Origin of the sequence: Cellulosimicrobium sp. Marseille-Q4280, assembly GCF_943181405.1 — a bacterium.
Lineage (GTDB): Bacteria > Actinomycetota > Actinomycetes > Actinomycetales > Cellulomonadaceae > Cellulosimicrobium.
On the sequence record NZ_CALPBY010000001.1, the window covers coordinates 914,206 to 1,029,548 of the forward strand.

General features: G+C 74.1%; 87 protein-coding genes, 2 tRNA genes and 1 pseudogene (2 of these 90 only partly in view). 46 read left to right on the forward strand and 44 right to left on the reverse strand.

Annotated features, from left to right (window positions below):
* Nucleotides 1-280, reverse strand: the 5' portion of a protein-coding gene (locus tag NFS20_RS04040; protein ID WP_251150429.1) for an FKBP-type peptidyl-prolyl cis-trans isomerase. The gene continues 143 nt to the left of window position 1, outside the view; only the first 280 of its 423 coding nucleotides appear in the window; the start codon lies at nt 278-280; the stop codon falls past the left edge of the window.
* 140 nt (nt 281-420) lie between these two features.
* Here NFS20_RS04040 and NFS20_RS04045 point away from each other — a divergent pair, with 140 nt between their 5' ends.
* On the forward strand, nt 421-1,359 hold the full coding sequence (locus NFS20_RS04045) for an alpha/beta fold hydrolase (RefSeq protein WP_251150430.1): 939 nt from the start codon (nt 421-423) through the stop codon (nt 1,357-1,359).
* Nucleotides 1,352-1,942 (forward strand): TetR/AcrR family transcriptional regulator, encoded by a 591-nt coding sequence (locus tag NFS20_RS04050; protein WP_251150431.1) that lies wholly within the window; start codon nt 1,352-1,354, stop codon nt 1,940-1,942. The genes NFS20_RS04045 and NFS20_RS04050 overlap by 8 nt, the downstream gene beginning before the upstream one ends.
* 101 nt (nt 1,943-2,043) lie before the next feature.
* Here the strand turns inward: NFS20_RS04050 and NFS20_RS04055 are convergent, their stop codons facing one another.
* Nucleotides 2,044-3,450: a cystathionine beta-synthase gene (locus NFS20_RS04055; protein ID WP_251150432.1), complete on the reverse strand. Its 1,407-nt coding sequence runs from the start codon at nt 3,448-3,450 to the stop codon at nt 2,044-2,046.
* 149 nt (nt 3,451-3,599) lie between these two features.
* Between NFS20_RS04055 and NFS20_RS04060 the strand changes: the two genes are divergently transcribed.
* Complete coding sequence (locus tag NFS20_RS04060; protein WP_251150433.1) at nt 3,600-4,334, forward strand: DUF5701 family protein; 735 nt, start codon at nt 3,600-3,602, stop codon at nt 4,332-4,334.
* A gap of 87 nt (nt 4,335-4,421) precedes the next feature.
* On the opposite strand, the gene NFS20_RS04065 is transcribed toward NFS20_RS04060, so the two are convergent.
* Nucleotides 4,422-4,889, reverse strand: a complete 468-nt coding sequence (locus NFS20_RS04065; protein WP_251150434.1) for a hypothetical protein — start codon at nt 4,887-4,889, stop codon at nt 4,422-4,424.
* Between the two features lie 56 nt (nt 4,890-4,945).
* A complete protein-coding gene (locus NFS20_RS04070; protein WP_251150435.1) occupies nt 4,946-5,830 on the reverse strand; it encodes a Bax inhibitor-1/YccA family protein in 885 nt (294 codons plus the stop codon).
* 340 nt (nt 5,831-6,170) lie between these two features.
* Between NFS20_RS04070 and NFS20_RS04075 the strand changes: the two genes are divergently transcribed.
* From NFS20_RS04075 to NFS20_RS04095, 5 genes are all read left to right on the forward strand, one after another.
* Complete coding sequence (locus NFS20_RS04075; protein ID WP_251150436.1) at nt 6,171-7,169, forward strand: ABC transporter ATP-binding protein; 999 nt, start codon at nt 6,171-6,173, stop codon at nt 7,167-7,169.
* A complete protein-coding gene (locus NFS20_RS04080) occupies nt 7,166-8,011 on the forward strand; it encodes an ABC transporter permease (RefSeq protein ID WP_251150437.1) in 846 nt (281 codons plus the stop codon). The genes NFS20_RS04075 and NFS20_RS04080 overlap by 4 nt, the downstream gene beginning before the upstream one ends.
* Nucleotides 8,008-9,444, forward strand: coding sequence for a sensor histidine kinase (locus NFS20_RS04085; protein ID WP_251150438.1), 1,437 nt, complete (start codon nt 8,008-8,010; stop codon nt 9,442-9,444). The genes NFS20_RS04080 and NFS20_RS04085 overlap by 4 nt, the downstream gene beginning before the upstream one ends.
* Nucleotides 9,441-10,175 carry a response regulator gene (locus NFS20_RS04090; protein ID WP_251150439.1) on the forward strand — a complete coding sequence of 245 codons (735 nt, stop codon included), beginning with the start codon at nt 9,441-9,443 and terminating at the stop codon, nt 10,173-10,175. The genes NFS20_RS04085 and NFS20_RS04090 overlap by 4 nt, the downstream gene beginning before the upstream one ends.
* A 112-nt stretch (nt 10,176-10,287) precedes the next feature.
* Complete coding sequence (locus tag NFS20_RS04095; protein ID WP_251150440.1) at nt 10,288-12,453, forward strand: catalase; 2,166 nt, start codon at nt 10,288-10,290, stop codon at nt 12,451-12,453.
* Between the two features lie 358 nt (nt 12,454-12,811).
* On the opposite strand, the gene NFS20_RS04100 is transcribed toward NFS20_RS04095, so the two are convergent.
* A complete protein-coding gene (locus NFS20_RS04100; protein ID WP_251150441.1) occupies nt 12,812-16,000 on the reverse strand; it encodes an efflux RND transporter permease subunit in 3,189 nt (1,062 codons plus the stop codon).
* 108 nt (nt 16,001-16,108) lie between these two features.
* On the opposite strand from NFS20_RS04100, the gene NFS20_RS04105 reads away from it, so the two are divergent.
* The gene (locus NFS20_RS04105) at nt 16,109-16,618 is read left to right on the forward strand and encodes a MarR family winged helix-turn-helix transcriptional regulator (protein ID WP_251150442.1); all 510 of its coding nucleotides are present in this window, start codon (nt 16,109-16,111) and stop codon (nt 16,616-16,618) included.
* A 41-nt stretch (nt 16,619-16,659) separates the two neighbouring features.
* Here the strand turns inward: NFS20_RS04105 and NFS20_RS04110 are convergent, their stop codons facing one another.
* Nucleotides 16,660-17,892, reverse strand: coding sequence for an MFS transporter (locus tag NFS20_RS04110; RefSeq protein ID WP_251150443.1), 1,233 nt, complete (start codon nt 17,890-17,892; stop codon nt 16,660-16,662).
* Nucleotides 17,893-17,952: 60 nt separating this feature from the next.
* On the opposite strand from NFS20_RS04110, the gene NFS20_RS04115 reads away from it, so the two are divergent.
* Nucleotides 17,953-18,468: a MarR family winged helix-turn-helix transcriptional regulator gene (locus NFS20_RS04115; RefSeq protein ID WP_251150444.1), complete on the forward strand. Its 516-nt coding sequence runs from the start codon at nt 17,953-17,955 to the stop codon at nt 18,466-18,468.
* A gap of 70 nt (nt 18,469-18,538) precedes the next feature.
* Here NFS20_RS04115 and NFS20_RS04120 read toward each other — a convergent pair whose 3' ends face one another.
* Nucleotides 18,539-19,384: an oxygenase MpaB family protein gene (locus NFS20_RS04120; protein ID WP_251150445.1), complete on the reverse strand. Its 846-nt coding sequence runs from the start codon at nt 19,382-19,384 to the stop codon at nt 18,539-18,541.
* Nucleotides 19,385-19,577: 193 nt separating this feature from the next.
* Between NFS20_RS04120 and NFS20_RS04125 the strand changes: the two genes are divergently transcribed.
* From NFS20_RS04125 to NFS20_RS04140, 4 genes are all read left to right on the forward strand, one after another.
* Nucleotides 19,578-25,607, forward strand: coding sequence for an Ig-like domain-containing protein (locus tag NFS20_RS04125; RefSeq protein ID WP_251150446.1), 6,030 nt, complete (start codon nt 19,578-19,580; stop codon nt 25,605-25,607).
* A 91-nt stretch (nt 25,608-25,698) separates the two neighbouring features.
* A complete protein-coding gene (locus NFS20_RS04130) occupies nt 25,699-26,313 on the forward strand; it encodes an ArsR/SmtB family transcription factor (protein WP_251150447.1) in 615 nt (204 codons plus the stop codon).
* Nucleotides 26,310-26,552 (forward strand): hypothetical protein, encoded by a 243-nt coding sequence (locus NFS20_RS04135; protein ID WP_251150448.1) that lies wholly within the window; start codon nt 26,310-26,312, stop codon nt 26,550-26,552. Before NFS20_RS04130 ends, NFS20_RS04135 begins: the two co-directional genes overlap by 4 nt.
* 163 nt (nt 26,553-26,715) lie before the next feature.
* Entirely contained in the window at nt 26,716-32,691 is a 5,976-nt protein-coding gene (locus tag NFS20_RS04140) for an Ig-like domain-containing protein (RefSeq protein ID WP_251150449.1), read from the forward strand.
* A 12-nt stretch (nt 32,692-32,703) separates the two neighbouring features.
* Here the strand turns inward: NFS20_RS04140 and NFS20_RS04145 are convergent, their stop codons facing one another.
* The 3 genes from NFS20_RS04145 to NFS20_RS04155 all read right to left on the reverse strand — a co-directional run bounded on the left by NFS20_RS04145 (nt 32,704) and on the right by NFS20_RS04155 (nt 34,900).
* Nucleotides 32,704-33,570 carry a DUF6882 domain-containing protein gene (locus tag NFS20_RS04145; RefSeq protein WP_251150450.1) on the reverse strand — a complete coding sequence of 289 codons (867 nt, stop codon included), beginning with the start codon at nt 33,568-33,570 and terminating at the stop codon, nt 32,704-32,706.
* Between the two features lie 70 nt (nt 33,571-33,640).
* Nucleotides 33,641-34,075: a helix-turn-helix domain-containing protein gene (locus tag NFS20_RS04150; RefSeq protein ID WP_353050413.1), complete on the reverse strand. Its 435-nt coding sequence runs from the start codon at nt 34,073-34,075 to the stop codon at nt 33,641-33,643.
* 72 nt (nt 34,076-34,147) lie between these two features.
* Nucleotides 34,148-34,900 (reverse strand): TenA family protein, encoded by a 753-nt coding sequence (locus tag NFS20_RS04155; RefSeq protein WP_251150451.1) that lies wholly within the window; start codon nt 34,898-34,900, stop codon nt 34,148-34,150.
* 202 nt (nt 34,901-35,102) lie between these two features.
* On the opposite strand from NFS20_RS04155, the gene NFS20_RS04160 reads away from it, so the two are divergent.
* The gene (locus tag NFS20_RS04160) at nt 35,103-35,498 is read left to right on the forward strand and encodes a VOC family protein (protein WP_251150452.1); all 396 of its coding nucleotides are present in this window, start codon (nt 35,103-35,105) and stop codon (nt 35,496-35,498) included.
* A gap of 3 nt (nt 35,499-35,501) precedes the next feature.
* Here NFS20_RS04160 and NFS20_RS04165 read toward each other — a convergent pair.
* Nucleotides 35,502-35,575 (reverse strand) — tRNA-Leu (locus NFS20_RS04165).
* 148 nt (nt 35,576-35,723) lie between these two features.
* Nucleotides 35,724-37,220, reverse strand: a complete 1,497-nt coding sequence (locus NFS20_RS04170; protein WP_251150453.1) for an NAD(P)/FAD-dependent oxidoreductase — start codon at nt 37,218-37,220, stop codon at nt 35,724-35,726.
* A 228-nt stretch (nt 37,221-37,448) separates the two neighbouring features.
* On the opposite strand from NFS20_RS04170, the gene NFS20_RS04175 reads away from it, so the two are divergent.
* Complete coding sequence (locus NFS20_RS04175; RefSeq protein ID WP_251150454.1) at nt 37,449-38,252, forward strand: hypothetical protein; 804 nt, start codon at nt 37,449-37,451, stop codon at nt 38,250-38,252.
* Between the two features lie 18 nt (nt 38,253-38,270).
* Here NFS20_RS04175 and NFS20_RS04180 read toward each other — a convergent pair whose 3' ends face one another.
* Nucleotides 38,271-39,200, reverse strand: coding sequence for a Ppx/GppA phosphatase family protein (locus NFS20_RS04180; protein WP_251150607.1), 930 nt, complete (start codon nt 39,198-39,200; stop codon nt 38,271-38,273).
* 230 nt (nt 39,201-39,430) lie between these two features.
* Between NFS20_RS04180 and NFS20_RS04185 the strand changes: the two genes are divergently transcribed.
* Nucleotides 39,431-41,584: a SpoIIE family protein phosphatase gene (locus NFS20_RS04185; RefSeq protein ID WP_251150455.1), complete on the forward strand. Its 2,154-nt coding sequence runs from the start codon at nt 39,431-39,433 to the stop codon at nt 41,582-41,584.
* A 74-nt stretch (nt 41,585-41,658) separates the two neighbouring features.
* On the opposite strand, the gene NFS20_RS04190 is transcribed toward NFS20_RS04185, so the two are convergent.
* From NFS20_RS04190 to NFS20_RS04210, 5 genes are all read right to left on the reverse strand, one after another.
* Nucleotides 41,659-42,186: a DUF501 domain-containing protein gene (locus NFS20_RS04190; protein ID WP_353050414.1), complete on the reverse strand. Its 528-nt coding sequence runs from the start codon at nt 42,184-42,186 to the stop codon at nt 41,659-41,661.
* A gap of 96 nt (nt 42,187-42,282) precedes the next feature.
* Nucleotides 42,283-42,792, reverse strand: coding sequence for an FtsB family cell division protein (locus NFS20_RS04195; RefSeq protein ID WP_251150456.1), 510 nt, complete (start codon nt 42,790-42,792; stop codon nt 42,283-42,285).
* 544 nt (nt 42,793-43,336) lie between these two features.
* Entirely contained in the window at nt 43,337-44,617 is a 1,281-nt protein-coding gene (eno, locus tag NFS20_RS04200; protein WP_251150457.1) for a phosphopyruvate hydratase, read from the reverse strand.
* Between the two features lie 256 nt (nt 44,618-44,873).
* Nucleotides 44,874-45,584, reverse strand: a complete 711-nt coding sequence (locus tag NFS20_RS04205; protein WP_251150458.1) for a nucleoside triphosphate pyrophosphohydrolase — start codon at nt 45,582-45,584, stop codon at nt 44,874-44,876.
* Nucleotides 45,585-45,734: 150 nt separating this feature from the next.
* Nucleotides 45,735-49,826 (reverse strand): endo-1,4-beta-xylanase, encoded by a 4,092-nt coding sequence (locus NFS20_RS04210; RefSeq protein WP_251150459.1) that lies wholly within the window; start codon nt 49,824-49,826, stop codon nt 45,735-45,737.
* A 233-nt stretch (nt 49,827-50,059) separates the two neighbouring features.
* On the opposite strand from NFS20_RS04210, the gene NFS20_RS04215 reads away from it, so the two are divergent.
* A complete protein-coding gene (locus NFS20_RS04215) occupies nt 50,060-50,278 on the forward strand; it encodes a PLD nuclease N-terminal domain-containing protein (RefSeq protein WP_251150460.1) in 219 nt (72 codons plus the stop codon).
* A gap of 71 nt (nt 50,279-50,349) precedes the next feature.
* On the opposite strand, the gene mfd is transcribed toward NFS20_RS04215, so the two are convergent.
* Nucleotides 50,350-54,120: a transcription-repair coupling factor gene (mfd, locus tag NFS20_RS04220; protein WP_251150461.1), complete on the reverse strand. Its 3,771-nt coding sequence runs from the start codon at nt 54,118-54,120 to the stop codon at nt 50,350-50,352.
* 275 nt (nt 54,121-54,395) lie between these two features.
* Here mfd and NFS20_RS04225 point away from each other — a divergent pair, with 275 nt between their 5' ends.
* Nucleotides 54,396-55,106, forward strand: a complete 711-nt coding sequence (locus NFS20_RS04225; RefSeq protein ID WP_251150462.1) for a phosphatase PAP2 family protein — start codon at nt 54,396-54,398, stop codon at nt 55,104-55,106.
* Here NFS20_RS04225 and NFS20_RS04230 read toward each other — a convergent pair.
* Nucleotides 55,087-56,331: a glycosyltransferase family 4 protein gene (locus tag NFS20_RS04230; RefSeq protein WP_251150463.1), complete on the reverse strand. Its 1,245-nt coding sequence runs from the start codon at nt 56,329-56,331 to the stop codon at nt 55,087-55,089. The genes NFS20_RS04225 and NFS20_RS04230 overlap by 20 nt on opposite strands.
* 170 nt (nt 56,332-56,501) lie before the next feature.
* On the opposite strand from NFS20_RS04230, the gene NFS20_RS04235 reads away from it, so the two are divergent.
* On the forward strand, nt 56,502-57,584 hold the full coding sequence (locus tag NFS20_RS04235) for a glycosyltransferase family 4 protein (RefSeq protein ID WP_251150464.1): 1,083 nt from the start codon (nt 56,502-56,504) through the stop codon (nt 57,582-57,584).
* A gap of 14 nt (nt 57,585-57,598) precedes the next feature.
* Here the strand turns inward: NFS20_RS04235 and NFS20_RS04240 are convergent, their stop codons facing one another.
* On the reverse strand, nt 57,599-60,979 hold the full coding sequence (locus NFS20_RS04240; protein ID WP_251150465.1) for a hypothetical protein: 3,381 nt from the start codon (nt 60,977-60,979) through the stop codon (nt 57,599-57,601).
* Nucleotides 60,980-61,154: 175 nt separating this feature from the next.
* Between NFS20_RS04240 and NFS20_RS04245 the strand changes: the two genes are divergently transcribed.
* The 8 genes from NFS20_RS04245 to NFS20_RS04280 are packed head-to-tail and all read left to right on the forward strand — an operon-like array spanning nt 61,155 to nt 69,123.
* A complete protein-coding gene (locus NFS20_RS04245) occupies nt 61,155-62,372 on the forward strand; it encodes an ABC transporter ATP-binding protein (RefSeq protein ID WP_251150466.1) in 1,218 nt (405 codons plus the stop codon).
* A gap of 1 nt (nt 62,373) precedes the next feature.
* Nucleotides 62,374-63,204: an ABC transporter permease gene (locus NFS20_RS04250; RefSeq protein ID WP_251150467.1), complete on the forward strand. Its 831-nt coding sequence runs from the start codon at nt 62,374-62,376 to the stop codon at nt 63,202-63,204.
* Nucleotides 63,204-64,046, forward strand: coding sequence for a glycosyltransferase family protein (locus NFS20_RS04255; RefSeq protein ID WP_251150468.1), 843 nt, complete (start codon nt 63,204-63,206; stop codon nt 64,044-64,046). The genes NFS20_RS04250 and NFS20_RS04255 overlap by 1 nt, the downstream gene beginning before the upstream one ends.
* Nucleotides 64,043-65,041, forward strand: coding sequence for a glycosyltransferase family 2 protein (locus NFS20_RS04260; RefSeq protein WP_251150469.1), 999 nt, complete (start codon nt 64,043-64,045; stop codon nt 65,039-65,041). Before NFS20_RS04255 ends, NFS20_RS04260 begins: the two co-directional genes overlap by 4 nt.
* Before the next feature lie 5 nt (nt 65,042-65,046).
* Complete coding sequence (locus tag NFS20_RS04265; RefSeq protein WP_251150470.1) at nt 65,047-66,204, forward strand: glycosyltransferase family 4 protein; 1,158 nt, start codon at nt 65,047-65,049, stop codon at nt 66,202-66,204.
* On the forward strand, nt 66,201-67,364 hold the full coding sequence (locus NFS20_RS04270) for a GNAT family N-acetyltransferase (RefSeq protein ID WP_251150471.1): 1,164 nt from the start codon (nt 66,201-66,203) through the stop codon (nt 67,362-67,364). The genes NFS20_RS04265 and NFS20_RS04270 overlap by 4 nt, the downstream gene beginning before the upstream one ends.
* Nucleotides 67,361-68,167 (forward strand): polysaccharide deacetylase family protein, encoded by an 807-nt coding sequence (locus NFS20_RS04275; protein ID WP_251150472.1) that lies wholly within the window; start codon nt 67,361-67,363, stop codon nt 68,165-68,167. Before NFS20_RS04270 ends, NFS20_RS04275 begins: the two co-directional genes overlap by 4 nt.
* The gene (locus NFS20_RS04280; protein ID WP_251150473.1) at nt 68,164-69,123 is read left to right on the forward strand and encodes a glycosyltransferase family 2 protein; all 960 of its coding nucleotides are present in this window, start codon (nt 68,164-68,166) and stop codon (nt 69,121-69,123) included. The genes NFS20_RS04275 and NFS20_RS04280 overlap by 4 nt, the downstream gene beginning before the upstream one ends.
* A gap of 8 nt (nt 69,124-69,131) precedes the next feature.
* On the opposite strand, the gene NFS20_RS04285 is transcribed toward NFS20_RS04280, so the two are convergent.
* Nucleotides 69,132-70,058, reverse strand: coding sequence for a glycosyltransferase family 2 protein (locus NFS20_RS04285; protein WP_251150474.1), 927 nt, complete (start codon nt 70,056-70,058; stop codon nt 69,132-69,134).
* 171 nt (nt 70,059-70,229) lie between these two features.
* Here NFS20_RS04285 and NFS20_RS04290 point away from each other — a divergent pair, with 171 nt between their 5' ends.
* Both NFS20_RS04290 and NFS20_RS04295 read left to right on the forward strand, forming a co-directional pair.
* Nucleotides 70,230-72,557 (forward strand): hypothetical protein, encoded by a 2,328-nt coding sequence (locus tag NFS20_RS04290; RefSeq protein WP_251150475.1) that lies wholly within the window; start codon nt 70,230-70,232, stop codon nt 72,555-72,557.
* A complete protein-coding gene (locus NFS20_RS04295) occupies nt 72,554-73,711 on the forward strand; it encodes a hypothetical protein (protein WP_251150476.1) in 1,158 nt (385 codons plus the stop codon). Before NFS20_RS04290 ends, NFS20_RS04295 begins: the two co-directional genes overlap by 4 nt.
* Before the next feature lie 15 nt (nt 73,712-73,726).
* Here the strand turns inward: NFS20_RS04295 and NFS20_RS04300 are convergent, their stop codons facing one another.
* Entirely contained in the window at nt 73,727-74,668 is a 942-nt protein-coding gene (locus NFS20_RS04300; protein WP_251150477.1) for a glycosyltransferase family 2 protein, read from the reverse strand.
* Between the two features lie 97 nt (nt 74,669-74,765).
* On the opposite strand from NFS20_RS04300, the gene NFS20_RS04305 reads away from it, so the two are divergent.
* The 5 genes from NFS20_RS04305 to NFS20_RS04325 are packed head-to-tail and all read left to right on the forward strand — an operon-like array spanning nt 74,766 to nt 81,517.
* Nucleotides 74,766-76,814, forward strand: a complete 2,049-nt coding sequence (locus tag NFS20_RS04305) for a glycosyltransferase (protein ID WP_251150478.1) — start codon at nt 74,766-74,768, stop codon at nt 76,812-76,814.
* A complete protein-coding gene (locus NFS20_RS04310) occupies nt 76,814-78,223 on the forward strand; it encodes an O-antigen ligase family protein (protein ID WP_251150479.1) in 1,410 nt (469 codons plus the stop codon). The genes NFS20_RS04305 and NFS20_RS04310 overlap by 1 nt, the downstream gene beginning before the upstream one ends.
* A complete protein-coding gene (locus tag NFS20_RS04315; RefSeq protein WP_251150480.1) occupies nt 78,220-79,335 on the forward strand; it encodes a glycosyltransferase family 4 protein in 1,116 nt (371 codons plus the stop codon). Before NFS20_RS04310 ends, NFS20_RS04315 begins: the two co-directional genes overlap by 4 nt.
* Complete coding sequence (locus tag NFS20_RS04320) at nt 79,332-80,363, forward strand: glycosyltransferase family 4 protein (RefSeq protein WP_251150481.1); 1,032 nt, start codon at nt 79,332-79,334, stop codon at nt 80,361-80,363. Before NFS20_RS04315 ends, NFS20_RS04320 begins: the two co-directional genes overlap by 4 nt.
* A complete protein-coding gene (locus tag NFS20_RS04325) occupies nt 80,360-81,517 on the forward strand; it encodes a glycosyltransferase (RefSeq protein WP_251150482.1) in 1,158 nt (385 codons plus the stop codon). The genes NFS20_RS04320 and NFS20_RS04325 overlap by 4 nt, the downstream gene beginning before the upstream one ends.
* Here NFS20_RS04325 and NFS20_RS04330 read toward each other — a convergent pair.
* The 13 genes from NFS20_RS04330 to NFS20_RS04390 form a co-directional block, all read right to left on the reverse strand.
* Nucleotides 81,471-82,667, reverse strand: coding sequence for a glycosyltransferase (locus NFS20_RS04330; protein WP_251150483.1), 1,197 nt, complete (start codon nt 82,665-82,667; stop codon nt 81,471-81,473). The genes NFS20_RS04325 and NFS20_RS04330 overlap by 47 nt on opposite strands.
* Entirely contained in the window at nt 82,664-84,556 is a 1,893-nt protein-coding gene (locus NFS20_RS04335) for a polysaccharide biosynthesis tyrosine autokinase (protein WP_251150484.1), read from the reverse strand. The genes NFS20_RS04330 and NFS20_RS04335 overlap by 4 nt, the downstream gene beginning before the upstream one ends.
* The gene (locus NFS20_RS04340; RefSeq protein ID WP_251150485.1) at nt 84,553-85,743 is read right to left on the reverse strand and encodes a glycosyltransferase; all 1,191 of its coding nucleotides are present in this window, start codon (nt 85,741-85,743) and stop codon (nt 84,553-84,555) included. The genes NFS20_RS04335 and NFS20_RS04340 overlap by 4 nt, the downstream gene beginning before the upstream one ends.
* Before the next feature lie 112 nt (nt 85,744-85,855).
* Nucleotides 85,856-86,458 (reverse strand): aminoacyl-tRNA hydrolase, encoded by a 603-nt coding sequence (pth, locus tag NFS20_RS04345; RefSeq protein WP_251150486.1) that lies wholly within the window; start codon nt 86,456-86,458, stop codon nt 85,856-85,858.
* Nucleotides 86,459-86,621: 163 nt separating this feature from the next.
* The gene (locus tag NFS20_RS04350; RefSeq protein ID WP_251150487.1) at nt 86,622-87,242 is read right to left on the reverse strand and encodes a 50S ribosomal protein L25/general stress protein Ctc; all 621 of its coding nucleotides are present in this window, start codon (nt 87,240-87,242) and stop codon (nt 86,622-86,624) included.
* 313 nt (nt 87,243-87,555) lie between these two features.
* A complete protein-coding gene (locus tag NFS20_RS04355) occupies nt 87,556-90,933 on the reverse strand; it encodes a LamG-like jellyroll fold domain-containing protein (RefSeq protein WP_251150488.1) in 3,378 nt (1,125 codons plus the stop codon).
* 292 nt (nt 90,934-91,225) lie between these two features.
* Complete coding sequence (locus NFS20_RS04360) at nt 91,226-91,954, reverse strand: GOLPH3/VPS74 family protein (protein ID WP_251150489.1); 729 nt, start codon at nt 91,952-91,954, stop codon at nt 91,226-91,228.
* Nucleotides 91,955-92,028: 74 nt separating this feature from the next.
* The gene (locus tag NFS20_RS04365) at nt 92,029-92,952 is read right to left on the reverse strand and encodes a hypothetical protein (protein ID WP_251150490.1); all 924 of its coding nucleotides are present in this window, start codon (nt 92,950-92,952) and stop codon (nt 92,029-92,031) included.
* Nucleotide 92,953: 1 nt separating this feature from the next.
* Nucleotides 92,954-93,136, reverse strand: a complete 183-nt coding sequence (locus NFS20_RS04370; protein ID WP_251150491.1) for a hypothetical protein — start codon at nt 93,134-93,136, stop codon at nt 92,954-92,956.
* A 79-nt stretch (nt 93,137-93,215) separates the two neighbouring features.
* Nucleotides 93,216-93,827, reverse strand: coding sequence for an SIMPL domain-containing protein (locus NFS20_RS04375; RefSeq protein ID WP_251150492.1), 612 nt, complete (start codon nt 93,825-93,827; stop codon nt 93,216-93,218).
* Nucleotides 93,828-93,858: 31 nt separating this feature from the next.
* Nucleotides 93,859-94,842 (reverse strand): ribose-phosphate diphosphokinase, encoded by a 984-nt coding sequence (locus NFS20_RS04380; protein ID WP_251150493.1) that lies wholly within the window; start codon nt 94,840-94,842, stop codon nt 93,859-93,861.
* A 77-nt stretch (nt 94,843-94,919) separates the two neighbouring features.
* Complete coding sequence (glmU, locus tag NFS20_RS04385; protein ID WP_251150494.1) at nt 94,920-96,587, reverse strand: bifunctional UDP-N-acetylglucosamine diphosphorylase/glucosamine-1-phosphate N-acetyltransferase GlmU; 1,668 nt, start codon at nt 96,585-96,587, stop codon at nt 94,920-94,922.
* Nucleotides 96,588-96,617: 30 nt separating this feature from the next.
* Nucleotides 96,618-96,689 (reverse strand) — tRNA-Gln (locus NFS20_RS04390).
* A gap of 161 nt (nt 96,690-96,850) precedes the next feature.
* Between NFS20_RS04390 and NFS20_RS04395 the strand changes: the two genes are divergently transcribed.
* From NFS20_RS04395 to NFS20_RS04430, 8 genes are all read left to right on the forward strand, one after another.
* Nucleotides 96,851-97,450 carry a TetR/AcrR family transcriptional regulator gene (locus tag NFS20_RS04395; protein WP_251150495.1) on the forward strand — a complete coding sequence of 200 codons (600 nt, stop codon included), beginning with the start codon at nt 96,851-96,853 and terminating at the stop codon, nt 97,448-97,450.
* Between the two features lie 73 nt (nt 97,451-97,523).
* Nucleotides 97,524-98,477 carry an ABC transporter ATP-binding protein gene (locus NFS20_RS04400; protein WP_251150496.1) on the forward strand — a complete coding sequence of 318 codons (954 nt, stop codon included), beginning with the start codon at nt 97,524-97,526 and terminating at the stop codon, nt 98,475-98,477.
* Complete coding sequence (locus NFS20_RS04405) at nt 98,474-99,733, forward strand: ABC transporter permease (protein ID WP_251150497.1); 1,260 nt, start codon at nt 98,474-98,476, stop codon at nt 99,731-99,733. Before NFS20_RS04400 ends, NFS20_RS04405 begins: the two co-directional genes overlap by 4 nt.
* Nucleotides 99,734-99,851: 118 nt before the next feature.
* Nucleotides 99,852-100,388, forward strand: coding sequence for a MarR family winged helix-turn-helix transcriptional regulator (locus NFS20_RS04410; protein ID WP_251150498.1), 537 nt, complete (start codon nt 99,852-99,854; stop codon nt 100,386-100,388).
* 62 nt (nt 100,389-100,450) lie between these two features.
* On the forward strand, nt 100,451-101,776 hold the full coding sequence (locus tag NFS20_RS04415) for an MFS transporter (RefSeq protein ID WP_251150499.1): 1,326 nt from the start codon (nt 100,451-100,453) through the stop codon (nt 101,774-101,776).
* 129 nt (nt 101,777-101,905) lie between these two features.
* A complete protein-coding gene (locus tag NFS20_RS04420; RefSeq protein ID WP_251150500.1) occupies nt 101,906-102,853 on the forward strand; it encodes an ATP-binding cassette domain-containing protein in 948 nt (315 codons plus the stop codon).
* Nucleotides 102,850-103,674: an ABC transporter permease gene (locus NFS20_RS04425; RefSeq protein WP_251150501.1), complete on the forward strand. Its 825-nt coding sequence runs from the start codon at nt 102,850-102,852 to the stop codon at nt 103,672-103,674. Before NFS20_RS04420 ends, NFS20_RS04425 begins: the two co-directional genes overlap by 4 nt.
* Nucleotides 103,675-103,808: 134 nt before the next feature.
* On the forward strand, nt 103,809-104,843 hold the full coding sequence (locus NFS20_RS04430; RefSeq protein ID WP_251150502.1) for a TetR/AcrR family transcriptional regulator: 1,035 nt from the start codon (nt 103,809-103,811) through the stop codon (nt 104,841-104,843).
* Nucleotides 104,844-104,921: 78 nt separating this feature from the next.
* On the opposite strand, the gene NFS20_RS04435 is transcribed toward NFS20_RS04430, so the two are convergent.
* On the reverse strand, nt 104,922-105,524 hold the full coding sequence (locus tag NFS20_RS04435; protein ID WP_251150503.1) for an NADPH-dependent F420 reductase: 603 nt from the start codon (nt 105,522-105,524) through the stop codon (nt 104,922-104,924).
* A gap of 127 nt (nt 105,525-105,651) precedes the next feature.
* Between NFS20_RS04435 and NFS20_RS04440 the strand changes: the two genes are divergently transcribed.
* Nucleotides 105,652-106,134, forward strand: coding sequence for a MarR family winged helix-turn-helix transcriptional regulator (locus tag NFS20_RS04440; RefSeq protein ID WP_251150504.1), 483 nt, complete (start codon nt 105,652-105,654; stop codon nt 106,132-106,134).
* 54 nt (nt 106,135-106,188) lie between these two features.
* On the opposite strand, the gene NFS20_RS04445 is transcribed toward NFS20_RS04440, so the two are convergent.
* Nucleotides 106,189-107,535: an ATP-binding cassette domain-containing protein gene (locus NFS20_RS04445; protein WP_502800776.1), complete on the reverse strand. Its 1,347-nt coding sequence runs from the start codon at nt 107,533-107,535 to the stop codon at nt 106,189-106,191.
* Between the two features lie 90 nt (nt 107,536-107,625).
* Nucleotides 107,626-108,195 (reverse strand): annotated as a pseudogene (locus NFS20_RS22360) (ATP-binding cassette domain-containing protein); the annotation flags it as partial.
* Between the two features lie 27 nt (nt 108,196-108,222).
* Here NFS20_RS22360 and NFS20_RS04450 point away from each other — a divergent pair.
* A complete protein-coding gene (locus NFS20_RS04450; protein ID WP_251150506.1) occupies nt 108,223-109,239 on the forward strand; it encodes an acetylxylan esterase in 1,017 nt (338 codons plus the stop codon).
* Nucleotides 109,240-109,315: 76 nt separating this feature from the next.
* On the opposite strand, the gene NFS20_RS04455 is transcribed toward NFS20_RS04450, so the two are convergent.
* The 4 genes from NFS20_RS04455 to NFS20_RS04475 form a co-directional block, all read right to left on the reverse strand.
* Nucleotides 109,316-110,266: a 4-(cytidine 5'-diphospho)-2-C-methyl-D-erythritol kinase gene (locus tag NFS20_RS04455; protein WP_251150507.1), complete on the reverse strand. Its 951-nt coding sequence runs from the start codon at nt 110,264-110,266 to the stop codon at nt 109,316-109,318.
* Complete coding sequence (rsmA, locus tag NFS20_RS04460; RefSeq protein WP_251150508.1) at nt 110,263-111,180, reverse strand: 16S rRNA (adenine(1518)-N(6)/adenine(1519)-N(6))-dimethyltransferase RsmA; 918 nt, start codon at nt 111,178-111,180, stop codon at nt 110,263-110,265. Before rsmA ends, NFS20_RS04455 begins: the two co-directional genes overlap by 4 nt.
* Before the next feature lie 77 nt (nt 111,181-111,257).
* Complete coding sequence (locus NFS20_RS22145) at nt 111,258-112,703, reverse strand: resuscitation-promoting factor (protein ID WP_285821098.1); 1,446 nt, start codon at nt 112,701-112,703, stop codon at nt 111,258-111,260.
* Nucleotides 112,704-113,041: 338 nt separating this feature from the next.
* Nucleotides 113,042-114,037, reverse strand: a complete 996-nt coding sequence (locus tag NFS20_RS04475) for a helix-turn-helix transcriptional regulator (protein ID WP_251150509.1) — start codon at nt 114,035-114,037, stop codon at nt 113,042-113,044.
* 184 nt (nt 114,038-114,221) lie between these two features.
* Here NFS20_RS04475 and NFS20_RS04480 point away from each other — a divergent pair, with 184 nt between their 5' ends.
* A complete protein-coding gene (locus NFS20_RS04480; protein WP_251150510.1) occupies nt 114,222-114,608 on the forward strand; it encodes a VOC family protein in 387 nt (128 codons plus the stop codon).
* A 9-nt stretch (nt 114,609-114,617) separates the two neighbouring features.
* On the opposite strand, the gene NFS20_RS04485 is transcribed toward NFS20_RS04480, so the two are convergent.
* On the reverse strand, nt 114,618-115,343 hold the 3' portion of the coding sequence (locus NFS20_RS04485) for a resuscitation-promoting factor (RefSeq protein WP_251150511.1). Its footprint extends 441 nt past the window's final position; the window shows 726 of its 1,167 coding nt (coding positions 442-1,167); its start codon lies off the right edge, out of view — the gene reads right to left on this strand; its stop codon occupies nt 114,618-114,620.

Here is a 115,343-nt window from a genome sequence, read left to right on the forward strand (position 1 = left end):
CCTTGTCCCAGCCACCGATGACGGCGCCGACGCCGATGGGGAACGCGATGGTGTCGCCGCGGTCGTAGGAGTTGTCGAACACCTGGCCGCCCCACGTCTGGCCGAGGTAGTGGACGACGATGTTGCGCCCGGAGGTCACGGCGGGACCGTCCCCCTCGGAGAGCACGACGACCTGGAGGCCGTCGGGCGCTGCGGACTCCGGGAAGGTCAGGGTCGGCTTGTCGCCGAAGGAACCCGAGGCGGAGGGCAGAGCGGTCTGCTCGGCGGGCTGGTCGGTCACGAGGATGCCTCTCGTCGGTGAGCTGGGATGTGCCGCGCGCACGCGGCCCGTCCACCTTACGCGGCGCGTCCTGGGAGGGCTCGAGAGCCCTCGGGCGGAAGGCCTTGCCATCCGCGGCTAATGCTATTAGCCTTTTGGCTATGACACAGCGCCAGACGTCTCCCGTCGTCCACCACCTGTCGCGACCCGCGGGCCGCCTCGCGTACACCGACGAGGGCACGGGCCCGCTCGTCGTGGCCGTCCCCGGCATGGGCGACCTCCGCGCGACCTACGACGACGTCGCCCCCGCCCTCGTCGACGCCGGTCACCGCGTCGTCGTGATGGACCTGCGCGGCCACGGCGACAGCGGCACGACGTTCGCGACGCACGGCGACGAGGCCACCGCGTCGGACTACGTCGCGCTCGTCGAGCACCTCGACGCCGGGCCCGCCGTCCTGCTGGGGAGCTCGATGGCCGCCTCGGCCGCCGTGGTCGCCGCGGCCGAGCGGCCGGACCTCGTGCGCGGCCTCGTCCTCCTCGACGGGTTCCTGCGCGAGCCGGCCTCGCACGCGAAGCAGCGCGCGATGCGCCTGCTGTACCGCGCGCTCTTCGTGCGACCGTGGGGCGCGGCGGCGTGGGCGTCCTTCTACGGGACGCTCGTCAAGGGCCGCCGTCCCGCACGGCTCTCCGCGCACCAGGCCGCGATCCGCGCGAACCTCTCCGAACCCGGCCGGTTGCGCTCGTTCCGGCACCTGTGCCTCCAGCTCGACCACTCCGTCGTCGAGCCCCGGGTCCCGCGCGTGCAGGCGCCCGCGCTCGCGATCTTCGGCGCGCTCGACCCGGACTATGCCGACCCGGTCGCCGAGGCCGCGTGGGCCGAGGCGTCCCTCGGGGCGACGACGCTCGTCCTGCCCGAGGTGGGCCACTACCCGCAGCTCCAGGCACCCGACGAGGTCGTGGCCGCAGTCCTCCCGTTCCTGGCCGGGCTGCCGGACGCGGCGGCCGTGCGCGCGACCGGCGAGCAGGAAGCGCGCGGGACCGGCGAGCGGGACGAGCGCGCGACCGGCGAGCGGGGAGCGCGGAGCGGCGGCCGTGGCTAGGGCCGGGCTGTCGCGCGACGCGGTGGTGCGGATCGCGCTCGGGCTCGTCGACGACGGCGGGCCGACCGGCTTCGCCGACCTCTCGCTCGCGAAGGTCGCGGCGCAGGCCGGCGTCGCGACCCCCAGCCTGTACAAGCACGTCGCGTCCCTGGCCGAGCTGCGGCGCGAGGTCTCGGTCGTCTGCGTCGAGGACCTCACGCGGGCGATGACCGACGCGACGGTCGGGCTCTCCGGCGCCGACGCCGTCGTCGCGCTGGCCCACGCGATCCGCGACGTCGCGCGGTCACGTCCTGGCCGGTACGCGGCGTCGCAGGTCGCGCCGGACCCGGACGACCCCGCGGCGGCGCCGCTGATCGAGGCCGCGGCACGCAGCGTGCACGTCGTCGCCGCGGTCCTGCGCGGCTTCGACCTGCCCCCGGACCGCACGATCGACGCGGTCCGCTCGCTGCGGGCGAGCGTGCACGGCTTCGTGCACCTCGAGCTCGGCGGCGGCTTCCGCCTCCCCGACGACCTCGACGCGAGCTTCACCGCCCACGTCGCGATGATCCTCGCCGGCCTCGAGAGGCTCGCCCGGCCGTCCTGACCCGGGCCCACCCGCCGAGCACGGGATTCTCCACCGGATCCGGTCGGAAACGGTCGCAGATCCCGTGCTCGGCGGTGGATGATCCCGTGCTCGGCCGCGGCTCAGGTCGCGAGGAAGCCCAGGAGGTCGTGACGCGTGAGCACGCCCGCGGGGTCGCCGTCCTCGACGACGAGCAGCGCGTCGGCGTCGTGCAGCGCCTCGCGGATCGCCTCGACGCCCTCACCGGCCCCGATGAGCGGGAACCGCGGCTCCATGTGCTTGTCCACGCGGTCGGCGAGCGACGCGCGCCCCGAGAAGACGGCGTCGAGCAGCTCCCGCTCGCTCACCGACCCCGCGACCTCGCCGATCTTCACGGGCGGCTCCGCGCCGACGACCGGCATCTGCGAGACGCCGTACTCGCGCAGGATCTCGATCGCGTCGCGCACGGTCTCGTTGGGGTGGGTGTGCACGAGGTCGGGCATGCGACCGTCCTTCGCGCGCAGGACGTCTCCCGCGGTGACACCCTCCTCGGCGGGCAGGAAGCCGTACGACCGCATCCACGCGTCGTTGAAGATCTTCGACATGTAGCCACGACCGCTGTCGGGCAGGAGCACGACGATCACCGCGCGCGCCGCGGCCTCGGGGTCCTCGTCCTGGAGCCGGCGCGCGAGCCGCAGCGTCGCCTCGACCGCCATGCCGCACGAGCCGCCGACGAGCAGGCCCTCCTCGCGCGCGAGCCGTCGCGTCATGGCGAACGAGTCCGCGTCGGTCACGGGGATGACCTCGTCGGGCACCGCGGGGTCGTACGCGGTGGGCCAGAAGTCCTCGCCCACGCCCTCGACGAGGTACGGGCGCCCGTCCCCGCCCGAGTACACGGAACCGGCCGGGTCCGCGCCGACGACGCGGACCCGCCCGCCGTCGTCGGGCCCGCGGTCCGCCGAGGCCTCGTGGAGGTACCGGCCGGTCCCGGTGATCGTGCCGCCCGTACCCACGCCCGTGACGAAGTGCGTCACGCGTCCGTCGGTGTCCGCCCAGATCTCGGGCCCGGTGGACTCGTAGTGCGACAGGGGCCCGTTCTGGTTGGCGTACTGGTTCGGCTTCCAGGCGCCCGGGATCTCCTGCACCAGCCGGTCGGAGACCGAGTAGTAGGAGTCGGGGTGGTCCGGCGCGACGGCCGTCGGCGTCACGACGACGCGCGCCCCGTACGCGCGCAGCACGTCCCGCTTGTCCTGGCTCACCTTGTCGGGGCAGACGAACACGCAGTCGTAGCCCTTGCGCTGCGCGACGAGCGCGAGCCCGACCCCGGTGTTCCCGGACGTCGGCTCGACGATCGTGCCGCCCGGCCTCAGCTCGCCCGACGCCTCGGCCGCCTCGACCATCTTGAGGGCGATCCGGTCCTTCACGGAGCCGCCGGGGTTCACGTACTCGACCTTGGCGAGGATCGTCGCCGACAGCCCTTGCGTGACGCGGGTCAGCCTGACGAGCGGGGTGCCGCCGACGAGCTCGGAGATGTGCTCTGCGTATCTCATCCTCTGATCATCGCCGATCCCGGGACGCCTCACCGACCGCGCGGAGCGGGCGGTCGCACGCCGCACCAACCCGGACACCCCTCCGGCGGGAATTTCCGTACGGTGTAGAACGTTGGCCCGTCTGCCTGCCCCCGATCGAGAGGTGCTCCGTGACCACGACCGCCCCCACCGCCGTTCCCGCGACCAGCGCCGTTCCCGCGACCACCGCCGTTCCCGCGACGAACACCGTCCCGCCCCTGCCCTCGCTCGCCGACCAGGCCGAACGGCTCGTCGCGCTCGGTGTCCCCGCGCTCGCCGGGCTGACGGACGACGCCGTGCGCACGGCGGCCGCCGAGCTCGCGACGACGGCCCCGCCCGGCTCGCTCCTCGTCGTCGACCCGGCGCTCGCACCGCCGTCCGCCCTCGCCCCGCTGCTGCGCCTGCCGGTGCGCGGCGGCGAGAAGGACGGGTTCGTCGTCGTCGACATGGACGACGTCGACCGGTTCGCCCCGATCGACGGCCTCGAGATCCCCGAGGGCGCGGTGTACGCCGTGACCGCCGTCGAGCGCGGCGACGAGATGGCGAACTGGTCGCCCGACGAGGCGCTGCCGGAGATCACGCGCCGCGGTCGCACGCCCCTGCTGCTCGCCGAGGGGATCCACTGGGCGCTCCAGGTGCCGGGCGTCGTCGCGCGCAACCACTGCTACATGACGATCGGCTCCCGCCTGCGCAAGCCCGGCGGGACGCTCGACACCCGCACCCCCGCGATCTGGATCTCCAACGGCACGGGTCGCGACGGCCGCGAGCGCCGCGGCGCGCCGAAGGTCGGCTGGTGCTGGGCGGGCAACCGCCACACGTGGCTCGGCTTCGCCTCCGCCGCCTCTCGCCACCACCTCCCGGCCTGACACCACCACCTGCCTGGACGTAGGCATGAGATGGGCCCGGTTCTCGGTGAAGAACCGGGCCCATCTCGCGCCCAGGACGGGCGGGGGTCAGCCGAGGAAGCCCAGCAGCGCGACGAGCACCACCGCGACGACGAGCCCCACGACGAGCACCGGGCGGCCCGCCGCCTCGCGCGCCGTGAGGCGGCCCAGCCCGGCACCGACCGCCGCGGTGATGCCGACGACGAGCGCCGCCCCCGCGATCAGCGCGCCCCCGCCGCGCGCCCCGGCGTCGGCGAGCTGGTTCGCCAGACCGCCCGCGAGGAGCGATCCCCACAGGGCGCCCGCGACGAGCCCGAGTCCGGCGAAGACGAGCGCGGCCCGACCGTCGGTCGCGCCCTTCGTGACCCGCGTGCCGAGCCACGCGACGGCCGCGCCGGCGGTCGGGACGCTGAGCAGGACGAGGAGCGCGGCGAACGGCAGGTACGCGGGCGGCGCGCCGGACAGGACCATGTACAGCACCTGGACGCCGAGCATCGCCGCCGCGGCGACGGCCAGGCCGGCGGCAAAGACCGGCACCCGCGGCGGAGAGGTCTCCGCCGCGGGTGCCGGTCCGCGTGAGTCTCGCGCCACCGTCAGTCGCTGCTCTGCAGGATGGCGAACAGGCGCAGGAACTCGAGGTAGAGCCAGATCAGGGTCACGAGCAGGCCGAACGCGGCCGACCACGCGAACTTGGCCGGCACGCCGCCCTCGACGCCGCGCTTGATGGAGTCGAAGTCGACGATGAGCGACGCGGCCGCGAGTCCCACCGCGAAGAGGCTGATGACGATGCCGAGCGTGCCGCCGCGCAGGCCCCAGCCGTCGAGCGCGCCGAACATGAGCAGCACGACGTTGACGAGCGAGAACGCGAGGTAGCCGACCATCGCGATGATCAGCCAGCGCGTGAACTTCGGCGTGACACGGACCTTGCCGGAGCGGAAGAGGAACAGCGCCGCGGCGAAGGTCGCGACCGTCGCGACGACGGCCGACGGCACGACGCCGTCGTAGAAGCTCTCGTAGTACGCGCTGATGCCACCGAGGAACACACCCTGGGCGACGGTGTACAGCGTGATGAGCAGCGGGCTCGGGTTGCGCTTGAACGCGTTGACGAGACCGAGCACGAGGCCGGCGATCGCGCCGATCGGCCACAGGCCCGGCGCGATCAGCCACGTCGCGGCGCCGACGACCACGAGCAGGGCCAGCAGGCCGCCCGTCTTCATGATGACGTCGTCGTACGTGAGGCGCTTGGTGTCCGCGGTCGTGGCGGCCGGCGCGTCGTACATCTGGTTCAGCGTGGCCGCGTCGGCGGCCTGCGCGCCGTGCTGGCCCCACTGACCCGCCTGGGGCGGCGTGCCGTAGGCGGGGTTCTGCCCCTGCGCCGGCGGCGTGCCGTACGCGGGCCCCGCCTGGGTGGCGGCCCCTCCGCGCTGGTTCTTCGGATCACCGAAGACCGCGCTGTTGTTGAAGACGGGGTTGCTCATGAGCTCCTCCTGGTCGCGGCGTCCACTCTTGCAGCGGGCCTCGTCATCGGCGTTCCTGCCTCGAGTCGGGTGTCGCTGGCCTGACGTTCATCCTACGGAACGTGCGAGTCCCGGTCACTGTTCCCGCGGACGATCCCGTCGTCGCCACCGGTGGCCCACGAGGACCACGCACCCTGACCGGCGTACACCGCACGGGGTACGCCAGGCGAACCACCGGGCGCCGAACATACGCCGGAAGGTGGCTGACCGGCGTCGGGCACCGGACCTAGGCTCGACGACGACCCCACGACACACACCCGAGCGGGCCGCGGCCCGCACAGCACCCTGGAGAGGGCGAGCCATGATCGAAGCACGCGGCCTGACCAAGCGGTACGGGCCCAAGACGGCGGTGGACGGCATCTCGTTCACCGTCCGCCCCGGGACCGTCACCGGGTTCCTCGGCCCGAACGGCGCCGGCAAGTCCACGACCATGCGCATGATCATGGGACTGGACCGCCCGACGGCCGGGACCGTCACTGTCAACGGACGCCCCTACGCGCAGCACCGCTCCCCCCTCACCGAGGTGGGCGCGCTGCTCGACGCGAAGGCCGTCCACACCGGGCGCTCCGCCTACAACCACCTCCGCGCGATGGCCGCCACCCACGGCATCCCGACGAAGCGCGTCGACGAGGTCATCGAGATGACGGGCCTGCAGTCGGTCGCGAAGAAGCGCGTCGGCGGCTTCTCGCTCGGCATGGGGCAGCGCCTCGGCATCGCGTCGGCTCTGCTCGGCGACCCGAAGACGCTCATCCTCGACGAGCCGGTCAACGGCCTCGACCCCGAGGGCGTCCTGTGGGTCCGCAACCTCGCGAAGTACCTCGCGTCCGAGGGCCGCACGGTCTTCCTCTCGAGCCACCTCATGAGCGAGGTCGCCGTCACCGCGGACCACATCGTCGTCATCGGCAAGGGCCGCATCATCGCGGACGCCCCCGTGGGCGACATCGTCAACGGGACCCAGCAGCGCACCGTCCGCGTCCGGACGCCGCACGCGACCCAGCTCGCGGAGCTCCTCACGCGCGACGGCTCCACCGTCACGAGCGACGAGCCCAGCCTGCTCGTCGTCTCGGGAGCCGACGCCGCGGGCATCGGCGAGCTCGCCGCCGCACAGGGCTTCGTGCTCCACGAGCTCACTCCCGTCGCGTCCACGCTCGAGGACGCGTACATGGCCCTCACGGCCGACTCCGTCGAGTACCAGACCGAGTCCGCGCAGATCCACGTCGGGCACGGCGCCACGGGTTCCGTCCCGGCCGGCGTCGCGCCGGGCGCACCCGTCCAGACCCCCGAAGGAGCGCAGCGATGACCGCCGCAGCAGTGTCCGCCGGCCCCACGGCGACCCGGGCCACCCCCTACCGCCTCGGCTTCGGCCACGTGCTGCGCTCCGAGTGGATCAAGTTCCGCTCCCTGCGCTCCACCTGGTGGACGATCGGCACGACGATCGTCGTCATGGTGCTGTTCAGCCTGTCGATGGCCGCGTCGCTCAACTTCGCCGCCGACTCGCCCGAGATGGCCGCGGAGATGGGCAACATCTCGACGGTCCAGGCGATCGTCCTCGGGTACATCTTCGCCCAGCTGTCGGTCGCGGTCCTCGGTGCGCTCGTCATCACCGGCGAGTACTCGACGGGCATGATCCGCTCGACGCTCGCCGCCGTCCCGACCCGCCTGCCCGCGCTGTGGGCCAAGGCCGGGATCATCGGCGTCGTGACCTTCGTCGTGGGGCTCGTCGGCATCGCGCTGTCCTATGTGGCGACCGCGCCGATGCTGTCCGGCAACGACCTCGTCCCGGACCTCGGCGACCCGGTCGTCCAGCGCGTGATCCTCGCGTGCGCCGGCTACCTCGCGCTCGTCGCCCTCCTGGCGGTCGGGGTCGGGACGATCATGCGCCACTCCGCCGGCAGCATCTTCACGCTCGTCGCGTTCCTCTTCGTCCTGCCGCTGGTCGCGAGCTTCCTGTCCCAGGACTGGGTGCGCGACGTCGAGAAGTTCCTCCCGATGAACCTCGCGACGGCCATGATGACGGTCAACGACGCCGACGCCGGGATGGTCGAGGTGCTCTCCCCGGGTGCCGCGACCGGGGCGATGGCCGGGTGGGCCGTCCTGTCCCTCGCCGTCGCGGCCTTCGTGCTCAAGCGCCGGGACGCGTGACCACCCCGCACCTCACCCCGCCGACGCCGGACGAGCCCACCGCTCGTCCGGCGTCGGCCGCTCCGCGCACGCTCGCCATGCGGCCGGCGCCGCAGCCGTTCACGGAGCTCGACGCCCGTCGCCTCGGGCCCGTCCGCCGCTACTTCGCCCAGCACCCGCGCGTCATGGACTGGGTCGTCGTGGGGCTCTTCGTCGTGCCGGGCCTGTTCTACGCGCTCGCCATGCCCGAGGGCGCCGGCTCGGACCTCGCAGTGCTCGCGTTCTCCCTCGCCGGTGGTACCGCGCTCCTGTGGCGGCGCCGGCGCCCGGTGACCGTCGCACTGGCCGTCGCCGTCCTGGGGTCCGCCGCGATCGGCGTCACGGGTGACACCGCGGGCTACGAGGTCGCCGCGATGTTCGCCCTCTACGCGGTCGCAGCGGCACGGTCGCCCCGCGTCGCCTGGCCGACGCTCGCGGCCGTGGTGCTGCCGATCTCGACGGCGACCTTCCTCTGGTACCACATGAGCACCACCGAGGACGGCGAGTTCGTGCGGACGAGCGCGGCACCCGGCGAGCCGACGGTCGACCGCGTCGTGAGCGTCCTCGTGACGACGATTCTGTGCCTGATCGCCATGGCCGTCGGCTCGAACGTCCGCGCCCGGCGGCAGCACGTCGCCGACCTCGTCGAGCGCGCCAACTCGCTCGCCCGCGACCGCGACCAGCAGGCGCAGCTCGCCGTCGCCGCGGAGCGCACGCGCATCGCGCGCGAGATGCACGACGTCGTCGCGCACTCCATCACCGTCATGGTGGCCCTCGCCGACGGTGCGAAGGCGTCCGGCGCCAAGAACCCCGAGCTCGCGGGCCACGCCCTGGACGAGCTCACCGAGACCGGGCGCGCGGCGCTCGCCGACATGCGCCGCGTCCTCGGCGTGCTGCGCGAGCCCGGCGCGGGGACCACGTCCGCTCCCCTCGCCCCGACGCACGAGCCCACCGAGCTCGAGGACATCATCGAGCGTTACCGCACCGCGGGCCTGCCCGTGCGCCTCGTCCGCCGGGGTGCCCAACCGGCGCTGGAGCCCACCGTGCGTCAGGCCGCGCACCGCATCGTGCAGGAGGCGCTGACCAACGTGCTCCGGTACGCGCCGCTGTCGCCGATCGTCCTCGTCGAGGTCGTCCGCTGGGACCGCACGGCGTCGCGCGAGGGAGACTGGCTCGAGCTGCGCGTCGTCAACCGGTCCGGTCGGCGGCCCGGCGAGGGCACCGGCGTCGACGACCGCGCCCTGCCGCCGTCCGTGGCCGCGCACCACCCTGCCGACGTCCCCGTGGGCACCGGGCGCGGCATCATCGGGATGCGCGAGAGGGCGGCCGTGCACGGGGGTAGCGTGACGGCCGGCCCGGTCGGCGACGGCTGGGAGGTCGTGGCGCGCCTGCGCCTGGACGGAGAGCACCGATGACGGGAACGGGAGGGGCCGTGGGCCACGACGACGGGACGGCAGCAGGGGGCACGATCCGCGTGCTGCTCGTCGACGACCAGGCGCTGCTGCGGATGGGCTTCCGCATGATCCTGGCCGCCGAGGACGACATCGAGGTCGTCGGCGAGGCCGGGGACGGCGCGACCGGCATCGCGCAGGCGTCGGCGCTGCGCCCCGACGTCGTGCTCATGGACGTGCGCATGCCCGGGACCAACGGCATCGAGGCGACGGAGCGGATCGTCGCCGAGACGCCGTCGTCGCGGGTCATCATCCTCACGACGTTCGACCTCGACGAGTACGCGTTCTCCGCCCTGCGCGCCGGCGCGAGCGGGTTCCTCCTCAAGGACGCGAAGCCGGGCGAGCTCGTCGGTGCGATCCGCGCCGTCGCGAGCGGCGACGCGGCGATGTCCCCGCGCATCACGCGGCGGATGCTCGAGATGTTCTCCGGGCAGCTCCCGGAGGACGGCGCGGCACCGGCCACCGCGGCGACCGGTCGCGACGACCCCCGGCTCGCCCAGCTGACGGCCCGCGAGCTCGAGGTGTTCGAGGCGCTGGGCGAGGGCCTGACGAACGCCGAGATCGCCGAGCAGTTCGTGCTCTCGGAGGCCACGGTCAAGACGCACGTCGGCCGCGTGCTGGGCAAGCTCGGCCTGCGCGACCGCGTGCAGGCCGTGGTGCTGGCGTACGAGACGGGTGTGGCCCGGCCCGGCTGACCGCGCCCCGCGGCGTGCCCGCCTGCCGTGTCGACCCGCGAGTCGTCGCGGCGTGCGAGCGACGCCTCCGCTTCGCAGGGTGGAGGCTCACCTAGCGGAAGGGCTCGCCACCATGACCGACGACACCACCAGGGACGAGCAGCGGCCGACGGCGCCGGAGGCGCACGGCACGCGACACCACGAGCACGACGAGGGCCGCCACGCCTCGCCCGCGCCGCGGAGCGCGACGGGATGCCCGTGGCAGCCGGGCGGCCCGGACCCGCGCGCCCAGGCCGGCGACCGGCTGACGACGGCCCAGGGGCTGCGGGTCGACGACACCGACCACTCGCTGAAGGCCGGGCCGCGCGGTCCGCTGCTCGTGGAGGACCACCACTTCCGCGAGAAGATCACGCACTTCGACCACGAGCGGATCCCGGAGCGCGTGGTGCACGCGCGCGGCGCGGGGGCGCACGGCACGTTCCGCGCCTACGGCAACGCGGCGAGCGTCACGAGGGCGGCGTTCCTCGCCGAGGCGGACCGCGAGACCGACGTCTTCGTGCGCTTCTCGACCGTGCTGGGTTCGCGGGGCTCGGCCGACACGGTGCGTGACGTCCGCGGGTTCGCGACGAAGTTCTACACCGCCGAGGGCACGTTCGACCTCGTCGGGAACAACCTCCCCGTCTTCTTCATCCAGGACGCGATCAAGTTCCCCGACGTCATCCACGCGGGCAAGCCGCACCCCGACCGCGAGATCCCCCAGGCGCAGAGCGCGCACGACACGTTCTGGGACTTCATCTCCTCGCACACCGAGTCCACGCACATGGCGATGTGGGCGATGTCGGACCGCGGGATCCCGCGCAGCTACCGCACGATGGAGGGCTTCGGGGTCCACACGTTCCGCCTGGAGGCGAGCGACGGGACGACGTCGCTCGTGAAGTTCCACTGGAAGCCCGTGCTCGGCGTGCACTCGCTCGTGTGGGAGGAGGCGCAGATCGCCCAGGGCGCCGACCCCGACTTCCACCGCCGCGACCTCGCCGACGCGATCGACGCCGGAGCGTTCCCGCAGTGGGAGCTCGGGCTGCAGGTCATGCCCGACACCCCTGAGGAGACCTTCGAGGGCATCGACCTGCTCGACCCGACGAAGATCGTCCCGGAGGAGCTGTGCCCGGTGCAGCGCGTCGGGGTCCTCACGCTGACCGCCAACCCGACGAACTACTTCGCCGAGACGGAGCAGGTCGCGTTCCACGTCGACCACCTGGTCCCCGGCATCCAGGTCACGAACGACCCGCTCATGCAGGGCCGGCTCTTCTCGTACCTCGACACGCAGCTCTCGCGCCTCGGGGGTCCCAACTTCGCGCAGCTCCCGATCAACCGCCCGCACGCGCCCGTGAACGACATGCTGCGCGACGGCATGCACCAGACCGCCGTGCACGAGGGGATCGTCGCGTACAAGCCCAACGCGATCGACGACGACCGTCCGCTCGCCTCGCCGGAGGACGGCTTCGTCACGATCGCCACGCCGGTCGACGGCGCGAAGGTCCGGCAGAGCCCCGTCTCGTTCGCGGACCACTTCACGCAGGCCCGGCTGTTCTGGCTCTCGCTCACGCCGGTCGAGCACGCGCACGAGGTCGAGGCGTACACGTTCGAGCTCGGCAAGTGCCGTCGCGCCGAGGTCCGCGAGCGCATGCTGGCGAGCCTCGCGCAGGTGGACGCCGAGCTCGCGACGCGCGTCGCGGCCGGACTCGGTCTGCCCGCACCGGACGCGGAGGTGCCCGACGCCGTCCCCTCCCCTGCGCTCTCGCAGGTGCCGCAGGAGCCGGGTCGTGTCGACGGCCGCGTCGTCGGCGTCCTCGTGTCCGACGGCGGGGACCTGGGCGTGGTGGACGCCCTGCGGTCGGCGCTGGGCGACGATCAGGTGGTCGTGCGCGTCGTCGCCGCCCACGGCGGTGACGTGACGTCCGGCGGCACGTCCGAGACCGTGGACCGCACGATCCTCACGACGCGCTCGATCGAGTACGACGCCGTCGTGGTCGCCGACGGCACCGCAGGGACACCGATCGGCACCGACCCGCGCACGGCCGTCCTCCTGCAGGAGGCGTTCCGGCACGGCAAGGCGATCGCCGCCGTCGGCGACGGCCAGGACGTCCTCACGGCGGCCGGCATCGACACCGCCGCACCCGACGTCACGACGAACGACGCAGCGGCCGACCCCTCCGACCTCGCGCGCACGCTCCGCACGGCACTCGGCCTCCACCGCTCGTGGGAGCGCCTCGCCACCCTCGCGGGCCTCACGGCCTGACGGCAGCGAACCCTGGCCGCGGACGACCGCGACCAGGGTTCGCCCGCGCGACCGCGGTACTACCCCGCGCTGCCCCGGTACTACCCCGCGCTACACCGGTACTACCTCGCGCGACCGCGGTACTACCCCGCGCTGCCCCGGTACTACCCCGCGCTACTGGCGTACTTCCTCGCGTTCGGGGGCACCGGGATGGCGAGACGAAGGACGAGCGGGCGGTGCGACGTCGGATGCGAAGGGCGTCAAGGCCGCGCTCCTGAAGCGGACAGCCGACCGCCGGAGGTGACGGCGCGGCCAGCCCGAGCACCGACGTCGCACCGCCCGCGGACCGGACCGGACCCGGAACCCCGGGACCCGGGGACTACGCCCGCGCCGCCCCCACCGTCTCGGACTCCACGCGCACCGACTCCTGAGCCTTCGCCGCCCGACGAGCCCGGCGCTTCTCGCCGCGGCGCTCGACGAGCAGGTACAGCACCGGCACGACGACGAGCGTGAGCAGCGTCGAGCTGATCAGCCCGCCGATGACCACGAGCGCGAGCGGCTGGGAGATGAACGCGCCGCCGCCCGTGATGCCGAACGCCATCGGGGTGAGCGCGAAGATCGTCGCGAGCGCGGTCATGACGATCGGACGCAGACGCTTGCGCGACCCTTCCAGCACCGCGTCGTCGAGCGAGCGCCCGCGCTCTCGGTACTGGTTGATGAGGTCGATGAGCACGATCGCGTTCGACACGACGATGCCGATGAGCATGAGCATCCCGATGAGAGACGGGACGCCGAGCGGCGTCGACGTCGCGAGCAGCAGGAGGAGCGCACCGGTCGCGGCGAACGGCACCGAGACGAGCAGGATGAGCGGCTGCACGAGCGAGCGGAACGTCGCGACCATCACGACGTAGACGATGAGGATCGCGGCGAGCAGCGCCATGCCGAGGTCGGCGAACGCGTCCTCCTGCTGGGCGGCGACGCCGCCGATCTCCACCGACGCGCCCGCGGGCAGGTCGAGCTCGTCGACCGTCGTGGTGAGCGCGGCGGTGAGCGAGCCGAGGTCCTGGCCCGCCGGCGTCACGGAGACCGTCGCGCTGCGTTCGCCGTCGAGGCGCGTGATCGACGTCGGGACGGCGACCTCCTCGATCGTCGCGACGGACGTCAGCGGCACGGGTCCGGCGGCGCTCGGGATGACGAGCGCCTCGAGCTCGGCGACCGTCGCCGGCCCCTCGCCTTGCGACACGACGACGTCCACGGGGCCGTCGCCGAGGTCGACGCTCCCGACCGGCATCGGCGACATGACCGAGGCGACGAGCCCGGAGAGCTGGGTCTCGGTCAGGCCCGCGGCGGTGGCGGCGTCGCGGTCGACGCTCACCTGCACGGTCGACTGCTCGGCGGCGAGGTTGTTCGTGACCTCGATCGCGCCGTCGGTCGCGGCTGCCGCCTCCTGGACCTGCTGCGCGGCGGCGGCGAGCGTGTCGGGGTCGGTGGTCCGCACGACGAGGTCGACGGTCGAGGAGCCCATGAGCGCCTCGCCGCCCGCGACGGTGATCTCGGTGGTGGCGTCGGTGCCGAGGTCGGCGACGGCGTCGCGGATCGTGTCCTGCGCCGCGGTGCCGTCGGCGTCGTCGGCCAGCGTCACGGCGAAGCTCGCCTGCGGCGTCGAACCGCCGCCGAAGAACGCCGCCGCGGCGACGTCACCCTGGCCGACCGTCGTCTGGACGGTCTCGACCTCGTCGAGACCGAGCAGCGCGTCCTCGACGGCGCGCGCCGCCTCGTCCTGGGCGGCGAGCGTCGTGCCGGGCTCGAACGACTCGGTGACGGTGAGCGTGTCCTGGCCGGAGTCGCCGAGGAAGTTCGTCTCGAGGCGCGGCACGAGCGCGAGCGTCCCGACGAGGACGAGCACGGCGACCGCGAGCGTGACGACCGGGCGGCGCAGCGAGGCCCGCAGCGTCGGCATGTAGGCGCGCTGCCAGATGCCGCGGCGCTCCTTCGCCTCGGCCTCGGCGCGCGTGCGCTCGGCGACCTCGGCCGCGCGGGCGACGGACTCCTCCGAGCCGTCGTGCTCGACGACGCCCTTCGGCGGCTTGATGAACCAGTACGCGAGCACCGGCACGATGGTCAGCGCGACGAACAGCGAGGCGAGCATCGCGATGGCGACCGTGACGGCGAAGGGCCGGAAGAGCTCGCCGACCATGCCGCCGACGAGCGCGATCGGTGCGAACACCGCGACCGTGCAGATCGTCGAGGACGTGATGGCCCCGCCGACCTCCCGGACGGCCGTGAGGATGGCCTCGCGCTTCGGCTCGCCGTACGACAGGTGCCGCTTGATGTTCTCGATCACGACGATGGAGTCGTCGACGACGCGGCCGATCGCGACCGTCATCGCGCCCAGGGTGAGGATGTTCAGCGTGTAGCCCGTGGCGTTCATGACGATGAACGTCACGCACAGCGACAGCGGGATGGAGATCGCCGACACGAGGGTCGAGCGCAGGGACGCGAGGAACAGGAGGATGACCACGACGGCGAACAGCAGGCCGAGCCCGCCCTCGGTCGCGAGGCCTTCGATCGACTCCTCGATGAACGGCGCCTGGTCGAACACGACGGCGACGCGCACGCCCTGGTCGGCGAGCGCCTCGTCGAGGTCGCCGAGCGCGTCCTGGACGGCGTGCGAGATCTCGACCGTGTTGCCCGCAGGGGTCTTGGTCACGGCGATCGCGAGCGACGGCTCGCCGTCGAGCCGGGAGTACGACGTCGCGTCGGCGTCGACCTCGGCGACGTCGGCGACGTCGCCCAGCGGCACGACGCCCGCCGCGCCCTGCAGCGGGAGCGCCGCGAGCTCGTCGACGCTCGTGATCTGCGAGCCGATCTGGACCGTGAGCTCGGTGTCGCCCTCGGTCACGGTGCCGCCGGGGATCTGGACGCCGTTGTCGTCGAGGAGCGTGGAGACGTCGGCGGACGAGACGCCCGCCGCGGCGAGCGCCTGCGGGTCGAGGTCGACGCGCACCTCGCGGTCGGCGATGCCGGTCACCGCGACGGAGCGCACCTCGTCGATCTCCTCGAGCCGCGGCACGAGCACGGACTCGACGACGGAGCCCAGCTCGGCCGCGTCGAGCTCGTCGCCGCCCTCGGCCCCCGCGGCCGCGAGCTGGATGACCGGGAGGTCGTCGATCGAGCCCGTGACGACCTGCGGCTCGACGTCGGCCGGGAGCTGGGACTGGATGCGCGTGACCGCGGTCTGGAGCTGCTGGGCCGCCGCGTCCATGTCGGTGCCGTAGTCGAGCTCGACGGTGGTGGCGGACAGGCTCGTCGACGCGGTCGAGCTGATGCCGGCGACGCCGTCGACGCCCTGGACCGCCGCCTCGAGCGGCTCGGTGACCTGGTCCTCGACGATCTCCGGCGCGGAGCCCGGGTAGACGGCGACGACGGCCGCCGCCGGGATCTGCAACGACGGGATGAGCTCCTGCTTGAGCGAGCCGAGACTGACCACGCCGAAGATCGCTGCCGCGACCGTGACGAGGGCGACGACGGCTCGGTTCGCGAGCGACGTGCGGGCGAGTCGGGACACGGTGCCTCCAGGCAGCGAGGAAGATCGGAGGAGAAGGGACTTCGACGCCGTCGTCGATCGTTAGCCTAACGCTAAGCATCCGTGCGGAGTTCCGGGTACGGTCACGTCGTGGGAGACGAGCACACCGACCGCGCCGTCGAGCGGCAGGACGCGGGGCGCGACGAGCAGGCCGACGAGCGCCGCGTGCTCGTCGGCCGCGTGGAGGAGGCCGGCGACGTGCTCAGCGAGATCTTCCTCGCGCAGCGGCTCGAGCCGATCCTCACGACCCCGCTCACCGTGCAGCAGCTGCGCGCGCTCGCCGTCCTGCAGCTCGACGGGCCGTCGGGCGCCCACCATCTCGCCGAGGTCCTCGGCGTCTCCGCGGCGACGGTCTCGGGCATCGTCGACCGGCTCGTCACGGCGGAGATGGCCGAACGCCGCCCCGACCCGACCGACGGGCGCGTGCGCCTCGTCGCGGCGACGGGCCGCGGGGCGGAGGCCGTCCGTCGGCTGGCGGCGCGCGAGGAGCCGACGCAGCACCTCCTGGAGCGTCTCGACCTCGACGACCTGCGCGCGCTCGTGCGCGGGATCGTCGCGCTGGCCGACGCGGCGCGCGCCGAGGCCGACGCGCGCGGCTGACGCCCGTCGGACGCCGGCCGCGACCGTTGCCTGCGGCGGCGTCACACCTCGCCGAGCGCCTCCTCGGGAGTCCCCTCGACGGCGCGGGCACGCCGGTCCCAGCGCGACCACAGGACGCGCTCCCCGAGCTCGCCGGCCATGCGGTGCGCCGTCGCGAGGAACACGACGACCCCGACGACGAGCACGCCCGCGCCGACCCAGAAGGGCGCCGTCGCCGAGACGGGGTGCAGCAGCCCGGCGATGACGGGCGCGGGAGCGGCGAAGCCCCAGCGCACGAGGTTGAACGCGCCCGTCGTCACGCGCCGGTCGGGGTCCCCGAGCGCGAGGGACAGGTCGGTGAGGTTGGCGTTCGCGATGCCCATGCACACGCCCGCGAGGACGAGCACCACGACCGACCCGGCGGTACCGACGTCGAGCGCGAGCAGCACGAGCGCGACGAGCACCCCGAGGATCGCGATCCCGAGCGTCTGCACGGCACCGACGCGGTGCGCGAGGCGGTGCCCGACGACGAGGATCCCGACCGCGAGGCCGACGCCCCACGCGGTGAACACCAGGCCGAGCGGGATCACGTCGAGGCCGAGGAACACGGGCGTGTAGCCGAGGACGACGAAGAAGCAGAAGTTGTACGCCGCGGTGACGGCGGACAGGGCGAGGAAACCGGGCTTGCGGAAGAGCCGGAACACCTGGCCGACGCGCAGGGGCGCCGGCTTCTCCACGGGGTCCTTCAGCCGCGTCACCGAGACGAGCAGCGCGACGACCATGAAGACGCCGCACACGAGGAACGGCACGCGCCACGAGATGCCGCCGAGCAGGCCGCCGAGCAGCGGTCCGACGGCGAACCCGAGCCCCACGCACGTCTCGAACAGCGCGACGACCCACTCGCGGTCGTTGGCGAGGGAGACGAGCAGGACCATCGCCGTCGCGAAGAACATCGCGTTGCCCAGACCCCACAGCCCGCGCAGCGCGGCGAGCTGACCGATCGTCGTGCTGAGCGCGGCGAGCACCGCCGCGACGGCGACGAGCGACACGCCCGCGACGAGGATCTTCTTGTAGCCGAAGCGCCCGGTCGCCAGGACGGCTGGGATCATCCCGAGCGCCATGACCGCGATGTACGCGGTGAAGAGCAGCTCGATCTGCCAGGTCGAGGCCCCGATCTCCGCGCCGATGACGGGCAGGATCGGGTCCACGACGGCGATGCCGGCGATCGCGAAGAACGCGGTCAGGGCGGTGGCGTAGATGGCGGTGCGGTTCGGCTCGTCGCGTGTCGAGGCCACGTGGTGCTCGCTCTCCGTAATTAACTGTATCTAGCAGGTACTTCCCTGTAGAATACACCTATGTATGTTGCTCGAGGAAACAACCCGGTCGGCGACGACGCGGCACGGGACGTCGTCGCCGCGATCGAGCTCGAGGTCGCCCAGCTGCTGCGCCGGGCCGAGCGCACCTCGGCGTCGGGGTCCCCCGGGACCGCTCGCGGGGGTGCGCGCACCGGCACGCTCGACCGGTCGGGCTACCTGCTCCTGCAGACGCTCGCCACGCACGGCCCGCAGAACGTCAACGCGCTCGCCGCCCGGCTCGGCCTCGACGCCTCGACGGTGACACGCCAGGTCGTCGCGCTCGACCGTGCGGACCACGTCCGCCGCGTGCGCGACCCGCACGACGGCCGGGCGGTGCTCGTCGAGCCGACCCCGGAGGGCCTCGACGAGCTCGCGCGGCACCGTGCGACGCGCGCGGCCCTGTACGCCGACGTGCTGGGGGGGTGGTCACGGCTCGACCGGTCGCTGCTCGCCGAGCTCCTCGCACGCCTCAACGCCGACCTCGACGACTTCCGCCGGCACCGCGACGACGGCTGAGCACGACACCGGCCGCGCAGGACGCGTACGACGGGCGCCACGAGCGCCGCGCGCGCGACGGCTGCGGAGCTCACGGGGCGGGGAGCGCCCACCGGATCGCGCGCGTGACGACCGCCCCCGCAGGCCCGGCTTGCGCCGGCGGCACGAGCCGCACGGGCGGCAGCCCTTCCCTCGCCCACGGCGGCAGCGACGCGCGGGCGGCCGCCGCGAGCCCGGCGTAGACCGGCCTGACCACGGCGGGCAGCGGCGGCTCCACGAGGAGGAAGCGCGCCGCGTCGAGCGCGGCGGGCGTCACGGCAAGCTCCGGCCGGTAGGCGGCGATCGCCGCCTCCAGCTCGACCCAGGAGAGCGGCACGTCCTCGACCCCGAGCCGACGACCGACGTCGCCCGCCCGCGCCACGTACTCGTCGCACCTCGCGCGGTCGAGCGGGTCCGCACCGAACAGCTGGTGCGCGACCAGGAAGCTCTCGGTCTCCGCGACGTGCACCCACCGCAGCAGGTGCGGGTCGCCCGCGGCGTACGGCCGCCCGTCCGGGGTCGTCCCGCGCACGCGGTGGTGCACCGCTCGGACGGCGTCGACGGCACGCTGCGCGTCGTCCGCCGTGCCGAACGTCGTCGTCGCGATGAAGGTCGACGTGCGCTGGAGCCTGCCCCACGGGTCCCCGCGGTACCCCGAGTGCGCGGCGACGCCCGCCATCGCGAGGGGGTGCAGGCTCTGCAGCAGCAGGGCGCGCAGGCCGCCGACGAACATCGAGGCGTCGCCGTGGACGCGCCGGACCGGCGAGGTCTCCTCGAACCAGCGCGGACCGGGGGTGTGGTGGATGCGCGCGCGGGTCGCCGCGGCGTCGGGCCCGGCGACGCGCGCGAGGATCGCCGCGCCCGCAGAGCGCCGAACGGGTGAAAGGGCGTCCAGCATGTCCTGATCGTCCCACCGCAGCGCGAGCACGCACCTCCACGGTCCGCTCGCAGCCCTATCCTGTGCTCGCGGGCGGCGCCCGTGGGTGCGCCTCCGGACCGGCCGGCAGGTCGTCCGGGACGTGCTCGGAGGCGTCGTGGGAATCAGGTCGCGTGTTGCGGCGAACCGTCGGACCGTCGCCTCGGCGACCGTCGTGACCCTCTTCGCGACGACGCTCGTCGCCGTCGCCGCGCTGTCCGAGGGCGAGGCGTCCGCGGAGGTCGACCTCAACGACTCCGGCGTGTGGGTGACGAAGACGTCCACCGGCCTCGTCGGCCGGTTCAACGCCGAGTCCCAGGCGCTCGACGGCTCCCTGCTCTCCGGGAGCACGTCGTTCGACGTCCAGCAGCAGGCGGGCCGGGTGCTCGTCGAGGACCTCGCGACGTCCGCCGCGAGCCCTGTGGACATCGCCCACCTCGTGCTCGACGGCTCCGTGCGCGCACCGGCCGGGTCCCAGGTCCGCTCGGGCGGCGGCACGGTCGCCGTGCTGGACACCGACGAGGGCACGCTGTGGGTCATGCCGTTCGACGCCGCAACCGGCCTCGACCCCGAGAAGTCCGAGCCGGTCGCCACCGTCGGGGAGGGCGGCACGCTCGCCGTCTCCACGGACGGCACGGTCTTCGTCGCCGACCCTGCCGAGGGCGTCCTGCACGAGGTCCGCACCGGTCCGGACGGCGTGGCCGAGGAGCCGACGTCGTCCGCCCTCGCGGTCTCCCCCGGCGCGGACGTCGAGCTCACGACGGTCGGAGAGGTCCCCGTCGTCCTCGACCGGACCGCCTCCACGCTCGTGCTCCCGTCGGGCAGCGTGGTGAGCCTGGCCGACGGTTCCGAGGCGCGGCTCCAGCAGCCGTCCGCCGAGTCGGGCTCCGTCGTCGTCGCGACGGCCACCGGTCTCGTCACGCAGCCCCTGCGCGGGGGCGACGCGGTGGTCAGGCGTGCGAGCGGCGTCCCGGCGCCGCCCGTCCAGCTCGACGGCTGCACGTACGGCGCCTGGTCGTCCTCCGGGGAGGTCGTGCGCGACTGCGACGGGACCGAGCGCGACCTGCAGCGCACGCTCGACGGCGTCGACGCTCGCGCGACCCTGCAGTACCGGGTGAACCGCCACGCGATCGTGCTCAACGACCTGGCGGCCGGAACCCTCTGGATGGCCGCGGACGAGTTCGAGGTCGTCGACGACTGGGACCAGGTCAAGCCCGAGGACGCCGAGGGCGAGGAGTCCGAGAGCGAGGAGAGCTCGCCGGAGCAGGTCGACCAGGTCCTCACCGACCGCTCGAAGCCCAACCGGCCGCCGCTGCCGAACGACGACCTCCTCGGCGTGCGCCCCGGGCGCACGACGATCCTGCCCGTGCTCGCGAACGACGTGGACCCCGACGGCGACGTCATGACGGCGGAGGTCGCCGGCGCCGGGCCGGACGGCGTGCTGGTCCAGCCCGTCCTGGGCGGCGCGGCCCTCCAGGCGACGGTCCCGGCGGACGCCGCGGGACGCTCGTCGTTCACGTACCGGGTGAGCGACGGCCGGGCCGGCGGGACCGCCGAGGCCGACGTCACGCTCGAGGTCTTCGGCTGGGACGTCAACGAGCCGCCCGCGCAGACCGGCGAGCCCGTGCTGAAGGTCGTGCAGGGCGGCACGGCGTCGATCAAGGTCCTCCCCTACTTCCGCGACCCCGAGGGCGACGAGCTCTTCCTGTCCTCGGCGAGCACGTCGGGCGCGGGCGACGAGGTCCGCACCCTCCCCGACGGCACGGTCGAGTACCGCGACGCGGGCGCCGCGCCGGGCCGCAAGATCGTCGAGCTGCTCGTCTCCGACGGTCGCGTCACGGCCGAGGGCCGCCTCCTCGTCGACTCCGTCCCCGCCGACCAGCCCCCGACCGCCGTCAACGACCACGTGGTCGTCCCGTTCGGCGAGACCGTCACGGTCTCGCCCCTGCGCAACGACTCCGACCCGGACGGCGACGCCCTGCGCCTCGTCGGGGTCGCCGAGCAGGCGCCCGCGGAGATCACGCCGAGCTTCGAGGCCGGGACGTTCGACGTGCGCTCCACCGAGGCGCGGTCCTACGACCTGACGTACGACGTGAGCGACGGCCAGTCCGTCACGACGGGCCTCGTGCGCGTCGACGTCGTCGCCCCGGCCGACGACGACGCCCCGCCCGTCGTCGTGTCCGACCGCGCCCTGCTCCCCGCCGACGGCTCGACCCTCGTCGACGTGCTCGCGAACGACACCGACCCCGCCGGCGGCGTGCTCGTCGTCCAGTCCGTCGACGTGCCGGACGGATCGGGGATCTCCGTCGCCGTCCTGGCGCACCAGGTGCTGCGCGTCACCGAGGTGCGCCGCCAGTCGGAGCCCGTGACCTTCCGCTACACGGCGTCCAACGGCACCCGGACCGCGGTCGGCGAGGTCAGCGTCGTGCCCGTCCCGCCGCCGGTCGAGCTGCGCCCGCCCACGGCGCTGCCCGACGAGGTCACGGTCCAGGCCGGCGACGTCGTCGACATCCCCGTGCTGCGCAACGACGTGCACCCCGACCAGCTCGAGCTGACGCTCCAGACCGAGCTCGAGCAGGACGTCGACCCGGCCGTCGGGGAGGCGTTCGTCTCCGAGGACCTCGTCCGGTTCCGCGCCGGGGCCGAGGCGGGGACGACGTACGCGATCTACCGCGTCCGCGACGTCAACGGCCAGGAGGACTCGGCCCAGGTGACGATCCGGGTCCGGGCGGACGAGGACAACGCCGCGCCGCGCCCGCCCGAGGTCGTCGCCCGCGTGCTCAGCGGGACGACGGTCCGGATCGCGGTCCCGCTCGGCGGCGTCGACCCCGACGGCGACTGGGTGACCCTCTCGGGCGTCGCGTCGCCGCCCGGCAAGGGGTCGGCCGAGCTCGTCGACGGCTACCTCGAGTACACCGCCGCGGCGACGGCCGTCGGCACGGACAGGTTCACCTACGCGGTGGTCGACGCGCGCGGTGCGACCGCGACCGGCACCGTGCGGGTCGGCATCTCGGTCCCGGCCGCCACCAACCAGCCGCCCGTCGCGGTCGACGACGAGGTCACGGTCCGTCCGGGGCGCACGGTCGCCGTCGACGTGCTCGACAACGACAGCGACCCCGACGGCGACCGGCTCTCCCTCGTCGCGTCGGAGGTCGAGGGCACGCTCGAGCTGCCCGCCGAGGTCGTGGGCGACCGCGTCGTCGTCACCACCCCGCCCGACGACGGGACGTCGACGTTCTACTACGCCGTCCAGGACACGTTCGGCGCGCGTTCCTCGGCCGCCGTGACGGTGGTCGCACGCCGGGACGCGCCGCTGCTGCCGCCCGTCGCGCACGACGACGTCGTCGCCGTCGAGGCGGTGCTCGGTCGCACGAGCGTCGACGTCGCGGTGCTCGAGAACGACGAGGACCCGGACGGGACGGCGCAGGAGCTCACGGTCGAGGTCGCGGACGAGGACGTCGTCGTGGACGAGGACGGCGTGCTCACCGTCCCGCTGACGACCGACGCCCAGGTGATCACGTACTCCGCGACCGACGTCGACGGGCTCAGCACGCGCGCGTTCGTGCGCGTGCCGGGGCTCGGGACGGCCGAGGAACCTGTCCGGAAGCCCGTCCTGCGGGCCGGGATCACCCCGCTCGAGGTGCTCAGCGGCGAACCGCTGACGATCGACGTCGCCGACTACGTCGTCGTCGCCGAGGGCCGCACCCCGCGCCTGACCGAGGAGTCTGCGGTCACGGCGTTCGAGGGGACGCGGGAGGTCACGGGCGCGACGACGATCGTCTACACGTCGCGCGCCGAGTACGCCGGCGCGGCGGGCGTCACCTTCGAGGTCACCGACGGCACCGGGCCGGACGACCCCGACGGTGCGACCGCCGTCCTGACCCTCCCGATCCGCGTGCTCCCGCCGGAGAACCTGCCGCCCGTGCTCGGCGCGCCGACGGTCGACGTCGCGGCCGGCGAGGAGACCTCGATCGACCTCGCCCGGTTCGCGACGGACCCGGACGAGGACCCTCTGACGTTCACCGTCACCGGGTCGGCCCCCGGGCTGACGACGACCGTCGAGGGGACCACCGTCACCGTCCGCGCCTCGGCCGACGTCCAGCGCGGCACGACGCTCGCCGTGCCCGTGCAGGTGAGCGACGGCGAGAACCCCGGGGTCGGCGGCGAGCTGGCCGTGACCGTCGTCGCGTCGACCCGTCCGCTCGCGACGCTCGTCGACGACGTCGTCGAGGACGCGCACCAGGGGGTCGAGATCTCGGTCCCCGTGCTGCGCAACGACAAGAACCCGTTCGAGGAGGTCGGGCCTCTCGAGCTCCTCGGGGCCGCGGTCGACACCGGTGACGGTTCCGCCCAGATCGACGGCGACGAGGTCCTCGTGACCCCGGACGAGTCCTTCGTCGGCGTGCTCGTCGTGCGGTACCGGGTCCAGGACGCGACGCAGGACGTCGAGCGGCAGGTCGAGGGCAGCGTCACGGTCACGGTCCTCGGCAAGCCCGAGGCGCCGACCGCGCCCCAGGTCGAGGAGGTCCGCTCGAAGACCGTCGTGCTGTCGTGGGACCCGCCGAACAACAACGGCGCGGAGATCACGGGCTACACGGTGACGTCGCAGAACGGGTACGAGAAGGCGTGCGCGACGACGACGTGCACGCTCGACGCGCTGACGAACGACGTCGAGTACACGTTCACGGTCGTCGCGGAGAACGCGGTCGGCCCGTCGCCGGCGTCGCCCCCCTCGCCGCCCGCGCGGCCGGACGAGAAGCCGGACCCGCCGGCAGCACCGACCCTGACGTTCGGCGACAGGTCCCTCACGGTGACGTGGGAGAACGCGACCTACACCGACAGGTCCCCCATCCGGTGCGTCAACCTCGAGATCGTCCCCGCACCGGACGACGGAGTGTTCCGCAAGTCGTGCGTCGCGGGTACCGAGACCGTGTGGTCGGGCCTCGACAACGGCGTGCCGTACACGGTGACCGTCCAGGCGGTCAACGACGCCCCGGAGCCGTCGGAGTGGGGCGCCGCGTCGGACCCCGAGGTCCCGGCCGGCGTGCCGGACGCGCCCGCCGCGCCCAGCGCGACGCGCACGGACAGCGCCGTGAACGGCGGCGTGATCGGGGTGACGTGGAGCACGCCGTTCGAGAACGGTGACGCCGTGACGACCTACCACGTGCAGCGGTTCCGCAACGGCTCCCCGGACGGCGCGACCGTGCCGGTCGCCGGGAAGACCTCGTTCTCGGCGACCGGCCTCGACAACGAGTCGTCGTACACGTTCACCGTCACCGCCCAGAACAAGGCCGGCAGGGGCGCGACGAGCGCCGCGTCGGCCGCGGTGATCCCCTACGGCAAGCCCGGGGCACCCGGGACACCCTCGGCCGCGCTCATCTCCGGGGACACGAACGGGAAGGCGCGCGTGACCTTCGGGGCGGCGGACGCCAACGGCGACGCGGTGACGTACACCGTGCGGGCGAACGGCACCGGCGGCCGGAGCATCCAGACGACCGCCACGACCTCCACCTTCACCGGTCTGACGAACGGGCAGCCCTACACGTTCGACGTCCAGGCGTGCAACGCCGCGGGGTGCTCGGCGTGGACCGGCCGGTCCGGCTCCGTCACTCCGTACACGACCCCCAGCACTCCCGGGGTGTCGTGGACGAAGGCGTCGGCGACCGACGGCTACTTCACCGTGAGCGGGCCGAGCTCCGACGGCGGCAACGCCGCGCGCGTCGAGTGGTCGCTGTCCGGCTCGGAGAGCAGGAGCGGCACCGGGACGGGGCGCATCGACCTCGCGGGCGGGTACTCGCGCAGCTACACCGTGCAGGCGCGCGCGTGCAACGCCGCCGGCTGCTCGGGGTACGTCTCGGCGTCCGGCACGACCGACGCGCCGCCCCCGCCGCCGAACCCGCGGGCGTGGGTGGTCCGCGGGCCGCAGAGCAACGTCGCCGGCTGCTCGGGCTACATGTGCACGCAGTTCCGCGTGCACGCGAACGCGGACTTCCCGTCGGGCTCCCACTCGTTCCAGTGCTGGAGCAACGCGAACGGGTACGACCACAACATCTCGGGCAACTCCTACACCCGGACGCTCAACGCCAACGGCTTCGTCGACCTGCCGTGCGTGCTCGGCAACGCCTACATCAACGGCGGGCTTGCCCAGGCGTGGGTCGTGATCGACGGGACGCACTACGAGAGGACGACCTGGCCCGCTCCCTGACGCGCGGCGCCGCTGCCGCGGCCATCTATCCAGAGGAATCTCTGCAAAGAAACCCTTGCAAAGAATCCTTTGGATAGATATCGTCGTGGGCATGAGCACGGACGACGTCGGAGCGACAGCCCCCGAGGAGCACGAGGAGTCCCTCGGGCCTGCCCAGCTCAAGGCCCTGGCCCACCCGTTGCGGATCCAGATCCTCGACCTGCTCTCCGCGCACTCGGCGCTCACGGCGAGCGGGATCGCCGAGCTCGTCGGCGAGTCGAGCGGGTCGACGAGCTACCACCTGCGTCAGCTCGCGCGCCACGGCTTCATCCAGGAGGTCGCCGACCGCGGCACCGGCCGCGAACGGTGGTGGGAGCGCCGGCCCGGGGGCTTCCGGGTCGGGCTCCCGGAGGACCCGGACGACGTCGCGGCGATCGCTACCACCCTCACGGTCGCCCTCGAGTTCGAGAAGGCACGCGCCCGCAAGATCCAGTCGCTCCTGGAGAACTCGCAGACGCTCGATCGCGAGTGGCTCGACGTCACCCGGCTCACGACGACGGCGATCTGGCTGACCGCGGAGCAGATGGCCGAGGTCGGCGCGGCGTGGGAGCAGTTCTCCGACACCCTCGACCGCTTCTCCCACCAGGAGCAGACGCCGGGTGCCCGGCCCGTCCAGGTCCACTTCAACCTCTTTCCCCTCGTCGACGGCAAGGAGAACCCCTCGTGAGCGCGTACTCCCCCACCCTGCCCCGCACCGCCGAGCTGCACGGGGTGGACCGGCTGCTCGTCCGGGTCGGTTCGCACCTCACCGCGCTGGGCCGACGCCGCGCCGCCGCCCGCGCCCAGGCGCTCGCGGCGCGCACCGCCCGGTCCGAGGGCGTCGCCGCCCGGGACGTGCTCGCCCGCCGGCACGTCGAGCGGCTCGACGACAACGCCGCGCAGACCCACCCCCTGCTGCTGCGCTGAGACCGTCCTCAGGCACCGGATGGGGACTTCTGCCCCCTCGGTGGCCTGTCCCCCGCTCTCCCGCCCCGGCTATGCTCGTCCGGGCCGCTCGCGCCGACCAGGGCCGTTCCCGGCCTCGCTCCGCCGGTGCAGGCCGAGCCGAGGTACCAACCGGGGGAGTTCCGTGGGTTTCCTGCAACGTCTCAACGAGAACCGTCGCGCCGTGGCGTCGGTGACGACGGTGTCGGTGTTCTCGACGGCACTGGTGGGACTCGCGTGGTTCTACGAGGGCGAGGCGACGGCCGACGTGGAGCTGAACGACTCGGGTGTGTGGGTGACGAAGACGTCGTCGGGGCAGCTGGGTCGGTTCAACTACGAGTCGCAGGCGATCGACGGTGTGCTCGTGGCGGGGTCGGCGTCGTTCGACGTGCAGCAGGACGAGGGTCGGGTGCTGCTGGACGACGAGGGGACGAGCACGGCGTCGCCGGTCGAGGTGGCGCACCTGACGCTGGACGGGCAGGTGCGGCTGCCGGCGGGGGCGCAGGTGGCGTCGGGGGGTGCGACGACGGCGGTGCTCGACGGTGAGGAGGGCCTGCTGTGGGTGCTGCCGTTCGACGGTGCGACGGCGTTCGACCCGGAGGAGACGGAGCCGGTCGCCGAGGTCGAGGGTGACGGTGCGCTGACGGTCTCGGGCGACGGCACGGTGTTCGTCGCGGTCCCGTCGACCGGGACGCTGTGGACCGTGGAGACGTCCGACAAGGGCGTCGTCCAGGGCGCGCCCGGCACCGCGAACCTCCCGGTGGGCCCCGGCGCCGACCTCGCGGTGACCGCCGTCGGCGACGAGCCCGTCGTCCTGGACCGCTCGGCGTCGACGCTCGTGCTCCCGGGCGGGAAGACCGTCCTCCTCGACGACGGCGAGGGCGCGCGGCTGCAGCAGCCGTCCGCCGGGTCGGCGAACGTCGTCGTCGCGACGTCGTCGGGGCTCGTCACCCAGCCGCTGGACGGCGGTGACGCGCTGACGCGCGCGGCGCAGGGATCGCCGTCGGCGCCCGTGCAGCTCGACGGCTGCACCTACGGCGCGTGGGGGTCCACGGCTCAGGTGGTCCGGGACTGCGCAGGCACCGATCGCGACCTGGACAAGCGGCTCGAGGGCGTGGACCTGCAGGCTCGCCTGGAGTACCGGGTGAACCGGCACGTGATCGTGCTCAACGACCTGGCGGCCGGGACGCTGTGGATGGCGGCGGACGAGTACGAGAAGGTCGACGACTGGGACGTGCAGCTCCCGGAGGAGGCCGAGGGCGAGGAGTCCGACGCCGAGCTGACCAACCCGGAGCAGGTGGACCAGTTCATCGCGGACCGGTCGCAGCCGAACAAGCCGCCGCAGCCGAAGGACGACGTGTTCGGGGCCCGCCCCGGGCGCACGACGATCCTGCCGGTGCTCGCGAACGACGTCGACCCCGACGGCGACGTCATGACGGCGACGGTGGTGGGCGACGGACCGGACGGCGTGACGGTCGAGCAGATCCTCGGGGGTGCCGCGCTGCAGGCGGTCGTGCCCGAGGACGCCGAGGGCACACTCGGCTTCCGGTACACGGTCTCCGACGGTCGCGGCGGGACGGCGGAGGCCGGGGTCTCCCTGAAGATCTCCCCCTGGGACGAGAACGAGGCCCCCGAGCAGACCGGCGACCCGGTGCTCAAGGTCGCGCAGGGCGGGACCGCCACGATCAAGGTGCTGCCGTTCTTCAAGGACCCCGACGGCGACGACCTGTACCTCGCGTCGGCGGACGCGACGGTCGCCGGGGACGAGGTCCGCTCACGACCCGACGGGACGGTCGAGCTCCGTGACGGCGGCGGCTCGACCGGCCGCAAGATCGTCACGCTCGCGGTGGCCGACGGCCTGGGCGGCATCGCGGAGGGCAAGCTGCTCGTCGACGTCGTCGCGGGCCAGCAGCCGCCGATCGCGGTGAACGACCACGTGGTCGTCCCCGCCGAGCAGTCCGTCACCGTCGAGCCGCTGCGCAACGACAGCGACCCGAACTCGGACGCCCTGCGCCTGACGGCCGTCTCGGAGCACGACCGGGCGCTCATCACGCCGAACCTCGACGCCGGGACCTTCGCGTTCGCGGCCGACGAGCCCGGCTCGTACGACCTGACGTACCAGGTGACCGACGGCCCGGGCGTCACGACGGGCCTCGTCCGCGTCGACGTGCTGCCGCCCGACGCCGCGAGCGGCCCGCCGATCGTCGTCGCCGACACCGCGCTCCTGCCCACCGGCGGCACGACGCTCGTCGACGTGCTCGCCAACGACACCGACCCGGCCGGCGGCGTGCTCGTCGTGCAGTCGGTCACGGTGCCCGAGGACGCCGGTGTGTCGGTCGCCGTGCTCGCCCACCAGATGTTGCGCATCACCGAGATCCGGCGGCTGGACGGCCCCGTGACCGTCGAGTACACGGTCTCGAACGGGACGCAGTCGTCCACCGGGCAGGTGCGCGTCGTCGCCGTGCCCGCCCCGACGAAGCTGCAGCCGCCGAACGCCGTCGCCGACGAGGTCATGGTGCACACGGGCGACGTCGTGACGATCCCCGTCCTGAAGAACGACACGCACCCGGACGGGCTCGAGCTCTTCCTGCAGACCGAGCTGGAGCAGGACGTCGACCCGGCGCTGGGCGAGGCGTTCGTCTCCGAGGACACCCTCCGCTTCAAGGCCGGCGCGGAGGCCGGCACCGCGCACGCGATCTACCGCGTGCGCGACGCCAACGGGCAGGAGGACTCCGCCCAGGTCACGATCCGCATCCGCGACGACGAGGACAACGAGCCGCCCCAGCCCCGCGACATCGAGGCCCGCGTCCTGTCCGGCGCGGCCGTGCGCGTCGACGTCCCTCTCCTCGGGATCGACCCCGACGGCGACTCGGTCCAGGTCACCGGCGTGGCCTCGGCACCGAGCAAGGGCACCGCACGCGTGGTCGACGGGAGCCTCGAGTACAGCGCGTCGAAGAGCTCCACCGGCCTGGACACGTTCACGTACTCGGTGCTCGACGCGCGCGGCGCGACCGCGACCGGGACCGTGCGGGTCGGCATCTCCCGACCGGCCGAGACCAACCAGTCGCCGGTCGCCGTCGACGACGAGATCACCGTCCGGCCGGACCGGACGGTCTCGGTCGCGGCGCTGCGCAACGACACCGACCCCGACGGCGACCAGGTCGCCCTCGTCCCGTCCGCCGTCGAGGACGAGCACGACCTGGGCGCCGAGGTCGTCGCCGACCGCATCGTCATCACGTCCCCGCCGGACGACGGGGCGTACACGTTCTACTACGGCATCCAGGACACCTACGGGGCCCGTGCGACCGGCGCGATCACCGTGAACGTGGCCGCCGACGCCCCGCTGCTGCCCCCCGTCGCGCGCGACGACGCGGTCCAGGTCGAGGACATCCTCGGCGAGACCGAGGTCAGCATCCCCGTGCTGGCCAACGACGAGGACCCCGACGGGGCCGCGACGGAGCTCGAGGTCTCGACCGACGCGCAGACCGCGACGGTGAGCGAGGACGGCGACCTCGTCGTGACGCTCACCGAGCAGCGTCAGGTGCTCACCTACACGGTGACCGACGTCGACGGGCTCACCGCGAGGGCGTTCGTCAGGGTCCCCGGCCTGACCGACCAGGTCCCGACGCTGCGCCCGGGCACGTCCCTCGAGGTCGTCGCCGGACAGTCGCTCGACATCGACATCACCGAGCACGTCCTGGTGGTCGAGGGCCGCACGCCGCGCCTGACGACGGAGGAGACGGTCAAGGCCACGGAGGGCTCTCGCGTGGTCACGTCGGTCACGCAGATCACCTACACGCCGAGCCCGGAGTACCACGGGCCGGCGTCGGTCACCTTCGAGGTCACCGACGGCTCCGGGCCTGACGACCCCGAGGGCAACGTCGCGCTCCTCACGCTCCCGATCACGGTCCTGCCGCCGGAGAACCTGCCGCCGGAGCTGCGCGACGCGACCCTCGAGGTCGCTGCGGGCGAGGAGGCGTCCGTCGACCTCGCGCGGTTCGCGACCGACCCCGACGGCGACGCCCTGTCGTTCAAGGCGTCGGCGCCGGGTCAGGGGATCACCGTCTCGGTGGAGGGCTCGACGCTGCTCGCCCAGGCGACGCCCGAGGTGTCGAAGGGCACCGTCGTCGAGGTCCCGGTCACGGTCTCCGACGAGAACAACCCGCCCGTGGCGACGCAGGCCCGTCTCACCGTGGTGGCGTCCACGCGGCCCCTGACCCGCGCGAACGACGACGCGGTCCCCGACGCCCACCAGGGCAAGGAGACCGTGGTCCCCGTGCTCGACAACGACTCGAACCCGTTCCCCGACACCCCGCTCACGCTCCTCAACGCGGTGGTCGAGACCGGCCAGGGCTCGGTGTCGCTCGCGGGCGACCAGGTGGCCGTCACCCCGCGCGAGGACTTCGTCGGCGTGATGGTCGTGCGCTACCGCGTGCAGGACGCGACGCAGGACCCCGACCGCGAGGTCGAGGGCCGGATCCAGCTCACCGTGCTCGGCAAGCCCGAGGCACCCCCCACGCCGCAGGTCGAGGAGGTCCGCTCGAAGACGGTCGTGCTGTCCTGGGACCCGCCGAACAACAACGGCGCCGAGATCACCGGCTACACCGTGCGGTCCCAGAACGGGTACGAGAAGGCGTGCGGCACCACGACCTGCACCCTGGACGGGCTGACGAACGACGTCGAGTACACGTTCACCGTGTTCGCGACCAACGACGTCGGCGACGAGTCCCTCACCGCCGCGCGGAAGAACGCGACCTACACCGACCGGTCCGCGATCGAGTGCGTCAACCTGCGCATCTCCCCGGCCCCCGCCGGCGGCGCGACCGACAAGACGTGCCTGACCGAGACCACCACCACCTGGGAGGGCCTGACCAACGGCCAGGCCTACACCGTCCAGGTCCAGGCCGAGAACCGCGCACCCGACCCGTCCGAGTGGGGCGAGACCTCCGCGTCCGAGACCCCCGCGGGCAAGCCCGCTGCGCCCGCGGCGCCGACCGCGCGGCGCACGTCCATCGGCGCCACGTCGCAGATGGAGGTCTCCTGGACGGCGCCCGACCCGAACGGTGCGGCGATCTCGCAGTACTCGGTCGACGTGCTCCAGGGCGGTTCCGTCGTGCGGACGGTGACCGCGGGCGGCGGTGCGACGAGCACGACCGTGGGTCTGCCCGCCGACACCACCGGGTACACGTTCCGTGTCCGGGCGCACAACAAGGCCACCGACAAGTTCGGTGACGCCGAGAGCTCCCCCGCGTCCAACGCGGTCCGCGCGTTCGCCGCGCCCGGCGCCGTCTCGGGCCTCAGCGCACGCGCCACGGGGTCGGACGGGCAGGTCGAGCTCTCCTTCGGCGCCGCGACCGGCAGCGGCGTGCGCGCCGACGAGATCCGGTACCAGTACAACGCCGGCGGCGGCTGGGCCGCCCTCGCCGCGAACAGGGTCGTCGGCGGCCTCACCGACGGCCGCGAGGCGACGATCCAGGTCCGCGCGGTCGCCGGCGTCGACGGCGCCGACGAGCCGGGACCTGCCTCGAGCGCGACGGCGACCCCCTACGGACCGATCCCCGCGCCGACGCTGACGGTGAGCGGCGGAGACCGCGCCATCACCTACAGCTGGTCGACGTCCGACAACGGTCGCCCGTACACCACGTCGGTCACCGGTGCCGTGCGCTCGAACAGCGCGTCCGGGTCCGGGACGCTGAGCGTCGGCTACTCGGAGACCCGGGAGATCTGCGTGACCGTCACCCCGACCGAGGGTGCGGCGAACCAGACCTGCCGGAGCGCGACGTCCGACAAGCGGCCCGAGCCCGTCCTCCAGGCGTACAAGGGATCGAACTACCCGTCCGTCACGTGCACCCACTCGTCGTGCGCGATCGTCGACCTGTCGATCTCCGGTGCGGAGCCCAACACGCCGTTCACGGTGTCGTGCTGGACGAGCCACAACGGCGACCACATGTTCGAGGGCACGCGCACGTACTCCGTCGACCGCAACAACCGCCAGCTGCGGACCGACGCGAACGGGAACTTCCCGCGGAGCGGGATGTGGTGCCACTACGGGCAGCCGGGCGCGCAGGTCTGGATCCGCACGAACGCGTTCGGCGACTCCCGCACCGTGACCTGGAGCTGATCCCTCAGCGCCTCAGCCGTGCCGGCGGAACCAGCGCCGGCGCGGCGGCGGGCTCGGTTGGCCGGCACCCGCCGCGCTCCCGGTGTCGGCCGCACCGGGATCGGCCTGGGCCTCGACCGGGGCGGGTTCGGCCTCGACCCCGACCGGTGCTGGATCGCCGTCGGCAGGTCCGGCGTCGGCAGGCCCGGCGTCGACAGGCTCCGCGGCTGGTCGCGCCGTCGCCTGGATCTGCGTGATCCGGGCGGAGTCGTCGAACGCCACGGTCACCGCGCCGCCCGGGACGACGAGCACGACCGCCCCGTCGTCGCCCGGCTCCACCTCGAGCCCGCGGCCGTGCGCGTAGGCGAGCACGGCACGACGGTGGTCGACGACGGTCACGGCGAGCAGGCCCTCGCTCAGCGTGCGCACGACGCGCGGCACGCTCGGCGAGGGCAGCTCGAGCGTGGGGTGCTCGAGGAGGAACCAGGCGCGCGTGCCGCCCCCGACCGGTGCGCTGTAGTGCGCGAACGACCCGGTCGTCGTCTTGGCCGCGAGCGTGAGCCGGTGCGGCAGCTCCTCGGACAGCGAGAACTCGGCGGTCGTCGTCTCCGGCAGACCGGCGCCGCGGGTCTTCTCCGCCGCCACGAGGACCTCGTCGGGGAAGTCGTTGACGTTGTGCCAGGCCCACATCCAGGTCCCGGGTCCCGGGGCGGACGTCCCGAGGAACTGCAGCCGGCACCCGGTCGCGACGCCGGTGGCGGACGTGAAGGTGAACGTGCCCGTCGACAGGTCCGCGTCCCACGAGTCGTCACCGTAGAGGTCGGCGAGGTGCAGCTCGTGCTCGTGGGACAGGAACGCGGCGTCGTCGACGAGGTCCTGGAGGACGGGCGGCTCGGTCATGCATCGAACGTAGCCCCGTCGGGTGCGCCCCGGCGGGCAGCGACACGGGGCCGCACAGAACGCCCCGAGATCAGGCGGCGGCGAGAGACCGGTGGCGCGCGACGCGCGCGGAGGCGGCAGGACCGGACCTCGCGCCGCGGTGACGCGCCGCGAGGGCGGCACGCGCGGAGGGCCGGGCCCCGGCGGACGACAGGACCAGCACCGGGCCGACGGGACGCAGCTCCTCCCCCGTCCGGGCGACGAGGTCGACGAGCCGGATCCCGAGCGCAGCGCAGACCGCTGCCAGAACCTCCGACGACGCCTCCTTGCGACCTCGCTCGACCTCGGACAGGTACGCCGTCGAGACCCGGGCCGCGGTGGAGACGTCGACGAGCGTGCGCCCCTGGGCGAGCCGTGCACGGCGCAGGATGCCGCCGATCACGTGACGCAGGAGAGGCTCGGGACGCCTCGTCGGGCTCGGCCGTGACGCGGCAGCGCCGCCGGTCGCGAGGGTCTGTCCGTCCATGCCGGTCACGCTACCCGCGCCCCGGTCCGGTCGTCGCCGGGCCGGGGCGCGGATCTGCTGCGGGCGTAAGGCTCACCAGCCCTCGAGCGTCTGAGCCATCTGCCAGAAGCGGATCTCGTGCCGGCAGCTCAGCTCGAACGCGAGCTCCATGCGGGCGCGCTCGGCCTCCCCGGCGTCGGCGGCGAGCGCGTCGAGGCGCGCCCGCAGGTCGGCGAGCACGTCCTCGGTGCGCTCCGCCGCGTAGAACTCCCACCACCCCGCGAGCGGGTGGTCGGCGGCGATCGCACCCGGCGTCGACGCGCGATCGTCGAGCCAGAAGCGCCGCGCCGACCAGATGTACGTCCACGGGCACGGGAGCAGCGCGGCGAGCAGCACGCCGAGGGAGTCCCGACCCGCGGCGAGCATGTGGTCGACGTACGCCTGCGCGCTCGGCGCGAGCCGCGAGACCTGCGCGTCCTCGTACCGCACGCCGAGGAAGTCGCACATCGCGTGGTGGGCGTGGGACTCGTCGTCGAGCAGGAAGCCCGCCTTGCCGTGGAACCACGCCGCCCACGCGCGGTCGGGGGCGAGCGCCATGCCGAGCCCGTAGCAGCGCAGGTACGCCGTGAGGTACTGGTGGTCCTGGCCCACGTAGTGCCGGACGGCTGCCGGCTCGACCGTCCCGTCCCGCAGCCCTGCGAGGAACGGGTGGTCGTAGAACTCGGCGAACAGGTGCGCGTACCGACGGCCGAGCCCGGCGGTGAAGCCGTCCTCGTCCGCAGCGACGAGAGCACCGGGGATCCCGGTGGTCGGGGTGGTCAGGGTGGTGATGGCAGACGTCGTCATGCCCACGTTCCTCCGCTCGTGCTAGCGAGATCAGGTTCGACGGGTCCGGGCGGCCTCACCGCTCGTCTCGGTCCCTCGGCCCGGCGCTCGTCGCCCGGGCGGGACACCCCGCGTGGTTCGTCGGCACCCTAGCAGGAGCCCCACCGGCTGCGCGGGAGGGTCCCGTCGGGCGGGAGCGCCCCGCCGGGTCGACCATGGAGGCATGTTCCGGAGCCTCTTCCCGATCCTCACGGTGGCCGACGTCGAGCGGTCCCTCGGCTTCTACCGCGACCTCCTCCGGGGCACGGTGGCGTACGCGTTCCCCGACGACGGCCCGCCCGTGTACGTGAACGTGCACGTGGGCGTGTCCCCGCTGGGGATCGGCCTCGCCGACGAGGCGGACGTCCGCGGCGGCACGACGCTGTGGGTGTACGTCGACGACTGCGACCGTGCCGTCGAGCACCTGGCCGCCGCGGGCGTGACGGTCGTGGAGCCGCCGACGGACCAGCCCTGGGGCGAGCGCGTCGCGCGCGTGCAGGACCCGGACGGCAACCTCGTGGTCCTGGGCCAGGAGGCCGCGCCGCCCGCCGAGCCGGACGGACCGACGGGGCTCTCCTGAGCGTGCCCCCAGCGGGACTCGAACCCGCACTGCGCCGGGTTTAAGCCGGCCGCCTCTGCCAGTTGGGCTATGGGGGCGCGCCCCGAATCTACCGGGTGCTCGACGCGCCCGGTCAGGTCCGCGACGCGGGGCCTTCCCGACGCGCGACGAGGGGCGGGCCGCACGCGCGGCCCGCCCCTCGTCGTCGGGCAGGATGCCGACTCTCGCCGGGCGGTCGGGACCTGCTCAGGAGGCCTTGGCCGCCGGCGTCCTGTCGTCCGCGTCGATGGTCGCGTCCGACCCGCCGGCCTCGGCCGCGGCCGCCGAGCCCTGGGCGCTCTGCTTCACGGGCTCGCCGTCCTTCTTCGGCGGCACGGAGGCGGTGCGGAACTCGGCGCGCGGGTCGTGCAGCGAGCCGAGCGAGACGAGCTCGCGCCCCATGAGGAACTGCCCCATCCAGCCGATGAAGATGCGGATCTTGCGGTTGCCCGTCGGCATCGCCATGACGTGGTAGCTGCGGTGCATGAGCCACGCGAGCACGCCGCGGAGCTTGAAGACGCCGAACAGCTCCGCGACGCCCTTGTACAGGCCGAGCGACGCGACGGTGCCGACGTTCTTGTGGCGGTACTCGACCGGCGGCTCGCTGTGGAGCTCGAGCGCGAGGTTGTCCGCGAGGCGCGTCGCCTCACGGATCGCGTGCTGGGCGTTCGGGGGGCAGAACTTGCCCGGGTTCAGCACGTCCGGCACCGCGGCGCAGTCCCCCGCGGCCCACGCGTTCGGCACGACCTCGCCCTCGGCGTCCGCGACCTGCAGGGTCGGGAGGACCGTGACGCGCCCCATCTTGTCGACCGGCAGGTCCGAGGCCTCCTTGATGACCGGGTTCGCCTTGACGCCCGCGGTCCACACGATCGTGTCCGAGTCGAACTCGACGCCCGTCGACGTGACGACGTGGCCGTCGACGCACGAGGACAGGAACGTGCTGAGGTGGAACTCGATGCCGCGCTTCTTCAGCTCCTCGAGCGCGTAGCCCGCCATCGGCTCGCTCAGCTCGGGCAGGATGCGCCCGGCGCCCTCGATCATGACGAAGCGGAGGTCCTTCTCCTCGATCGTGGCGTAGTTGCGCGTCGCGTAGCGGGCCATGTCCTCGATCTCGGCCATCGCCTCGATCCCCGCGAACCCGCCGCCCACGAACGTGAAGGTCAGCATCCGGCGCCGCAGCGTCTCGTCCCACGTGGACGAGGCGACGTCCATGCGGTTGAGGACGTGGTTGCGGACGGCGATGGCCTCCTCGACGTTCTTGAAGCCGATCGCGTGCTCCGCGAGACCCGGGATGGGGAGCGTGCGCGAGACGGAGCCGAGGCCGACGATGAGGTGGTCGTAGGTGACCGAGTAGTCGTCGCCCTCCTCCGGGTGGATCGTCACGCGGCGGTTGCCGTGGTCGATCGCCACGACCTTGCCCTGGAGGACGTCCACGCCCTTGAGCGCGCGGCGGTGCGGCGCGACGACGTCGCGACCGTCGATCGACCCGGCGGCGGCCTCGGGGAGGAAGGGCGCGTAGGTCATGTACGGGCGCGGGTCGACGACGACGATCGCCGCCTCGCGGCGACCGAGCTTCTTGCGCAGGCGGCGCGCGGCGTACAGGCCCACGGATCCGCCGCCGAGCACGACGACGCGCGGCACCTTGCGGGGCCGCGGCGAAGCGGTCTGGGCACGGCTGACCGAGGTCAGGTCATTCTGAGGCATGGTTCCAGAGTATTACTGCTCCCGGGACGCGCGAGCCCGGGCGTCCGCCAGACGGGCGTGATCCCGCGCACGCCGGACCGCCCAGAGCGGTCGGAGCGGTCGAAATCGTGCGGAAGCCGACGTGCCGAACCCCGGGTTGCGCGCGCATCAGCCGGCTGATCGCGACCTGTCCCGGGGTTCGGCCGGCGCACCCTGCTGGTCGCCGGCCTCGGCGGGCATACTGCTGCGGTGCCGACCACCGACGCCCCGACGGAGCCCGAGCTGCTCCGGGCACGGCTCCGCACCCAGCGGCGCTTCCGCCTCACCGAGCTCCTGGTCGCCGCGCTGACGCTCGTCGTGATCCTGGCGATCCTGCTCGCCCTGCCCCCGGGTGCTGACGAGAGCACCGACGAGGTCACCGGCGCGATCGCCGCGATCATGGTCGTGATCGGCCTGCAGTGGGCGCTCATGCTCCGGCTGGGCTGGCGCGTGTACGACCGGCCGGCGAGCAGGAGGCTCCGGCGCAAGGCCCCGTTCCGAGGCTGGTGGGCCACCCCGTTCACCCCGCTCCTCGCCCTCGCGCTCGCGCTGCCGTGGGCCCTCGACGGCGTCCTCGGCACCAGGGAGACGCTGGCCGAGGACCTGTGGCTGCTCTTCCTCCTGTTCGTGATGGCCGCCGGACTCGGCCTGCTCGCGGTCCCCGCCGTGCTCGTGCCGGTCGAGATGCTGCTGCGCGGCGTCGTCAGGCTGGTCACGGCCCGCGGCCCCGCGGACCGGCAGGAAGGGACGAGCTACCTCTGGGGAGCCTTCGGCATCGCGGCGCTCACGACGTTCGTGCTGGTCGTCGGCGCCGGTGCGGACTTCGACACAGGCGGGCGCGCGGCCTGGGGCAGCGTCGTCCTGGCACTGCTCGGCGTCCCGCTCGGCTACGACGTCCGGAGCCCCGTCCTCCTGTGGGTCGGCCGGGTCGTGCTCTACGCGTTCCTCGCGTACGTGGTCGTCGAGATCGTCCGTCGGCGGCGCTCGTCCGGCAGGCCCGCCGCCGAGAAGTGACCTGCCGCCCCGACCGGGTCAGGCGATCGACCAGGCGATGCCGTCGAGGATGTCGTGCTCGCTCGTCACGACGTCGGTGAGCTCGCCACCCGCTGCGGCGACGTCGTCGCGCACCCGCGCCACGACCTCCGACCAGACGAGCGCCCCTGCGCCGATGACGTCGACGCGCCCCGGGTGCATGAACCCGAGCGCGGCGCGGTCGGCGCGCGAACGGTGCAGCAGGTCGTCGCAGGCGGCGAGGACCTGCTCGACGGACAGGACGGCGCCGTCGATCCGGTCGCGGTCGTAGGCCGCGAGGCGCAGCGCGTGCGCGGTCACGGTGGTGACGGACCCGGCGAGCCCGACGAGCGTCGCGGCCCGGCCGAGCGGCACGACGCGGGCCGCCTCGTCGAGCGCCGCCCGGACGTCGGCACGAGCGGCAGCCTCCTCGGCGGGCGTCGGCGGGTCGCTGCGCAGGTGCCGCTCGGTGAGGCGGACGCAGCCGACGTCCATCGAGTACGCGGCGTCGGGCGTCGACGTGCCCAGCACGAGCTCCGTCGACCCGCCGCCGAGGTCCACGACCACGTACGGTCCCGGGCGCAGGCCCGCGACGGTCGACGTCGCGCCCCGGAACGACAGCGCCGCCTCCTCCTCGCCCGACACCACCTCCGGCTCGACGCCGAGCGCGTCGAGGACGCCCTGCACGAACTCGTCGCGGTTCTCGGCGTCGCGCGTGGCAGACGTCGCGACGAACCGCGTCCGCGTCGCGCCCAGCTCGGCGACGACCGCGGCGTAGCGGCGTGCGGCGTCGAGCGTCCGCTCGAGGGCCTCGGGGGCGAGCCGCCCCGTGCGGTCCACGCCCTGCCCGAGGCGGACGACCTCCATGCGGCGGTCGAGGTCGGTCAGGGTGCCCGCGACGGGGTCGACGTCGGCGACGAGGAGGCGGATCGAGTTGGTGCCGCAGTCGATCGCGGCGACCCGAGACGCGCCCGGCGCGGGAGGGGTGGGGACCGAGGCGACGCGCTGCGCGGCGGGAGCAGGGTGGAACCGGATGTCATGCGCCCAGCCTGCCACCCCGCGCCCCCCGCACGCGCCCCGGCCACTGGTCGACCGCGACCACGAACGAGGGCGAACGTCGTCCCCGCAGGGCATGATGTGCGCTGCGACGCCACACGGCGCCCACGAGGCACGGAGGAACCATGCACGATCCCGGGGGCCCGGCGCCCGCACACCGGGCGGGGCGGTCGCGAGCCACGACGGACGGTGTCGACCATGCCGACGTCGACCGGCCGGCGCTGCTCGCGGCGGCCGCCCGGGCGGCGGGGCTCGGGACGTTCCAGTGGGACCTCGTCACGGGCGCGCTGCGCTGGGACGCGGCGCTGCTCGACGTCTTCGGGTACGACGAGCAGACCTTCGGCGGCACGATCGACGCCTTCAACGCCCGGGTGCACCCGGACGACGTCCGCCCGGTCACGGCCGCGCTCGACCGGGCGATCGCCACGTGCGGCGTGTACGAGGCGGAGTTCCGGGTGGTGCGACCGGACGGCACGACGCGCTGGCTGACCGCCCGTGGCCGGGCGCTCGCCGGACCGTCGGGTGCCGCCGAGCAGGTCGTCGGCGTCACGACCGACACGACGGCGCTGCGTGCGGGCGAGGAGCGGGTCCAGCAGATCCTCGAGGACATGACGGTCGGCTACTACTGGCTCGACCCCGAGTGGCGCTTCGGCTACGTCAACGCCGAGGCGGAACGGATCCTCGGCAGCCCGCGCGAGCACCTGCTCGGAGGGGTGGTGTGGGACCTCTTCCCCGCGGCGTCGGGCTCGACGTTCGGGGACGGCTACCGCGAGGTCGCGCGGACCGGGGTGCCGGTCGTCTTCGACGCCTACTACCCGGCGCCCCTCGACGGCTGGTACGAGGTCCGCGCCGTCCCGGAGCGCGGCGGGGTCGCGGCGTACTTCACGGAGATCACGGAGCGTCGTCGTGCGCTCGAGCTCGCCGAGCGAGCACAGGCACGTTCAGCGCTCCTCGCCGCGGTCGCCGCCGACCTCGCCGAGACCCTCGACCCCGTCAAGGCCCTGGAGGCGGTGCTTCCCCATCTCGTGCCCGGCGTCGCCGACTTCGCCATCGCGAGCACCCTCGACGAGGGCCCGGCGCCGTGGAAGCAGCGGCTCCACGACGTGGCGGCGCTGCACGCCGACCCTGCCGCGCAGCCCGTCCTCGACCGGTACCGCGCGATCCGCGTCCCCGCCCTCTCCCCGTCGTCGCTCATCGCGGAGACGCTCGCCGGCGCGCCGCACGCGCTCCGGTCCGGGACACCGCGCCCCGGAGACCTCGTCGAGGAGGGTCCCGCGCACGACCTGCTCGTGAGCCTCGCGCCGCACGCGTTCGTCGTCATGCCGCTGCGCGGGCGCGGGCACGTGCGTGGGCTGATCACGCTCGTGCGAGGAGCCGAGCGCGGCGACTTCACCCAGCCGGACCTCGCCGCGCTGCGCGACGTCATGGCGCAGATCGGCCTCGCGCTCGACAACGCCCACCTCCACGCGGTCCAGCGCGACCTGGCCGAGGAGCTCCAGCGCAGCCTGCTCACGCCGCTGCCCGAGCCCGACCACCTGCACCTCGTCGCCCGCTACGCGCCGGCGACCTCCGGGGCGCAGATCGGCGGCGACTGGTACGACGCGTTCCTCGTGCGCGACGGCAGCACGTGCCTCGTCATCGGCGACGTCACCGGCCACGACCTCCGGGCTGCGGTCTCGATGGCCCAGGTGCGCAACCTGCTGCGGGGCGGCGCGCACGCCGTCATCGAGCCGCCGGCCGCGATCCTCGCGTCGCTCGACTGGGCGATGCACGACCTGGCCGTCGGGACGATCAGCACCGGCATCCTCGCCAGGGTCGAGCAGCCGGAGGATCTCGAGGAGCGGGACCTCCGGAGGCTGCGCTGGTCGAGCGCCGGCCACCTGCCACCGCTCCTCATCCACCCGGACGGGACGGCCGAGCTGCTGCACCGGCGGGCGGACCTGCCGCTCGGCGTGCGGGTGCACACCGACCGCCAGGACCACACCCAGCTGATCCGTCCCGGGTCGACCGTCCTGCTCTACACGGACGGTCTCGTCGAACGCCGCGGAGAGTCGCTCCTGGTCGGCCTCGAGCGCCTGCGCAGCGCCGCGGAGAGCCTCGGGGGCCTGACCCTCGACGAGCTGTGCGACGGCCTCATCGCGGACCTCGCGCCCACGCGCGAGGACGACATCGCGCTGCTCGCGCTGCGAGCGTTCACGGCAGAGGCCCCGCGACCGCCCGAGGCCGGCCCCGAGGTGCTCCCCGAGGACCTCGTCGGCTCGCCCCGCCCCGACGCCTGACGTCAGGCGCTGCGGCGACCGTCCGTCGTGCCGCGCCCAGGCCGCCCCACCCGGACGGCTCGCCGGGGCACCGCTCAGCAGGTGCAGCGGTCGGGGCGCCAGACGTCACGCACGCGCAAGAGCGCCTCGTCGCCGAGCGGGTTGACGCCCGGGCCTGCCGCGAGCGCGTGCCCGACGAGCACGTGCAGGCACTTCACGCGCGTCGGCATGCCGCCCGCGGAGATCCCGTCGATCTCGTCGACGTGCCCCAGCGCCTCGCGCTGCCCGAGGTAGTGCTCGTGGGCTCCTCGGTAGGCCGCGGCGAGCTCGTCGTCCTCCGTGAGACGGTCCGACATCTCCTTCATCACGCCGTTCGCCTCGAGGGTCGACGCCGCGGCGACCGCTCCCGGGTGCGTCAGGTAGAACGTCGTGGGGAACGGCGTGCCGTTCTCGAGCCGGGGCGCCGTCCGCACGACGAGCGGGCGCCCGCACACGCACCGCGCCGCGATGCCCACGACGCCGCGCGGGGGGCGGCCGAGCTGCTCGGCCAGCACCTCGAGGTCGTGCGGCGTCACCGCGGCGGCGGGGTCGTCTACGGGGATGGCCAGTCGGGCGTCGGTCACGGCAGGTCCTCGGGAAGGCGTCGGGTCAGGGCGTCGTGGGCTCGTGCCCGACGGCGCGCGGCCGGCTCCGGCCGCGGCGTCACCGGTGGCGACGCCTCACCCATTCTCCCCGGTCGTCGCACCCTGCTCGTCCGTGGCCGGCGGACCCGTCTCCCCGACCGGCGCCTCGTCGGGCTCGGCAGCGCCACCGCCGCCCCCGGCGTCGTCCTGCCCGGGCGTCGACTGCTCGCCCGCGACCTGCACCGACTCCCACATCGCCTGGTACCACGGCGTCCCGTCACGGCTCTCCACGGGCCCGTCGGGGATCGCCTGGCCCGTCTGCGGGTCGATGCCGTCGGGGACGGACTCCGGGTCCAGCACGCGCCAGGGCCGCTCTCCCGGCATGACGTAGTTGAGCCGGTCGCGCGCCTCCCGCTCGACGTACGCGTCGTCGCCCCAGCGCTCCAGCTCCGCCTCGAGCCCGTCGTGCTGCGCCTGCGCGTCGACGAGGTCGCTGCGCAGCACGCGCAGCTCGTTCGTCTGGGTCACGTACGCGCGCACGGTCGGCAGCAGGAGCACGACCGCGAGCAGCCCGACGACCGACAGCACGAGGGCCCGGACGGTCACGACCTCCGGGAGGAGGAAGCCGTGCCGGCTCCGCCGCCGGTCCTCCGGTGCCGGACCCGCCGGGCGACGCGCGGCGGCCGGGCGCGCCGCCGGACGACGCGCCGACGCGCTCGTCCCGGCGCCTGCACGGGCCGCGGACCCCGCACTCTTCGCGGAGGAGCCGCCGTCGGGCCTCGCCGAGGACGTGGCCGAGGCCTTCGACGAGCCCGTCCGTGATCCCGAGGCGGGGCGCGCGGAGGCTCGGGGACGCGCGGACGCACCGGGGCGCGGAGGGCGACGCGAGGACGGCATGCCCCGATTGTGCCGCCGTCCCGCGTCCCGAGGGGTCAGTACGCGCGGGGCCGCCCGAACGTGAGCGGGTCGACACGGTCCCTTCACCCGGTGCGCGCACCGTCGGGTGCCGTCAGGGACGGCGTCGCGACGACGGAGCGCTCCCGACGACGCGGAGGCCCGGCGGACCGTGACGGTCCGCCGGGCCTCGGCGTGCGGTGCGGACGCTCGTCCGCCGCGGTCGGGCCTGGTCAGCCCGACCGGCGCGGGTGGGTCAGGCCGACCAGCGCGGGAACGCGGAGCGCCCGGCGTAGCGCGCGGCGTCGTCCAGGGCCTCCTCGATGCGCAGGAGCTGGTTGTACTTGTTGATGCGCTCGCCGCGGGCGGGCGCACCGGTCTTGATCTGGCCGGCGTTCGTCGCGACGGACAGGTCGGCGATCGTCGTGTCCTCGGTCTCGCCCGAGCGGTGCGACGTCATGGCCGTGAAGCCGTTGCGCTGCGCGAGCTCGACGGCGTCGAGCGTCTCGGTGAGCGTGCCGATCTGGTTGAGCTTGACCAGGAGCGAGTTCGCGGCCTTGAGCTCGATGCCCTTGGCGAGGCGCTCGGGGTTCGTGACGAACAGGTCGTCGCCGACGATCTGCACGCGGTCGCCGACCTCGGCCACGAGCTGCGACCACGAGTCCCACTCGTCCTCGGACAGCGGGTCCTCGATGGACACGAGCGGGTAGTCGCGCACGAGCTGCTCGTAGTAGGTGATCATCTCGGCCGGCGTCTTCGCGCCGCCCTCGAACCGGTACGCGCCGTCCGTGAAGAACTCGGTCGCGGCGACGTCGAGCGCGAGCGTCACGTCGGTGCCGGGCGTGAAGCCGGCCTTCTCGATCGCGACGAGGATGAGGTCGAGCGCCTCGCGGTTGTTCGCGAGGTTCGGCGCGAAGCCGCCCTCGTCGCCGAGGCCCGTCGCGAGGCCCTTCTCCTTGAGCACGGACTTCAGCGCGTGGTAGACCTCGGCGCCGGTGCGCAGCGCCTCGCGGAACGACGACGCGCCGATCGGGGCGACCATGAACTCCTGGATGTCGACGTTCGAGTCCGCGTGCGACCCGCCGTTGAGGATGTTCATCATCGGGACGGGCAGGACGTGCGCGTTCGGGCCGCCGACGTAGCGGTACAGGTCCAGGCCGGCGCTCTTCGCAGCGGCCTTCGCGACCGCGAGCGAGACGCCGAGGATCGCGTTGGCGCCCAGCTTGCCCTTGTTGGGCGTGCCGTCGAGGTCGATGAGCGCGGCGTCGATGAGACGCTGGTCCTCGGCCTCGAAGCCGATGAGCTCGGGGGCGATGTCGTCGATGACGGCGTTCACGGCGCCCTCGACGCCCTTGCCCAGGTAGCGGGACTTGTCGCCGTCACGACGCTCGACGGCCTCGAACGCACCGGTCGACGCGCCCGACGGCACGCCGGCGCGGGCGAACGTCCCGTCGTCCAGGACGACCTCGACCTCGACGGTCGGGTTCCCGCGGGAGTCGAGGATCTCGCGCGCTCCAACGGCTTCGATGCTGGCCACAGGTGCTCCTTCAGGCAGGGGGCGCGCAGGCGCTCCGACGGCGGCCGACCCGGGCAGGAAGAACCCGGGGCGCCGCGTGCGCCCGCGACGGTGGTGGGGGTTTACGACCCCAGCCTAGTGCCCGGATGTGACCCGCGCCGCTCCGTCCGCCCTTCGAGCGCGCGGTCGTGACCTCGGCCGGTCGCGCCGGGACCAAGGTCCCCACGGGCTCGGGCGACGCCTGCCGGTGAGGGTCGCGGCGATCGGGACGCGGCGGTCAGGCGGGCGGCGTCCCGGCCGACGCCGTCGTCTCGGCGGCGGTGATCGCACCCTCGACCCGGCGCAGCTCCGCACGCAGCGCCGCCTCGGCGTCGATGCCGTCCGCCTCGGCCTGCACGACGAGGGCGAGCAGCTCGCGCCCGAGCCGCTCCGGCGCCGTCGGGCCGGGGACCGGTGCCGCGAGCGCCGACTCCGCCACCCCGCCGAGCCCGCCGCGCCGGGTCCGCGAGAGGACCTTCTGCGCCCGGGCGAGCGCGCCCTGCGTGTGGGAGACGCCCTCGAGCACCGACGAGCGCTGCTTCTCGGCCTTCTTGATCGCGTCCCACTGGGCGTGGAGGTCGGTCGTCGTGGCGGCGTCGGCGCCCTCGGCGAACACGTGCGGGTGCCGGCGGACGAGCTTGGCGACGAGGTCGGCGGCGACGTCGTCGACCGTGAACGGGTCCGGCTCCTCGCTCGCGATACGGGCGTGGAACAGGACCTGCAGGAGCAGGTCGCCGAGCTCCTCGCGCATGCCCGCCCGGTCACCGGTCTCGATCGCCTCGGCGAGCTCGTGCGCCTCCTCGAGCAGGTAGTGGACGAGCGACGCGTGCGTCTGCTCGCGGTCCCACGGGCACCCGCCGGGCGAGTACAGGCGGTCCATCACGGCGACGGCGGCGCGCAGCCCGTCGGTCGTCGGTGCGGTGACGGGCTCGGGGGCGGGGGCGCTCATCGCCCCATCGTAGGGAGGGCAGCGGCCCGCGCGGTGCCGCTCTCTGCTCGCCCTCTGCTCGCCGAGCACGTCCTGCCGACCGCCGACCGTGCGGCCGTGGCCCGTCCAGCCGTCCGGACGAGCCACGACCACACGGTCGGCGTGGGACGGTCAGGCGCAGGACGTCCCGTCGTACGACGTGTCGAGCGCGCGGGTCTCCTGCTCGCCTCCGACGTCACCCGTGACCGTCACCGTGGCCGTGCCCGCCGGGACCGACGTCGCCCGGACGGCGAACGACTGGTAGACGGTCTTCCCGGGCGCGACGGCGGTGGACGTCCTCGTCCCGTAGGGCGTCGCGAGCGACACGTCGAGCGGGACGTGGGCGCCGTTCGTCGCGCGGACCGCGACGTACGCCTTCCCCGCGAGGCAGCGGGCCTGCACCTCGACCGTGACCGGCAGCTCGGGCTCGGCCACCCCCACGAGCTGCGCCACGCCCCACCGGGCCGTCGACTGGTAGCCCGTGCCCGACGGGTCCGCCCAGTTGCGGATCGCCGTGCGCGCGCCGTCGGCGGCGTCGTTGACCTGGACGTCGAGGCCGTGGAACGACCCCTCGCCGCCGTTCTCGAGGAGGCTGATCGCCACCTCGACGACGTACCCGTCCGCGGTCCGCTCGACCGCGCTCGTCACGCGTCCGCGCTGGAACGCCTCGTCGCCCGTGCCGAACGACACCGCGTTCGCCGCGCTGATGCGCAGCTGCATGTCGTCGTACCGGTAGGCCCCGTTCTTCGCGTTCCCCGCGTCGACGTAGATCTCCACGGAGTCCTGGACCCACGGGTCGGAGCCCGAGACGTCCACGACCGGGTCGGCGACCTCGGCGAGCACGTACAGGGTCTGGTCCTTCCACAGCGTGCGCACCGTCGCGACGGCGCCCCCGCTGCCCTGCACCTCCTTCGCCGTGGTCACGGGCCCGCCCGCGGTGTCCCACGCCGCGTCGACCGCGCCGTCGACGTCCGGCGCCACCGGAGCCTGCGCCACCTCGAGGAACGACAGCGGCTCGAGCAGGCGCAGCGTGCCGGTCGCGCCGGTCGTGTTCCACCCGGTGGTCGTGGCGCCGTCGGTGACACGCACGTCGAGCGCGAGCGTGTCGCCCTCCGCCGCGGCGTCGAGCGGGAGGTGCGCGACCACGTCGTACCCGCCCTCGCGCTCGGTGACGACCGCGCTGGTGCCGGCCGTCGTCGTGCCGTCGCGGCCCACGACGTGCTCCGCGCCGTCGAGGTCGAACGTCACGGCGTCGCCTGCGTCCGTCGGGTCGGCCGGGTCAGCGGGGTCGTCGATGCTCGCGAACGCGGTGAGGTGGTCAGGCGCCCAGCGGAGCTGGAACGCCGCCTCGCCGGCCGGGACGGCGAACCGGTGCAGCGGGAGCTGCCGCCACACGATCGCCGAGGTCGCGCCGTCGTCGAGCGGGACGTCGCCCGCGAAGACGTCGGCCGTGCGCAGCCGGGCGGGCAGGTCGCCGTCGACGACCCCGTGGTAGGCGGGCTTCGCCTTCAGGGAGTCGTCGAAGACGAGCGGTGCGCCGCTGCTCGCGCGCCAGCTGCGCCCGTCGGTCAGCCCCCACACCGTGACCGAGTACAGGTCGTCGGCGTGCTCGCGGAAGACCCGGAACGCGTCGCGGTAGTAGTACCCCTGCTCCACGAGACCCGCCTGGGTCACCGGCGTGCCGGTCGTCACGTCGAGCTCGGTGACGGCCTGCGTGACGGGCAGGTCGGCGAACCGGTCGATCGCGCCCTCGAGCGCCGAGACGGGCATGGCGAGGCTCACGTGGAACTGGTGCCCCACGCCGTCGACGGGCACGCCGCGCGCCAGGAGGCGGTCGACGAGCGCGCGGTAGCGGTCCTGCTTGCCGCCCTGCTCGGTGTTGTAGTCGTTGATGAACAGGGTCACCGGGCGCTCGGCCGCACCGCTGGCGGGGTCCGCCGCGTAGACGTCGTTGAACGCCTCGTCGGCGTACTCGAACGCGAGGTCGAGGTACTCCTCGCCGAGGACCCGGAACCACTCGGAGCGGCGCAGGCCGTCCGGGTTCTCCCCACCGTCGGACACGACCTCGTTGACGACGTCGAACGCCGTCACCGGGTTGCCGCCGCCGAACGCGCCGTACTCCTGGGCGAGCCAGCCCGCGACGTCGAAGACGTGCGTGCGCAGACGGTCTCGCAGGACCTGCTTGTCCGCCTCGGACGTCGTGAGCGGCGAGCCGTCCGCACCTTCGAAGAACCACGCCGGTGTCTGGCTGTGCCACACGAGCACGTGCCCGTACACCCGCAGGTCGTGCTCGGCCGCGAAGTCCATGAGCTCGACCGCCTCGGGGTGGGGTCGGAAGGTGCCCTCGGCGTCGTACCAGGCCTCGGGCTTCATGTGGTTCTCGGCCGTGACCTGGTCGAAGTGGCGCAGGAGCAGCTCGGACGCGGCACCGGCGGTCTCGCGCGAGTCGATCGCGACACCGACCGGCATGTCCAGGGTCTCCTTGATGCCGGTCAGGTCCTCGACGGCGGGAGGTGCGGCCGTGCGCAGGACGACGTCGTCGACGAGCAGGTCGCTCGTGTTGTCGCCGTTGTAGTCCGTCTCGAGGTAGAGGAGAGCGGAGTCCGCGTCAGCCCCCTGGAACGACGCCGTGACCTGCGTCCAGCCGCTGTTCGTGATCCCCGAGAGCTGCGCGAGGGTCGAGTACGACGTGGCGCCCCCGACCGTGCGCGCGATGCTCAGCCAGACGTCGTCGGCGGGCTGACCGTCCGCGAAGCGGACCCAGGCGCTCAGCTCGTACGTCGTGCCCGCGGCGAGGAGACCGGTCACGTCGTGGCCGATCCCGTCACCCTGGCCGTCGCGGTCCGTGACGACCGCCGCCTGCGTGCCGTCGTGCGCCACGGTCGTGAGGCCGAGCGTCGGCGTCGTGGCGTCGCCCGCGCGTGGGACCCACCCGTCGAGGCCGTCCTCGAAGTCGGTCTCGACGAGGGCCTGCCCGGTGGGCGCAGGCGTGCCCTGCGGGAACGGGAACGTCCACCCGTCGGCGAGCCGCTCGGTCACCACGGTCTTGACCGCTGCGAGCGTGCCGGACCGGTCGCCGCCGCCGTCGTGCGCGAGGACGACCTCGCCGGGCTTCATGGCCGCGCGCAGGTTCGCGGTGAGCGTCGCGACGTCCTGCGTCTCCCAGTCCGCGATGGTGTTCGTGACCGCGAGCGGCTGCATCCCCAGCGCGACCGCGACGGCGGGCGTTCCGCCCCACGAGCCGTTCGGCGCGCGGAAGAAGGGCACGGGGTACGTGGGGTCGTCGAGCGCGGTGCGGATGATCCGGAGGTTCTCGACGAGGTCGGCCCGGACCTGGTCGGCGGTCCACGCACCCATGTCCGCGTAGCCCGTCGAGTGGTTGCACAGGACGTGACCGTCGTCGACGATGCGGCGCAGGATCTCCGCGCCGCCCGGCGCCTCGACGTTCTGGCCGATCACGCAGAACACAGCGTGGAGGTCGTGCTCGGCGAGGAAGTCCAGCAGGGCGGGCGTCGTGCCCGGGTTCGGGCCGTCGTCGAACGTCAGGGCGGCGACGTCGCCCGTGCCCTGCGCGAGCCGCACGGGCGTCGTCACGGGGTTCACCGCTCCGCCGGGGACGGCGTCGCCCGGGTCGACGGCGTCGCGCGCCGTCACCAGGACGTCGTCGACGAGGAACGACGGGTGCGCGCCGGCGATCGGTGCCGCCTCGACGTAGAGCGTCGCGGCCGTCAGCGCGTCGGGCATCGTGTACGCGCCGCCGATGCGGACCCAGCCGTCGGCGGTCGTCGCGACGGAGCCGCCCACCCACGTGTAGGCGTCACCGGCGGCGCTCGTCTCCTGCACCGTGAAGTGCAGTCCGGAGGACCCCTCGGCGCCGGCCGGCAGCTTGACCCAGGCTTCGACGTCGTAGGTCGCGCCGGGCTCGAAGAGCGTCGCGACCGACGTCGCGGGACCGTTCCACTCCCCGGTGCGGCCCGTGACGTGCAGGCTGCTCGCGCCGCCGTGCGCCTCGGTGCCCGTGAGCGAGAGGGTGACCGGGCCGCGTGGCCCCCACGGTGCGGCCGAGCCTTCAAAATCGTTCTCCAGAACGATGTCGATATCGTTATCGACTTGCGCAGACGTCTCCCCCGCCGGATCTTCGACACCCATCGCGCCACCCGCTCCCCCGCCCACGACGAGGGCCGCAGCCACTCCCGCCGCGACGGTCCTCCAGGTCCTTCGCATCATCGCTCCCTTGCGATCGCTCAACCGGGCGCGCCGGTGCGCCCGCTCTCACCCTAGGGGTGGGGGCGCCGGCAGGACAACGGTTGAACAAATCCTGGCGACGATCGCGGCCGCAGGGCCGGAGCAGCGCCGCACCGCACCTCGGGACCACGGACCCGTGCATCCCTGGACCGCAAGGCCTAGCGTCGAAGAGAGGGCCGGCATCGGCCGCCCCACGACGAGAGGACAGGAACATGGGCACGCACCGTCGCTGGGCCGACCTCAGCAGAGGTCAGCAGGTCGCCGTCGGCGTCGTCGGGGCCGTCCAGGTCACGCTGACGGCCGCCGCCTACCGCGACCTCGCGAAGCGCCCCGCAGACCAGGTCAACGGGACGAAGCTCGCGTGGGGCATCGCCCTGCTCGTCAACTGGGTCGGCCCGATCGCGTACTTCCTCGACGGCCGCAAGGGCTGACACCGGCTCGCGACGCCGGCTGCGCGCCGACGCCGACCGCGCGTGCCGACCCCGGCTGCGCTGTGCCGACCTCAGCCGCGGGCGGCCGTCCCCACCGTCGCCGCCGCGCTGACCTCGCCGAGGACGACCGCGTCGATGAGCTGGCGCGCCCACTGGAGCACCTCGGTGCCGCGCAGCGGACGACCGCCGATGCGTGCCGTCGTCGGGTACGGCACGAGGAACGCGCGGATCGCGGGCTTGAGCATGGTGCCCGGGTAGAGGCGCTTGAGGCGCAGCTGCGCCGACTCCGGCAGGTCCACGGGGGCGAACCGGATGAACTTGCCCTGCGCGGTGACGTCCGTGAGCCCGGCCCGGCGCGCGTGGTTGCGGAAGTCCGCGACGTCGAACAGCGCGGACGCGACGTCCGGGAGCGCTCCGTACCGGTCGACGAGCTCGGCGCGGACCTCGGCGAGCTGCGGCGCGTCGGTCGCGGCGGCGATCTTCTTGTACGCCTCGAGGCGCAGGCGCTCGGTCGCGATGTACGACTCGGGCAGGTGCGCGTCGACCGGGAGCTCGATCGAGACCTCCGGCTGCTCCTCCGGACCGTCGCCCCGGAAGTTCGCGACGGCCTCGCCGACCATCCGCACGTACAGGTCGAACCCGACGCCCGCGATGTGCCCGGACTGCTCCCCGCCGAGCAGGTTGCCCGCGCCGCGGATCTCGAGGTCCTTCATCGCGACCTGCATGCCCGCCCCGAGGTCGGTGTGGGCGGCGATCGTCGCGAGGCGGTCGTGCGCCGTCTCCGTGAGCGGCCGCTCCGGCGGGTAGAGGAAGTAGGCGTACGCGCGCTCGCGCCCGCGGCCCACGCGCCCGCGGAGCTGGTGCAGCTGCGACAGCCCCAGCATGTCGGCGCGCTCGAGGATGAGCGTGTTGGCGTTGGAGATGTCCAGGCCGGTCTCGATGATCGTCGTGCAGACGAGGACGTCGAGCTCCTTCTCCCAGAACGCCCGGATCACCTGGTCGAGCTGGTGCTCGTTCATCTTGCCGTGCGCGACGCCCACGCGGGCCTCGGGGACCAGCTCCCGCAGGCGCGCCGCCTGCCTCTCGATGGTCTCCACCTTGTTGTGCACGTAGAAGACCTGTCCCTCGCGCAGGAGCTCGCGCCGCAGCGCGGCGGCGATCTGCTTCTCCTCGTACGCGCCGACGTACGTGAGCACCGGGTGGCGCTCCTCGGGCGGCGTCGCGAGCGTCGACATCTCGCGGATGCCCGTGACCGCCATCTCGAGCGTGCGCGGGATGGGGGTCGCGGACATCGCGAGCACGTCGACGTTCGTGCGCAGCTGCTTGAGCGTCTCCTTGTGCTCGACGCCGAACCGCTGCTCCTCGTCGATGATCACGAGGCCGAGGTCCTTGAACCGGATGTTGCCCGTGATGAGGCGGTGGGTGCCGATGACCACGTCGACCTTCCCCAGCCGCAGGCCCTCGATCGTCTCCTCCGACTCCTTGGCCGTCTGGAAGCGCGACAGCGCCTTGACGGTGACGGGGAAGCCCGCGTACCGCTCGGAGAACGTCTCGAAGTGCTGCTGCACGAGCAGCGTCGTCGGCACGAGCACCGCGACCTGCTTGCCGTCCTGGACCGCCTTGAACGCGGCGCGGATCGCGATCTCCGTCTTGCCGTAGCCGACGTCGCCGCACACCAGGCGGTCCATGGGGACCGTCTTCTCCATGTCGGACTTGACCTCGTCGATCGTCGCGAGCTGGTCCGGCGTCTCGACGTACGCGAAGGCGTCCTCGAGCTCGCGCTGCCACGGCGTGTCCGCACCGAACGCGTGCCCCTGCGTCGCCATGCGGGCCGAGTACAGCCGGATGAGCTCGCTGGCGATCTCGCGGACGTGCTTGCGCGCGCGCGACTTGGTCTTCGCCCAGTCCGCACCGCCCATCTTGTTGACGCTCGGCGACTCGCCACCGGTGTACTTCGTCACCTGGTCGAGCTGGTCCATCGGCACGAAGAGCCGGTCCCCCGGCTGCCCACGCTTGCTGCTCGCGTACTCGATCACCAGGTACTCGCGCGTCGCCGCGTTGCCCCCCGTGCCGAGCGTGCGCTGCACGAGCTCGACGAAGCGCCCCACGCCGTGCTGCTCGTGGACCACGAAGTCGCCCGCCTTGAGCTGCAGCGGGTCGACGACGTTGCGCCGCCGGCTCGGCATCTTGCGCATGTCGCGCGTGCTCGACCCGGCACGGCCCGTGAGGTCGGACTCCGAGAACACCGCGAGCCGCAGCTCCGGGACGACGAAGCCCTTCCCCACCATCGCCGGTGTGACGAGGACGATGCCGCCCTCGGGCTCGTCGTCGAGGCGCGACACGAGCCGCGCCGGGGTGTCCGCCGCGCCGAGCTGCTCGACCATGCGCTTCGCGGGGCCGTGGCCCTCCGTCGTGAGGACGAGGCGCCAGCCGGCGTGCTGGAGCCCGCGGATGTCGTCGAGCGCGCGCGCCACGTCGCCGCGGTACGACTCCACGTCGCGCGCGCCGATCGTGAACGTCGGCACGCCGTGGGCGCTCTCCCCCACGCGCGGGCCCGTCGTGCCCGACGCCGCGCGGTCACCGCCCGCACCCGGCCCGCCCGCTGCGGGCGGGGCCGTCGGGTCGAGCGCCTCGTCCAGGTCCGGGTTGTCGAGCGCGAACGACGACAGCGTCCACCAGCCCAGGCCGCGGCGCTGCGCGACGGCCCGGACGTCGGAGAACGTCGCGAACGACGCCGAGGAGAGGTCGAGCGGCGTCTTGCCCCCCGCGACCGCGCCGGTCCACGCCGCGGCGAGGAACTCCTCGGTCGTCGCCACGAGGTCGTGGGCGCGCCGACGCACGCGCTCGGCGTCGTCGAGGACGAGCAGCGCGTCGTCCGGGACGAGCTCGAGGACCGGGACCATGCGGTCCACCAGGACGGGCGCGAGCGACTCCATGCCCTCGACGGCGATGCCCGCGGCCAGCCTGTCGAGCATCTCCGTCGCGCCCGGCAGCTCCTCGACCAGCGCCGCGGCGCGCGCGCGGACCGCGTCCGTGAGGAGGATCTCGCGGCACGGCGGCGCCCACAGCCCGTGCTCCGCGATCTCGAGGCTGCGCTGGTCGGCGACCGCGAACCAGCGGATCTCGGAGACCTCGTCGCCCCAGAACTCGACGCGCAGCGGGTGGTCCTCCGTCGGCGGGAAGACGTCGAGGATGCCGCCGCGCACCGCGAACTCGCCGCGTCGCTCGACCATGTCCACCCGCGAGTAGGCCGCCGCGACGAGGCGCTCGGCGGTCTCCGTCATGTCGGCGGAGTCACCCGGGTGGAGAGCGACCGGCACGAGGTCCCCGAGCCCGTCCACGACGGGCTGCAGGAGCGCACGGACCGGCATGACGAGCACCCGCACAGGACCTGACGGTCCGATCTCCACGTCCGGGTGCGCGAGCCGTCGGAACACCGCGATCCGCTTCGCGACCGTGTCCGCGCGGGGGCTGAGCCGCTCGTGCGGCAGGGTCTCCCAGCTCGGAAGGACCGCGACGAGGTCCGCCAGGTCGTCCGGGAGGTACGCGCGCACGCTCGCGGCGAGCTCGTCCGCGTCGCGTCCCGTCGCCGTCACCACGACGAGCGGCCGCGACCCCGCCGTCCACTCGCCCGCGCCCGACGCCGCCGCAGCGGCCCGCGCCGCCACGTCGCCGTCCGGCACCGGCCCGGTCGCCCGGGCGCCGGCCATCGCGGCGAGCAGCGGGGGCCGGACACCGGCCGGGCCGACGACGTCCGCCTCGCCCCGCGCGCGCACGTGCTCGACGGCGGCCGCCGCGGCAGGGTCGGCGAGCAACGTCGGCAGGATGCCGGTGAGGTTCATGCGTTCGGTTCCTTCCGAGGACGGCGGTCGGCCCGCGGCGTCGGGCGAGGAGTCACGGGGCGCGTCGGTCGAGGGGGCAGCATGAACGGCCCGGACCGTGCGGCTCGTGGAGGCCGGGTCCGGGCTGGTCCTGCAGCGCCGACCAGCCTACGCCGGAGTACCGACACCGGCAGCGACCCGCTGCCCACGGCAGCACGCGCCGCGCCGCGACTTTCACCCGCCGGAGCTCGTGTGCACCCGTGACACCGCCCGCACTCCTCCGCCATGCTCGACGGGTGCCCTCCTCCTCGGACCGGCCCGACGGTGCGCCCGCACCGGCGCGGCGCCGGCCTCCCGCGCAGGCCGTGATGCTCCTGCTGATCCTGGGCGCCTTCGTCGTGCTCTGGGCGGCCTCCCACCTCACCGCCGCCGGCCAGCAGGCGGACGCGGGCGCCTTCCGTACGCTCGCCCCGCTCCACGACTCCGGCGCGGACGTCGCGGGCGCCCTGCGGCGCGGGCTGCCCGTGGCGTGCGCAGCCGTCGCCGCGGTGCTCGGCGTGGTGGCCCTCGTGCGCCGGGCCTGGCGCGACCTCGCCGGCGCGCTGCTCGTCACCGTCGCCACCGTCGGTGTCGCGGTCGGGCTGCGCGAGCTCCTCGTGCGCCCCGACCTCGGCGGCTACGGGTACGCGCACCAGACGTTCCCGAGCGGGCACGTCGCCGTCGTGGGAGGGCTGTGCGTCGCGATCTGGATCCTCTGGCCGTCACCGGCGACGCGCCCGGTGGCGGGGTGGGCGGGTCTCGCCGTGACGGGCCTGTCCGCGCTCGCGTCGGTCGTGACGTACGCGCACCGCCCGAGCGACGTCGTCGGGTCGCTCCTCGTCGCTGCCGCGGCCACGGTGGCGGTGTCCTGGGCGTTCGACGTCCCGCGGCGCACGCTCGCCAGGCCGGCGCGCGACCCCCGGGCGACGGGCACGCCGTCGGACGGCGTCAGCGCGCCGGCACCCTGACCGCCCGTGCGTAGAGGTCCTCGTAGCGGTCGACGACCCGTTCCCACGTGAAGTCCTCGACCCGGGACCGGCCCGCCGCGCCGATCCGTGCGGCCGCCGCCGGGTCGTCGAGCAGACCCAGGACCGCGCCCGCCAGCGCCCGCGTGTCCTGCGGGTCCACGAGCACCCCGTCCACCCCGTCGGTGACGATCTCCGGAGGGCCGCCGCGCGTCGTGGCCACCAGGGGACGTCCGGAGCGCCAGGCCTCGAGCACGACGAGCGGTGCCGCGTCCGCCCGGCTGGGCACCACGACCACGGCGGCCTCGGCCATCCGGGCCGCCACCTCCGGCGGGTCGAGCCGGCCCGGGAGGTCGACGCGGTCCTCGAGCCCGGCTGCGACGACGCGGCGGCGCAGCGCCGCCGCCTCGCTGCCGTCCCCCACGACGACGAGCCGCGCGCGGTCGCGCAGGGCGGACGACGCGAAGGCGTCGACGAGCAGGTCGAAGCCCTTGACGTGCTCGATCCGGCCGACGGCGACGACCACGGGTTCGCGTGCGGTCGGACCGGGCACGGAGGTCGTCGGGGGCAGGGGCCGGACACCGACCTCCAGGTCGTGCTCGGCCAGGTCGTGCTCGGCCAGGTCGGGCCCGGCCAGGTCGGGCCCGGCGGACGGCGTCCCCACGGAGAGGTCGACGCCGTTGGGCACGACCACGGCGTCGGGCGCCCCGAACCGTGTCAGGTCGTCGGCCACCACGCGCGAGCACCCCGTGACGGCGGCCGCCACGCCGACCGAGCGTTCGAGCGCCGCGCGCAGCAGGCGCGAGTGGTCGAACACGGCATGGTCGTCCGCGAACGTCTCGCCGTGCGAGCTCACGACGAGCGGGGTCCGGGTCAGCGTCCGCAGCCCGAGCGCGTAGGCGCCGTTGGGCCCGAAGCACTGCACGTGCAGGACGTCCGGCCGGAAGGCCCGGTAGGCCTTCGCCCACGCGATCGCCGCGGCCGGTGCGGCCAGCGCGAACCGCGCGACGTCGCCCGCCCGGCGCGACGGCTGGGGGGTCGGCAGGTACCGCACGAGGACGTCGTCGACGAGCCGGGGTCCGAGGTGCTCGCCGCGGTCGACCGTCCAGACCTCGACCGGCGTCCCGCGCTCGGCGAGGACGCGCGCGACGTGCCGCACGTGCGACTCCACGCCACCCGTGTAGGGGTCGAACGAGCTCGCGACGAGGGCTACGCGCCGCTCCGTCATCCGTCCCTCACCGTCTCGCGGAAGGTCCCGCGCTCGCCCGACGATCACCCGCTCATCACCCGCTCGCGCAGGTCCGTGGGGGTACCGACGCCACTAGAGTGGGCAATCCTACCGACCGCGCCTTCCGCTCCGAGCAGGCCGGACGGCACGTCCCGAGGGAGAACCGCCCGATGCCGCAGCTCGTCGTCGCGACCGTCGCGGTCGAGGTCCCCATGGGCGCCCAGGTCTACCAGGAGGAGGTCGCGGCACGCGCCGCCACCGCCCTCACGAGCGACGCCGACGGCACGACCGGCCCCGAGGCCTGGAGCGTCGACCGCGCCGTCTTCCGGTCGTTGCGCTCGCCGCTCGCCGGCACGCACCGGCTCCCGCTCGGCCGTCTCGCCGGCGCCGGCGCGGGCGTGCGCCGGGCGGTCGGCCGCGCGGTGTACCCGCGCGGCGCCGTCGTGCACCGGGTCGGTCTCGACCTCCCCCCGCACCCCACGCGCGACGTCGTGGCCGTGCAGGACGTCGTGTCGTGGCGCTACGACGACGAGTCCGCCCCGGTGCGGGCCGCCGCCGAGGAGGTCCGTCGTGCGGCCGCGGTCGTGACCGTCTCGGAGTTCAGCGCCGACGAGGCGGCCGAGGTCCTCGGGCTCTCGGAGCGGCCCGTCGTCGCGTACAACGGGGTCGACCCCGTGCACTTCGACGCCACGCCGCTGCCGCGCGAGCGTCTCGCCGCGCTCGGCGTGGAGGGCCCGTACGTGCTGCACGCCGGCGGGGCCTCGCGGCGCAAGAACCTCGACGAGCTGGCGGTCGCGTGGCGCGCGGTGCGTTCCGCGCGTCCGGACCTCACGCTCGTGATGTCCGGGCCCCCGCACCCGCGCCGCACGTCCCTCTTCGCCGACCTGCCCGGGACCCGGCTCGTCGGGCGCCTCCCCGCCGACCTGATGCCGGGGCTCGTGGCGGGGGCCGCGGCGGTCGTGGTGCCGTCGCTCTACGAGGGGTTCGGCCTTCCCGCCCTGGAGGCCATGGCCTCGGGCGTCCCGGTCGTCGCCGCCCGCACGAGCTCGCTGCCCGAGGTCGTGGGCGACGGCGGCGTGCTCGTCGAGCCCGACGGCGCGAGCATCGCCGAGGGGCTGCTGTGGGTCACCACCGACGACCCGGCGGTCGCGTCGACGGTCGAGCGCGGCAGGGCCCGCGCCGCCACGTTCACGTGGGAGCGCAGCGCGGCCCGGCACGCCGCGGTCTGGCGCGCGGTCGCCGAGCGCGGCTGACCCCCGGGCCGCCCTCATGCCGTGGGCTCCCACGCACGGATCGCGCTGATGGTCGCGATCCACTCGCTCTCCGTCGCGAGCGGGATGAAGTCCGGGTGCAGGCCGCCCACGATCCCCGTGTAGTTCGCGGCCAGCACCGGCACGTCGCGCTCCGTCGTCATCGGGAGCGACACCCGCACCGCGGTGGCCTCGACCGGCTCGAAGGAGAACAGCGCCACGCGGTCGAGGAACTGGTCGGTCTGCTGCGCGACGTCGTGCCACGTCCCGTCGGTCGCCCGGACCGAGACGGTGTAGTCGCGCAGGCCGGACGTGCAGCACCGGATCCCGGCGGTCGCGACCGCGACCCGGTCGATCGTGCGGGGGCCGTCGGTGGCGACCTCGACGGCCGGTGCCTCGTCGACCGACCCGTCCGCGAGCCGGCCCGAGCGCCAGGGCTCGCGCACCGCGAACGTCCCCGACGTGACGACCTCCGGGTCCCCGGCGTCCTCGTGCGTCGACGTGGCCGTGACGGGGCGGCCCTCGAGGACGTCGTCGCCGAACGTCTCGACCGGCGCGACCTCGAGCCCTGCGCCCGCGGGGGCGACGAGCAGGACGGGCGCACCGTTCACCGGGATCTCGACGCCCTCCGCGGGGATCTCGAGGCCGCGCTCGGCACCGTACGCGTCGCGCGCCGTCACCGTGACCGGACCTCCGGACGCGGAGAGCCGCACGGAGGTCGACAGGTCCTCGGACCACACCGCGAGGAGCTCCGCCCCGGCGTACGTCGCGCCGGTGCCGTCCGCACGCACGGCGTGCACTCCCGGGGCTCCGGTCCCGACCGCCCCGGGCGGCCCGAAGCCCTCGAGGAACGGCGCGCTCGCCGCGAACGCCGCGCCGGCGGGCTTGACGTACTGCCCGTACTGCAGGAGGGACCACGAGTTCCCGGCCTCCCCGAACCCGCCCTCGGAGAAGAAGTACGTCCACTCGTCGACGCCCTCGACGCCGTACCAGAGCAGCTTGCGCACGACGTCGGACCCGCCCGCCCAGAAGTTCGCGACGCCGTCGGACCACCACCCCGTCTCCGTGTCCCACACGGGGACGTCGCCGCACGGGGCGATCGCCGCGCGCAGCTCGTCGAGCTCGGCACCGTCCTCGGAGAAGCCCTCTTCCTCCCACGACCGGTTGAACCCGGTGTACGGGTGGATCCCGACGACGTCGAGCGAGTCGCAGCCACCGGCCGCGACGAGGTCGGCCCACCACTCCGGCTCGACGCCGAGCGTGTTGCCCCCCACGACCACGACGTCGCGGGACGCCGCGCGCGCGCCCGCGGCGAACGGCGCACCCACCTGCTCCTCGTACGCCGCGGCGTCGTCGAAGCCGGTGTTGTTCGGCTCGTTCCAGGGCTGCCAGTGCCGGATCTGCGGCGCGCGGTCGAGCATCTCCGCGACGATCAGCCGCGCCCAGCCCTCCCACGTGCCCGCCTCGACCGCGGCCTGCTCGGCCTCCCCGCCCGACCCGAGCTGCAGGGTGAGGATCACACCCGTCTCGTCCGCGAGCTGCGCCGCAGCGGCGAGCTCGGCGAACGGGTCGACGTCGGCCTGCTCCTCGCCCTCCTCGTCGTCGGACTCGAAGGCGGCCTTCGGCAGCGAGTCCCAGACCAGCTCGTCGGCGTCCGGCTCGGCGGTCGGGTCGGGCACGATCGCACCGAAGTCGAGCTGCGTGCGGTGGCTGCCCACGCCGAGCTGGTCCGCGAGCTGCACGCCGCGCAGCGGACCGGCGCCGCCCCAGTCGGCGCCGTCCGCGAGCGCCGCGGGGTCGAGGTCGCTGCCTGCCGCGGCGACCGTGTAGCGCAGGCACGTGCCCGACACGGCCTCGCCGGTGGCGACGTCCACGAGCGCGGCGTCGACCTCGTACACCCCGGGGCGGGTCGTGGGGAGCTCGAGCGGGACGTCGGCACCGTCCGCGGGCAGCTCGACGACGGTCTCCTCGCCCACGACCGGGTCCCACACGCGCGGGTCCCCGCGCACCTGGTACCGCAGCCGGTAGGCACCCGCGTGCGCGGCCCACGCGTCGTCGAACGCCGCGACGACGCGCGGCTCGGTCCCGTCGGGGAAGACGCCGTAGGGCGCGTCGACGAGCAGGCCGGCACCGAGGCCGAGGCCGCCGAAGAGCTCCTCGTTGGCGGCGTTGTACTTCACGGGGGCGCCGAGCTGGTAGGCCATGCGGTCCGCGGTGATCTCCGTGACCGAGAAGCCCCCGTCCTCGCCGTGCGTGAGGACGTAGTAGGGCGCGGCGCCGTCCGTCCCGTCGCGCAGGACGGGCGTGCGCTCCCACAGCGCGAACGGCTGCTCGAGGTCCTTGTGCGTGTCGGGCCAGACACCGCGGAAGACGCCGTCGCTCCCCCACCAGCGGAAGCCCAGGTTCTCCTGCGCCGCGAGGAGACCGTCGCCGCTCTCGCCGGTGGACGGACCCGTCGTCGTGCCGGTCGCGTCGTCGACCCACGGCACGCGCGGCACGCCGAACGGGCGACCGCGCTCCCACGAGGCCCCGAGGGCCACGGCACCCTCGTCGCCGTCAGGGCCGACCGACCGCAGGTCTCGCGACCGCCGCTCTCCGTCACGCTCGTCCGACTCCACGAGGGCGGTGCCGTCGGGGAGCTGGGCGAGCACGTCTCCCTCGAACGGCACGGTGCCGACGAGCTCGCCGTCGGCGGAGACCTCGTGCAGCACCTCGCCGGCCTCCTGCACACCGACGACGGTCCGGCCGTCGACCGTCCAGCGCACCGTGCCGTAGAGGTCGAGGAGGTCCCCCGCCGTGTGCTCTCCCTCGGGGATCGCCGCCGACCAGGTCGTCGAGCCGTCGGGCGCGACCTTGAGGAGGTCGCGCCGGTGCATGAGCGTGTCGAGGAGGTAGACGCTCCCGTCGGGGTCCACCTCGAACGACCCGGTCGTGAAGGTCTCGCTCGCGCCGTCCCAGTCGAGCTCGACCGGCGTCGTCGCGACGAGGTCGCCCGTCGCGAGGACGTAGCGCGACACGGTGTACGTCGCCTCGCGGTCCCACTCGAGCACGTACGCCGAGCCGTCGAGCACGCGGAAGGTCACGAGCTCGCCGTCGTCGAGCGTGACGACGTCGTCCACGACGGTCCGGACACCGCCGGGGTCCTCGGCGCCGGCACCGTCGTCCGTGACCTGGTCGAGCCGCGGGAACCCGCACAGCGGCAGCGCACCCTGCTGCGTGACCGGCGCGGTCGCCGGCACCTCCGGCGTGGCGAGGACAGGGGTCGTACCCGACGCCGGTCCCGTGCCGCTGCCCATCACGACGGCGGTGACGATCCCGACCGCCGCGGCGACGAGACCGCTCATCGCGGTGACGTCGGCTCGGCGTGGTGCCGTCTCGACCTGCTCGTCGTCGCTCATCCACGCCCTCGCCCTCGGGAGGCCCGGCACCGCGTGCCGTTCCGGCGATCGTAGGACCGCGGGCCCCCCGGGTCCGAGCATCTCGCGGGACTTTCACCCGCGATCTCCGGGGTCTGCGCGCGATTCACCCTGTCGACCCGACCGTCCGCACGGTCCCGGCGACTATCTTTCATCTGTGCAGGCGACGACGACAGACCACGCGATCACCGTCGCCGGGTTGGGCAAGACCTACCGGCTCGGCGCCTCCGGCGAGCGCTCGTCCACCGCGGCGGCCGCCGCGATCCAGTGGGTCCGGTCGACGGGGAAGCAGCGGTTCACGCTCTTCGAAGCCCTCGACGACGTGTCCTTCGAGGTCCCGCACGGCGAGGCGCTCGGGATCGTCGGGCGCAACGGGGCCGGCAAGTCGACGCTGCTCAAGATCCTCACCCGGGTGACGGCACCGTCGCGCGGGCGGATCGAGCTCAACGGTCGCGTGGGTTCTCTGCTCGAGGTCGGGACGGGATTCCATCCCGAGCTGACGGGCAAGGAGAACATCTACCTCAACGGCGCCATCCTCGGCATGACGCGCAAGGAGATCCAGAAGCGCTACGACGAGATCGTCGAGTTCTCCGGCATCGAGAAGTTCCTCGCGACACCCGTCAAGCGGTACTCGTCGGGCATGTACGTGCGGCTCGCGTTCTCCGTCGCGGCGCACCTCGACACCGAGATCCTCGCGATCGACGAGGTCCTCGCGGTCGGCGACGCGGAGTTCCAGCGACGCTCGATCCAGAAGATGCGCGAGGCCGCCCAGGGCGGTCGCACCGTGCTCTACGTGAGCCACCAGCTCCAGACCGTCCAGGCGCTGTGCTCGTCCGCGATCCTGCTCGACCGGGGGACCCTCACGTACTCGGGCACGGTCGAGGGCACGCTTCAGGCGTACCGGGACAGCTTCGAGAGCTTCGCCGCGGCCCAGTCCGATCCGAAGAAGCGGCCGGGCAACGGCAAGGTCCGTCTGTCCTCGGTCCGCATGGAGGACGAGTTCGTCAAGTCCTCGCAGGACATCGTCGTCGACTTCGAGGCGCCGGCGAGCAAGAAGCTCATCGGGACCTACTTCGTCTCGATGCACATCAACAACGACCAGGGCACCGTCATCGCGCAGTGCGACTCACGGCTCGTCGGGAAGTGGTTCGACCCCGAGGAGGCCCAGCGCGGTCGGCTCGTGGTGCGGGACCTGTGGCTCAAGCCCGGCCAGTACACCGTGGACGTGTACGCGTGCCAGGCGGGCGTGCTCGACGCCTGGGAGGGCGCGTGGCGCTTCGAGGTGCTGCCCGACCTCCCGTACCCGGAGTTCACCGAGACGTCGAGCACCGAGAAGGGCATGGTCTTCGTGAACTTCGAGTACGAGGGGGTCTGACGTGGAGCACACCGTCCAGCGCACCGTCATCACGCCCCCGGGGCGTCTCAACCTGCCGTCGTGGCGCGAGCTGTGGGCGGCGCGCGAGGTCGCCGTCCGCCTCGCGCTGCGCGACGTCATCGTGCGGTACCGGCAGACGATCTTCGGCGTCACCTGGGTGATCATCCAGCCGCTCGTCAGCGCGGGCATCTTCACGATCGTGTTCGGCGAGATCGCCGGCCTGTCGACCGGAGCGATCCCGACCTTCCTGTTCACGCTCGCGGGGATGCTCGCCTGGAACCTCTTCAACGGGTCGCTCGGGCGCGCCGCCGGATCCATGGTGGGCAACCAGTCGCTCGTGCAGAAGGTGTTCTTCCCTCGTCTGCTCGTACCCATCTCGAGCCTCGCGTCGGTCGTGCTCGACTTCCTCGTCGCGCTCGTCCTCGCCGTGGTGCTGCTCTTCGTCTACGGCATCAACCCCGGATGGGCCGTGCTGCTGCTCCCCGTCTGGGTGCTCCTCATCCTCATGATCGGGACGGGCATCGGCCTCGCGGCAGCGGCCTACATGGTGAAGTACCGCGACGTCGGCTACGTCCTGCCGTGGCTCGTCCAGATCCTGCTGTACGCGAGCCCCGTCGCCTACGCGCTCTCGTCGGTCCCTGAGGACCTGCGGTGGCTGTTCGACATCAACCCGGTCACGTGGTTCCTCGAGACCTTCCGCTGGTCGCTGCTCGGCACCGACCTCCCGCCCACGTGGCAGGTCGTCGCCCTCTTCGTCGCGGCACCGATGATCCTCCTCGCCGGGACTCTCGTCTTCCAGAAGAACGAGCGCGAGTTCGCGGACTTCATCTGATGCGGCTCACGGCGTACGTGCTCCTCGCGGATCCGAGCTTCCTCGGCGCGAGCCTGCGCGCGTACTACCACCTGGTCGACCGCGTCGTGCTGTCCTACGACGTGACGGGGACCTCGTGGACCGGCACCCCGCTGCCGGTCGACGAGTGCCTCGCCGTCGTCGACGCGCTCGACTCGGAGCGCAAGTGCGTGCGCGCGCCCGGGAGCTTCGCACGACTCGACGAGCACCCGCTGGACAACGACACCTTCCAGCGTCAGACCGCGCTCGACGCCGCGTCCGACGGGGCCGACTGGGTGCTCCAGCTCGACACGGACGAGGTGATGCTCGACCCGTCGGCGTTCCGCACGTCGATCGACGCGGCGGAGAGGTCCGGCGCGTCCGGCCTGCACTTCCCGTCCCGGTGGTTGTACTCGCGCGTCGCACCCGGTCGCTACCTCGAGGCGAGCACGCGGCTCGGCCGTCCGTCCGCGTCCTTCCCGGGACCGCTCGCCGTGCGCGCCGGGACGAGGCTCGCCCACGCTCGGCAGGCCGACGTGCCGCTGTACCGCGTCGACCTGCGTCCGTGGAACACGGACCCGAGCCACCGGCACGACGAGATCGTCCACGAGGTCGTCGGACCCGACAGCGCGGTCCTGCACTTCTCGTGGGTCCGCACGCCGGAGGCGATGCGCAAGAAGTTCGGCTGGTCGGGACACACCGCCCACTACTCACGGCCGGACGTCTACGAGTCGTGGGTCGAGCGATCCCGGCACCCGCGCCGCACCGTGCTGACCTCGCCGTGGCGCCGGCGCGACTGGTTCCGCCTCGTGTCCGTCCCCGAACCGCCGGGAGGCGAACCGTGACCCTCACCGTGAGCGTCGTCGTCGTGACGTACGGACGACCCGAGAGCGTGCGCGAGTGCCTGACGCACCTCGAGCGGCTCCGTACCGCCCCGCTGGAGGTGATCGTCGTCGACGCCACCCCGGCGGACACGACGCGGCGGCTCGTGCGCGAGGAGTACCCCGAGGTCCGGCTGGTCCACAGCACGCTGGGCCGCGGCACGACGCCGGAGTCGCGCCAGATGGGCTTCGCCCTGACGCGCGGCGACGTCGTCGCGTTCATCGACGACGACGCGTACGTGGCCGAGGACTGGCTCGACGAGCTCGTGCGCCCCTACGCGGACCCGGCGGTCGTCGCGGTCGGCGGTCGCGCGGACAACGACATCCCCGGCGAGGAGTCCGAGGGCCTCGGACAGATCGGTCGGCTGCTGCCCGACGGCCGGCTCACCGGCCACTTCGGCGCTGATCCCGGCAGGGTGATCGAGGTGGACCACCTGCTCGGCGCGAACATGTCGTTCCGGCGCAGCGCGCTGGACGCCATCGGCGGGATCCGTGGCAACTATCCCGGCACGTGCCTGTGCGAGGAGTCGGACATCTCGCTCCGGCTGCGGGCCACCGGTGGGAAGCTGCTCTTCACGCCGCGCGCTGTCGTCCGGCACGTCGCGGCACCGTACGGCATCGGCGGCAAGCGGTTCGACCGCCGGTACCTGTACTACCTGCGTCGCAACCACGTCGTGATGCTCGTCCGCAACTTCGGGTGGCGGGATCCCATCACGCGTCACTACGCGGGGACCGCGATCCGCGCGCAGCACGCCTACCTCCGCGAGGCGGGTCGTCGCCTCCGGCCGTTCAAGACGGACGGGACCCGACGCTCCCTGCGCAAGCGTGCGACGTCTCCGATCGTGCTCACCCGCGCCGTCGCCGAGCTCGCCGGACTCGCGGCCGGGATCCCGGCGGCCGCCGTCGCACGGCGCAGGGACGCCCGGGACGGAGTCGCCACGCCGTCCGTGCGGGGCTGAGCGCGATGTCGAGCCGCCACGTCCACCTCATCACGCCGGGCGACCACTTCTCACCTCTCACGGGGAGCGCCGTCCCGACGGTCGTCCACGGGCTCGCCTCCGCGAGGAGGACGCCCCGCTCGACGGTCCTCGTGGCGCACGGGACCTACGAGACCCGTTACCCGAGCGCCGACGTCGTCGAGTACGCCGAGTCCCCGCAGCGCCGGAGCGACCGGTACCTGGACCTCGTCGCGGCCGCGCTGGGTTCCCCGAGGCCAGGGGCACGACGGCGCCTCGCGGCGGCTCTCCGGGACCAGGACGAGTGGCCCGACTCGGTGGTCCTCGCCCACAACGCACCGCAGGCCGTGCCTCTCGTCGCCGCGAGGCACGCACCGGTGCTCTACGCCCACAACCAGCTGCTGCGCACCTACGGCCGGCGCGAGGCCGCACGCGTCCTGCGCCCGGCGGCCGCCGTGGTCTGCGTGAGCGAGTTCCTGGCGGACGAGACCGCACGGATGCTCCCGCCGGAGCTGAGCGCCCTGGTCCGTGCCGTACCGAACGGCGTCGACGCCGAGCAGTTCGCCGGCCCTCGCGCGCCTCGCGAGACGGCGACGAGGATCACCTTCGTGGGCCGGGTCATCCGGGAGAAGGGCGTGGACGTCCTGCTCGACGCCGTCCGGGCGCTCGACCGGCCCGACCTCCACGTCACGGTGGTCGGTCGACCGGGGTTCGCCGCGGACGCCCCCCTCTCCGCGTACGAGGAAGGCCTGCGCCGGACCGCGGCGACGACGCGCGCGACCGTCGAGTTCGCCTCGTTCGTCCCCCGGCCCGACCTGCCCGAGATCCTGCGGCGCACCGACGTCCTGGTCGTGCCGTCCGTGTGGCCCGAGCCGTTCGGTCTCACCGCACTCGAGGGCATGGCCGCGGGCGCCGCGGTCGTCGCGTCCGAGATCGGAGGTCTGCCGGAGGCGGTCGGCGACGCCGGGCTCCTCGTGCCCCCCGGGGACGTCGCCTCCCTCGCAGCGGTCATCACGGCGCTCGCCGACGACGAGGCCCTCCTGGCGCGCACCCAGGCCGCCGGGAGGCGTCGGGCCGTCGAGTGCAGCTGGACGCGTGCCAGCGAGGCGCTCGACGCCGCGCTGTCCGCCTCGCCCCGGCGCGCGACGGGAGCTCGACGACCATGACGCGACGCACGCGCACGCTGCGGCTCCGGGACGTGACGGCTGAGGACGCGTCGCGCTGGATGGACCTCGCGGCACGAGCCGTGGAGCCGAACCCGTTCCTCGACCCGTCGTTCCTCCTGACGGCCGACCGCTGGTTCCCGGACACGGAGGGGATTCTTCTGGTCGTCGTCGAGGAAGCCGACCGGATGCTCGCCCTCCTCCCGCTGAGCGTCGAGCGACGCTTCCAGGGCCTGCCGGTCCCGTTCGCGACCACGGCCGGTCCGTTCCTCGCCCGGCGCGCACCGCTGTGCGCCCCGCTGGTCGACGGGGACGGGACCGCCGAGATCCTGACGACGATGCTCGACCACCTCGCCGGGCGCGGCGCAGGGCTGCCCGGCCTGCTCGAGCTCACCCTCTTCCCGGGTACCGGGGCCCTGCACGACGCCTTGTACGACGCGGCGCGCGCCACGGGCACCCCCGTGATCGAGCGGTACCGGTTCGAGCGCGCGTGCATGCGACCGGTCCCCGCGCCGGGAACCTGGCGCGACGGTCTCAGCCCGGGACGGCGCAAGAAGATCGGGCGGTTCGAGCGAGCGCTCGAGCGCGAGATCGGCGCGCCGCTCGTCAGCGAGGCCCGCGGCGACGACCCCCAGGCGTTCGAGGACTTCCTCGACCTCGAGGCCGCGGGGTGGAAGGGCACGACGGCGCGGGGCGGCGCGCTCCGGGTGACCCCGAACGCCGCCGAGTGGTTCACCGAGGTCGCGGACGGCTTCCGCGCCCGAGGGCTCCTCCGGGTCTTCAGCCTCCGGGCCGGGGACGTCACGCTGTACATGTCCGTCAAGCTCGTGTGCGGAGGGGGTGTCTTCGGCGTCATGGACACCTACGACGAGCGCTACGCCCGGTGGAGCCCGGGCGTCGTCGGCCGCGCGGCCGAGGTCGACTTCGTCCTCGCCCAGGCACCGCGCGTCGAGTTCTTCGACCAGTGCATGCACCCCAAGAACGTCGAGAGCTCGGCGCTGTACCCTCAGCGACGCTCGCTCGTCGGCCTGCTGCTCGCCCCTCGTGGGGCGGCGAACCGCACGCTCGTCCGCTCGCTCCCGCGGCTCGCCGCCGCGCGCGACTCCCTCCGCCGGCTCCGCCGGCCGGCGGGCACGCCGCCGAGCGACGAGGAGCCGCGATGAACGGCAGGCCCGCGCGGCCGCTCCTCGTCCGGCACCGCGACGTCGAGCGCGCCGGCGGGTCCGCGGGGCGCTTCCACCGGGTGTCCGTGGGCCGCGGCCTCGTGCCCCGGCTCGTGACCGGCGCTCTCGGGACCTTCTGCGTCGACACGACCGATCGCGTGCACGCCATCACGTACGACGACGGCCCCGACCCCGAGCAGACCCCGCCGATCCTCGACGTGCTCCGGCACTGGGACGCGCACGCGACCTTCTTCGTCCTCGCGGACGCGGTCCGGCGCCACCCCGACGTCGTCGCGCGCATCGTGGCCGAGGGGCACGAGCTCGCGCTGCACGGCACGGACCACCGCTCGCTCCTCACCCTCTCGGACGCCGAGGCGGTCGCGACGGTCCGTGCCGCGAAACGCCTCGTGGAGGACGTGGCGGGACGGCCCGTGCGCCTCTTCCGGCCGCCGTACGGTGCCCACACGCTGCGTCAGGCGGTCGGCTTCCGGCGCCTCGGGCTCGACCTCGTCCTGTGGTCGGGCGACGCGGTCGACTGGCTCGACGACGACGCCGAGGCCGTCGCGGACCGCGCGGTGGACGCCGTGTTCCCGGGCGGGATCCTGCTGCTCCACGACACGCGGGCGGACCCCGAGACGATCCGGCCCGGCGAGAGGCTCCCGGCGTTCGACCGCGCGGCGGTCCTGGACCGGCTCCTGTCCCGCACCCGCGCCGCGGGCTTCCGGGAGCTCACGGCCGGTGAGCTCGTCGGCCGGTACCGCCGGGTGACGAGCCTCGCGCGTCAGCGGATGGTGCGACCGTGACCGACGGCCTCCCCGAGCTCTCCGTGGTCGTCCCGGCCTTCGACGCAGCACGGACGATCGAGGTGCAGCTCGGTGCCCTGCTCGCGCAACGGCCCGAGCACCCGTGGGAGGTGCTGGTCTGCGACAACGGGTCGACGGACGGCACGCAGGCCCTCGTGACGCGCTGGCGGCGCCGGATGCCGGAGCTGCACCTCGTCGACGCCTCCGCGGTCCGTGGCCCCGGGGCGGCACGGAACGCCGGCGCGGCGGTCGCCCGCTCTCCGCGCCTCGCGTTCTGCGACGCCGACGACCGCGTCGGTCCCGGGTGGGTCTCCGGGATGCGCCGCGCGCTGGACGAGCACGACGTCGTCGCGGGGCGGTTCACGACGGTGACGACGTCACGACACAGCGTCGCCGTGTCCTGGTCGCCGCAGGAGCACGGCCTGACCAGCATCCCCTGGCTGCCGGGGTTCGTCACGGCGGGCGCGGGCAACCTCGGTGTGCGCGCCGCGACGTTCCGTGCCGTCGGGGGCTTCGACGAGAGCATCTCGACGCGCGAGGACGACGACCTCTGCCTGCGTCTGCAGCTCGCCGGGCACCGCCTGGCGTTCGACCCGACCCTCGTGCTCGCCGTGCGCCCCAGGGAGGGCGTCCGCGCCGTCTACGCGCAGGCCGTCGCCTACGGCGCGGGCTCGCGCTGGCTCGAGCACCGCTACGCGGTCGTGGCGCAGGCGCTCGCCCGCCGCGCCCCGGACGACGGCGACCGTCCGAGCGCGGGCGAGCTCCGCGACGACTCCCAGGGTGGTTCGCCACCGCGTGCGTCGTCGGTGGTCCGGCGCGCCGTGCGCAAGGCTGCCCGCCTCGGCAACCCGTCGGACCTCGCCGACGTCGTCTGGCGGCTCGGGTTCTCCCGTGGCCGACGCGTCGTCCCCGACCCCCGCACGCCGCAGGTCCCGCTCGCGCCCGACCTCGCCTGAGCGAGGTGTCAGGTCGGGCGGCCGCGGCGCAGCGCCCGGCGGACGAGACGTGGTGTCCAGGTCGCCAGCCGGATGGCCGCGACCCAGCTCATGGCCGCCGCATACCCGGCCTTGCCGCGCGGCGTCGTGGGCCACGGCTTGGTCCAGATGCTCAACCAGACGGTCGTCCCCGCGCGCAGCTCACGCACCGAGGCCCGTGCCGCGTCCCGCGGCGGTCCCGACTCCGTGAGGTCCGCCATGCCCTTCGCGATGCGGACCGACTTGGTGGTGAGCTCCGACCAGGTCGGCCGCGACGGGTGGTCGACGACGGCGCCGGCGGCGTAGACGAGGCGGCGACCGCCCGCTCGGAGCCGATGTCCGAAGTCGTCGTCGCCGCCCGACTGGAGCGCGGCGTCGAACCCGCCGACGCCCCGTACCGCGTCGGCCGTCGCGACGAGGTTCGCCGTCGCGGCGAAGTGGAACGTCGTCACGAAGCGCTCCTGGTCGAACCCGTGCACCGACTCGTACAGCTCCGGTCCGGTGACGGGTTCGGGGCCGTCCCGGAACACGAGCCGGATCTGGCCTCCCACGGCGTCCGGTGCGTCGAGGCCCCGGAGCGTCGCGACCGCCGTGCTCAGCCAGTCGCGCCACGGCCGGCAGTCGGCGTCGGTGAACGCGAGCACCTCGCCGGTCGCAACCTCGAGCCCGGCGTTGCGGGCCGCGTAGGAACCCCTCCGCGTCTCGCCGACCATGACGAACCGGTCGTCGTCGGGGAGCGCCGGCCGCAGGTCGGTGGTCGACGCGTTGTCGACCACGACGACATCGAACCGGTCGGCCGGGTAGTCCTGCTCCGCGATCGCGTCGAGACAGAGCCTCAGGCGCTCGACGTCGTTGTAGACCGGGATGATGACCGTGACTCTCGGCAGGTCCTCAACCCGACGGGGAGCGTCCTCCATGCGTCTCTCCTCGTCCGGGGATCGCGGGTCGTCCACGACACGCCGAGCATAGCCGTGGCTCCCCCACGATCCCCCGGCGCCCGGCGCCGGCCCGTGCCACACCCGGATGTCGCCCGGGTGAATTCGCGACGAGCGGCCCGTGCACAGTTTCCGTTGCCATAGGGTCGCCGTGTGGATCTCGCGACTGTCGTGCCACCCGGTGCACGTGTCCTCGAGATCGGGGCCACGGACGGGGTGCTCGCGCGTGCCCTCGAACGGTCGGGGCTCGCCACGCACTATCTCGGACTGGTCCCGCCGCACCTGCTCGACGCGGTCCGGTCCGACGTCGGCGACGACCTCGCGCACCGCGTCCATCCCCTGACGACGCCCGACCAGGCGATCCGCAACAGCACCGACGTGCTCGTCCTCCGCGGGCCCTGGACCCGTGTCCTGTGGGCCCACCGCGACCTCCACCACGTGCGGCTGCTCGCCGTCGAGGCGGGCTCGGGCCCGCTCGACCTCGAGCGACGCGCCGCAGCGCTCTCGGCGCGGACGATCGGCCGGCTCCGACCACGGGGTCGAGCCACGTGCGAGGGCGTCCGTCTCGACCTCTACGAGGTGCCTCAGCACGGCGAGCCCGCACCGCGGACGTACTTCTCCCCCGTGTGGGGGGCGGCCGGCCTGGCGGCGCGCCTCAAGGAGGCAGGACTGCGCTACGCGGTGCTGAGATGGTTCGAGTCCCTTCCCGAGATCGCTCCCGGCGAGGACCTGGACGTCCTCGTGGCCGACGACGACGCGGACGCGTTCCGAGCGCTCGTCGAGTCGGAGCCCGGGACCTGCCCCGTCGACCTGTACAGCGCATCCGGCCTGGACCACTCCGACTACCTGGGTGCTGCCTACTACCCGCCGCAGCTGGCGACGGGGCTCCTCGACCGTGCGGTGGTGCATCCCAGCGGGTTCCTCACGCCGGCGCCGGAGGACCACCTGCGCTCGCTCGCGTACCACGCGGTGTACCACAAGGGGCCGACGTCGGGGTTCCCGTCCGGTCTGCTGGGACCGGCGGACCAGGAGCCCGAGCACGACTACCCGACCGCCCTCGCACGGCTGACCACGCTCCAGGGCGCACCGCCGCTGCGGACGCTCGAGGACGTCGACGCCTATCTGGTGGCAGTGGGGTGGCGCCCACCGCTCGACGCCCTGCGTCGCTTCGCGCCGTCGAACCGGTGGATCAGGGCGGCGCTCGGGGAGACCCAGGAGATGCAGGCCGAGGAGTCGGAGCTCACGGTCTTCCTCGTCCGGGAACGGACGCTCGCCACGCTCACGCTCCCCGAGGTGCTGGACGAGCTCGAGCACGTCGGGTTCGACGTCGTGGCGACGGTCGAGCTGGACGACGCGGCGCGTTCCCGCACCGCTCAGAGCCTTCGCGGAGGCAACTGGGGCAAGGGTCCGTTCCCCGTCAGCGGCGGAGACCCGAGAGTCGTCGTCGCGGCGCTGCACCACGACCCCGAGGAACCGCACCCGGACCTCCTGTCGCGCTACCCGCACCTGACGAACGCGGAGGTCGTCGTCGCGAAGCGGAGGGTGCGGGACGCGGTCGAGGCTGCCACCCACGCCGGTGCCGCGTTCAACCCGATCCACTCCTCCGACAACGAGCAGGAGGCCTGGGAGTACCTCGAGATCGCCGCCCCCGGGTCCGTGGCGGCGATCCGCGCCGACGTCGGCGAGCGGCGCGGCGAGCTGCGTGGCGAGCTCCCGGTGCTGCGCACGCTGAGCCGTGGACGGCGCGCCCGCGTCGAGGTCGTCGAGGGCCCGGACGGTCCTGTCGTCCGCAAGACGTTCGCGCGGGGGTTCCTCCGTTTCAAGGACCGTGAGCTCTGGGCGATGCGCGAGCTGTCCGGACTCGTGGACGCCGTGCCGCCGGTCCTCGACTCGGGGGCGAACTGGTTCACGTGCCCGTTCTTCGACGACGTCCTCGGACCGCTCGACACTTCCCGTGGACCACGGCTCGTTCCGCTCGGGGTCCTGCGGGAGATGGTCGCGGTCCTGCGTCGGTTCCACGAGCTCGGCTACGACCTCGTGGACGCCAAGCCTCAGAACTTCGTCGTCGACCGCAGGCTCGGCCTCCGGGTCGTCGACTTCGAGTTCCTGCACCGGTACGCGGGCGACCCACCTCCGTTCGCTCGGAGCGCGAACTTCGTGGGAGTACCACCGGAGCTCGCCGTCGACCGCCCCGTGGGCGACATGTCCTACGAGAAGCGGTGGCTGCCCTACACCGGCATGCCGCTGGACGTCCTCCTGGACGGGTCGGACCGCGAGCAGCGGTCACACCGCCTGCGCTACCGCACCGTCCGGGTCGGCACCGCGCCCCGCACCCGCGTGTCCGCGCTGGCGCGGCGCGCCTACCGGTCGGCCCGCGGGACGAAGGGCGCTGTTCTCTGGCGCTACACACTGTGGGCCAGGCGTCGCGCACGGTCGGCCGGACCGGTCGACCCGCCCTCCCGGGGCGCGGGACGCGCATGACCCTGCGAGCGGTCCGCGCGGCGAACGGCTCCGCGGTGCTGGCAGGGGCGAAGGTCGCCGTCGCCCGTTCCTGGTCCGTCGCCCGTGGGGTGCGCCGGCTCGCCGCGGCCAAGGCCACCTCCCGCCGGGCGGTGCTGCCGTACGCGCCGCTGCTCCGACGCGGTGTCTACGTGGCGGACGACGGTCGCACCTGGAGACGCTGGCGGCAGCCGGTGCCCGAGCACCTGCGCCGGACCCGACCGCCCCAGCACGGTCCGAGGCCAGCGCCGGGCGTGACGAGGATGGTCGCCCGTCTGGCGAGGACGGTCCGCGTCGCGGCACCGCCGGTCTGGCTGGTCGGCCGCGGCGGGCCTACCGGCTACTCGATCGCCACGTCGACGCACGACGGCGGGCTCGTCCTGCTCGACCCCTCGGGGGGCCGCGTGGCGCGGGTCGGCGGCGGCACCGGCGTCGGCAGCGACTACGTCGCCCTCCGCAGCCGCTACGGGGCGCACGTCCCCATGCCGGCGTTCGAGGTCCACGACGGCATGGTCGTCGAGGAGTTCGTCGACGGGGTGCACTTCCTCGAGCTGTCGGCCACGGAGCAGGTCGCCGCGGTCAAGGTGCTGCTCGGCAGCTACACCGCGCTCGTGCGCGCCGAGGGCGGCGGTTCCAGCGCGGACCGCCTGGGCGACGCCCTCGCGCTCGTCGAGCACTCGGCCCTCCCGCCGGCCATGCGCGCCTACGTCGACCCGCCGGCGCTGCGGCACGCGGCCGCGTCGTGGCCCCTCGTCCCGTCGGGCACCGATGCGAACGTCAAGAACCTGATCGTCGTCTCCCGGCGGACACCCGTCCCGATCGACCTGGTCACCGTCCGCGACGACCCGTTCTTCTACTTCCCGCTGGGGATCGTCGGGAACGCGCGAGGTCCCGTCCTGCAGACCTACCTGGACGGAGGGCTCGACGGCGAGATGCACCGCCTCTTCCAGGCGGCCGGGTCCCGGTTCGACGCGAGCGCCTCGGGGCGCCTCTCGCTCCTCGCGGCCCGGGTGCTGGTCGCGACGCTCCACCAGGCGCGCCGCGAGGGGTTCGGCGCAGGTTCGGCGCGCGTCGGGGCCGTCCTCGAGGAGCGATGGGGCGAGCTCCGCTCCACGGCACCGGCGGACTGGTACTGAGGGCGCTGCGCGCCGTCAGGAGCCTCCGTCGGCGGGTCGCACGGGGCGCAGCCGGGTGACGGGTGCGGTCGGGGCGAACCGCAGCGCCCACGTCCCGTCCGCGAGCGCCGCACCGACCCGCCGCTCCCGCAGCGCGGTCCGGGCCGCGCGACCGGCGCTCCACCACGCGAACCGGTCGTTCGCACGCAGGCGGTCGTCATACGCCCCGACCAGGTCGGCGCGCCCCTCGTCGAGGGCGGCGGCGCGGTGCACGCGCAGGATCGTGCGGATCGCGGTGGCGAGGTCGCGGTACGAGCGCGTGGTGTTGGACGGGTGGTAGCGGTAGTCGACGAGTGCCTCGTCGACGAACGCGAACGGACCGTGCGCCGCGGCGTCGAGCACGAGGTCGAGGTCCTCTCCCTGGCGGTACGCGGGGTCGAACCCGCCGATCGCGTCGAACGTCTCGCGCCGGATCACGAGGTTCGGCAGCATGACCCCCGGCCCGCGGATCACGTCGCGGCGGTCCGCCGCCGCACGCTGGTCCGCCTCGACGACGACGTCGCCGGCGGCGTCGATCGTCCGCATCCCGCAGTAGCTGACGACGACGTCGGGGCGGGGCGCCATGACCTCGACGTGGCGGCGCAGCCGGTCGGGGTGCCAGCGGTCGTCGTCGTCGAGGAACGCGACGAGCTCGCCCGTCGTCTCGAGGACCCCCCGGTTGCGCGCGGCAGAGACACCCGACGGCTGCGTGCGCACGACCCGGGCGACCGGGAACGCGTCGGTGATCGTCCGCAGCGCGTCAGGATCGGGCGACCCGTCGTCCACGACCACGAGCTCGGCGGGGGGCAGTGTCTGGGCGACGACCGAAGCGAGGGCCTCGGCGAGGAACGGCCCGCCTCGGTTGGTGGCGACGACGACGGACACCCGCGGAGGGTCGTCGGCGTCCTCCGCCGGGCTGCGCCCTTCGTCCACGCTCATCGGGGCCTCTCGTCGACGTCGCCCGGCCGGGGACCGGGCGGGGTGAAATCGGCGGGATCTCGCCGGATCCGCCGACCGCTGGGGGACAATCTCCCACATGAGGATCCTCCGCGTCTCGCACAGCGCCGTGGTCGACGCGTGGCGCGAGCGCGAGCGGGAGCTGCGCGCCCTCGGCGTCGACGTCCGGCTCCTGTCGGCGCGTGCGTGGGACGAGGGGGGCGCCTCGGTCCGTCTGGTCCCCCGCCCGGGTGAGCCGGTGCGCGGGGTGCGCACGTTCGGCTCGCACCCGGCGCTCTTCGTCTACGACCCGCGCCCGCTGTGGCGCGCGCTCGGCGAGGACTGGGACGTCCTCGACCTGCACGAGGAGCCGTTCGCCCTCGCCACGGCCGAGATCCTCGCCCTGGCGCGCCTGCGAGGGCTCCTCACCCGCCGCTCCGCACCGCCCTACGTCCTCTACTCGGCCCAGAACCTGCGCAAGCGGTACCCGTGGCCGTTCCGATGGTTCGAGGCACGCGCCCTGCGTGGTGCGGCCGGGGTGTCGGTGTGCAACGAGGAGGCCGCCCGCATCGTGCGGGACAAGGGGGCGCGCGGCAGGGTCGCGGTGATCCCGCTCGGGGTCGACCTCGAGGCCTTCGCCCCGCCCCGTGGTCGCGCCGGTGGGCCGGCCGGCCCACCGGCAGCGCACCACGCCGCAGGCGCCGGCGTTGCGCGCCGCCTGTGCGTCGGGTACGCCGGGCGCCTGGCGCCGCACAAGGGCGTGGACACGCTGCTCGACGCGGTCTCCGGCGACGCGGGGACGGAGCTCGTGCTCGCGGGCGACGGCCCGCAGCGCGCCGCGCTCGAGACCGCCGCACGTCCCCTCGCCGACCGGGTCCGGTTCCTCGGCCCGCTCGACGGCGGCGACCTCGCCGCGTTCTACCGCTCGCTCGACGTGCTCGCCGTGCCCTCTCGCGAGACGCCGGGCTGGGTCGAGCAGTTCGGGCGCGTCGCGGTCGAGGCGATGGCGTGCGGCGTGCCCGTCGTCGCGACGAGCACCGGCGCCCTGCCCGACGTCGTCGGCGGCGCGGGGCTCCTCGTCCCGCCCGACGACCCGGCAGCCCTGCGCGCCGCGATCGCTCGGGTGCGCGACGAGGTGGGGCTCGCGGACGAGCTGCGCGCCGCGGGGTCGCGACGGGCCGCGGAGTGCTCGTGGACGGAGGTCGCGGCGCAGTACCTCGAGCTGTACGGCACGGCCGCGGGCGGTCGCGGTGCGCGCCCGTCGCCCGCGCACGGTGCGTCCCCGGCCCTCGACCTGCCCGCGACGCCCCCTGAGGTCGTCGTCGTCGCCTACGGCGCGCCGGCGATGGTGCGCGACGCGCTCGCGCCCCTGGCCGGGAAGTACCCGATCACGGTCGTCGACAACTCGTCGCTGCCCGCGATCCGCGAGATCACCGAGCTCGCCGGCGGCCGGTACCTCGACCCGGGGCGCAACGGAGGCTTCGCGGCAGGCGTGAACCACGCCCTCGCCCACCGCCAGGTCCCCGGCGCCGACGTGCTCCTCCTCAACCCGGACGCCGTCGTGACCCCCGAGGACGTCGAGACGCTGCACCGCGCCCTGCACGCGCGGCCCGGCGTCGCGAGCGTCGGCCCGGAGCAGGTCGACGACGACGGCACGCCGGCGCGCGTCGTCTGGCCGTTCCCGTCCCCTGCGGCGACGTGGATCGAGGCCGTGGGTCTCGCGCGGTTGCGGCGGACACCTCCGGGGCGTTCCTTCGTCATCGGCTCGGTGCTCCTGCTGAACGCCCGCGCCGTCGAGGACGTGGGCGGGTTCGACGAGCGCTTCTTCCTCTACGCCGAGGAGACCGACTGGGCCTACCGCGCCGTACGGCGGGGCTGGCGGCACGTCGAGGTGCCTGACGCCAGGGCGCTGCACCTCGGCGGCGCGACGAGCAGCGACCCGGCACGCCGCGACACCCACTTCCACGCGTCCCAGGAGCGCTACCTGCGCAAGCACCACGGCGCGCTCGGGTGGGAGGCGGCCCGCGCCGGTGCCGTCCTGGGCGCTGCGGGCCGCACGCTCGTCCTGCGCGGGCAGGACCGGGAGAGCGCTCGACGGCGACTGCGGCTGTACGTGCACGGACCGGTCCGTGCGGAGGCCGCACTGTGATGCCGCCCAGCCTGCGTCTGCCGTGGCGCCGGCCGGTCCTCTACCGGGCACCGGACGTGCCGGGCGCGCTCCGGGCCCGGGTGGGCGGCGCCGTCGCCTGGGTCGCCGGTGGTGCGGTGGTCGTGGCGCTGCTCGGCGTCCTGGGGTTCGTGGTCCCCGAGTTCCAGACGGCGGCGTTCGGCGCGGCCCTGCTCGTCCTGGTCGTCGGTCTCACGGCGTACGAGCCGGTCGCCCTGCCCATCCTCGCGATGCCGGCCCTGGTCGTCGTGCAGCGTGTCGGGGGCGGGGGCGTCGACCTCTCGCTCAGCGACTTCGCACTGTTCGGTGCGTTCTGGTTCGCGTTGTTCTTCTCGCCGCGCCCCTTCTCGAGACCCATGCGGGCGATGCTGTGGCTGTCTCTCGTCTACCAGGTGGCGACGCTGTTCACGGTGATCGTCAACCCGTTCAGCGCGAACGTCGTGGAGTGGTTCCACGCGTGGCTGTCCGTGGCCGGCGCGCTCGTGCTCGGCTGGGCGGTGGGCCGCTCGGGCCGCGCCCGGCTCGGACTCACGCTCTTCCTCGTCCCCTGCCTGGCCATCGCCGCGCAGACCTGCATCGTCGCGCTGCAGCAGCTCGCGGCCGGGAACACGGGACCCGTGTACGTCGACTTCCCGATCGCGATGCACAAGAACTTCATCGGCTGCGTCCTCGCGTTCGCCGCGCTGACGGCGTACGCGCGCCCCTGGTGGGTCGGCTGGCCCCGCTGGTTCGCGCTCGCCTCCTTCTGGCTGTGCTCCGTCGGCGTGCTCGCCGCCCAGGCACGCCAGGCGCTCATCGGCCTCGCGATCGGCATCATGCTCATCACGCTGCGCGGGGACCCCGACCGCAAGCGGTCCAAGGTCATCCTCCTCGCCGCGATCCCGGCGATCTACTTCGTCGTGCTCGCGGTCCAGGAGCAGCTGTCGTCCGACAACGAGTTCAACTCCGCCAACCAGCGGCTCACCTGGTACGCCGACTCGATCGACGTGTGGCAGCGCAGCCCCTGGGTCGGGATGGGCCTGCGGTGGTGGACTGCGGGCGTCACCGAGTTCGTCTTCCAGCCGCCCAACGTGGAGCTCGAGGTGCTCACCTCGGCGGGGATCGTCGGGCTGGTCGGGTTCCTCGTGCTCTTCGTCGGCGGCATGGTCGTGCTCTGGCGCATCAACCCGCGGTTCGGGACGCTCGCCTTCTCCATGCTCATGATGCGCTTCGTCCAGGGGCAGTTCGACCTGTTCTGGGTGTCGGTCCAGGTGACCGTGCCCTTCGTGATCGTCGGGGTGTGCCTCGGCGCCGAGTCCTATGCCGAGTCCCGGCAGCGCGCCCGGGACGCGACCGGCCGCGACCTACCGCTCGAGGAGCTGCGATCCGTGCAGGAGATGACCGCCCGATGAGGATCGTGCAGATCGCGCCCGAGATCGCGCCGGGCAGCGGGGTCGGCGGCGTCGCGCACCACCTCGAGGAGTCGTTCGTCCGCGCCGGCGTGACCACCGAGCGGTTCACGATGGCGGAGGCGCACGGGACGTGGCTGCCCGAGCCCGGCGAGGGACTGCGCGGCCGGCTCTCCCTCCTCGCGCGCGTCGTGTGGTTCTCGACCGTCGGGACCGCTCTGGCGCGGCGGTTCCTCGCGACCCGGCCCGACGCGGTCTCGATCTGCCACAACGACGTCCTCGCGGGCGATGTCTACGTCAACCACGGGATCCTGCGCGTCGCGATGCGCGCCCGGGGCGGGTACGCGTGGCGCATGGCCCGCAACCCGCTGCACCTCTTCACGGCGGCGCGCGACGCCGTGCGGTACCGGGGGCGGACGCACCGGGTGGTCGTCAACCTCACGCGGTCCGAACGGGAGGCGCTGCGCGGCACCTATCCCGGCCTCCGGGTCCCCGCGGTCGTCATCGGCAACGGCGTCGACGTCGCGCGCTTCGCTCCCCCGTCCGCGGCCGAGCGCGTCGCCGCCCGGTCCGCCGCCGGGGTGCCCGACGACGCGACGCACGTCGTGTTCGTCGGCCACGAGTTCGACCGCAAGGGGCTCGGGCTGCTCCTCGACGCCGCGGCGACCGTCCCCGGCGTGCACGTGAGCGTCGTCGGGGGCACCCCGGACATGCTGGCCGGCGTCCGTGCCCACGTCGAGCGCCTCGGGACGTCCGACCGCGTCCACCTCGCGGGTCGCGTGCCGGACCCCCTGCCCTGGCTGCACACCGCGGACGCACTCGCGCTGCCGAGCGCCTACGAGGCGAACGCGCTCGTCGTGCTCGAGGCGCTCGCGTGCGGCGTGCCCGTCGTCGCCACCCCGGTCGGGTACGCCCCCGACGTCGTCGAGGACGGGCGGAACGGGTGGCTCGTCGACCGCTCGGCCGCAGGAGTCCGACGCGGTCTCCTCGCCCTCGTCGCGCTCGACGACACCGGTCGCGACGAGGTCTCCCGGCACGCTCGGCAGAGCGCCGAGCGGCACGACTGGGACGCGGTCGCCCGCCGGTACGTCGCGCTCGCGAAGGAGCTGTCGTGAGGATCCTGCACGCGGTCCGCTCCGACGGTTTCGCCGGCGTCGAGCGGCACGTGGCCCGCCTCGCGCGCGCCCAGTCCGCCGCCGGGCACGCCGTCGCCGTCCTCGGCGGGGACCCGCCCGGGATGCGCGCGACGGTGGGCGACCCGTCCGTGCCGCTGCGCCCGGCCGCGACGACCGGTGACGTCCTGGCGCTCCTGCGGCGCCACGGCCCCGCGGCGGACGTGGTCCACGTCCACATGACGGCGGCCGAGGTCGCGGCAGCGGTCGCGGACGTCACGACGCGCGGGTTCCCGCCCGTCGTGACGACCCGCCACTTCGCGCGACGCCGCGGGAGCGGTGCCCGCGGCGCGGCCGTCGCCGCCGTCGCCGCGTCGGCCGTCCGTGCGCAGGTCGCGATCAGCCGCTACGTCGCCGAGCACGTGGACGGACCGAGCACCGTGGTCCTCCCGGGCGTCGACCCCCGGCCCGACGGCCCCGCGGCCCGGGAGCGCGAGCGCGTCGTCCTCGTCGTGCAACGGCTCGAGCGGGAGAAGCGCACGGACCTCGCGCTCGACGCGTTCGCCGCGTCGGGGCTCGCCGAGCAGGGCTGGAGCCTCGAGGTCGCGGGCGACGGCGCGCTGCGGGGGGAGCTGGCGGCGCAGGCAGACCGGCTCGGGATCTCGGCGCGGACGCGGTTCCTCGGTGCCCGCGACGACGTCGAGGCTCTCATGGCCCGTGCCGCGGTCCTCGTCGCGCCCTGTCCGGTGGAGGGACTCGGGCTCAGCGTCCTCGAGGCCATGGCGAGCGGCCTCCCCGTCGTCGCGGCGGCGGCGGGCGGGCACCTCGAGACCCTCGCCGGCGTGGACCCTCTCGCGCTCTACGCGCCGTCGGACGCCCGGGCAGCGGGGCGCAGCCTCGCGGTGCTCGCGGGCGACCCGGACCGGCGCGACGCCGCCGCAGCGGTGGCCCTGGCGGTCCAGCGCGAGCACTACACGCCCGCCGCGCAGGTCGCCGGGACGCAGGCCGTCTACGAGCAGGTGCTCGCGTGAGCGGCGGACCCTCCCTCGTGGTGCTCTCCCTCGAGGGCTGGGACGACGTCTGGCGACGCAACCAGTACCTCGTCGCGGAGCTCTGCCGTGCAGACCCGACGCTGCGCGTGCTGTTCGTCGAGCCGGCGGCCGACCCTCTGCACCAGGTCAGCCGCCGAGCCCTCCCCCGGCTCGGCCGCGGCCTCCGTCCGGCTCCGCCGGTGGACGGCGTCCGGCCGGGCCAGCTGCTCCTGCACCAGCCGACCAAGTGGCTCCCACGACGCGTCGACCCGCGTGCCGACCTCCGGCTCGCCCGGGGCGTCGTGCGCACGGTCGCGCGCGCAGGACTGCGCCGACCGGTGCTGTGGGTCAACGACCCGTCCGGTGCGTCCGTCGTGCGCCGCACGGGGTGGCCGGCCCTCTACGACGTGACCGACGACTGGCTCTCCGCCGACCGCACCCCGGCCGAGCACGACCGCCTGGTCGCCGACGAGCGCACGCTGCTCGACCGCTGTGCGGAGGTGACGGTGTGCTCCGCGGACCTCGTTCGGCGCAAGGGTGCGGAGCGCCCGGTGACGCTCGTGACGAACGGCGTCGACCTCGAGCGGTACCGCGCAGCGCACGCTCGCCCTGCCGACCTGCCGGACGGTCCTGTCGCGGTGTACGTCGGGACGGTCCATCCGGACCGGTTCGACGTGCCCCTCCTCGCCGCCACGACGCGGGCGCTGCGCGGTCGGGCCCGTGTCGTCCTCGTGGGGCCGGTCGTGGACGTCCCGCGCGACGGCCTCGAGGCGCTCGAGGGCGAGGGCGTCGCGCTCCTGGGGCCACGGCCCTGGTCGACCGTCCCCGCCTACCTGCGCCATGCCGACGTGCTGCTCGTGCCGCACGTCGTGGACGACTTCACGGAGAGCCTCGACCCGATCAAGCTCTACGAGTACCGCGCGGTCGGCCGTCCCGTCGTCACGACCCCTGTCGCCGGGTTCCGTGACGAGCAGGGGGTCCACGTCGCCGATCGGGCACGCTTCCCGGACGCGGTGGTCGACGCGCTCGGGTCGGCGAGCCTCCCGGTGGCCGGTCCGCTCGGCGGCGAGCCTCCCTCCGTGCCGACGTGGCGGGGTCAGGCGGTGCTCATGCGTGCGGCCGTCGACCGGACACGTCGTTCCAGACCTGTGTGAGCACCTCGGCGGTGCGCGCCGCCGGGAACCTGCGGAGGGCGGACGTCCGGGCCCGCTCGGCGCGCTCGCGCGCCGCCTCGGGATCCGTGAGGACCTCCCGGAGCGCCGCAGCCAGCGCCGGCACGTCGCCGGGCGGGACGAGGAGGCCGAGCTGCTCCGGGTCCTGCACGTCGTCGAGAAGGATCTCCTCGACGCCACCGGCGCGGGTCGCCACGACGGGCACCCCGCGCACCATGGCCTCGACGACGACCTGGCCGAAGGGCTCGGGCACCGGCGAGGCGTGCACGCAGACGGTGGCACGGTCGAGCTCGGCGCGCGTGTCCGGGACGAAACCGACCAGCTCGACCCGGTCCTCGAGGCCCAGCGCCCTCACCTCGTCCCGCACCTGGGCGGCATAGCTCTCCGCGCCGAACGCCGGCTCGCCGACCAGCCGCAGCCGGACCCCCGCCACGTCGTCGACGAGCGCACGCAGCGCACGGACGGTCTCGAGCTGCCCCTTGGTCGCGCTCAGGCGGCCGACGAGGACGACGACCGGTCCGGCACCGGGCTGCGGCTCGCCCGACGTCCCGAGGGCCGCGGCCTGGTCGGGTGCGAACCCGGGGTAGGCGACGGCCGTGGGGACCGGCAGGGTCGCGGCGGTCGCGCGCGAGTTCACGACGACGGCCGAAGGGACGCGGGACAGGCCCCTGACGAGGTGGACCAGCGGGCTGGGCAGGTAGTCCGTGGCGATGCGGTCGTGGACGTGCCAGACGAGCGGGCGACGCGCCGCCCGGGCGGGCACGAGCGCGAGCAGGTCCGCCTTGAGCGACGTCGAGTGCACGACGTCGGGACGGAGCGCGCGGACCCGTCGTGCCAGGTGCCACAGGAACGGGACGGTCCGCAGCGCGGCGACCACGGTCCAGGGCGAGAGGCGAGCGGCGCGGGCGCGGTCGGCGCCCACCACGGAACCGCTCAGCGGGACGATCTCCACCTGCACACCGACCTCCTCGAGCCGACCGCGCAGCTCGCCGTCGGCGAAGAGGAGCGCGCGGACCTCGACGTCGTCCCCGAGCGCCTCGCACGCACGGACCAGGGCGAGCTCCGCACCGCCGAGCTCGGCCGTGTGGTCCAGGACGAGGACCCGCAGCGGGCGGTCGTGCGCCGCGCTCACCACCGGAAGGGCCGCTTGCGCACGACCTTCTGGGTCTCGCCCTCCTCGGTCTCCTCGGGCATCGCCGGCTCGACCTTGCTCCACGTCGGGGCGAGGACGGTGCGGCGCCCGGCCGCCGGGCCGCGGGCGGCGCCGCTCATCGAGGGCTCCGCCCGCCCCGCCCTGGTGGCGTGCTCGACGGGGACCGACGCGGCGACCACGCTCGCCCGCCGTGTCGCGCTCTCGGCCGGGTCCGCCGGCTCTACCGGGCGATGCTCCGAGCCCTGCTCGGCGATCGAGGACGGGTCGGGCGCTGCCCGCTCCTCGGCACCCTGGTCGCCGTTCACCGCGCGCGAGACGTCCTCGTCGGAGGCGACCGGGCCGCCCGCGCCCGAGTGCGCGCCAGGTCCTACGGAGCCGTGGTCCTCGACCGCCTCGGCCGTCGGGTCACCGTACGTGGAGGCGTAGAGCATGCGGCGGTCGCCCTTGACCCCCGTGATGGCGATCCCCAGCAGCGGGACGTTGCTCGCCCGCAGGCGGTCCGTCGCCTCGACCAGCACGGCGCGGTCCGTCCGTCCGGCGGCGGCGATGAGGACGACACCGTTCGAGTAGCCACCGAGGATCGTCGCGTCGGCGGCCGCGAGGACGGGCGGCGAGTCGATGACCACCACCTCGGCGTGCTCGCGCAGGCTCTCGACCAGCTGCCGTGCTCGTGCGGTCGCGAGGAAGTCCGCGGGGTCCATCTCCTCCTCGGGAACCGGCATGACGCGCAGGTTCGGGACCGTCGTGGGACGCAACGTCTGCTCGTCGCCCTGCCACGACTCCGGGGGAGGGAGCATCCGGTCGAGCTGGGGACGCCTCAGGTCCCCGGAGAGCGCGATCGTCCGCCGCCCGCTGAGCGCGAAGGACGCCGCGAGGTTGGCGGTGATGAAGGAGCGCGGGGCCGACGGGTCGGCAGCCGTGACCACGACGACGGCGTGCTTCATGCCGGCCGTGGAGACCTGGATCGCGGTCCGCAGCTCGCGGATCGACTCGGTGAACGGCGTCGCGACCTTGCTCGCGACGGGGAGCGCGTGCGTGCTCCCGAACTCCTTCTCGGCAGGCCGCGTCGCGAAGAGCTCGGCGAGGACGGGCGTCTCGGTCAGCCGGGTCGACTCCGCCGCCGATCTCACCCGGACGTCGAGGCCGCGCCGCGCGAACGCGAGCCCGATCCCGGCGACGAGGCCGACGAGGACCGCGAGCGCGAGGACCGTCGCACGGGAGAGACCGAGCGCCTCAGCGCCGGAGGCTGGCGAGACGACCTCCCCGGGCACCGCGATGCCGCGCAGCGAGTTGCTCTGGATCGTCAGTGCCGAGTAGTCGTTGACGATGATGTCCTGCTCCGCGAGCGCGAGCGGGTCGCCCTCGTCGAGGCCGAGACGCAGGCGGACGTCCTTGAGCTGCTCGGCGAGCGCTTCGCGCCGAGCCTGGAACTCCTCGACCTGCGCGGCCTGGATCGTCACGAGCTGTGCCGCGTACGCCTCGGCGAAGGCGTTCGCGACCTCGACGGACCACGCCTCGTCGGGCGTGGTGGCGGCGATGTCGACGACTCTCGTCTCGCCGTCGACCTCCGCCGTCACCAGGGCGGCCAGCTCCGGGGCGCTCGACGTCGGCTCGCCGAGGGCGGTCGCCGCCGCCTCGGCGACCTCGGGCGAGGTCACGTCGTCGGGATCGGTCGCGACGGTGACCTCGACGAGCTCCTCGCCACCCTGCGCGCTCTGCACGCCGTACAGCTGCACGGTCGCACTGGCGCGGTACAGGGTGTCCTGACGATCGAGGTAGAACAGCGCGCCGGCGACCACGACGAGGACCGCGGCGAGGACGTAGTACTTGCCGGCCCAGACGGTGTGGACGAACTCCCGGATCGTCATCGGTCGCTCCTCCTCGTGCCTGGTCCGTCCGCGGTGCCGGCACCGCGCGTGCGAGGGTCGACGATCGCGCGGAGCCGCGTGACGAAACGGTCTCGGCCGAAGGTCGCCACGTGCGCCGTCACGGCGTCATCATCCCACGGGCGAGCCGCCGCGGTCTCGACGGCTGCCGCCACGAGGTCGGGGCGCGGGTCGTCGAAGAAGACTCCGTTCACCCCGTCGGCCACCGTGTCGAGGTAGCCGCCGTCACGCAGCACGACGCTCGGGCGGCCGAACGCGCCCGCCTCGAGCGGTGACAGCCCGTAGTCCTCGTACGACGCCGCGACGAGCGCGGACGCGTTCCGGTACGCCCAGCGAAGCGTCGCGTCGTCGACCCGGCCGAGCAGGTGGACGCGTCCGGCGGCGTCCCCGCGGCGCGAGGCGGAGCGGGCCGCGAGCGTCTCCAGCCGTGCGCGGTCCGGCCCGTCACCGACGACCACGAGCTCTCGACCGGTCGCCTGAGCCGCCTCGACGACGACGTCCACGTTCTTGTACGGCAGCAGCCTGGCGACGCACAGGAGGAAGCCGGGCTCGACCCCGGGCGCCGGGCTCTCCGGACCGGCGGGGAGCATCGCCGGTGGTGGCGGCAGGACCTCGGCCTCGATGCCGTAGGCCTCGCGGACCGCGCGCTGCGTCACGGTGGAGTTCGCGAGGTAGACGTCTGCACGCCGCGCCGCCGCGGCGTCCCACCGGCGGAGCCGCGGCGTGAGGATCCCGAGCGCCGCGGCGGCCGCACGGCGCCGGGCACGGTGCGCGAGGGCTCCGTCCTGGGGGCCGAGATAGCGGTCGCGCTGGTAGAGCCACCGCGCGGGGGCGTGGCAGTAGACGACCGTCCGCCCTGCCCCCCGGTAGCCGTGGGCCCAGCCGGTCGACGACGCGACGAGGACGTCCGCGTCGACGACGCGCTGGCGGTCGACCGCGCCGGCGAGCAGCGGCAGGGCGAGGCGGTGGTTGCGGCGGAGCAGACCGAGCCGGTCGATGCCCGAAGGCCGCAGGTCGACGTCGGCGAACTCCGGGAAGGTGCCGTCCGGGTCGTAGAGCGTCGTGTACATCGGCGAGCCCGGGAAGGCGTCGGCGAGCAGCAGCGCGACCCGTTCGGCGCCACCACGCTGGGTCGCGTAGTCGTGCGCGAGGGCGACTCCCTCCGTCATGGCACCTCCCCGCGCTGGCCGTGCTCGGACCGACCCAGCCTAGGTCGGACCCACGGGGACAAGGGGCGCGAACCGGGACATCACCCGGGTGAAACGGGCACGCGAGGAGCCGTCAGACCCTCGAGTGGAACTTTCCCTGCGCCGCGAGCAGACCTTCCGTGAGGACCATCTCGACCGCGTCGGCGGCGTCGTCGAGCAGGAAGGGCAGCTCCTTCGCCTCCGAGCCGGAGAAGTTCTTCAGCACGTAGTCGGCGGTGTCCATGCGTCCCGGCGGGCGACCGACACCGCCGCGCACGCGCACGTAGTCCTTGGTGCCGAGGGCCTTGGTGATGTCGCGGAGGCCGTTGTGCCCGCCCTCGCCGCCGCCGATCTTCAGCTTGACGGCGCCGAACGGGATGTCGACCTCGTCGTGCACGACGAGCACGTGGTCCGGGTCGACGCCGTAGTACGACGCCAGGCCGGACACGGGCCCGCCCGACACGTTCATGTACGTCGACGGCTTGGCGAGGACGACGCGCGGGCCGGGTCGGCCGCCGGGGAGCACGCCGATCCGGCCCTCGCCGACGGCGGCCTGCGCGCGCGGGTGCCGCGCGAGGCGGACGCCCGCCCGCCCCGCGAGCACGTCGAGGACCATGTGGCCCAGGTTGTGCCGGTTGGCCGCGTAGCGGTCCCCGGGGTTGCCGAGCCCGACGACGAGCCAAGGCTGGTCGGTCATGTCACCTCGTCCTTCGTGCAGGGTGGGCGGCGCGTCGTCCGCGGGCGCGCGAACGCCCGGCACCGTCACGGTACCGGGCGTCCGTCGAGAGGTGCGGCGGCTGCCGCGCCGTCGAGTGCCGTCGAGGGCCGTCGAGGGCCGTCGAGGTCCTCGACGGCTCAGGTCACTCGGACTCGGGGCTCTCGGCCTCGGACACGGCGGCCTGGGCGGAGGCCTCGGCCTCGGACGCCTCGAGGTCTGCGGAGTTGTCCTGCGGCACGGAGATGTAGACGACGGCGAGGTCGCCCTCCGAGACGAGCGTGGTGCCCTTCGGCAGCTTCACGTCGCGCGCGAAGACGGTCTCGCCGGCGGCCAGGCCCTCGATCGAGACCTCGACCGACTCGGGGATGTGCGTGGCCTCGGCCTCGACCGACAGCTCCTGCAGGTCGACGAGGTGGATGGTGCCGGGAGCCGACTCGCCCGTGACGTGGACGGGGATGTCGACGGAGACCTTCTCGCCCTTCTTCACGAGGAGCAGGTCGACGTGCTCGATGACGTTGCGGACCGGGTCGCGCTGGACGTCCTTGGTGATGGCGAGCTGCGCCTTGCCCTCGAGCTCGATCGAGAACAGAGCGTTCGAGTGCTTGAGCGCGAGCATCGTCTCGTGGCCCGGCAGGGTCACGTGGAGCGGGTCGCTGCCGTGCCCGTAGAGGACGGCAGGGATCTTGCCGGCACGGCGGACGCGGCGGGCGGCGCCCTTGCCGAACTCGGTGCGGGTCTCGGCGGCGAGCTTGATCTCGGACACGTGGATCACTCCTGGAAGAACGTTGCGGGCCGGCCACCAGTGGGGAGCGGTCGGCTGTCCGGACGGTGAGAGGGCCCCCCGGACGGGCGGCTGCGTCGGCGCGGGACACGTGACGGGCGCGCGAAGGACGACCGCCCAGTCGATTACGGAGATCCAACAGGTCTGGCTGACTCTCCGGTTCGCGCTCCCCCCTCGCGGGTGGTGCGCGTTCGCCGGCCGTCAGACGTCCCTCGCCGAGGCAACCTGACTACTGTACCCGGGCACGGCGCCGCCGCGAAACCCACGGCGGCGCCGTGCTGCCCGGGGCGGCGCTCTACTGCCCGGGGGCGGCGAACAGCTGTGCGACCTCCGCCGCGCCGAGCGCACGGTCGTACAGCCGCACGCCGTCGATCCGGCCGTTCATCGGCCGCGTCCCGTCGGACTCCGCCCCGATGCCCAGCCGCAGCGAGTTCGTGCCGATGCTCGCCGGGCCGGCCGTGGAGGCCTGCTCGACGCCGTCGACGTAGATCCTCATCCGCGACCCGTCGTACGTGCCCACGAGGTGCACCCACGCCCCGCTCGTCGGGTACGGGGTCGTGGTGTCCACGCGGTACGTGTCGCCCGAGGACGCGTGGTTGAACCGCAGGAACGCCGTGCCCGCGCTCGCCAGGCCGAGCTCGTAGCCGTCCGTCGCACCCTGGGCCGCCTTCTTCAGCACGTACTGCGTCGCCTTCCGCTCAGGCTGCACCCAGGCCGAGACGGTCATCGGACCGGACAGGTCCAGCGCGGCCTTGTCGTCGACGCGCGCGAAGTCGTCCACGCCGTCGAGCCCCAGCGCGGAGCCGCTCAGCCCGGTGGCCCACGTGGCCCCCGAGCGCAGGGTGGCGTGGCTCGCGCTCGGCGAGGCGTCTGCCGCCGTGGTGCCCTGTCCCTCGTCGAACGACCAGGCGCCGATCGCCCCTGCCGGGACCGACGGGGTCGGCGTCGGTTCCGGCGTGGGGGTCGGGGTCGGTTCCGGCGTCGGTTCCGGCGTCGGCTCCGGCGTCGGCTCCGGCGTCGGCTCCGGCGTCGGTTCCGGCGTGGGGGTCGGGGTCGGCGTCGGTTCCGGCGTCGGCTCTGGCGCGGGAGTCGGGGTCGGCTCCGGGCTCGGCGTCGGCTCCGGTGACGTGGGCTGGGTGCCTCCCTGGAACAGGGCACCGACCTCCGTCGCCGACAGCGCACGGTCGTACAGACGCACACCGTCGACCGCGCCCTTCATCGGCCGGAACCCGCTCGGCTCCGCACCGATGCCCAACGGCAACGAGTTCGCCGCCACGCTCGCAGGCCCCACCTTCGACGCCTGCTCCACACCGTTGACGAAGATCCGCATGCGCGAGCCGTCGTACGTCCCCACGAGATGCATCCACGTCCCGTTCGTCGGGTACGACGACGAGGCCTCCACCCGGTACGTATCACCCGACGACGCATGGTTCAGCCGCAGGAACGGCTTGCCACCGCTCGCCAGACCCAGCTCGTAACCATCCGTCGCACCCTGCGCCGCCTTCTTCACGACGTACTGCGTCCCCAGCTGCTCCGGACGGATCCACGCCGAGACCGTCAACCTCGCCGTCAGGTCCAGCGCCGCAGAGTCCGGGACACGGACATACCCCGTCGCCCCGTCCGAACGCACCGCGGTCCCCACCACACCCGGGACCCAGCTCGCACCACCGACCAACGCACCCGCACCACCCCACCCCGACGAGTCCGCAGCAACCACACCCTGCCCCTCGTCCAGACCCCACGCACCCACCAGACCGTCAGCGGTCGACACGCGCACGGTCACCGTCGCCGGCGCCGACCAGAGGTCTCCTGCACGCACCCGGAACGTGAACGAGTCGACGCCCGTCCGTGCACCAGCCGCATACGTGAACGCGCCGGTGCCGGGGACGAACGACGTGAGCGACCCGGCCGTCGGCTGAGAGAGCAGCTCGAAGACGAGCGGGGCGTCGGTCGCGGCCTGGGCGACGAGGGCGCCGCTGACCGTGCCACCGGCGGTCGTCGACACAGTCGTGTCCTGGGCCACCGGTGCACCCGGTGCCGTCCATGCGAGCCGGACGGCTCGCGCGGTCGACGACGACGCCGCCATGACGAGGACCTCGCCCGGGACGTTCGACTTCGTCGCCGTGGCGTTGTTCCACGCACCGTCGAGGACCGTCTCGGGAGCGGCGTCGAAGTCGGGCGCGATGCGCGAGGTCTCCTTGACGAGGATGTCGTCGAGGTTGGTGCTGCGCGTGTAGACGACCCTCAGACGGTCGGTGACGTCGTCCACGAGCACGACGCCGCGCGTCCCGATGCGGTCGACCTCGTGCAGCGGGTCCCACGTCCCGTTCGGGTGCCGCACGAGCAGCCCGACGACCGTCTCGTTCGACGAGTCGTACGACGTCTTGACCGCCGCGTAGAGCGTCCCGTCGTCGGCGAGAGCGACGTTGAGGTGGTCGTCCGCCATCCCGCCACCGACGGGCCGTGCCGAGCCGCCCGCCGGCACCTCGTCGGCCGTCCAGGTCGAGGGCGACGCCCCGTCGACGTGGGTCCGGAAGCCGAACCGCTTCGTGCTCTGGTTGGACCACAGCACACCGATCTTCTTGCCCGGCATCGCCGTGACGACCGCGATGTCGTCGTCGGTGATGCCCGAGGCCACCGTGACGGGCGACGAGAAGGACGAGTAGGGCGCGTCGCTCCAGCGCACCTGGACCTGGCTCGAGGTGTCCGAGGCGACCCACATGCGGCCCGTGGAGTCGATGTCGACCGTCGCCGTCTCGCTCCCGGGCAGGGAGACGGCGGTCGCGCCGGTCCGCGCCGCCCAGGGCACGTACGTGTTGGACTGCGGGTCCCGCTGGATCGACACGAGGGTCGTCGTCGGTCCGTGCAGGAGGACGTGGGCGACGTCGCCCACGGTCTTCACGTCGGCGCGCACGTCCGTCCGCTCGGAGATCCGGGTGACGTTCGTCCAGCTCCGGGCCGCGCTGTCGTAGCGCCAGACCCACGTCCCCGAGGGCGTCGCGCTCGCCGAGGCCAGCACGGCCCACCACGTCCCGCCGGCGCTCCAGAGCTTGGACTGCGGCTTCTCGCCGGTGTTGCCCGTGAGCGGGATCCCCGTGGAGGTGATCGCCGTCGTGGCCGGGTCCTCCGGCGCCGCGGCGGCCGTCGGCTCCGGCGGCTGCCACGCGAGGGTGAGCAGGCCCGGGTCGGAGGACTTCGAGCCGACCTCGACGAGGTACTCGTCGCCCTCGACCGCGTCGAACGTGACCGACGAGGTCCGCACGTCGCCCTCGTCGTCGTTGGTCGCGACGGGAGCGTTCGTGGCGGAGCCCGGGTAGACGGTGAGGACCGTGTCGATCTCGCTGCCGTGAGTCGAGAAGGTGATCGGTCCGCTCGCGGGCGCCGTCCAGCGCCACCACATCGCCGAGGCGGTCACGTCCGGGCCCTCAGGACCGGACTGTCCCGGGTCGAAGTTGGCGGCGACCTCCTGGCCGACCGACCCGCCGATCGGCGCGCCCTCCGCCTCGGTGTCGCCGACGATGGCGGTCACCTGGGACGAGCCGCTGCTCCACGGCGTCCCGGGGAGGGCGATGCCGAGCCCGACGGTGCCGAGCGCGAGCGCGACTCCCGCTGCGAGGAGGGCGACCCAGCGCCGGCGGGAGCGGTCGAGGGGTGAGGCGTGTGGTACCGACATCGTGCTCAGTCCTGCTTCCGTGCGTCCGGGGAGCTGCGACGCCACCGAACGACGCGTCACCCCCCGCGCACGGCTCCTGGGCAGATCGAACCACCTCCGCCCCCCTCGGTGCGACGGGTTCCGGCGAAGTTCACCCACGACGGCACGACCTCGCACGGCACACTGCACCCAGACCCCGTCAATTCGCCCGTCCCATGGGCCCGACGGCGCTCCGCGCGGGGACGGCCGGACGCCTCGCCCGACCCGGTCCGCGACCGGGCGCGGGCGTCGTCAGCCCGACGTCGGCCCGACGTCAGCCCGACGTCACGGCGGCCGTCGTGGCGGCGACGGTGGCCCCCACGACCGTCGCCGCGACGACCTCGTCCAGGTACGCCTTGAGCGCCGCGCTCCCCCAGCTCCCCGCGGCGACCTCCTTCGCCCGTCGGTCGACGGCGGTGCGCCGGCGCAGGGTCCGGCGCTCGTCGCCGTCGACCACGGCCCCGCGCGCCCCGCCCGCGGCGAGCGCCTGCCCGGCCTGCCCGCTCGCGGCGAGGATGCCGACGAGGGCCGCGGTGCGCTCGTCGGGCCGTTCTCCGTCGACGAGAACCCGCCACAACAGCCTGCGCACGGCGTCCTCGTGCCGGGTGTCCACGGCAGGCCAGCGGGTCGTCGGGAAGATCCCGAGGATCCGGCCGGCCTCGCGTCGGAGCACGCCCCGGCCCGCGAGCGCGGCGACGGCCCGTTCCGCGGGCCTGCGCTTCGCGAGGAGCGGGACGAGCGTCTTCGGCTTCGACCCCTCCTTGGACCGCACGACGTCGAGCGCCTCGTCGAGCAGGTCATTCCCGGTGACCGTCGTGTCCCGGACGACGATCCGCCCGATGCGGCCGCCGTCGCCGTCGCCCGCGAGGTCGGCCCGGCCGAGCAGCGCGAGCTCGACGAGCAGCGCGCCCGCGGCGACCTGCTCGCGGTGGGTGGCGTCGACGACTGTCTTGCCCGTCTCGTCGTCCAGCGTCAGCAGGAGGTAGTCCTCGAGGATGAGCATGGTTCCACGGTAGGACGCGCGACGAGACCGCCGTCGTGCCGAATGTCACGCGTGGGCCGTGACGCGTTCCTGGATCACGGTTCCCGGAGGACGAGGACGGCCTGGTCGCCCGTGACGTGGAGAGTCGCCGGGTCGCACCCGTCCTGGGTGACGCGGACCGTCCAAGGCGGCGCGATGTCGGACGACACCAGCTCCCCGGAGACGACGTCGGGGCACGAGGCCCCGAGCAGGCTCGTCGGATCGGGGTCGACGGCGTCGAGGAAGGTGAGCGTCACCGCGCTGCCGGTGTGCTCCTCTGTCGCGACGCCGCGCACCGACGCGACGAGGCCGAGCAGGCAGACGGCGGCGACGACGGCCGCGACGGCGCTGCCCCAGCGCAGCGTCGTGAAGCGGCTCCAGGTGAGGGCGTACAACCCGGCGCTCTCGAGCCGGTATGTGACCCACCCGAGGATCGTCAGGTCCCGCTCGACGACGAGGCGTCGGCTCTCGAACGCTCGCGCCTGCACCGGGACCAGATCCGGGTCCGCAAGGGTGCTCACGACGTTCCGCTGGTCGGCCACGGCACGCTCCCGGCGGGCCTGCAGTCCGGCGACGTCCGTCGCCCACAGGCCGAGGAAGGTCGCGGGTTCGGCGGCGATCTCCGCGCGCAGGCTCGCGTACTGCGGCTCGGTGGCGACTGCGCGGAGCGTCACGATCCTGGGCGCGAGGACACGCGCGGCGAGCGCGACGACGGAGCCCAGCGAGGCGAGGACACCGGCGCCCCAGAGCAGCGCCGGCCAGGTGACGGCCCCGGCGTCGGACACGACACCGGCGACGGGGAACGCGGCCGCGAGGAACGCGACGAGCGCGATCGTCGAGGTGGCGAACCACTTCGCCACGTCTCGCAGGCGCGCGGTCGAGGCGTCGTAGGAGGAGATGCGCGCCACGGTGAGGGCGGTCTCCACCGGCCGGGCGTCCGGCGGGCTCGGTGCCTCGCGCGGCGCGCGCGCCCACCGCACGTCAGTCCTCCGAGGGCGTGGCGAGGTCGTCGAGGTCCTCCCCGCCCCGCAGGTCGCCCCGCGCCGGGTGCCGGTCGGGGCCCGCTCCTCCGAGCGGGACGACCCATCGCTGCCCGTCCCACTGCAGCAGCCGTCCGCGGATCCACCGGTACTCGTCCACGTAGCTGCCCGGTTCGTCGGTCATCGCCACTCCTCAGGTCGTCGGACCCGCACAGTTCACGGTCGACCCGACGCCCCTGCGTGGCAAGGATGAAATCCGGCCGTCAGTCCGCGAGCTCCCACCGCACGGTGACGCTCGCACGCACCTCCTGGGTCCCCGGCTCGACGACGAGCGCGTCCCCCGCCGCCTTCGCCGCCATCAGCCGCGGCAGCGGCGCCGGTCCCCCCACGTCCTCGCGGATCTCGACGACCGGCCCGAGCGACCGACCGGCGAGGCGCGCGTACTGCTCGGCGCGGGCGCGCGCGTCCGCGAACGCGTCCTCGCGCGCGGCGGCGGCGAGCGGTCCCGGGTCGCCGACGGCGAGGCTCGTCGAGTCGAGCCGCGCCACGGGGCCGGCGGCGTCGAGCGCGGCGCGCACGACCTCACCGGACCCCGCGACGTCCCGCACGGTCGCGCGGAGGGTGAGACGCGCCGTCGTGCGCGGGCCGTCCTCGCGCTGCTCGGTCCACGTGGACGTCTGCGACGTCCGCAGGTCCGCGGCCGCGACGCCCGCCGCGAGGAGCGCGTCGCGCGCGGCGGCGAGGCCGGCGTTGGCGCGGTCCAGCGCCTCCTGGACCCCGGGGGCGGAGGCCTCGGTCCCGAGCTCGACGACGGCGACGTCGGGCGCCGCCGTCGCCGCGCCCTGGCCGGTGGTCGTCACGCCGGAGGTGCCCATGCCCGTCTCCCGCCCACGCTCCGGAGAGCGCTCAGCTGTTGCCGTCGAAGAGCGAGGTGACGGACCCGTCGTCGAACACCTCGCGGATCGCGCGCGCGATCAGCGGCGCGATCGACAGGACCGTGAGCTGCGGGAACCGCTTCTCGGCGACGATGGGCAGCGTGTCGGTGATGACGACCTCGCTCGCACCGCTCTCGGACAGGCGCTGCGCAGCCGGGTCGGACAGCACGCCGTGGGTCGCGGCGACGATGACGGACTTCGCGCCCGCGGCGAGGATCACGCGCACGGCCTCGGCGATCGTGCCGCCGGTGTCGATGAGGTCGTCGACGAGCACGCAGTCGCGCCCCTCGACCTCGCCGACCACGCGGTTGGCCACCGACTGGTTCGGGCGCGTGATGTCGCGCGTCTTGTGCACGAAGGCGAGCGGGCCGCCGCCGAGCTTCGCCGCCCACTGCTCGGCGACGCGGATGCGGCCGGCGTCGGGCGAGACGACAGTGACGTTCGACGTGTCGACGCGCGTGCGGACGTAGTCCGTGAGGATCGGCATGGCCCACAGGTGGTCCACCGGGCCGTCGAAGAAGCCCTGCGTCTGCGCGGCGTGGAGGTCGACGCTCATGAGGCGGTCGGCGCCCGCCGCCGTGAACAGGTCGGACATGAGGCGCGCCGAGATCGGCTCGCGGCCGCGGTGCTTCTTGTCCTGGCGGGCGTACCCGTAGAAGGGCTGCACGACCGTGATGGTGCGGGCCGAGGCGCGCTTCGCGGCGTCGACCATGAGCAGCTGCTCCATGATCCACTGGTTGATCGGCGCGGTGTGGCTCTGGAGGATGAAGACGTCCGCGCCGCGGACCGACTCCCCGAACCGGACGTAGATCTCCCCGTTGGCGAAGTCGTACGCCGTCGTGGGGAGCAGGTCGATGCCCAGCTCGCGCGCGACGTCGTTGGCCAGCTCGGGGTGTGCGCGCCCCGAGGCGAGGACGAGGGACTTGTCCCCGTTTCCGGCGATCGTGCTGCTCATGCGGTGCGTTCCTTCGGTGTCCGGGTGGGGTCGGTCGGGGTTCTGGGGCGGACGCTCGTGCGGCAGAGTCTGCCGCGTCAGTCCGTGGAGCGCGCGCTGCGCAGCGCGTCGAGCGTGCTCTCGAGGTCGGGGCCGGGCGCGGGCGGCGTCGGGCGGTCCGCGGTCGCCGCCGCCGAGTGGTCCGCGAGCTGCGCCTGCGCCTGGGCGCCGACGGGCGGTGCCTCGGGGTCGGTCGCGCGCGCGGACGCCGCGGCCTCGGCCGCGGCCGTGCCCGGCCGACGGCGAGCGACCCAGCCCTCGATGTTGCGCTGCTGCCCGCCGCTGACGCCGAGCGCGCCGGCGGGGACGTCGCGACGGATCACGGAGCCCGCCGCCGTGTACGCACCGTCGCCGACGGTCACGGGCGCGACGAACATGTTGTCCGCACCGGTGCGCGCGTGCGACCCGATGACGGTGCGGTGCTTGTTCACGCCGTCGTAGTTGACGGTCACCGACGCCGCGCCGACGTTCGTATGGTCGCCGATCGTCGCGTCGCCCACGTAGGACAGGTGCGGGATCTTCGAGCCCTCGCCGATCTCGGCGTTCTTCGTCTCCACGAACGTCCCGATCTTGCCCTGCGCGCCGAGGACCGTGCCGGGGCGCAGGTAGGCGAACGGGCCGACGCTCGTCCCTGCGCCGAGCACCGCGAGCGTCCCGTGCGTGCGCGTCACCGTCGCGCCCGCGCCGACCTCGGTGTCCGTGAGAGTCGTGTCGGGGCCGACGGTCGCGCCCTCCGCGACGACGGTCGCCCCGTGGAGCTGCGTCCCGGGCAGGAGCGTCACGTCGCGCGCGAGCTCGACGTCGACGTCGACCCAGGTGGTCGCCGGGTCGACGACCGTCACGCCCTCGCGCATCCAGTCCTCGAGGATCCGGCGGTTCAGCTCCGCGCGCAGGACCGAGAGCTGGACGCGGTCGTTGACGCCCTCGACGACCGTCGGGTCGTCGGAGAGCAGGGCACGCACGACGCCGCCCTCGCCGCGTGCGGCCGCGACGACGTCGGTCAGGTAGACCTCGCCCTGCGCGTTGTCGCGCCCGAGGGTGCCGAGGCCACGACGCAGCACGGCCGCGTCGAACACGTAGATCGACGCGTTGATCTCGTGGATCTCGAGCTCGTCGGCCGACGCGTCCTTGTGCTCGACGATCCGCTCGACGTCACCCGAGGCGTCGCGCACGACGCGGCCGTAGCCGGTCGCGTCGGCGAGCTCGGTCGTCAGCATCGTGACGGCGTTGCCGTCCGCGACGTGCGCCGCGAGGAGCTGGGCGAGCGTGCCGCCGTCGAGCAGCGGGGTGTCGCCGGCGGTGACGACGACCGGGCCCTCGAGCCCGTCACCGAGACCACGGCCCTCCTCGCCGTCGGGCACGCCGTGGACGAGGGACAGCGCGTGCGCCTTCGCGTCGAGCGCGGCGAGCGCGCACTGCACCGCGCGGCCGGTCCCGGGGATCTCGTCCTGGTCGACGACGAGCGCGCCGGCGTCGACGCCCAGCGCGTGCTCGGCGACGCGGTCGCGCTCGTGCCGCACGACGACGGCGAGCAGCTCGGGGTCGAGCGAGCGGGCCGCGACGAGCACGTGACCGAGCAGGCTGCGGCCCGCGATCGTGTGCAGCATCTTCGGGGTGGACGACTTCATCCGCGTGCCCTCGCCGGCGGCGAGGACGATCACGGCAGCGGGGACGACGGTCGTGCCGGTGCCCTGCTGAGCTTCCATGGATGTACCCCTCGGGATCGGTGGCTCGAGCTCCGCCCCCAGGACTCGAACCTGGACCAAGGGCACCAAAAACCCTTGTGCTGCCGATTACACCAAGGCGGAACGGACCGTGACGCCGTGCCGGTCGGTACCGGTCCGGGCATCGCGCCCGGGGCCGCGGCGGCAGGAGGTCCGGGAACAGTCTGCCAGGTCGCCGGTCGTGCCCGACGCCGCACGGCATGATGGACCCCGTGGCCGAGTCCAGACGTACCCCCCGTTCCCGCATGACCGCGAGCCAGCGACGCGAGCAGCTGCTCGCCGTCAGCCGCGGGCTCTTCGCGGAGAAGGGCTTCGAGGGGACGAGCGTCGAGGAGATCGCCGCCCGGGCCGAGGTGTCCAAGCCGGTGGTGTACGAGCACTTCGGCGGCAAGGAGGGCATCTACGCGGTCGTGGTCGACCGCGAGGTGCAGGCGCTGACCGCCGCGCTGTCCGGTGCGCTGGACCGCGGCGGGCACCCGAAGGTCCTGCTCGAGCACACCGCGCTCGCTCTCCTGTCGTACATCGAGGCGTCCGAGGACGGCTTCCGCATCCTCGTGCGCGACTCGCCCGTCGCCCAGGCCACCGGGACCTTCTCGAGCCTCATCGGCGACGTCGCGACGCAGGTCGAGCACCTCCTCGCGGACCAGTTCCGTTCCAACGGCCTCGACCCGAGGACCGCACCCCTCTACGCGCAGATGCTCGTCGGGATGGTCGCGCTCACCGGTCAGTACTGGCTCGACGCGCGCAGCCCCAAGAAGACCGAGGTCGCCGCGCACCTCGTGAACCTCGCGTGGAACGGGCTCTCCGGGATGGTCAAGAAGCCGGCGCTGACGAAGACCGACTGACCGGTCCCCGTGCCCGGCCAGGTCGTGACGAATGTCCTGGGCGGCATCCCGAGGCCGGTGGTTGGCTGGTGCCATGCCGACTCTCGAGATCGACTCCCTGACCAAGTCGTACGGCACGGTCCATGCCCTGCGCGGCACGTCGTTCGACGTGCGCGACGGCGAGATCTTCGGCTTCGTCGGGTCGAACGGGGCCGGCAAGACGACGACCATGCGGATCGTGCTCGGCGTGCTCGCCGCGGACGGCGGCGAGGTCCGCTGGGACGGCCGCCCGGTCGACCTGGCCGCACGACGCCGCATCGGCTACATGCCCGAGGAGCGCGGCCTGTACCCGCGGATGCCCGTGGGCGCCCAGCTCACCTACCTCGCGCGCCTGCACGGCCTGTCCGCGCGGGAGGCCGACGACGCGATGGAGCGCTGGACCGAGACGCTCGGCGTCGAGGGACGACGCGGCGACGAGGTGCAGAAGCTCTCGCTCGGCAACCAGCAGCGGGTCCAGCTCGCGGCCGCGCTGACGCACGACCCGGACCTTCTCGTGCTCGACGAGCCGTTCTCCGGTCTCGACCCCGTCGCGGTCGACGTCATGAGCGGCGTGCTGCGCGACCGCGCCGCCGCAGGCGTACCCGTCGTCTTCTCCTCCCACCAGCTCGACCTCGTCGAGCGGTTGTGCGACCGGGTCGGGATCATCAAGGACGGCACGATGGTCGAGGTCGGCACGATCGACGAGCTGCGCCGGACCGAGACGCAGCGGTGGGTGGTCGACGGCCCACCCGGCGCCACGTGGATCGGCGCCGTGCCCGACGCCCGGGCCGTGAGCCTCGAGGGCTCGCGCACCGTGGTGGAGCTCACCGGCGCGGCCGGCGGCACCGACGTCGGACGCGAGCAGGCCGTGCTGCGCGCCGCCCTCGCGGCGGGTCCCGTCCGCGAGTTCTCCCTCGTCCGCCCGTCGCTCACCGAGCTCTACCGCGACGTCGTGAGCTCCCCCGCGGACGAGACGTCCGCGGCGACCACCGTGGAGGTGCCGGCATGACCACGACCCGACCCGCCCGACAGACCGACAGGCCGGTCGAGCGCGCCGTCCCGGGCGGGGCCTCGCTCTCGCCGTGGGGTGCGATCCGTCTCGTCGCGGGCCGCGAGATCACGACGCGCCTGCGCTCGAAGTCGTTCGTGTGGCTGACCGTGATCCTCGTCGGGGCGGTCGTCCTCGGCGGGTTCGTGCTCAACGCGGCGAGCTCGTCCGGCCCGACCGCCGAGCGCGTCGGCGTGACGTCGACCACCGCCGACCTCGCCGGCGCGATCACGGCGACCGGGGAGGCGCTCGGCACCGAGGTCGAGACCGTCGAGGTCTCCGACGACGCCGCGGGCGAGCAGCAGGTCCGCGACGGCGACCTCGACGCGCTCGTCACCGGCTCCGCCGACGACCTCACGGTCGTGGTCGACTCCGAGCTGTCCACCGGGCTCACCGCCGTCTTCACGACCCTCGCGCAGCAGTCCGCGCTCGCCGACGCCGTCACCGCCCTCGGCGGCGACCCCGCGCAGGTCGCGGGCGACGTCGCGACCGCCGAGCCGACGGTCCGCACGATCGGCGAGCCGAGCGAGTTCGACCCGACGCGCTACGTCACCGGGCTCGTCACGGGCGTGCTGCTCTTCATGGCCATCATGATCAGCGGTCAGCTCATCGCCCAGGGCGTGGTCGAGGAGAAGACGAGCCGCGTCGTCGAGCTGCTGCTGTCCACGGTGCGCCCGTGGCAGCTCATGGCGGGCAAGGTGCTCGGCATCGGCCTCGTCGGGCTGGGCCAGGTCGCGCTGGTCGTGGCGGCCGGCGTCGGGACGGCGCTCGGCCTGGGGCTGGTCGACACCTCGACGATCGACCTGGGCGCGGCCGCCGCGTGGGCGCTCGTGTGGTTCGTCGTCGGGTTCGTGAGCTACGCGCTCCTCATGGCCGGGCTCGGGGCGCTCGTCTCGCGGCAGGAGGACGTGGGCGCGGTCACGACGCCGGTCACGTTCCTCATGGTCGTCCCCTACATCGTGGGTGTCTCGGTCGCGCCGTGGGCGCCCGACAACCCGCTCGTCGTCTGGCTGTCGTACGTGCCGCTGTGCTCGCCGCTGCTCATGCCGGTGCGCATCGCGCTCGGCAGCGCGGAGACGTGGGAGGTGCTGCTCGCGCTGGGCCTGTCGCTCGCGCTCATCCCGGTGCTCGTGTGGCTCGCGGCGAAGATCTACTCCAACGCCGTCCTGCGCACGGGCGCCCGCGTGAAGCTCAAGGACGCCCTCCGCACGACGTAGCACCGCACTCCCCCGAGGTCGTACCGCAGTTCCCCGAGGTAGCACCGCAGCGGTACCACCTCGGGGAGCTGCGCCGTCAAGAGTCTTGACGTCGAGACACGTCGAGTACCCTCGCGTCATGGAGCAGCAGCACGACGCGCGCTCGCCCGGGCAGCAGCACGGCGAGCGCCCGGACGAGGTCGACCGCATCGTCGCGGCCTGGCAGCGCGAGCGGCCCGACCTCGAGCTCGAGCCGCTCACGGTGTTCTCCCGCGTGGACCGCCTGGCCCGACACCTCGACCGCGCGCGCCGGACGGCGTTCGCGCACGCGCACCTCGAGACGTGGGAGTTCGACGTGCTCTCCGCGCTCCGCCGCGCCGGGGACCCGTACCGCCTCTCCCCCGGCGCGCTCGTCACGCAGACCCTGGTGACGAGCGGGACGATGACGAACCGGATCGACCGGCTCGAGTCGCGCGGGCTCGTGGAGCGCCGACGCTCCCCCGACGACCGCCGCGGCGTCCTCGTCGAGCTCACGCCGGACGGGCTCGACCGGGTCGACACCGCCATGACGGACCTGCTCGCCGTCGAGGCGCGCATCCTCGACACGCTCGCGCCCGCCGAGCGACCCGCGCTCGCCGCTCTCCTGCGTACAGTCGTGGGGCAGTTCGACGACTGATCCGCGGGCCGGGCGACCCTGACGCGTCCTGGCGCGCAGCCGCCCCAGGACCCGGAGGACACATGGCCACGCCCGCTCGCGCGTTCCGCGGCGGGATCGACGGGGTGCTGCTCGTGGCCGTCCTCCTCGTCGCGGTCAACCTGCGGGCCCCGCTCACCGCTCTTCCGCCGGTGGTGTCCGACGTCGCGGCCGACCTCCACCTGACGGCAGCCGCCGCGGGGCTGCTCACCGGGATCCCCGTCCTGTGCTTCGCGCTCGCGACGCCCGCGGTCGCCGGGATCCTCGGCCGCTCCTCGCTGCGCACGGCGATCGCCGTCGCGCTGCTGCTGATCCTCGCGGGGACGCTCCTGCGCTCGGCCGACCTGTCGGGCGTCGCCGGACCGGTCGCGGCGGGGACGTTCGCGGGGACGGTGCTCCTCGGACTGGGCATCACGACGGCGAACCTGGCCGTCCCGATGATCGCCCAGCGCGACTTCCCCGGGCACGTGGGCACCGTGACCGGCCTGTACACCGCGGCGATCAACGTCGGGACCGTCGCCACGACGGCGCTCACCGCGCCGCTCGCCGGCGCGGTCGGCTGGCGCTGGGCGCTCGCCTCGTGGGGCGTCCTCGCGGTCGTCGCGCTCGTGTGGTGGCTCCGCGCGGTCCCCCGTGAGGCCACGGGGCGCGCCGCCTGCAGGCGGGGCGGTCCGCCGTCGGGCACGACGACGCCCCACGGGCCGCGTGATCCCGGCACGCCCACGGACGACCAGGCCCTGGCGACGGCGGCGGCCGAGGGCGTCACGGGGACCGACCCGACGGCCGCCCGAGACCGCCACGTGCTCGCCACGCCGTTCACGTGGTGGCTGTGCGCGATGTTCGCGCTGCAGTCGTCGAGCTTCTACGCCCTCACCGCGTGGCTCCCTCTGATCCTCGAGGACCTCGCGGGGATCCCGAGCAGCGCGTCCGGGGGCGCCGCCTCGCTGTTCCAGGGGTTCGCGATCCTGGGCGGCCTCGCCGTCCCGCTCGCGACGCGCCGCCTGTCGATGCGCACGACGTTCGTGGGGATCGCCGTCCTGTGGCTCACGCTGCCCGTCGGCCTGCTGGTCGCGCCGGGAGCGTGGGTCGTGTGGGCCTCTGCGGCGGGCGTCGCGCAGGCGGCGAACTTCGTCGTGATCTTCACGCTCGTCGCGCAGCGGTTCCCGACGGTCCGGCAGGGCCGCCAGGCGTCGGCGACCGTGCAGTCGGTCGGCTACTGCTTCGCCGCGGCCGCACCGACGGCTGCCGGCGCCCTGCAGACCGCGACCGGCACGTGGACGACGCCGGTCGCGGTGGTGCTCGGGGGGCTGCTCGTGATGACGGCGATCGGTGCGGTCCTCACGGGCGTGCCGCGCCCTCGCACGAGCTAGCGGCCGATCTCGCCGAACCTGTTGACCGCCTCGTCCACTCTTGTTTATGGTGTACACACAGTTTGCCTCATACACACAGCGTGCGGTCTACACATCGTGTGCGACGCACACCGACGACAGGAGAAGGCGATGGACGAACCGATGATCGCCGTCCAGGGACTCGAGAAGTCCTACGGCGACCACCGCGTGCTGCGCGGGGTGGACCTCACGGTGCGGCGCGGCGAGATCTACGCGCTGCTCGGGCCCAACGGCGCGGGCAAGACGACGACCGTCAACATCCTCACGACGCTCGTCCGGCCGGACGGCGGGACGGCGACGATCGCGGGGGCCGACGTGCTGCGCGATCCGGGCCGCGTGCGCGAGGTCATCGCGCTGACCGGCCAGTACGCCTCGGTCGACGAGTTCCAGACCGGGGCGGAGAACCTCGTCATGATGGGGAACCTCGCGCACCTGCCGCCCCGGTCGGTACGGCGGCGGGCCGCCGAGCTCCTCGAGCGCTTCGACCTGACCGGCGCCGCGGACCGCCGCGTCGGCACCTACTCCGGCGGCATGCGCCGTCGGCTCGACCTCGCGATCAGCCTCGTCGCGGACCCGGCCGTGCTCGTGCTCGACGAGCCGACGACGGGTCTCGACCCGGCGTCGCGCTCCCAGCTCTGGGACGTCGTGCGCGGGCTCGCCGCCGACGGCACGACCGTCCTGCTCACCACGCAGTACCTCGAGGAGGCGGACCGCCTCGCCGACTCGATCGCCGTCCTGGACGACGGCCGCGTCGCCGCGCGCGGGACCGCCACCGAGCTCAAGGCGCTCGTCGCGGGCGACCACGTCCGCGTCGCGTTCGAGGACCACGCGAGCCTCGCGGCCGCCGTCGGGCTCGCTGCGCGGCTCGGGATCACGACCACCGGCACCGACGACAAGGACCTCTCCCTCACGGCCGCGAGCGACGACCCGGTCCGCACGATCCGCGACGTGCTGGCCGCGGCCGACACGAACGGCCTCGCCGTGAGCGGCGTCAGCGTCGTCAGGCCCACGCTCGACGACGTCTTCCTCGCCCTGACCTCGAAGGAGTCCGCACGATGACCACGACGGCCACCACCACGCTGCCGGCTCGCAGCGTCCGCGGCACCGCTGCCCGCACCCGGCAGTCGCCCGCGACCGCCCTGCGCGACGTGCGCACGATGGTCGTGCGGGAGACGCGGCGCCAGCTGCGCAGCGTCGACGGCCTCATCACCGCCTTCGCCCTGCCGGTGATGATCATGCTCGTGTTCGTCGTCATCTTCGGCGGCGCGATCTCGGGCGACGACTACATCGACTACGTCGTCCCGGGCGTGCTCGTCATGTGCCTCGGCTTCGGGTCGGCGACGGCGGCCGTGGGCGTCGCGCAGGACATGTCGTCGGGCACGATCGACCGGTTCAGGACGATGCCGATCTTCGGCCCGTCGACCCTGTGGGGGCACGTCGTCGCGAGCATCGGCCGCAACCTCGCGTCCGCCGTCGTCGTCGTGGCGGTCGCCTACGCGCTGGGCTTCCGGGCGGACGCCGGCCTCGCCGACTGGCTCGGGCTCGTGGCCTTCGCGGTGCTCTCCGTGCTGACCTTCACCTGGCTCAGCGTGGTCCTCGGCCTCGTGCTGAGCGTCGAGGCGTCGCAGTCGGTGAACTTCATCTTCCTCTTCGTCCCCTACCTCAGCTCGGGCTTCGTCCCGATCGACACGATGCCGTCGTGGCTCCACGGCTTCGCGGAGCACCAGCCGTTCACACCGATCATCGAGTCGTTCCGCGGCCTGCTGAGCGGCGCGCCGGACGCGACGACGATCCTCACCGCGGTCGCCTGGCTGGTCGGCTTCCTCGTGGTGAGCTGCGTCGCCGGCGCGGTGCTCTACCGCCGTCGGACCGCCCGCTGACCCGATCTCGCCGACCGTGCGGTCGTCGCCCGTCCTGGCACCCGGGACGGGCGACGTCGGCATGCCCGGCGCGGTGACCGGCGCGCGGACGACACGGCGGCCCCGTGGGCGGGATTCTCGGGGAGGATGAGGGCATGACGGACGCACCCGACCTCCCGGCCCGGATCGCGCTCGCGTGGGGCGTCGCCGAGCGCCCCGAGCGCGCGCCGAAGCGCGAGCTGAGCATCGAGCGCATCGTCGAGGCGGCGATCGAGATCGCGGACGCCGAAGGCCTCGCCGCCGTCTCCATGGCGAAGGTCGCGCAGAGCCTCGGCTTCACGACCATGTCGCTCTACCGGTACGTGACGAGCAAGGACGACCTGCTCCTCCTCATGCAGGAGTCGGTCCTCGACGTCGAGTACCCGCCACCGCACGACCCGGCGGACTGGCGCGCCGAGCTGCGCGAGTGGGCCCAGTTCACGACGGCGGTGTTCCTCTCCCACCCGTGGTTCCTCGACATCCCGATCACCGGAGCGCCCCTCACGCCGAACAACCTGCGCGGCGCCGACGCCGGGCTCCGGGCGCTGCGCTCGACGCCGCTCGACGAGGAGGAGAGCATGTCGGTCATCCTGCTCCTCAGCGGGTACGCACGGAACGCGGCCCGGCTCGAGTCCGAGCTCGCGCGCGCGGTCCGCGACGCGGGCGGCGACGGCGTCGACGGGTCGTCCGTCGCCGCAGCGCTGCGGGGCCTGGTCGACGAGGTCCGCTTCCCCTACCTGCGTCCGCTCGTCCTCTCCGGTGCGTACGGCGCGGAGGGACAGATCGACGACACGTCGTGGGGGCTCGAGCGCATCCTGGACGGCCTCGCGGTCTACGTCGACGCGCGGGCGGCAGGCGCCCCGGGAGCGGGTCGGGACTTCGGGGGCGCACCCGACGCGACCCCGGGCGAGGCGCACGACACGGACGACGGGCTCCCCGCCCGCGACGGAGGCGCCTGCTCCGTGCCGGACGAGGTGGCGGTGCACGTCCGCGACCCGAAGGTGAAGAAGGCGGCGCTCAAGCGGCGCGACGCCGAGCGGCGGCTCCGCGAGGGGCACAAGAAGGTGCGGGAGCTCGAGAAGGCGCTGCGCGAGGCGCAGCGCGCCGAGCGCGACGCCGCGCGGGCGGCCGTGGAGAAGGCCCAGGCGTGACGCCGAAGGGCGCCCACCGACGTGGGCGCCCTTCGTGCGGCAGACCGTCGCGCGGCCGGCCGTGCCGACCGCGGGGGATCACTCGGCGAGGGCGAAGCCCGAGGTCCAGGAGGTCTTCTCGGCGGCGGCGAGCGTGAGCTGCAGGAAGCCCAGGGCCTCGAGCTCGTGCGCCCGCTTCAGGGACCCGGCGTCGACGACGCGCACGCCCGTGATCGCCGCGGCGAGGGCGGCCTTGGCGTCGGCGTCGTCGCCGGCGACGAGGACCGTCGTCGGGAGCGGGCCGACCTGGCCGGATGCCAGGGTCGCGGCGAAGGTCGTGTTGAACGCCTTGAGCACGCGGGCACCCGGCACGCGCGCCTGGATCTCGGCGGCGGCGGACGATCCGGCGGGGACGACGAGCGCGTCGAACGTCGCGAAGTCGAGCGGGTTGGTGAGGTCGACGAGGACCGTGCCGTCGAGCTGGCCGTCGTACGCGTCGAGCACCCCGGCGACGGCCGGGTACGGCAGCGCCAGGACGACGACGTCGCCCGTGATGGCGTCGCCGATCGTGCCGGTGGTGGCGCGCGCGTCGACGTCGACGGGCTCGCGGGTCAGGACCTGCACGGAGCTGCCCGCCGCGAGGGCGAGCGACGCGACGGCCGAGCCCATGTTCCCGGCGCCGACGATCGTGATGCTGCTCATGGTGACTTCCCTTCGCACGCCGACCGACCGTCGGCATTAGTTGTTGCTACAACAAACAAGGTAGCCCGGTATGCTTGTAGCGTCAACTGTTTCCGGGTGCGCCCGGTCACACCCGGAGGAGGACACGATGAGCGAGCCCCGCTGGCTCGACGAGACACAGCTCGACGCGTGGAAGCGCCTCGTCGCCGTCGTCGAGCTGCTGCCCGGAGTCCTCGACGCGCAGCTCCAGCGCGACGCCGACCTCAGCCACTTCGAGTACTACGTGCTCGCGATGCTCTCCGAGGCGCCGGGCCGCACGCTGCGCATGACGCACCTCGCGTCCGCGACCAACGCGACCCTCCCCCGCCTCTCGCACGTCGTCGCACGGCTCGAGAGGCGAGGGCTCGTCGAGCGCCTGCCCTGCCCCGAGGACCGTCGCGCCACCAACGCGCACCTCACCGACGACGGCTGGAAGAAGGTCGTCGCGACCGCCCCCGGGCACGTCGCGACCGTGCGCGACCACGTCGTCGACGCGCTCACGGACGAGCAGGTCGCCCAGCTCGACGACATCGCGAGCGCGATCCTCGAACGCGTCGACCCCGACGACCGCATGGGCTTCCGACGCCGCTGACGCCTGGCTGCGCGGGGCGCCCCCCGAGCGCCCGCCGACACCGTCCGGCTCTCGTCAGCCGGCGACCTCCGCGGCCTCGAGCCAGGCCGCCTCGAGCTCGTCCTTCTCGGCGGCGAGGACCCGCAGCTCGGCGTCGAGCCCGGCGACGGCGGCGTAGTCCGTCGCCTGCGCCGCGATCTTGTCGTGCAGCCGCGACTCCAGCTCGGCGATCTTGCTCAGCCGGCGCTCGATCCGGTTGATCTCCTTCTTCGCCGCGCGCACGTCGGCGGCGCTCGGGGCCGTGGGACCGGCCGGTACGCCGTCGCCCGAGGGACCCGACGCTCCGCCCGACGCGCCGCCCGCCCCCGCGGGCGCAGCCGGCGCGCGCAGGGCCGAGCCGGTCTCGCCGCTCGCGATCGCGGCACGGCGCAGCTCGAGGTACTGCTCGACCCCGCCCGGCAGGTCACGGATCCTCCCGTCGCCGAGCAGCGCGACCTGCCGGTCGGCGACGCGCTCGAGCAGGTAGCGGTCGTGCGAGACGACGACCAGCGTGCCGGGCCAGCCGTCGAGCAGGTCCTCCAGCGCAGCGAGCGTGTCGGTGTCGAGGTCGTTCGTCGGCTCGTCGAGCAGGAGCACGTTCGGCTCGGCGACCAGGAGCCGCAGGAGCTGGAGCCGACGCCGCTCGCCACCGGAGAGGTCGCGCACGAGCGTCTGCGAGCGCTCACGCGTGAAGCCGAGCCGTTCGACGAGCTGGGACGCCGTGAGCTCCTTGCCGTCGACGACGACCGACCGCTTCTCGGACTCGATCACCTGGACCACGCGCAGCCCGGCGATGTCGTCGAGCTCCTCCACGTCCTGGGTCAGCTCCGCGACGGCCACCGTCTTGCCCCGCTTGACCCGGCCCGCGTCGGGCTCGCGCCGCCCGGCGAGGAGTGCGAGCAGCGTCGTCTTGCCCGCGCCGTTGACCCCCACGACCCCGTAGCGGTCGCCCGGGCCGAGACGCCACGTGACGTCGTCGAGCAGCACGCGCCGTCCCGTGTCAGGGTCGGGCGTCACCCCGGCGACCTGTGACCCTGACACGTTCGTGCCGGGGCGGGCCGGGACGCTGACCGTGACGTCCTCGAGGTCGAGCACGTCCTTCCCGAGCCGCTTCGTCGCGGTGCGCGTGAGCTCCATCGAGTCGCGCGGCGGCGGGACGTCGGCGATGAGCGCTGCTGCGGCGTCGAGCCGGAACTTGGGCTTGCTCGTGCGCGCGGGCGCCCCGCGGCGCAGCCACGCGAGCTCCTTGCGGAGCAGGTTGTCGCGCTTCTCCGCGGTGACGGCGGCAGTCCGCTGCCGCTCGGCGCGCGCGAGCACGTACGCGGCGTACCCGCCCTCGTAGCCCTCCACCTCGCCCGAGCCGTCGCCGCGCACCTCCCACATGCGCGAGCACACGGCGTCCAGGAACCACCGGTCGTGCGTGACGACCACCAGCGCGCCCCGGGCACCCGGCCGCGCGAACCGGTCGCTCAGGTGCTCCGCGAGCCACGCCACGCCCTCGACGTCGAGGTGGTTGGTGGGCTCGTCCAGGAACAGGACGTCGTGGTCCGCGACGAGCAGGGCCGCGAGCGCGACGCGCCGCCGCTGCCCGCCGGACAGGGTGTCCGCGGGCTCGTCGAGGTCGAGGTCGGTGAGGAGGCCGTCGTGCACGCCGCGGACGGCCGCGTCCGACGCCCACGCGTGCGTCGCGGCGTCGCCGTGCACGAGGTCGCGGATGGTCGCCCCCGTGCCGACGTCGTCGCGCTGGTCGAGGAGACCGACCCGCAGGCCGCCCACCTGGGTGACGCGACCGCCGTCGGGCCGCTGCGTGCCCGCGAGCAGCCGCAGCAGGGTCGACTTCCCGGCCCCGTTGGGGCCGACGATGCCGACACGGTCGCCGTCGTCGAGGCCGAGCGAGACGTCGTCGAGGAGGGTGCGGGTGCCGACGGTCAGCGAGATGCCGTCGGCCCCGAGGAGATGAGCCACGCACCGAGCGTAGGCGCCGCCCGGTGGGTCCGGGAAAACCAGGGGCTGTCGAAGCGCTTCGAGATCGCGGGGATCCACGGCTCCGTGGGCCGGTAGGGTGCCCGCATGTCGCTCTTCGACCTGCCGCTCGCCGAGCTCGAGACCTACGCGCCGACCCTCGACGAGCCCGACGACCTCGACACCTTCTGGACCACGACGCTCGCGGCGTCGCGTGCGGCCGGGGGCGACCTCGCCGAGACGGTGCACGTCGAGCGCGTCGAGACCGGGCTCGACCTCGTCACCGTCGACGACGTGACCTTCCCGGGGTTCGGCGGCCACCCGATCAAGGCCTGGCTGGTCCGGCCCGCGCGTCCGGACGGGCCGCTCCCGGCCGTCGTGGAGTTCATCGGGTACGGCGGCGGTCGAGGCCTCGCGCACGAGCACCTCGTGTGGGCCGCCGCCGGGTTCGCGCACCTCGTCGTCGACACGCGTGGCCAGGGCAGCCGGTGGGGCACGGGCGGCGGGACGCCGGACCCGGTCGGCTCAGGCCCTGCGACGCCGGGGTTCCTGACGCGCGGCATCGAGGACCCGCACGACCACTACTACCGGCGCGTCTTCACCGACGGCGTCCGCGCCGTCGACGCGCTCCGCTCGCTCCCGGGCATCGACCCGGCACGCGTCTCCGTGGCCGGCACGAGCCAGGGCGGCGGCATCTCGATCGCCGTCGCGGGGCTCTCCGAGGGGCTCGTCGCGGCGATGCCCGACGTCCCGTTCCTCTCCCACTTCCGCCGCGCCGTCGAGATCACCGACCGCGACCCGTACGGCGAGATCCGGCAGTACCTCGCCGTGCACCGCGACGCGGAGGACACCGTGTTCCGCACGCTGTCCTACCTGGACGTCGCGCTGCTCGCCCGCCGCGCGACGGCGCCCGCGCTGTTCTCCGTCGCGCTCATGGACGCGACGTGCCCGCCGTCGACCGTCTACGCCGCGTTCAACGGCTGGGGCGCGAAGGCCGTTGCGGCCGCCCAGGCCGGTCCGGTCGAGCGGCAGATCGACGTCTACCGGTACAACGACCACGAGGGCGGCCAGGGCTACCGGTTCGCGCAGCAGCGCGCCTGGCTGCGCACGCACGCCAGCACCTGACGATCGGCCCGACGGCGGCGCCTCCTCTGCCCGACGGTCAGCCCGTCGCGGTGGTCCCCGCCCGGCCGCGCCGAGGTCAGTGCGCGACGACGCGCGCGCCGCCCGCGGGCGCCGTCGTGCACCACACGCTGTCGCACGCGTCGGCGGCGGTCCACGTCGCGCCGATCGCGAGCGCGTGCTGGCGGCTGCGGGCGAGCGCCGCGACGGTCGGTCCCGACCCGGAGACGATCGCACCGAGCGCGCCCGCCTCGCGCGCGACGGCGAGCGTGCGCTCGAGCTCGGGGCGCAGCGCGAGCGCGGGGCCCTCGAGGTCGTTGCGCAGCGCCTGCCCGAGTCCCACCGGGTCCCCGGCCCGCAGCGCCTGCATGAGGGTGGTGTCGTCCGCGTGGTCGAGCCCGGCCGGCCCGCCGACCGTCTCGTCGAACGCGCGGTAGACCTCCGGCGTCGAGAGCCCGTCGGCCTGCACGGCGAACACCCAGTGGAACTCCCCGCGCGTCATCGCCGGGGTGAGCACGTCCCCGCGGCCGGTCCCGACGGCGGTGTGCCCCACGAGCCCGAACGCGACGTCGGCTCCGAGCCCCGACGCGAGCCGCATCAGCTCGGCCCGCGACAGCCCCGTCTCCCACAGCGCGTCGCACGCGACGAGCGTCGCGGCGGCGTCCGCGGACCCGCCCGCCATGCCGCCCGCGACCGGCACGCCCTTGACGACCTGGAGGCGCACGTCGGGGTCGACCCCGGCGTGCTGCGCGAGCGCCTCGGCCGCCCGCCACGCGAGGTTGGACCCGTCGGTCGGCACGACGTCGGCCTGCAGGCCCTCGACGGACAGCGAGATCCCGGAGCCGCGCGGGGCCTCGTGCGCGACGACCTCCTCGCTCAGCCCGACCGCCTGGAAGATGGTCACGAGGGGGTGGTAGCCGTCGTCCTGCAGCGCGCCCACGCGCAGCGACAGGTTGACCTTCCCCGGCGCACGCACCCGGACACGGGGGGGCGGCGCGAGCGCGATGCTCGTCGGAGGCGGGGGGCTCACGCGTCCACTGTGCCAGGTCGCCCGCCGGCCGCGCGCGGCGAGGTGCGACCGCCGGTCACCGTGGGCAGGTGCTCGGCGATGCGCGCGAACGCGACGACGTCGAGCGTCTCGCCGCGCGCCTGGGGGTCGACCCCGGCCGCCTCGAGCGCGGCCGCCGACGCCGCCGACGAGCCCGCGATCCCCGCGAGCGCGGAGCGCAGCATCTTGCGCCGCTGGGCGAACGCGGCGTCGACGACCGCGAAGACCTGCTCGCGGGTCGCGGTCGTCGTGGGGGGCTCGCGCCGGTCGAGCGCGACGAGCGCGGAGTCGACGTTCGGCACGGGCCAGAAGACGGCGCGACCGACCGTCCCCGCCCGTCGCGCGGACGCGTACCACGCGGCCTTCACCGACGGCACGCCGTAGGTCCGGCTCCCGGGCGGCGCGGCGAGGCGGTCCGCGACCTCGGCCTGGACCATGACGAGCACGCGCTCGAGCGAGTCGAAGCGCTCGAGGAACGTCAGGAGCACGGGCACCGCGACGTTGTAGGGCAGGTTGGCGACGAGCGCCGTGGGCGCATCGCCCGGGAGCGACGTCACGTCGAGCGCGTCCGCGCCCACGACCTCCAGCCGGTCGCCGAGGTCCGGCACGTGCGCCGCGACGGTCGTCGGGAGCTGCCGCGCGAGCACGGGGTCGATCTCGACGGCGACGACGCTCGCACCCGCCTCGAGCAGGCCGAGCGTCAACGACCCGAGGCCCGGCCCGATCTCGACGACGCGCTCCCCCGCCCGCACGTCGGCCGCACGCACGATCTTGCGGACCGTGCCGCCGTCGTGCACGAAGTTCTGGCCGAGCGTCTTGGTGGGGCGCACGCCGAGGCGCCCTGCCAGGTCGCGGATCTCGGCCGGACCCAGCAGGGCGCCTCGGGTGTCGTTCATGAGCAGAGAGCCTACCGACACGCCGGAGGGCGGGGCGCTCGCGCACCCCGCCCTCCGACGTCGTCCACCTCAGGCTGTCAGCGCAGCCCGAGCTTGCTCGAGCACGCGGGCCACTGGCCCCAGCCCGAACGGGCCTGGAGCGCCTGGGCGCGCTGCGTCTGCTCGGCGGCCGAGGCCTCCGACGGGAGACCGGAGCCGCCCATCGCCTGCCACGTCGGCAGCGAGAACTGGTAGAGGCCGTAGTAGCCGTTCCCGGTGTTCGTCGCGGGGTTCCCGCCGGACTCGCACTGGGCCAGCGCGGCCCACACGCCCTCGGGCGCGGAGCCCAGGTCGGCGGCGGGGGCCGGGGCGGCAGCGGGCGCGGACGCACCCGACGACGCGCTGGACGACGCACGCGGCGTCGGCGCGGGCTCCGGCTCGGGGGCCGGACGCTCCTTCGTGCCCTGCACGAGGATCTTCGCCACCGGCGGGGTCGTGACGCCGTCGGAGACCAGCTCGCGCGACTCCTCGGCGCCGTCGACGGTCGTGACGCGGTGGACGGTCGTGTGCACGCCCTCCACGCCCTCCTGCTTGACGACCGGGTCGAGGTCCTCGTACCGGTTCGGGTCCTCCTCGGTGGTGGTCTCGAACGGCACACCCTTGGTGGTGGGCACCTCCTCGACCTTCACGCGCTGGACAACGAGGGAGACGGCGGCCTCGTCGGCAGCCTTCTCGTCGGCGGCCTTCTCGTCGGCGGCCTTCTCGTCGGCGGCCTTCTCGTCGGCGGCCTTCTTCTCGGCGGCCTTCTCGTCGGTCGTCGCCGTGACGGCGTCGGTCTGGGCGACGTGCACGCGGTCGAGCTCACCGAGGACGACGCCCTGCTGGTCGAGGATCGCGTCGATGCCGATGCTGCCGTCGGGCGCGACCTTGGTCTCGCCGTCGGCCACGACGGCCACGGGGCCGTCCGCGTCGAGGCGGATCGGCAGGGAGGCGCGCTCGCCGGAGCGGGACGCCACGAGGCGCACGTCGCTGCCGCGCGAGGCAAGGGTCGTCAGGGCCTCGTCCGCGTCGAGCGCGGTCAGCCAGACGGAAGACTGGGTGCCGTCCACCTGGACGGGGACCTCGCGCCCGTAGCGGACGACGACGTCGCTCCCGCCGCGCAGCGCGGCGTCGACGTCGGGGACCACCTGGTCGCGCTCGCCGACGGCGACGCCCTGCTCCTCGAGCAGGCCGTCGACGGAGCCGGCGAAGGTCGTGACCGTGGTGATCTCGCCGTCGACGTCGAGCTCGACGGTCTTGTGCGCCGTGCCGTACGCGACGGCGCCGGTGGCGAGGAGGACGGTGGCGGTCGCGCCGGCCACGAGGGGCCAGCGGCGACGGCGGCGGGCCGTCGTGGCCGCGGGGCTCGTGGAGCCCTCGGCGGCGGAGGTGTCGGAGAGGTCGAGGGGCTGGGTGGTGTCGGCGCTCTCGGGCGCGCCGGCCGCGTCAGCGGTCCGGTGGAAGGGGTTGTTCACTCGGGTCCAGTCGTCGTGGTTCCCGGGCACGGGAGCTCGACGGCGCGGGTGCACCCCTGCGGACCGCGGACGCACGCAGGCGTGCGAACCACGGCGGACGCACCGTGGTGCGACCCGCAGGTCTCGAGCGGCCGATCCGGCTGCCGGCGCCTCCTCGACACCCCTTCCCCAGGGCCCGACGGCGGCGCACCGCCCGACCGTCCGCGTCCCGGCGACCCGACCCGGGAGGGGCGGACGACGGCACGGCTGACGCACGAGCGACGATCGACCGTAACCGATCTGTTATCGAACTCCAAGCAGTACCGCGTTAAGATGAGCGGTTCTGTCCGTTTATCACCGTGAATGTCGCCGCGCTCTCCACGCAGTCCTCACGCGTGGACCCCACCACCCGACGTCCCCTCAGCCGCTCCTCGCCCCGCCGCCCGCACGGCCCGCTCCCCTACCCGGGCCAGCACGCCGCGGAGCTCCGGCGGTTCCAGCACGGTCAGCTCGACCTCGAGCGACAGCAGCATGCCCACCAGGTTCGCCATCGACGAGCCGCCGGTCTCGAGCACGCACGCGTCGGGGCCGTCGTCGGACAGCACCCCCGCGGCCGGCGTGAGCCGCTCCGCCATCACCGCCGCGGGAGCGTGCAGGCGCACGCGCGCCGTGTGCGGCCACGCCGTCGCCCCGACGCCGCGCAGGACGTGGGCGACGGCGTCGCCCCCCGGGACCTCGCGCGGCGCGAAGCGCGCACCGCCGGGCGTGCGCAGCCGGAGCCGGTCCACGCGGAACGTGCGCCAGTCGTCCCGGTCGGTGTCGAACGCGAGGAGGTACCAGCGCCGGCCGACGTGCACGAGGCGGTGCGGGTCGACGGCGCGCAGGCTCGTCGACCCGTCATGGCCGCGGTACTCGAGGCGCAGGCCGACCCGGTCGCGCACGGCCGTCGCGACGTCGGCGAGGACCTGCGGGTCGACCGCCGGCCCGCCGGCCGGGACGCTCACCACCGCGGCCCGCAGCGCGTCCGCGCGGGACCGCAGCCGCGCCGGGAGGACGGCGTCGAGCTTGACCAGCGCGCGCAGCGCCGCCTCCTCGCTCCCGGCCACCGTCCCGCCCGTCGCCGCGCGCAGCGAGAGCACGACGGCGGTCGCCTCCTCGTCGTCGAGCAGGAGCGGCGGCAGGGCCGAGCCGGCGCCGAGGCGGTACCCGCCCGCGACGCCCGGCGTCGAGCGGACCTCGTACCCGAGCAGGCGCAGCCGCTCGACGTCGTTGCGCACGGTGCGCGTCGTGACGCCGAGCCGCTCCGCGAGCTCCGGACCGGTCCAGGTGGCGTGCGCCGGCAGCAGGGCGAGGAGACGCAGGAGGCGGACGGAGGTGTCGAGCACCGTCCCAGTCTCCCGCGCCCGTGCCGAATGCGGAACCGCACGTTCCTCGATCGGTCGTAGCGTCGTCCTCGACGGCCCCGACGAGGGCCTCGACGGTCCGATCCGGGCCCGACACGACGGGACGACGGGCACCCGCCCGACGACCGCCCAGCACATCGAGAGGACGACCACCATGCTGCGAGGGATGGCGACGCTGAACCTGTGGGCCGACGACCTGGAGGCCGCCTCGGCCTGGTACACCACCGTGCTCGGGATCGAGCCCTACTACGTGGTCCCGGGCGGCTACGTGGAGTTCCGCGTCGGGGACCGCGAGGACGAGCTGGGGATCATCGCGCGCTCGTACTCGCCGCGGCCCCAGCCCGAGTCACCGGGCGGCGTGGTCGTGAACTGGCACGTCGACGACGTCCGGGCGGCCTTCGCGCGGCTCCTCGAGCTCGGCGCGACCGAGTACGAGGGAGTCGTCGAGCGCGGCAACGGCGAGGGGTTCGTGACGGCGTCCGTCGTCGACCCGTTCGGCAACGTCCTGGGCATCATGCAGAACCCGCACTACCTGGAGGTGCTCCGGCGGTGATCGGGCCGGTCAGTACCAGCCCTTGGCGACCGAGTGCGACCACGCCGAGCACGGCGTGCCGTACCGGCCCTCGATGTAGCCGAGGCCCCAGGTGATCTGGGTCGCCGGGTTCGTGCGCCAGTCGTCGCCGGCGCTCGCCATCTTCGAGCCCGGCAGCGCCTGCGGGATGCCGTAGGCCGACGAGCTCGGGTTGTCGGCGTCGACGCGCCAGTTGCTCTCCTTGGTCCACAGCTTGTCGAGGCACACGAACTGGTCGTCGCCCCAGCCGCGCTGCGCGGCGAGCGAGCGCCCGACCGCGCGCGCCGACCCGGGGTCCACCGAGACGGAGATGTCCATGGTCCCGACCTTGATGACCTCGTTGCGGGGCTCGGTCGTCACGTTGCGCGTCAGCACGGTGCGGGCGACCTCCGCGCCGCCGAGCGTCTGCACCGCGTACGTCGTGACCGCCTCGCCCACGCGTCCCGACTGGACGACGACCCGGTGGCCCTTCGGCAGGTTGGGGTCCTCGACCTCCTCGGTCGTGAACGGCAGGACCTCCGTGAGCGTGTCCGACGTCGCCGCCGCCCTGCTGACGAGGACGAGCATCCCGTCCACGGCGGCGGCGTCGAGCGGGACGGACGTGTCGTCCTCCTCGCCGAGCACGATCCCCGCGGTCTGCAGCACGCCACGGACCGTCGCCTCGGCCGTCGTGATGGGCATGACGGCGCCGTCGACCGCGATGTGCACCGTCTTGAG

What these genes read in the sequence shown, in the direction of transcription:
- NFS20_RS04410 (WP_251150498.1), top strand. Translation starts at nt 99,852, where the DNA reads ATGGAGCAGCAGCACGACGCGCGCTCGCCCGGGCAGCAGCACGGCGAG.
- glmU (WP_251150494.1), bottom strand. Translation starts at nt 96,587, where the DNA reads ATGGAAGCTCAGCAGGGCACCGGCACGACCGTCGTCCCCGCTGCCGTG.
- NFS20_RS04400 (WP_251150496.1), top strand. Translation starts at nt 97,524, where the DNA reads ATGCCGACTCTCGAGATCGACTCCCTGACCAAGTCGTACGGCACGGTC.
- NFS20_RS04420 (WP_251150500.1), top strand. Translation starts at nt 101,906, where the DNA reads ATGGACGAACCGATGATCGCCGTCCAGGGACTCGAGAAGTCCTACGGC.
- NFS20_RS04170 (WP_251150453.1), bottom strand. Translation starts at nt 37,220, where the DNA reads ATGCCTCAGAATGACCTGACCTCGGTCAGCCGTGCCCAGACCGCTTCG.
- NFS20_RS04310 (WP_251150479.1), top strand. Translation starts at nt 76,814, where the DNA reads ATGCCGCCCAGCCTGCGTCTGCCGTGGCGCCGGCCGGTCCTCTACCGG.
- NFS20_RS04445 (WP_502800776.1), bottom strand. Translation starts at nt 107,535, where the DNA reads ATGTGGGAGGTGCGCGGCGACGGCTCGGGCGAGGTGGAGGGCTACGAG.
- NFS20_RS04315 (WP_251150480.1), top strand. Translation starts at nt 78,220, where the DNA reads ATGAGGATCGTGCAGATCGCGCCCGAGATCGCGCCGGGCAGCGGGGTC.
- mfd (WP_251150461.1), bottom strand. Translation starts at nt 54,120, where the DNA reads ATGAACCTCACCGGCATCCTGCCGACGTTGCTCGCCGACCCTGCCGCG.
- NFS20_RS04395 (WP_251150495.1), top strand. Translation starts at nt 96,851, where the DNA reads ATGACCGCGAGCCAGCGACGCGAGCAGCTGCTCGCCGTCAGCCGCGGG.
- NFS20_RS04145 (WP_251150450.1), bottom strand. Translation starts at nt 33,570, where the DNA reads ATGACCGAGCCGCCCGTCCTCCAGGACCTCGTCGACGACGCCGCGTTC.
- NFS20_RS04375 (WP_251150492.1), bottom strand. Translation starts at nt 93,827, where the DNA reads ATGGGCACCTCCGGCGTGACGACCACCGGCCAGGGCGCGGCGACGGCG.
- pth (WP_251150486.1), bottom strand. Translation starts at nt 86,458, where the DNA reads ATGACCGACCAGCCTTGGCTCGTCGTCGGGCTCGGCAACCCCGGGGAC.
- NFS20_RS04355 (WP_251150488.1), bottom strand. Translation starts at nt 90,933, where the DNA reads ATGTCGGTACCACACGCCTCACCCCTCGACCGCTCCCGCCGGCGCTGG.
- NFS20_RS04305 (WP_251150478.1), top strand. Translation starts at nt 74,766, where the DNA reads ATGAGGATCCTCCGCGTCTCGCACAGCGCCGTGGTCGACGCGTGGCGC.
- NFS20_RS04070 (WP_251150435.1), bottom strand. Translation starts at nt 5,830, where the DNA reads ATGAGCAACCCCGTCTTCAACAACAGCGCGGTCTTCGGTGATCCGAAG.
- NFS20_RS04240 (WP_251150465.1), bottom strand. Translation starts at nt 60,979, where the DNA reads ATGAGCGACGACGAGCAGGTCGAGACGGCACCACGCCGAGCCGACGTC.
- NFS20_RS04160 (WP_251150452.1), top strand. Translation starts at nt 35,103, where the DNA reads ATGTTCCGGAGCCTCTTCCCGATCCTCACGGTGGCCGACGTCGAGCGG.
- NFS20_RS04430 (WP_251150502.1), top strand. Translation starts at nt 103,809, where the DNA reads ATGACGGACGCACCCGACCTCCCGGCCCGGATCGCGCTCGCGTGGGGC.
- NFS20_RS04300 (WP_251150477.1), bottom strand. Translation starts at nt 74,668, where the DNA reads ATGAGCGTGGACGAAGGGCGCAGCCCGGCGGAGGACGCCGACGACCCT.
- NFS20_RS04295 (WP_251150476.1), top strand. Translation starts at nt 72,554, where the DNA reads ATGACCCTGCGAGCGGTCCGCGCGGCGAACGGCTCCGCGGTGCTGGCA.
- NFS20_RS04235 (WP_251150464.1), top strand. Translation starts at nt 56,502, where the DNA reads ATGCCGCAGCTCGTCGTCGCGACCGTCGCGGTCGAGGTCCCCATGGGC.
- NFS20_RS04380 (WP_251150493.1), bottom strand. Translation starts at nt 94,842, where the DNA reads ATGAGCAGCACGATCGCCGGAAACGGGGACAAGTCCCTCGTCCTCGCC.
- NFS20_RS04415 (WP_251150499.1), top strand. Translation starts at nt 100,451, where the DNA reads ATGGCCACGCCCGCTCGCGCGTTCCGCGGCGGGATCGACGGGGTGCTG.
- NFS20_RS04080 (WP_251150437.1), top strand. Translation starts at nt 7,166, where the DNA reads ATGACCGCCGCAGCAGTGTCCGCCGGCCCCACGGCGACCCGGGCCACC.
- NFS20_RS04270 (WP_251150471.1), top strand. Translation starts at nt 66,201, where the DNA reads ATGACGCGACGCACGCGCACGCTGCGGCTCCGGGACGTGACGGCTGAG.
- NFS20_RS04095 (WP_251150440.1), top strand. Translation starts at nt 10,288, where the DNA reads ATGACCGACGACACCACCAGGGACGAGCAGCGGCCGACGGCGCCGGAG.
- NFS20_RS04130 (WP_251150447.1), top strand. Translation starts at nt 25,699, where the DNA reads ATGAGCACGGACGACGTCGGAGCGACAGCCCCCGAGGAGCACGAGGAG.
- NFS20_RS04045 (WP_251150430.1), top strand. Translation starts at nt 421, where the DNA reads ATGACACAGCGCCAGACGTCTCCCGTCGTCCACCACCTGTCGCGACCC.
- NFS20_RS04185 (WP_251150455.1), top strand. Translation starts at nt 39,431, where the DNA reads ATGCACGATCCCGGGGGCCCGGCGCCCGCACACCGGGCGGGGCGGTCG.
- NFS20_RS04090 (WP_251150439.1), top strand. Translation starts at nt 9,441, where the DNA reads ATGACGGGAACGGGAGGGGCCGTGGGCCACGACGACGGGACGGCAGCA.
- NFS20_RS04230 (WP_251150463.1), bottom strand. Translation starts at nt 56,331, where the DNA reads ATGACGGAGCGGCGCGTAGCCCTCGTCGCGAGCTCGTTCGACCCCTAC.
- NFS20_RS04360 (WP_251150489.1), bottom strand. Translation starts at nt 91,954, where the DNA reads ATGCTCATCCTCGAGGACTACCTCCTGCTGACGCTGGACGACGAGACG.
- NFS20_RS04340 (WP_251150485.1), bottom strand. Translation starts at nt 85,743, where the DNA reads ATGACGGAGGGAGTCGCCCTCGCGCACGACTACGCGACCCAGCGTGGT.
- NFS20_RS04150 (WP_353050413.1), bottom strand. Translation starts at nt 34,075, where the DNA reads ATGGACGGACAGACCCTCGCGACCGGCGGCGCTGCCGCGTCACGGCCG.
- NFS20_RS04265 (WP_251150470.1), top strand. Translation starts at nt 65,047, where the DNA reads ATGTCGAGCCGCCACGTCCACCTCATCACGCCGGGCGACCACTTCTCA.
- NFS20_RS04205 (WP_251150458.1), bottom strand. Translation starts at nt 45,584, where the DNA reads ATGAGCGCCCCCGCCCCCGAGCCCGTCACCGCACCGACGACCGACGGG.
- NFS20_RS04335 (WP_251150484.1), bottom strand. Translation starts at nt 84,556, where the DNA reads ATGACGATCCGGGAGTTCGTCCACACCGTCTGGGCCGGCAAGTACTAC.
- rsmA (WP_251150508.1), bottom strand. Translation starts at nt 111,180, where the DNA reads ATGAACGACACCCGAGGCGCCCTGCTGGGTCCGGCCGAGATCCGCGAC.
- NFS20_RS04440 (WP_251150504.1), top strand. Translation starts at nt 105,652, where the DNA reads ATGAGCGAGCCCCGCTGGCTCGACGAGACACAGCTCGACGCGTGGAAG.
- NFS20_RS04405 (WP_251150497.1), top strand. Translation starts at nt 98,474, where the DNA reads ATGACCACGACCCGACCCGCCCGACAGACCGACAGGCCGGTCGAGCGC.
- NFS20_RS04450 (WP_251150506.1), top strand. Translation starts at nt 108,223, where the DNA reads ATGTCGCTCTTCGACCTGCCGCTCGCCGAGCTCGAGACCTACGCGCCG.
- NFS20_RS04115 (WP_251150444.1), top strand. Translation starts at nt 17,953, where the DNA reads ATGTATGTTGCTCGAGGAAACAACCCGGTCGGCGACGACGCGGCACGG.
- NFS20_RS04215 (WP_251150460.1), top strand. Translation starts at nt 50,060, where the DNA reads ATGGGCACGCACCGTCGCTGGGCCGACCTCAGCAGAGGTCAGCAGGTC.
- NFS20_RS04055 (WP_251150432.1), bottom strand. Translation starts at nt 3,450, where the DNA reads ATGAGATACGCAGAGCACATCTCCGAGCTCGTCGGCGGCACCCCGCTC.
- NFS20_RS04370 (WP_251150491.1), bottom strand. Translation starts at nt 93,136, where the DNA reads ATGACCGACGAACCGGGCAGCTACGTGGACGAGTACCGGTGGATCCGC.
- NFS20_RS04255 (WP_251150468.1), top strand. Translation starts at nt 63,204, where the DNA reads ATGCGGCTCACGGCGTACGTGCTCCTCGCGGATCCGAGCTTCCTCGGC.
- NFS20_RS04120 (WP_251150445.1), bottom strand. Translation starts at nt 19,384, where the DNA reads ATGCTGGACGCCCTTTCACCCGTTCGGCGCTCTGCGGGCGCGGCGATC.
- NFS20_RS04435 (WP_251150503.1), bottom strand. Translation starts at nt 105,524, where the DNA reads ATGAGCAGCATCACGATCGTCGGCGCCGGGAACATGGGCTCGGCCGTC.
- NFS20_RS04075 (WP_251150436.1), top strand. Translation starts at nt 6,171, where the DNA reads ATGATCGAAGCACGCGGCCTGACCAAGCGGTACGGGCCCAAGACGGCG.
- NFS20_RS04155 (WP_251150451.1), bottom strand. Translation starts at nt 34,900, where the DNA reads ATGACGACGTCTGCCATCACCACCCTGACCACCCCGACCACCGGGATC.
- NFS20_RS04285 (WP_251150474.1), bottom strand. Translation starts at nt 70,058, where the DNA reads ATGGAGGACGCTCCCCGTCGGGTTGAGGACCTGCCGAGAGTCACGGTC.
- NFS20_RS04425 (WP_251150501.1), top strand. Translation starts at nt 102,850, where the DNA reads ATGACCACGACGGCCACCACCACGCTGCCGGCTCGCAGCGTCCGCGGC.
- NFS20_RS04275 (WP_251150472.1), top strand. Translation starts at nt 67,361, where the DNA reads ATGAACGGCAGGCCCGCGCGGCCGCTCCTCGTCCGGCACCGCGACGTC.
- NFS20_RS04210 (WP_251150459.1), bottom strand. Translation starts at nt 49,826, where the DNA reads ATGCGAAGGACCTGGAGGACCGTCGCGGCGGGAGTGGCTGCGGCCCTC.
- NFS20_RS04480 (WP_251150510.1), top strand. Translation starts at nt 114,222, where the DNA reads ATGGCGACGCTGAACCTGTGGGCCGACGACCTGGAGGCCGCCTCGGCC.